The sequence below is a fragment of the Neobacillus oceani genome (assembly GCF_046237595.1).
Taxonomy (GTDB): Bacteria; Bacillota; Bacilli; order Bacillales; family Cytobacillaceae; genus Bacillus_D; species Bacillus_D oceani.
The window spans coordinates 1-115,343 of the sequence record NZ_CP143543.1; the positions used below are offsets into that span (position 1 = coordinate 1).

The following is a 115,343-nucleotide window of genomic DNA, read 5'->3' on the forward strand; positions in this document are numbered from 1 at the left end:
TTGGAAAATATCGCGGACTTATGGAATGCGGCGTTAGCCACGATCGAAACAAAAATAAGCAAGCCTAGCTTCGATACATGGCTGAAATCGACAAAGGCGCATTCGCTCCAAGGCAATACACTTGTTGTAACGGCTCCGAACGAATTCGCGCGCGACTGGCTTGAAGAACGATATGCCCCATTAATTTCGGAAATCCTTTATGAAATTACAGGGGAAGAGCTTGAAGCAAAATTTATCATCCCGCAGGTAAAGGACGACGAGGAGCCTGAACTTGCTCTCCCGAAAAAGAAGCATAGAAAAGAGGAAGAAAACTATGATATTCCACAAACGATGCTGAATCCGAAGTATACGTTTGACACGTTTGTCATTGGATCAGGAAACCGGTTCGCCCACGCAGCTTCGCTTGCGGTCGCTGAAGCTCCCGCGAAAGCGTATAACCCCCTGTTCATCTATGGAGGGGTCGGGCTTGGCAAAACACACTTGATGCATGCAATCGGGCATTACGTCCTTGAACATAATCCGTCCGCAAAAGTAGTTTATTTGTCTTCCGAAAAATTCACGAATGAATTCATCAATTCAATCCGTGACAACAAGGCGATTGAATTTCGGAATAAGTACCGGAAAGTTGATGTATTGCTCATTGATGATATTCAATTCCTTGCCGGAAAAGAGTCAACCCAGGAGGAATTCTTCCATACATTCAACACATTGCACGAAGAAAGCAAGCAAATCATCATTTCGAGTGACCGGCCGCCAAAGGAAATTCCGACCCTTGAAGACAGGCTTCGTTCCCGGTTTGAATGGGGCCTTATTACCGACATTACCCCTCCCGACCTGGAGACGAGGATTGCAATCCTTCGCAAGAAAGCAAAAGCGGAAGGCCTAGATATTCCGAATGAAGTCATGCTGTATATAGCAAACCAGATCGACTCGAACATTAGGGAACTTGAAGGAGCGCTTATCAGGGTAGTTGCCTATTCCTCATTAATAAACAAGGATATTAACGCTGACCTCGCAGCCGAGGCGCTAAAGGACATTATCCCTAGTTCAAAGCCGAAAATCGTCACGATCCTTGATATCCAAAAGGCAGTCGGGCAGCAGTTTAACGTGAAGCTTGAGGATTTCAAAGCAAAAAAACGGACCAAATCCGTTGCATTTCCCCGTCAGGTTGCCATGTACCTATCACGTGAACTTACCGACTTCTCGCTTCCGAAAATCGGCGAAGAGTTCGGAGGCCGGGACCATACGACGGTCATCCATGCCCATGAAAAGATTTCAAAGCTGCTAGCTACCGATGCCCAACTCCAAAAGCAGGTTAAAGAGTTGAACGAGCTGTTGAAAGTTTAGCCTTTTTGTGAATAACTCCGTTGAGGTTACACACAGTCTGTCCACATGTGGATAGACTGTCTTTCCTTTGAACGAGCCAGTTATCCACAAACTCACAGGCCCTACTAGTACTTCTACGATCTTTTTAAAGAACTTATTATTATATTTTAAGCAAAAAAAATTCTGCATGAATCGGGGGAAGAAAAATGAAATTCAGTATCCAACGCGACTATCTTGTCCAAAGCGTAAATGATGTGATGAAGGCCGTTACGTCAAGAACGACCATTCCAATCCTGACCGGGATAAAAATTGTTGCGGGAACAGACGGAGTAACATTAACAGGGAGCGATTCCGATATTTCGATCCAATCGTTTATCCCGAAAGAAGAAAATGGGGATGAAATCGTTGAAATCAAGCAGCAGGGAGCAATTGTCCTCCAGGCGAAATTTTTCAGCGAAATCGTTAAAAAACTTCCTACCGATACAGTTGAAATCGACGTGCAAAACCATCAGCAGACCGTCATCCGCTCAGGGAAATCTGAATTTAACTTGATTGGCCTGGATGCGGAGGAATATCCGCATCTTCCGCAGATTGAAGAAAAGAACAAATTCCGTATCCCCGCCGACTTGCTAAAAGCATTAATCAGGCAAACCGTTTTCGCAGTATCCGTATCGGAAACTAGGCCTATCTTGACAGGTGTAAACTGGAAGGCCGAAAACAATCAATTAACCTGTATTGCAACAGATTCGCATCGCCTCGCATTGAGGAAAGCGCATGTTGAAACAGAAAACAATGATTCCTATAATGTCGTCATTCCGGGTAAAAGCTTGAATGAACTGAGCAAAATCATTGCCGACACAAATGAGCCGATTGATATCGTCATTACCGATAACCAGGTGCTATTCAAAGCGAAAAACCTGCTCTTTTTCTCAAGGCTCCTAGAAGGGAACTATCCCGATACATCCAGGCTTATTCCACAAGACAGTAAAACGGATGTCGTCGTCCATACGAAGGATTTCCTACATGCGATTGACAGGGCTTCGCTCCTTGCAAAAGAAGGACGAAACAACGTTGTCAAATTTTCGACCCTTGGAGATGGCATCGTCGAAGTTTCTTCCAACACCCCTGAAATCGGAAAGGTTGTTGAAGAAATCCAAAGCCAATCTGTCGAAGGAGAGGAATTAAAAATTTCCTTTAGCGCAAAATATATGATGGATGCGCTAAAAGCCCTTGAAGGTACAGATATTAAAGTAAGTTTTACAGGAGCGATGAGGCCGTTCGTCATCCGTCCACTTCACGACGAATCGACACTGCAGCTGATCCTTCCGGTAAGGACTTATTAATTTCAATTTCGTTTAAAAAGGAGCTGCCGGTTAAATGGCAGCTTCCTTTCTTGATAACAGGATAAACAGCGGCTCCTAAATTATGGGAGTTGGCCAGAAACAGCATAGAAACAGAATAAACAAGCTAAATCTCAGTATTCTTTGTATCTTCGGAGTTTTTTTAGTAAAATAAAGTATTAGATACTTCTAATTGGAAACGCTAAGCCACCATTTGGGTTAGGCTGATCGAGTTTTAAGTAAAAGCCAATTTCTTTTGGAAAAGAGTGAGCGAAATGCCAGTTGAAATAACAATCGATACGGAATACATCACGCTGGGCCAGTTTTTAAAGCTCGCCGACATCATTCAGACTGGCGGGATGGCCAAATGGTTCCTTGGCGAACATGAGGTGTTTATCAATGGGGAACAGGACCAAAGACGAGGAAGAAAACTCAGGGCTGGAGATAGAATATCCATTCCGGGCTTTGGTGAATTTACCCTTGAACAGGCTTAAGGGATGTTGACATGTATATTGAAAAGCTGGCATTAAAAAATTATCGGAATTACGACAGCCTTGAAATCGGCTTTGAAAATAAGGTGAATGTAATCCTTGGTGAAAACGCCCAAGGAAAAACAAATCTAATGGAATCGATCTATGTCCTGGCAATGGCAAAATCCCACCGGACCTCGAATGATAAAGATCTTATTCGTTGGGATAAGGATTATGCTAAAATAGAAGGACGGATTAATCGAAAACACGGTTCTCTCCCGATGCAGCTCGTTATTTCAAAAAAAGGCAAGAAAGCCTGGTACAACCATATCGAGCAACAAAGGCTGAGCCAGTATGTCGGAAACTTGAATGTTGTCATGTTTGCGCCTGAAGATCTGAACCTTGTCAAAGGCAGTCCACAGATCCGCCGGCGTTTCATAGATATGGAGATCGGACAGGTTTCGCCTGTCTATTTACACGGGGTCAGCCAGTATTTGAAAATCCTGCAGCAAAGAAACCACTACTTGAAAATGCTGCAAATCAAGAAAACCAGTAACGAGACGATGCTGGATATCCTCACTGAACAATTTATCCAAGCTGCGGTCAGGATTACCGCGAAACGGTTTGAATTCCTCAGGATCCTTGAGAAATGGGCACAGCCCCTCCACAAAGGCATCTCAAGAGGCATTGAAACATTGGAAATACACTACTCCCCCTCTGTCAATGTATTAGAAGGACAGGATTTGTCGAAAATGATAGAGGTATTTGAAGAAAAGTTCACAAAGGTGAAAGCCAGGGAAATCGAACGAGGAACAACCCTTTTCGGACCCCACCGGGATGATGTCCTGTTCCATGTGAACGGTCGCGATGTCCAGACTTTCGGGTCACAGGGGCAGCAGCGGACAACGGCCTTATCCGTAAAGCTCGCGGAGATTGAGCTAATCCAATCCGAAATCGGTGAATATCCAATCCTCCTTTTGGACGATGTCCTTTCGGAGCTTGATGATCACCGGCAATCCCACCTTCTTAATACAATCCTTGGGAGAGTACAAACATTCGTAACGACAACAAGTGTGGAAGGAATCGACCACCAGACAATCAAGGAAGCTTCTACCTTCATTGTCGATTCAGGTGAGATCATACGCAGGAATTGAGGCGGTCCTATGTATATTCACATCGGCGAAGACCATATGGTAAGGGTGAAAGAAATTATTGCCATTATCGATAAAGGCAGTACCACGGATTCCGGATTGGCTGAATCGGGCAAAGCAATCAATTTGTCCAAAGGCCCCTTCAAATCGGTCGTCGTTACGGAGAAAGACATTTATTTATCCCCTTTGGCCTCAACTACATTAAAAAAACGTTCAGCCCGGATGGGCATTCCGGATTTTTGATATGAACTTAACATAAATCAGCAAGGCAAATGCAATGAAAGAGCAGGTGAGCGGTTTGGCAATGGATCAAGAAATGATGAAGGAACAATCGTATGATGCCAGTCAAATTCAGGTGCTTGAAGGCCTGGAGGCTGTAAGGAAGCGGCCGGGAATGTACATCGGCTCGACAAGCAGCAAAGGTTTGCACCACCTTGTCTGGGAAATTGTCGATAATAGTATAGATGAAGCTCTGGCCGGCTATTGCGATAAAATTAAGGTCATTATTGAAGAAGATAATAGCATTACGGTCAAAGATAACGGGCGGGGCATACCTGTCGGAATCCAGGAAAAGATGGGCAGGCCCGCGGTTGAGGTCATCCTTACGGTGTTGCATGCCGGAGGGAAATTTGGCGGCGGAGGCTATAAAGTGTCCGGAGGGCTCCACGGTGTTGGCGCTTCCGTTGTAAACGCGCTGTCCACATTCCTTGAGGTTTTTGTTCACCGGGATGGCAAGATCCATTATCAGAAATATGAACGCGGTGTTCCCGTCGCTGATTTGAAGGTGATTGGCGAAACCGACAGGACCGGTACGACCATCCACTTTAAGCCGGATCCGGAAATCTTTACGGAAACGCTTGAATATGAGTACGATGTACTAGCGAACAGGCTCCGGGAGCTTGCTTTCTTAAACCGCGGACTCAATATTGCCATTGAAGACAAGCGTGTTGAAAACAAGTCGAATGATTATCATTATGAAGGCGGAATTAAATCGTATGTTGAGCATTTGAACCGTTCGAAAGAGGTAATCCATGACGAGCCAATCTATATGGAGGGCGGTCGTGATGGCATTACGGTAGAGGTTGCCATGCAATACAACGATGGCTATACAGGAAACCTTTATTCTTTCGCCAATAATATCCATACGTATGAAGGCGGTACCCACGAATTTGGGTTCAAAACCGCGTTGACCAGGGTTATCAATGATTATGCCCGCAGGAGCGGAATTTTTAAGGAAGCTGATACGAATCTGTCTGGGGAAGACGTTCGTGAAGGACTGACTGCCATTGTCTCTATCAAGCATCCTGATCCGCAATTCGAAGGCCAAACTAAAACTAAACTTGGCAACTCGGAAGTACGCGCGGTAACCGATGCCGTTTTTGCGGACCAGTTTGAAAAATTCATGCTGGAAAACCCTGTTGTCGCTAGGAAAATCGTTGAAAAAGGGCTTATGGCCGCACGTGCAAGGCTCGCTGCGAAAAAAGCACGCGAGTTGACCCGCCGGAAGAGTGCGCTTGAAGTTTCAAGCCTTCCAGGCAAGCTTGCCGACTGTTCATCGAAAGATCCTTCCGAAAGTGAAATCTATATTGTTGAGGGTGACTCCGCTGGAGGATCCGCCAAACAGGGGCGCGATCGCCATTTTCAGGCAATTCTCCCGCTTCGAGGGAAGATTTTGAATGTTGAAAAGTCAAGGCTTGATAAAATCCTGTCCAATAACGAAGTAAGGGCAATCATTACAGCTGTTGGCACAGGGATTGGTGAAGATTTCGACATCAGCAAGGCGAGATACCATAAAATTGTCATCATGACAGATGCCGACGTCGACGGAGCCCATATCCGCACTTTATTATTGACGTTCTTTTACCGTTATATGCGGCAGATCATTGAGTCGGGCTATATTTATATCGCACAGCCGCCGCTGTATAAAATCCAGCAAGGCAAACGCATCGAATACGCGTATAACGACAAGCAAATGGATGAGATCATGGCTGGGCTCCCGGCAACGCCAAGGCCTAATATCCAACGGTATAAGGGACTTGGGGAAATGAATCCGGATCAGTTGTGGGAGACAACGATGAATCCTGAAACGAGGACTCTTCTCCAGGTAAGCCTGACCGACGCAATTGAAGCCGATGAGACATTTGAAATCCTTATGGGCGACAAAGTGGAGCCCCGACGGAACTTTATCGAGGAAAACGCAATTTATGTAAAAAACCTGGATATTTAAAAATGATGAACGCCGCATCACATGATGATTCAACTTAAAAGCCAGGATAGATAGTCATCTATCCTGCTTTTGTAATTAATTTAGGGTTTATTGGCCGGCGTGCGAGTAGCGGCCAGTCCCTAATGGAGGTAATTTGATGGCTGATTTTGAAAACCCCCGAGTAAGGGAAATAAATATTAGCCAGGAAATGAAATCATCCTTCCTGGACTATGCAATGAGTGTTATCGTTTCACGTGCCCTTCCTGATGTCCGGGATGGACTGAAGCCGGTACACCGCCGTATCCTCTATGCAATGCACGACCTCGGAATGCATTCGGACAAACCTTATAAGAAATCCGCGCGTATTGTCGGGGATGTTATTGGTAAATACCATCCACATGGCGATTCCGCTGTCTATGAAACAATGGTCCGGATGGCCCAGGATTTTAACTACCGCTATATGCTCGTCGATGGACATGGAAACTTCGGTTCAGTGGACGGCGATGCGGCCGCGGCAATGCGTTATACGGAATCGAGAATGTCGAAAATATCGATGGAACTCCTAAGGGATATCAATAAAGATACCATTGACTATCAGGATAACTATGATGGAGAGGAAAAGGAGCCTGTTGTCCTTCCCGCCCGTTTCCCTAACCTGCTCGTAAATGGGACGACAGGGATTGCGGTTGGAATGGCGACAAATATCCCTCCACATCAGCTTGGTGAAATAATCGATGGCGTATTGGCCCTTAGCCAGGATCCAGATATTACGGTCCACGAATTGATGGAGACGATTCCAGGCCCTGATTTCCCGACTGGGGGAATTATCATCGGGCGCAGCGGCATCCGCAAAGCATACGAAAGCGGCCGGGGTTCAATCACTCTGCGTGCAAAAGTCGAGATTGAACAGCTGAAGAACGGCAAAGAAGTTATTCTTGTAAAAGAATTGCCGTATCAGGTGAACAAAGCTAGACTAATTGAAAAAATCGCTGAGCTCGTGCGTGACAAAAGGATTGACGGCATTACCGATCTGCGTGATGAATCCGACCGAAATGGAATGCGTATTTACATCGAGGTCAGAAAAGATGCGAATGCCAATGTCGTCCTAAATAATTTGTACAAGCAAACTGCGATGCAGACCAGTTTCGGAATCAACCTGCTTGCCCTAGTAGAAGGGCAGCCAAAAGTGTTAAACCTGAAGCAGTGTTTAAAATACTATCTCGCCCACCAACAAGTGGTCATCAGGCGCCGTACTGAATTTGAACTTGGTAAAGCAGAAGCGAGGGCGCATATCCTCGAGGGGCTGCGCATTGCCCTAGATAATCTGGATGCGGTCATTACACTTATCCGTAATTCCAGGACAACCGATATCGCAAAGGATGGGTTAATGTCAACCTTCAATCTTTCCGAAAAGCAGGCCCAGGCGATTCTTGATATGAGATTGCAGCGCTTAACCGGTCTGGAAAGGGAAAAGATTGAGGATGAATTCCAGAATCTGATGGCATTGATAGCCGAATTGAAGGCAATCCTAGCTGATGAAGAAAAAATTCTCGAAATCATCCGTGAAGAACTGCTCGAAATTAAGGAGCGCTTTAACGATACAAGGCGTACTGAAATCGTGGCGGGCGGAATTGAGAACATCGAGGATGAAGACCTGATTCCGCGTGAGACCGTTGTTCTTACTCTTACCCACAATGGCTACATCAAACGCCTGCCTGTTTCCACCTATCGTGCCCAAAAACGCGGTGGACGGGGAATTCAGGGGATGGGGACAAATGAGGATGACTTTGTTGAACAGCTGATTACAACGTCCACTCATGATACGATCCTCTTCTTTACAAATAAGGGGAAAGTATACCGTGCCAAAGGCTATGAGATTCCGGAATTCAGCCGTACGGCAAAAGGACTCCCGATTATTAACCTTCTCGGCATTGAGAAAGGCGAATGGGTTAACGCAATCATTCCGATTGATGAATTTGTGGATGACTGGTTCCTCTTCTTTACAACAAAGGAAGGGATTTCGAAACGTTCACCGCTTACTTCATTTGCGCATATTCGCAACAACGGCCTCATAGCCCTGAACCTCCGAGAGGGAGATGAATTGATTTCAGTCCGGCTTACTGACGGAAGCAAGGAAATCGCAATCGCGACCAAAAAAGGGATGCAGATCCGTTTCCCTGAAACCGACGTAAGGACAATGGGAAGGACCGCAACAGGCGTAAAAGGAATTACGCTTGATCCTGATGATGAAGTCATCGGGATGGAAGTCCTTGAAGAAGGCACGGATGTGCTTGTCGTAACAAGCAAAGGATATGGAAAGCGGACTGCCGCAGCCGAATACCGTATCCAGGGCCGTGGAGGAAAAGGTATTAAGACAGCAAACGTAACTGAACGGAACGGTGAACTCGTTTCAATGAAAACTGTTACGGGTGAGGAAGACCTTATGCTCATTACAACTAGCGGGGTGCTTATCCGTATCCCGGTTGACAGCATATCGAAGGTAGGAAGGAACACAATCGGTGTCAAGCTGATCAACATTAAAGATAATGAAAGTGTGGCAACGGTTGCGAAAGTAGAAAGGGAAGAAGAAAAGCCCGAAGACGAATCCGGTGCAGCAGTTGAAGCTACGCATACAGATGAAGATATTGTCGTAACTGAGGTTGTCGAATTGGATGAGCCTGCAGGAAGCCTGGACCAAGATCCAGAAGAAGAGAGCGGCGAAGAATAAGCGTCAAATGCTAAATTAAAGCGGGAAGCCGGATTATGGCTTCCCGTTTTTCAATAACTTTTTAAAGGAATTATCAGAAATAACTTTCTGTTTTAAAAGGTATTGCCTGTTTGCCGGGTTGCTGATATAATCACAAAGGTCGGCTTGAGTTATTAACACTGAGAAGTTAAATATTTAATAAAAAGTATTGACGTTAACCAGCTGATATGATATATTATTAAAGTCGCTGTTGGGCGACAATTGCTCTTTGAAAACTAAACAAACAAGCGTCAACAAACAATAATATAGTGATCTTCGGATCACTAGCCAACGTAACTTTATGAGCTAAACTCATACTCTTTTTTGGAGAGTTTGATCCTGGCTCAGGACGAACGCTGGCGGCGTGCCTAATACATGCAAGTCGAGCGGAAGTTTCAAAAGCTTGCTTTTGGAACTTTAGCGGCGGACGGGTGAGTAACACGTGGGCAACCTGCCTGTAAGACTGGGATAACTTCGGGAAACCGGAGCTAATACCGGATAATCCTTTCTAACACATGTTGGAAAGCTGAAAGACGGTTTCGGCTGTCACTTACAGATGGGCCCGCGGCGCATTAGCTAGTTGGTGGGGTAATGGCCCACCAAGGCGACGATGCGTAGCCGACCTGAGAGGGTGATCGGCCACACTGGGACTGAGACACGGCCCAGACTCCTACGGGAGGCAGCAGTAGGGAATCTTCCGCAATGGACGAAAGTCTGACGGAGCAACGCCGCGTGAGCGAAGAAGGCCTTCGGGTCGTAAAGCTCTGTTGTCAGGGAAGAACAAGTACCGGAGTAACTGCCGGTACCTTGACGGTACCTGACCAGAAAGCCACGGCTAACTACGTGCCAGCAGCCGCGGTAATACGTAGGTGGCAAGCGTTGTCCGGAATTATTGGGCGTAAAGCGCGCGCAGGCGGCCTCTTAAGTCTGATGTGAAAGCCCACGGCTCAACCGTGGAGGGTCATTGGAAACTGGGGGGCTTGAGTGCAGAAGAGGAGAGCGGAATTCCACGTGTAGCGGTGAAATGCGTAGAGATGTGGAGGAACACCAGTGGCGAAGGCGGCTCTCTGGTCTGTAACTGACGCTGAGGCGCGAAAGCGTGGGGAGCGAACAGGATTAGATACCCTGGTAGTCCACGCCGTAAACGATGAGTGCTAAGTGTTAGAGGGTTTCCGCCCTTTAGTGCTGCAGCAAACGCATTAAGCACTCCGCCTGGGGAGTACGGCCGCAAGGCTGAAACTCAAAGGAATTGACGGGGGCCCGCACAAGCGGTGGAGCATGTGGTTTAATTCGAAGCAACGCGAAGAACCTTACCAGGTCTTGACATCCTCTGACACTCCTGGAGACAGGACGTTCCCCTTCGGGGGACAGAGTGACAGGTGGTGCATGGTTGTCGTCAGCTCGTGTCGTGAGATGTTGGGTTAAGTCCCGCAACGAGCGCAACCCTTGATCTTAGTTGCCAGCATTCAGTTGGGCACTCTAAGGTGACTGCCGGTGACAAACCGGAGGAAGGTGGGGATGACGTCAAATCATCATGCCCCTTATGACCTGGGCTACACACGTGCTACAATGGATGGTACAAAGGGCAGCGAAGCCGCGAGGTGGAGCCAATCCCATAAAACCATTCTCAGTTCGGATTGCAGGCTGCAACTCGCCTGCATGAAGCCGGAATCGCTAGTAATCGCGGATCAGCATGCCGCGGTGAATACGTTCCCGGGCCTTGTACACACCGCCCGTCACACCACGGGAGTTTGTAACACCCGAAGTCGGTGGGGTAACCGCAAGGAGCCAGCCGCCTAAGGTGGGACAGATGACTGGGGTGAAGTCGTAACAAGGTAGCCGTATCGGAAGGTGCGGCTGGATCACCTCCTTTCTAAGGATATTGCCTTCGGGCAATCGGAATGCGGACCTCTTGGTCCGTAAGTTGACTGCTTGTTTGTTTAGTTTTGAGGGAGCAATCCTTCTTGAATAATGATGTGGGCCTATAGCTCAGCTGGTTAGAGCGCACGCCTGATAAGCGTGAGGTCGATGGTTCGAGTCCATTTAGGCCCACCATTCATGTTCTATAATATGGGGCCTTAGCTCAGCTGGGAGAGCGCCTGCTTTGCACGCAGGAGGTCAGCGGTTCGATCCCGCTAGGCTCCACCAATCGTCTTTATGACGAACTTCGTTCCTTGAAAACTGGATAATGTTAAGAAGAAGTAACCAAGAAGAACCGAGTGATCGCCATTTTAGTTTTCTCTCTGGTAAACAGAGTGGAATGACCTTTTAGGTTAAGTTAGAAAGGGCGCACGGTGGATGCCTTGGCACTAGGAGCCGATGAAGGACGGGACTAACACCGATATGCTCCGGGGAGCTGTAAGTGAGCTTTGATCCGGAGATTTCCGAATGGGGAAACCCGCCATCCGTAATGGGGTGGCATCTTTACCTGAATCCATAGGGTATTGAAGGCAGACCCGGGGAACTGAAACATCTAAGTACCCGGAGGAAGAGAAAGCAAACGCGATTCCCCAAGTAGCGGCGAGCGAAACGGGACATAGCCCAAACCGGAAGGCTTGCCTTCCGGGGTTGTAGGACACTCTACATGGAGTTACAAAGGAACGGGGTAGGCGAAGAGGCCTGGAAAGGCCTGCCGGAGAAGGTAAAAGCCCTGTAGCTGAAACTTCGTTCCCTCCTGAGTGGATCCTGAGTACGGCCGGACACGTGAAATCCGGTCGGAATCCGGGAGGACCATCTCCCAAGGCTAAATACTCCCTAGTGACCGATAGTGAACCAGTACCGTGAGGGAAAGGTGAAAAGCACCCCGGAAGGGGAGTGAAAGAGATCCTGAAACCGTGTGCCTACAAGTAGTCAGAGCCCGTTCATGGGTGATGGCGTGCCTTTTGTAGAATGAACCGGCGAGTTACGGTCCCATGCAAGGTTAAGCCGAAGAGGCGGAGCCGCAGCGAAAGCGAGTCTGAATAGGGCGAATGAGTATGTGGCCGTAGACCCGAAACCAGGTGATCTACCCATGTCCAGGTTGAAGTCCAGGTAACACTGGATGGAGGACCGAACCCACGTACGTTGAAAAGTGCGGGGATGAGGTGTGGGTAGCGGTGAAATTCCAATCGAACCTGGAGATAGCTGGTTCTCTCCGAAATAGCTTTAGGGCTAGCCTCACGTTGTAAGAGTCTTGGAGGTAGAGCACTGTTTGGACTAGGGGCCCCCATCGGGTTACCGAATTCAGACAAACTCCGAATGCCAAAGACTTATCCGTGGGAGTCAGACTGCGAGTGATAAGATCCGTAGTCAAGAGGGAAACAGCCCAGACCACCAGCTAAGGTCCCAAAGTATACGTTAAGTGGAAAAGGATGTGGAGTTGCTTAGACAACCAGGATGTTGGCTTAGAAGCAGCCACCATTTAAAGAGTGCGTAATAGCTCACTGGTCGAGTGACTCTGCGCCGAAAATGTACCGGGGCTAAACGTATCACCGAAGCTGTGGATTGACATCTTCGATGTCAGTGGTAGGAGAGCGTTCCAAGGGCGTTGAAGCAGGACCGGAAGGACCTGTGGAGCGCTTGGAAGTGAGAATGCCGGTATGAGTAGCGAAAGATGGGTGAGAATCCCATCCACCGAATGCCTAAGGTTTCCTGAGGAAGGCTCGTCCGCTCAGGGTTAGTCGGGACCTAAGCCGAGGCCGAAAGGCGTAGGCGATGGACAACAGGTTGATATTCCTGTACCACCTCTTCATCGTTTGAGCAATGGGGGGACGCAGGAGGATAGGGTAAGCGCACTGTCGGATATGTGCGTCTAAGCAGTTAGGCTGGAAAGCAGGCAAATCCGCTTTCCGTGACGGCTGAGCTGTGACAGCGAGGGAAATTTAGTACCGAAGTTCCTGATTCCACACTGCCAAGAAAAGCCTCTAGCGAGATGAAAGGTGCCCGTACCGCAAACCGACACAGGTAGGCGAGGAGAGAATCCTAAGGTGAGCGAGAGAACTCTCGTTAAGGAACTCGGCAAAATGACCCCGTAACTTCGGGAGAAGGGGTGCTCTTTAGGGTTCATAGCCCTGAAGAGCCGCAGTGAATAGGCCCAGGCGACTGTTTAGCAAAAACACAGGTCTCTGCGAAGCCGCAAGGCGAAGTATAGGGGCTGACGCCTGCCCGGTGCTGGAAGGTTAAGAGGAGGGGTTAGCGCAAGCGAAGCTCTGAATCGAAGCCCCAGTAAACGGCGGCCGTAACTATAACGGTCCTAAGGTAGCGAAATTCCTTGTCGGGTAAGTTCCGACCCGCACGAAAGGCGTAACGATCTGGGCACTGTCTCAACGAGAGACTCGGTGAAATTATAGTACCTGTGAAGATGCAGGTTACCCGCGACAGGACGGAAAGACCCCGTGGAGCTTTACTGCAGCCTGATATTGAATTTTGGTACAGCTTGTACAGGATAGGTAGGAGCCTGTGAAGCCGGAGCGCCAGCTTCGGTGGAGGCGTCGGTGGGATACTACCCTGGCTGTATTGAAATTCTAACCCGCACCCATGATCTGGGTGGGAGACAGTGTCAGGCGGGCAGTTTGACTGGGGCGGTCGCCTCCCAAAATGTAACGGAGGCGCCCAAAGGTTCCCTCAGAATGGTTGGAAATCATTCGCAGAGTGTAAAGGCACAAGGGAGCTTGACTGCGAGACCTACAAGTCGAGCAGGGACGAAAGTCGGGCTTAGTGATCCGGTGGTTCCGCATGGAAGGGCCATCGCTCAACGGATAAAAGCTACCCCGGGGATAACAGGCTTATCTCCCCCAAGAGTCCACATCGACGGGGAGGTTTGGCACCTCGATGTCGGCTCATCGCATCCTGGGGCTGTAGTCGGTCCCAAGGGTTGGGCTGTTCGCCCATTAAAGCGGTACGCGAGCTGGGTTCAGAACGTCGTGAGACAGTTCGGTCCCTATCCGTCGTGGGCGCAGGAAATTTGAGAGGAGCTGTCCTTAGTACGAGAGGACCGGGATGGACGCACCGCTGGTGTACCAGTTGTCTTGCCAAAGGCATCGCTGGGTAGCTATGTGCGGACGGGATAAGTGCTGAAAGCATCTAAGCATGAAGCCCCCCTCAAGATGAGATTTCCCATTCGAAAGAAGTAAGATCCCTGAAAGATGATCAGGTTGATAGGTCAGAGGTGGAAGCACGGCGACGTGTGGAGCTGACTGATACTAATCGATCGAGGACTTAACCAAATAGATTGCTCGTTCTTCCGAACTTCTTCTGAAAATTATCCAGTTTTGAGGGAATGAACCTCAAACCAAATAGTCTGGCAGTTATGGCGAGAAGGCCACACCCGTTCCCATACCGAACACGGAAGTTAAGCTTCTCAGCGCCGATGGTAGTTGGGGCCTTGCCCCTGTGAGAGTAGGACGCTGCCGGGCAAAATCGAAGGCAACCTTAGATGGGTTGCCTTTTTTGGTGTCTTTAAGACATGTGAATGAACTGCCAGCCATTGAAAACCTTTCTGTCCATGTTTAAGAGACAGCAAAAGGAAGAGATAGTCTGGAGTCGAAATCCCCTTCGGTTGTCAGATAAACCCCATATAAGTGACAAGCAAGCACCAAAATTTGGTTGGGTTGTCAGATAAATCCCGTTTAAAGGACAGCCTGGATCTCAAAACCGAAAAGGTGTCGCATAATCGGTGGATGGCTCGGATCAATCCATCCGTATAAAACCACTTTATTTTGTGAAGAATCTGATTTCAGCATTCAGCTATTAGTAAAAGTACCCAATAAAGCGAACGATGCGCAACAATCCTATTTTAATGTTCGTTTATTGTTGACTCGCATTTCCATAGCTGTTATGATGGTAGCGACAAATGAAATAGCAATGCCCTCGTATAATCATGGGAATAGGGCCCATAAGTTTCTACCCGGTGACCGTAAATCGCTGGACTATGAGGGAAAGTAGCGCGGTTGAGGGGTATGGTGTCTTTATTTATCCATACTTCTATTTTGCAACTGTATCAGGACTTTCTATAGCCCTGGTCAGACTGCTTTCTCTTGTAAAAGGAGAAGCTTTCTGGCCGGGGTTTTTTATTTTGCCGAGAAGGATGTGGAGCTGGATGGATGTGAAGGTTGCTGTCATTATGGGGAGCAAATCGGATTGGGAGACGATGAAGCATGCCTGCGGGATGCTGGATACCCTTGAGGTTCCTTATGAAAAAAAGGTTGTTTCCGCCCATAGGACACCCGATTTAATGTTTCGTTTCGCGGAAGAAGCAAAGGAGCGCGGCCTGGAAGTAATTATTGCCGGCGCTGGGGGAGCCGCCCATTTGCCCGGGATGGTTGCAGCTAAAACAATTGTCCCTGTTATTGGCGTACCAGTTCAGTCGAAGGCGCTGAATGGGCTTGATTCGTTGCTTTCGATTGTACAAATGCCTGCAGGGGTTCCTGTTGCAACTGTTGCAATCGGGGAGAGCGGAGCGAAGAATGCGGCTCTTCTTGCAGCCCAAATACTTGCGGCAAAAGATAGCACGCTCGCCGAGAGAATCCAAAAATTGAGGAATGCTGCAGAGGAAGCAGCAATCGAAAGCAGTGGCTACCTTGAATAGGAAAGTGATTTTGCCGGGCCAGACAATTGGAATTATAGGCGGCGGGCAGCTAGGCAGGATGATGGCTCTTTCTGCAAAGGCGATGGGTTACAGGATAGCGGTCCTTGATCCCAATCCGGATTCACCGTGCGGGCAGGTTGCGGACCATAAGATTATCGCGCCTTACAACAGCGGCCAAGCAATGGAAGAGTTGGCGGCAATTTGCGACGTCGTTACATTTGAATTTGAAAATATTGATGAAAATGCACTGGAGCTTGCAGCCAATCGAACATGGGTGCCCCAGGGAGTTCAATTGCTCAGTATAGCAAAAGACAGGATTAAAGAAAAAAACGCGATCATGGAAGCCGGGTTGCCAGTGGCACCCTATAAATCAGCCAGTACAACGAACGAGCTTGCCGAAGCGGTGAAGGAGATTGGTTTCCCGTGTGTCGTAAAAACAGCAAGAGGCGGTTATGACGGAAAAGGGCAACTTGTTTTAAAGAGTGATAGAGAAATAGAAACAGCGGCTGAATTGCTCAAGCATGGATCATGTGTCGTTGAAAAGTGGGTCTCATTCAAAAAGGAGATATCGGTTATTGCAGCAAGGAATTCGAGTGGAGAAACGGCCGTATTCCCGGTTGCTGAAAATATTCATAAAAACAACATTCTCCATCAAACTATTGTACCGGCCAGAATCGGCAATGAAGCCCGGGAACAGGCGATGCAGTTGGCAGTCCGGCTGGCGGACGCTTTGGAAATGGTTGGAACGCTTGCCGTTGAAATGTTCCTAATGGGGGATGGGTCGATATTTATTAACGAGATCGCGCCAAGGCCGCATAATTCAGGGCATTTTACAATCGAAGCTTGTGAAACCTCCCAGTTTGCCCAGCATATCAAGGCTGTTTGCAATTTGCCTTTAGGAAAAACAGAACTTTTACGCCCAGTTGTTATGGTCAATGTGCTTGGTGAGCATCAGGAGCCGCTTCTTGCAAAACTTCCGGAACTACGAAATTGGAACGTTCATCTTTACGGAAAAAACGAAGCGAAGGCCGGCAGGAAAATGGGCCATGCAACATTGATTCGCGATTCGGCAGACCAGGCACTATTGGAAATCGAAGAATCCGGGATTTGGACATTGAATTCTATGTCTGCAATTGGCAAATGAGAGGAGACGGGACAGATGGGTGAACTGTTGTATGAAGGGAAAGCAAAACGGATTTACAGTACGGCTGACGAACAAGCAGTCCTTGTCGAGTACAAGGACTCCGCTACCGCTTTTAATGGGGAAAAGAAAGCTGAAATAGCCGGCAAAGGCCAGCTCAATAACGAAATCAGCTCCCTCCTTTTCAAAAAGCTTAAGGAACACGGAATAGAGTCCCATTTCATTGAAAAGGTTTCTGCGACGGAGCAGCTTGTTAAAAAGGTCACGATCATTCCGCTTGAGGTGGTTGTACGGAATATTGCGGCGGGAAGTATGGCGAAGCGCCTTGGCCTTAAGGAAGGCAGGCCGCTTCTAAAGCCGATAGTCGAATTTTATTTCAAGGACGACAGTCTTGGCGACCCGTTAATCACAGAGGACCATATCCTTGAGCTACAGGCCGCAACGCCAGGTGAGATTGAAGTTTTGAAACAAAAGGCGCTTGAAGTTAATTCGTTCTTAAGTTCCTTCTTTGAAGGGCTCGGAGTCAGGCTCGTTGACTTCAAGCTTGAGTTTGGCAAGGACGCTTCCGGCCAACTTCTGCTGGCGGATGAGATTTCCCCAGATACATGCCGTCTCTGGGATATGGAGACAAATGAAAAACTTGATAAAGATGTGTTCAGGCGAGATCTTGGCAGCATTACCGACGCGTACGAAAAAATATTGGTCCGATTGGGAGGCTAAAATCATGGTCAAAGTAAAAGTGTTTGTCACGTTGAAGGAAAGTGTTCTGGATCCCCAGGGAAAGGCCGTTTCAAATGCCCTGCATTCACTTGGATATGAGGAAATCGCCGATGTGAGAATCGGAAAATATATGGAATTGTCGATTGATCCCGCTGGCAGGGATGTCGAGACGGTTGTACGGGAGGCGTGCGAAAAGCTGCTGGCGAACCCGGTTATCGAGGAATACCGCTATGAGCTTGAGGAGGCTGTGATCCGATGAAATTCGCTGTCATTGTATTTCCTGGATCAAATTGCGACTCTGATATGTACCATGCGATCAAGGATGAACTTGGCTCCGAGGTTGAGTATGTATGGCATACGGAAACAAGCCTGGAGGGTTTTGACGGAATCCTTCTCCCGGGAGGGTTTTCGTACGGCGATTACTTGCGCTGCGGGGCGATTGCCCGGTTTAGCTCGATCATGGGAGAAATCATCAAAGCGGCGGAAGCCGGAAAACCAATCCTCGGTGTTTGCAACGGGTTCCAAATCCTACTCGAAGCAGGCCTCCTGCCGGGAGCGCTCAGAAGGAATGACAGCCTGAAATTCGTCTGCTCCCCGGCAAAAATCACGGTGGAAAACAACAACACACTCTTTACAGCCGGTTATGAAAACGGGCAAATTTTGTCCATCCCGGTTGCCCATGGGGAAGGGAACTATTTCTGCGACCCGGAAACACTCGTGAAACTCAAGCACAATAACCAGATTGTTTTTACCTATACAGAAAACATCAATGGCAGCCTTGAGAATATCGCTGGCATCATCAATGAACAGGGGAATGTTCTAGGGATGATGCCGCATCCTGAGCGGGCGGTGGACAGCCTGCTTGGCAGCGCTGATGGATTGGCGCTGTTTCAATCAATCGTGAAGCAATGGAGGGAATCACATGTTGTTAAAGCTTGAACCATCGCCGGAACAAATCAAATCCGACAGATTGTACAGCCAAATGGGCCTATCCGATGAAGAGTTCACGAAGATTGAAGAAATTCTCGGCCGCCTACCGAATTATACCGAAACGGGTCTGTTTTCCGTTATGTGGTCAGAGCATTGTTCGTATAAGAATTCTAAGCCGATTTTAAAAAAATTCCCAACGAAAGGGGAACGCGTCCTTCAAGGCCCTGGCGAGGGGGCAGGTGTCGTTGATATCGGCGATGGGCAGGCGGTTGTTTTTAAAATTGAGAGCCACAATCACCCATCTGCAATTGAACCGTACCAGGGAGCTGCGACCGGGGTTGGCGGCATCATCCGCGATATTTTCTCGATGGGTGCAAGGCCGGTTGCCCTTTTGAACTCACTCCGCTTTGGCGAGCTAGATTCCTCACCTCGCGTCCGCTATCTTTTCAAAGAGGTCGTTGCGGGGATTGCCGGATACGGAAACTGTATCGGAATTCCGACAGTCGGCGGTGAAATCCAATTTGATGCTTCCTATGATGGCAATCCGATTGTAAATGCGATGTGTGTAGGACTAATCGACCACAAGGATATGAAAAAAGGGTTGGCTAGCGGTGTTGGCAACACAGTCATGTATGTTGGCGCGAAAACGGGCCGGGATGGTATTCATGGAGCAACTTTTGCTTCCGAGGAACTAACGGATGATTCCGAAGAGAACCGCCCTGCGGTCCAGGTTGGCGATCCATTCATGGAGAAGCTGTTGCTTGAGGCGTGCCTCGAGCTTGTAAAATCGGACGCTCTTGTCGGCATTCAGGATATGGGAGCCGCGGGGCTGACGAGTTCAAGCGCCGAAATGGCAAGCAAGGCGGGATTTGGGATAGAAATGAATCTTGACCTTGTACCGCAGCGGGAATCAGGCATGACCGCATATGAAATGATGCTATCGGAATCCCAGGAACGCATGCTGATTGTTGTTAAAAAGGGCCGTGAACAAGAAATCATTGACCTTTTCTCAAAATATGAGCTTGAGGCAGTCGCGGTTGGTGTTGTCACGGAAGAGAAAAAGCTGAAGTTGATGCATAACGGCGAGGTTGCGGCCGATGTACCGGTTGATGCGTTGGCACTTGATGCGCCTGTCTACCATAAGCCTTCCGCGGAGCCGGAATATTTCCGTAATTTCCAGGCAATGGATCATGCGGTCCCTAAGGTGGATGACTATGCAGATACGCTAATCCGCCTGCTGAAGCAATCGACCATCGCTTCAAAAGAATGGGTCTATAATCAGTACGATTATATGGTCCGGACCAACACAGTCGTGGCTCCGGGGTCTGATGCCGCGGTCATAAGGATACGAGGTACAAAGAAAGCTTTGGCGATGACGACGGATTGCAATTCACGCTACCTCTATCTTGACCCGGAAACTGGCGGAAGAATCGCTGTATCGGAGGCGGCCAGAAATGTCGTTTGTTCGGGTGCCGAGCCGCTCGCAATTACCGACAACCTGAACTTCGGCAGCCCTGAGAAGCCGGAAATTTTCTGGCAGATGGAGAAAGCCGCGGACGGGATCAGTGCGGCATGCCTTGCATTGAATGCGCCGGTCATCGGCGGTAATGTATCGCTATACAACGAGACGAATGGAAAAGCCATTTATCCGACGCCTGTCATTGGCATGGTCGGATTGATTTCGGACATCGACCATATTACGACCCAGGCATTCAAGGAAATTGGAGACCTCATTTATTTGCTTGGTGAGACGAAGGATGAATTCGGAGGTTCCGAACTGCAGAAGCTCATCCACGGCGACATTTTTGGAAAATGCCCGGAACTTAACCTTGAAACAGAAGTGAAACACCAAAAGTCGGTTCTAGAAGCAATCCGGGCCGGGCTCGTCCAATCCGCGCATGACCTGTCGGAAGGTGGCCTTGCGGTCGCGCTCGCCGAGTGCGTGTTTGGAACAAATGGCCTTGGTGCCGCGGTTGCGCTTGAAGGCAATGCGGTATCGGCTCTCTTTAGCGAAACACAATCCAGGTTCCTTTTAACTGTAAAAAAAGAAAACCAGGAGCTATTCGAAACATTGACTGGAGCGAGGATGATTGGCCAGGTTACCGGTGAACCTGTTTTACACATTTCAGTAAATGGCGAAACAGTTGTCGATGAAAAAGTGGAACGTTTGGAAAGTGCCTGGAGAGGAGCCATTCCATGCTTGCTGAACTAAGGGGCTTGAACGAGGAATGCGGAATATTTGCTGTTTGGGGACATGAGGATGCCGCAAGGATTACGTATTACGGGCTTCATAGCCTTCAGCACAGGGGGCAGGAAGGTACTGGAATCATTACATCAGATGGAAAACAGCTTTCCGGGCATAAAGGGGAAGGGCTTGTTTCCGAGATGTTCAATGAACAGGTTCTTTCAAAATTAATTGGGAATGCCGCAATTGGGCATGTACGGTATGCGACTGCAGGCGGGGGCGGATATGAAAATGTCCAGCCCCTTCTCTTCCACTCGCAAACAGGAAGCATGGCACTCGCCCATAACGGCAACCTTGTCAACGCGAACCTGATTAAGTCGATTCTTGAGCAGCAGGGGAGCATCTTCCAGACAAGTTCCGATACGGAAGTGCTGGCTCATTTGATAAGAAGGAACAGCGGCTGGCTTTTGAAGGACCGTGTCAAAAGCGCGCTCAAGCAGATTGAAGGCGCCTTTGCCTATGTCATTTTAACAGAAAAAGAATTGATGATTGCCCTTGATCCGAAGGGCTTAAGGCCGCTTTCACTCGGGAAACTCGGCGACGCCTACGTTGCGGCATCGGAAACATGCGCGTTTGATGCCATTGGCGCGGAATTTATCCGCGATATTCTGCCTGGTGAACTATTAATCATCAACGACGATGGTTTGCATTTGGAATTCTTCACGGAAAGCAGGGATGAGGCCATCTGTACGATGGAATACATTTATTTTTCCCGTCCCGACAGCAACCTTCAAGGAATCAATGTCCATACGGCTCGGAAAAATCTCGGGAAACGGCTTGCCATGGAAGCGGGAATCGAAGCAGATGTTGTGACCGCGGTCCCGGATTCGGGCGTTTCGACGGCCATTGGCTATGCGGAGGCATCCGGCATCCCTTATGAACTTGGCCTCATCAAAAATCGTTATGTCGGAAGAACCTTCATCCAGCCTTCCCAAACTCTTAGGGAGCAGGGGGTTAAGATGAAGCTATCCGCGGTAAGGGGCGTTGTGGAAGGGAAACGGGTCATCATGGTCGACGATTCAATCGTCCGGGGAACGACGAGCAAGCGGATTGTCGCAATGCTAAAGGCCGCTGGCGCGGTCGAAGTGCATGTTGTCATCAGCTCGCCGCCCATTAAGTATCCATGCTTTTATGGAATTGATACGTCTACAAAGGAAGAATTGATCGCCCATGGCCATTCGCCTGAGGAAATCAGGCAGCTAATTGGCGCAGACTCGCTGACATTCCTTAGCACTGAAGGGATGCTCGAGGCAATAGGCCGTCCGAATACATGGAAAAACTGCGGACAGTGCCTTGCTTGCTTCACGGGTGAATATCCGACTGAACTGTATCCAGATTCACTCCAATACTACTACCAAAAATAACTTCGGGATAGACGGACGAAGGATGTGGAAGGGAGAACGCCATGTCAAAAGCGTACAAGGAAGCGGGCGTTAATATAGAAGCCGGCTATGAAGCGGTGGAAAAGATGAAACGCCATGTCAGAAAAACAGCCAGGCCGGGAGTGATGGGAGGGCTAGGAGGATTTGGGGCGATGTTTGATCTATCAGCTTTGAATCTAAAAGAGCCGGTCCTCATATCGGGTACGGACGGAGTTGGGACAAAACTGATGATTGCCTTTAAGACGGGGCGGCATCACACAATCGGGATCGATGCGGTCGCAATGTGCGTGAATGATATTGTTGTCCAGGGCGCGGAGCCGCTTTACTTCCTTGATTATATCGGTTGCGGGAAAGCGGACCCGGACAGGATTGAAGCGATTGTAAAAGGGGTTGCCGATGGATGCGAACTGGCTGGGTGCGCATTGATTGGCGGTGAAACAGCCGAGATGCCTGGCATGTATGCGCCTGAAGAATATGACCTTGCTGGTTTTGCGGTCGGGGCTTGTGAAAAGGCGGCTATCATTGACGGAAGCGGCATACGTGCGGGGGATGTGCTCGTCGGTTTGGCGTCAAGCGGGCTCCATAGCAATGGCTTCTCACTCGCAAGGAAGGTCTTTTTTGAAAAGGCAGGCCTGAATGTCGATGAGTACATTCAGGAATTCGGCTGCACTCTCGGTGAGGAAATGCTGAAGCCGACGAAAATCTATGTAAAACCAATTTTATCAGCATTGAAACAATTCCCCATCAAAGGAATGTCCCATATTACCGGGGGCGGTTTCCATGAAAATATACCGAGAATGCTGCCGGCGGGCCTTGGTGCGGAAATTTCCGTAGGTACATGGGAGGTTCCTCCAGTCTTTTCATTGCTCGAACAGCTTGGGAACCTTGACCGGGAAGAAATGTACCATGTCTTCAATATGGGCATCGGCATGGTGATTGCGATTGATGAAGCGTCTGCTCCCGCTCTGGTCAGGCATCTGGAGGCAAGCGGTGAGCGGGCATCCATTATTGGCCATGTGGCAGATGGGGAAGGGATTCGGATTTCATGAAAAATGTCGCTGTATTTGCGTCCGGAAATGGCTCCAACTTTCAGGCAATCCTTGAGGCCGTGGGGAACGGCAAACTTAAAGCAGACATCCGCCTGCTCGTTTGTGACCGGCCTGGTGCGTTTGCCGTGGAAAGGGCAAGGTCAGCGGGTATTGAAACTCTCGTATTCAACCCAAAGGAGTTTTCGGGAAAGGAAGCGTATGAGAATCTCATTTCTGAAAAATTGTCCGAAGCAAGCATTGACTGGATAGTCCTTGCCGGCTATATGCGGCTGCTCGGCCCAGTCCTTTTATCAGCCTATGAGGGCAGGATTGTGAATATCCATCCATCGCTTCTTCCGGCCTATCCCGGAAAGGATGCCATCGGCCAGGCGCTTGCCGCGGGTGCAACGAGAACAGGTGTGACAGTCCATTATGTTGATGAAGGAATGGACACCGGACCGGCAATCAGCCAGGTTGAAGTACCAATTTCCGCAGGTGAAACACTCGAAAGCCTGCAGGCGAAAATACAGGAAGTGGAGCACAGGCTATACCCGGCTGTGCTCCAAACGTTACTAAACACTCAGGGGGAAAACGAAAATGGCACAAAAGCGGGCATTAATCTCCGTTTCGAATAAACATGGCGTTGTGGAATTTGCCGCGGGGCTCTCAAAATTGGGCTACGAAATCGTTTCTACAGGCGGAACAAAGCGCGCTCTAGAAGAAGCTGGCATCCAGGTCACTGGTGTTAGTGATGTTACAGGATTCCCGGAGATTCTTGAGGGACGGGTCAAAACCCTTAATCCAAAAATCCATGGCGGGCTTTTGGCAAAATTGGATAATCCGTCGCATAGGCTGCAGCTTGAAGAACACGGCATTGAGCCAATTGGGATTGTTTGCGTTAACCTTTACCCATTCCGTGAGACTATCTCAAAACCCGGCGCCACAGTAGAGGATGCAATCGAAAATATTGATATAGGCGGCCCATCAATGCTCCGGGCGGCGGCGAAAAACCATCAGGATGTAACCGTCGTTATCGATCCGGACGATTATGATGAGGTATTGCGCCAGCTGAAGGAAACAGGTGAAGTTGACGGGTTGACAAGGAGAAGGCTTGCCGCTAAGGTATTCCGCCAAACAGCTGCCTACGACGCCCTCATTGCCTCCTATTTGACGGATCTGGCCGGAGAGGATTGCCCTGAAAGCCTGACCGTTACTTATGAATTGAAGGACAGGCTCCGTTATGGCGAAAACCCGCACCAGCGGGCCGCTTTTTACAAGAATCTACTAGGGGTAGGCGGTTCGATTGCCGAAGCAATCCAGCTTCACGGAAAAGAATTGTCCTATAACAATATCAATGATGCCAATGCGGCGCTTCAGCTTGTGAGGGAATTTACCGAGCCTGCAGCCGTGGCGGTCAAACATATGAATCCGTGCGGAGTAGGGACAGGTGAAACAGCACTTGCCGCCTTTTTGCAAGCATACGAGGCAGACCCGGTTTCCATTTTTGGCGGTATTGTCGCATTCAACAGGGAAGTGGACGGCAACGCAGCAGAGAAGCTGTATGATATTTTCCTCGAAATTATCATTGCACCGTCGTTTACGGACGAAGCGCTTCTCGTATTGCAAAAGAAAAAAAATCTCCGCCTTTTAACCGTTACGGATAGGGGAGGAGAAAAGACGGAAAGAAACCTCATTTCTATTGAAGGCGGCCTGCTTGTGCAGGATCCCGACCTCCTTTCTATAGAGGATGCCAAAATCGTGATTCCGACGAAGCGGCGGCCGAGTGAGGAAGAATGGAAAGCGTTGAAGCTCGGATGGAAAGTCGTTAAGCATGTTAAATCAAATGCGATTGTCGTTGCAAACGGGACTCGGACTGTTGGAGTGGGAGCAGGTCAAATGAACCGGATTGGAGCCGCGAAAATCGCCCTTGAGCAGGCGGGTGAGCGGGCAGCAGGAGCAGCCATGGCCTCGGATGCCTTTTTCCCAATGGACGATACAGTGGAAGCGGCGGCCCGCGCGGGGATAACGGCCATTATACAGCCGGGGGGTTCGGTCCGCGATGAGGACTCAATTAAAAAAGCTGATGAATATGGAATCGCAATGGTATTTACGGGCGTACGGCATTTTAAACACTAGGGAGGCAAAGCGATGGATGTATTAGTGATTGGGCGTGGCGGGCGTGAGCATGCGATTTGCCGAAAGTTTGCGGAAAGTTCTTTAGTGGGAAATGTCTTTGCGGCTCCGGGAAATCCTGGAATGGAGGATGCAGCAACCCTTGTGCCACTGGAAGAAACAGACTATGAAAAGCTTATTTCCTTTGCGAAAGAGAAAGGAATAGGTTTAACCATCATTGGGCCTGAACTACCTCTCTTATCGGGTTTGGCTGACAGGTTCCGGGAAGCGGGCCTTCAAGTGTTTGGTCCCGGCAGTAAGGCTGCCCTTATCGAAGGAAGCAAGGCATTCGCGAAGGATTTTATGAAAAAGCACAGGATCCCAACAGCAGGCTATGAAGTTTTCAACTCTTTCGAAAGTGCTAAAGAATATATTGGACAGATGGGCGCCCCGATTGTTATAAAAGCTGACGGCTTGGCGGCGGGAAAGGGCGTTACGGTTGCCCTTACAGAAGCGGAGGCCATTGCTGCGGTTGAGGAAATGCTGGTTGGAAGAAAGTTCGGTGATTCATCTTCTTCCATTGTTGTTGAAGAATTCCTTGAAGGCGAGGAATTTTCCCTCATGGCGTTCGTAAACGGTGAAGTCGTTGTCCCACTTGAAATTGCCCAGGACCATAAACGGGCATTCGATGGGGACCTTGGGCCAAATACAGGCGGAATGGGGGCCTATTCGCCTGTACCTCATATTCCTGCAAGCGCGGTCCGCATTGCGGTTGAAACAGTTTTAAAACCGGCGGCAAAGGCACTGGTTGAAGAAGGAAGGAGCTTCTGCGGAGTTCTGTATGCCGGGCTTATTCTAACAACTCACGGTCCAAAGGTGATTGAGTTCAATGCCAGATTTGGCGACCCGGAAACACAGGTGGTCCTCCCAAGGCTGAAGTCCGATTTGGCCGCGGCTATCCTGGAAATTCTTAGCGGGAACGAGCCTGTGCTGGAGTGGGAGGAATTGTACACGGTCGGCGTTGTCGCGGCTGCAAAAGGGTACCCCGAACATCCTGAAAGGGGTGCACTTGTCGAGGGTCTTGAGATGGTTGCCGGGAATACGGCCATCTACCATGCTGGCACGAAAAGGGATAAACTCGGCCGTTATTATGTAGATGGCGGAAGAGTTATTCTTGCCTGTGCCAAAGCCGAATCGCTCGGGGCCGCCAGGGAGATTGTCTATCAGGAACTTGAAAAGGTAAAATCAAACGGAATTTATTACCGTACCGATATCGGTTCAAGGGCACTGAAGGCGGCGGCTCTACTTCAGGCCGGCGGTTAAATGGCAGAAAATAAGGAATGGACTTTTTTCCTGAGTTATTTTCAAAAAAGACTGGATGAATGGATAATCGCGATTGGGCATCATCTTGACAGCTTCACCCCACCATTCCGTTTCATATCGCGCTATCATACTCAAGTTATACAGCAGCAAGTAGTGTGCCATCAGTTCCGGAAATTGGGACCGATGGCTTTTCTTTAACGGCATCATGAAGTGTTTTTCATAATAATCGAACTTCAGGAAAGTGTTCGAAGTTGGAGAAAATGGGCTTGGTTCTTCCGAAAGCCTGGCCATCCCATCCTTCATTTCTTCCAGGGCAATGCCTGAATGTGCGAGAAAGTATTCCCTGAACCTCAATTCAGTCATATGGTACAAATCGAGGGCTTTGGACGATACGAACCAGCTGCCATCCCGTTTCAGCAGCGGAAAGAAATTGGCCTGGCCTTCCATCTGCCAAAAAAGAGTTTCTAGCTCAGGAATCATTCTTAATAACGATTCCATTGTCGCCTTGTCGCCCTCGTCCTGTTTCATGTGAAACAATTTGTCGGATAAATGCGGAAAAAGCCCGTTTTTCTGGAACTTCACTTCATCATGGAAAAATTGGTACTGCTGTTTTTTACGCTTCCTTGCCGAAACCCCGTGGGCCAGGACAGCTGTCGTTTCGGGATAAAAAGGATCCTCGGTAAGGATGCATGCTTTGGCAAGATGGACAAGGCCATAAAAAAGGAGAATAGGCTGCAGGATGATCGGAGCCTTGGCAGCCTGGGCATAATAAACATTGCCATGTTCAAGATAATAAAGGAAGGGGTAGCAGTTTTCAAAGCTTCTTTGATCTGGGGCGGGGCAGCCAAGTGCTTTATATCTTTTCTGGAGATAGGATTGTGCATATTCAGCTGAAAAAAAGAACGAGAAGCTTTCCCAGCCTCGGTAGCCGCGCCACATAAGCGAACCTCCTTTCATGAAGACAATTTTTTTACATGTTTTGTGGGCCGTGATTGAATTATCTGACTTCTCGACGTTGCCTTGACAGTATATTGCCCAATTGATACTCTACTAATAATATTTTCGGTTTGGAGGGACAAAAAGATGTGGGAAAACAAATTTGCAAAAGAGGGTTTGACATTTGATGATGTTTTGCTCGTTCCAGCAAAGTCTGAGGTGCTGCCAAAAGAGGTCAGCCTCCAAACTGAACTGTGCGAAAACATAAAACTGAATTTGCCAATCATCAGTGCCGGGATGGACACGGTCACTGAAGCGGAAATGGCAATCGCGATGGCGAGGCAGGGTGGCCTTGGCGTCATCCATAAAAACATGACGATCGAGCAGCAGGCTGAGCAGGTTGATAAGGTAAAGCGCTCGGAATCCGGGGTTATCTCCGATCCATTTTTCCTGACACCTGACCATCAGGTTTACGATGCGGAACATCTAATGGGTAAATACCGGATTTCAGGAGTTCCGATCGTGAACAATGAGGAGGAGCGAAAGCTTGTCGGGATCATCACGAACCGCGACCTGCGCTTCATTCAGGACCATGATTTCTCCAAAAAGATTTCCGATGTTATGACAAAAGAAAATCTAGTTACCGCTCCAGTTACCACAACGTTGAAGGAAGCGGAAAAGATTTTGCAAAAGCATAAGATTGAAAAGCTTCCACTCGTTGATGACAAAGGCATCCTGCAGGGGCTAATCACGATTAAAGACATTGAAAAGGTTATTGAATTCCCAATGTCAGCAAAAGACAAGCAGGGACGGCTGCTAGCCGGAGCCGCGGTCGGTGTTACCGGCGATACGATGAAGCGCGTTGAAGCGCTTGTAAGGTCAAATGTTGATGTCATTGTCATCGATACGGCCCATGGCCATTCGAAGGGTGTCCTCGACACTGTCCGCCAAATCCGCAATGAATATCCAAACCTCCCGATTATTGCTGGAAATGTGGCAACTGCGGAAGGAACACGGGATTTATTCGAAGCTGGCGCCGACGTTGTCAAAGTTGGAATCGGCCCAGGTTCGATTTGTACGACCCGAATTGTTGCTGGTGTAGGCGTGCCGCAAATTACTGCGATTTATGACTGTGCAACGGAAGCCCGAAAGCACGGCAAGACGATTATCGCTGATGGCGGTATCAAATATTCCGGCGACATCGTCAAGGCACTTGCGGCTGGAGGAAATGCTGTTATGCTCGGAAGCTTGCTCGCGGGCGTTACTGAAAGCCCGGGAGAGACAGAAATCTTCCAGGGCCGCCGCTTCAAGGTATACCGTGGAATGGGATCCGAAGGCGCGATGGAAAAAGGCTCAAAGGACCGCTACTTCCAGGAAGACAGCAAAAAATTTGTTCCTGAAGGCATCGAGGGCCGCCTACCATATAAAGGGCCGCTTGCCGAAACGATTTACCAGCTTGCCGGCGGCTTAAGGGCCGGAATGGGCTATTGTGGAACGGCAAACCTGCAGGAATTGCGTGAAAACAGCCAATTCGTCCGAATGACGGGTGCCGGCCTGCGCGAAAGCCATCCGCACGATGTCCAAATTACAAAGGAAGCACCAAACTACTCATAATAATGGAACAAGAGGCAGGGACAAATTCCCGCCTCTTCTTTTTATAAAGAGTGAAGGCAACTGGCTATCACCAAAGACTTGAAAATCTTGGCAGGAAGATAGGGCAAACCTCTGTCTATCCAACATTCCGCATGTATGTTAAGATAGTAAACGTGTATAAAGTGAAACTTCCGCAAGGGCCAAGGCGTCCGTTAAGAGTGGGAGAATATCGTTGGAGGGCGTAACAGTGAAGAAAAGGATTTATCAGAAGTATATAGCCATCGTTCTTGCAGTGGCCGTCACGGCAGGGCTGTTTACTGCACCCGCCAAAGCAGCCGGTGAGGCGAGCTTGAAAATCAATGCCGCCGCTGCCATTCTTGTTGATGCGGATTCGGGTAGAGTTTTATTTGAACAGAATGCAGATAATGTCCTGGGTATTGCCAGCATGACGAAAATGATGACAGAATACCTTCTCCTTGAGGCTGTAAAAGAAGGAAAGGTGAAATGGGACCAGCAATATACGGTTAGCGATCCAGTCCATAAATTGTCGCATGACCGCAGCTTGTCCAATGTGCCGCTCAGGGCGGATGGTACGTATAACGTTCGGGAACTGTATGAGGCGATGACAATTTATTCCGCGAATGCCGCGACTATTGGCATTGCTGAGGTTATTGGCGGTTCGGAAGGCAATTTTGTAAAAATGATGAATGATAAAGCCGAAAAGCTCGGTTTAAAAGATTATAAGTTTGTGAATTCAACAGGATTGAACAACCGCGATTACAAAGGGATGCATCCTGAAGGTACAGGAGCCGAGGATGAAAACGTCATGTCTGCAAAGGCAACCGCAAAGCTCGCTTTCCATCTCCTGAAGGACTTTCCGGAAGTGCTCGAAACGACCAGCATTCCAAGGAAGGAATTCAGGCCGGGTACCGATGACGTCATTAAAATGGAAAACTGGAACTGGATGCTTCCAGAGCTTGTGTTTAAATACCCTGGGGTTGATGGCCTGAAAACCGGGACGACTGACTTTGCCGGTTACTGCTTCACAGGAACGGCAAGCCGTGATGGCAAACGTTTCATCACAGTCGTAATGGATGCGAAAAATGCATCAGGCAAAGGGGATTATAAGGCCCGTTTTGATGAAACAAGAAAAATGTTCGATTATGCTTTTACAAATTACACCAAAACAGAAATTCTCCCTGCAGATTCTGCGATAAAAGGGAAGAAAACCGTTAATGTTATAAAGGGGAAGGAAGACAAGGTAAATATCCGGACGAAAGATCCGATTTCGTTGATTATCAAAAACGGTGAAAAGGATAATTACAAACCTGTTCTCGTCCTCGACAAAAAGAAAGTAAATAGCAAAGGTGAAATGACTGCCCCTATTAAAAAGGGAGAAGTCGTCGGCTATGTGACCCTGGAAGCGAAGAATGGCAATAAAGCTACCTTCCTTACAGACAAAGGGCAAGGCAGCGTAACCTCCCCGGTCATCGCGACTGAAAATGTTGAAAAAGCAAATTGGTTTGTCCTAATGATGGGCGGGATTGGCGGCTTCTTCGCTGATTTATGGGGAAGCATTGTTTCCGGCATTAAAGGGTTGTTTTAAGTCGGCAGCTTTGCGGTTTAGTTAGATTGGAAACGTATGAGGATAGGCTCTTGTCTTGACAGGGGCCTATTTTTCATAGATTATTTTAATAATAAGGACTATTCCAATCGGTATAGTCTCTTTTAGAAAACATATTATAATTCCAGGGGGAAATGACAGTGAATACAGGTACTGACCGTGTTAAAAGAGGTATGGCTGAAATGCAAAAAGGCGGCGTCATCATGGACGTTGTCAACGCGGAACAGGCAAAAATTGCGGAGGAAGCAGGCGCTGTAGCTGTTATGGCCCTAGAGCGTGTACCTTCTGATATCCGCGCTGCAGGCGGAGTTGCCCGTATGGCTGACCCACGTATTGTTGAAGAAGTCATGAATGCCGTTTCAATTCCGGTCATGGCAAAAGCACGTATCGGCCACATTGTTGAGGCGCGTGTCCTTGAAGCGATGGGCGTGGATTATATTGATGAAAGTGAAGTTCTGACTCCGGCGGATGAAGAGTACCACTTGAATAAAAGGGACTACACCGTTCCATTTGTCTGTGGCTGCCGCGACCTCGGAGAAGCTGCCCGCCGGATTGGCGAGGGAGCATCAATGCTCCGGACAAAGGGTGAGCCGGGAACCGGGAACATTGTTGAAGCGGTACGGCACATCCGCAAGGTAAACGCCCAGGTCCGAAAAGTCGTGAACATGAACGAAGACGAACTAATGACAGAAGCAAAGCTGCTTGGCGCGCCATACGAGCTGCTACTTGAAATTAAGCGCCTTGGCCGCCTGCCGGTTGTCAACTTTGCCGCTGGCGGAGTTGCAACTCCCGCGGACGCTGCTTTAATGATGCAGCTAGGCGCTGACGGAGTATTCGTTGGTTCAGGTATTTTTAAGTCCGAAAACCCTGCACTTTTTGCAAAAGCGATTGTCGAAGCGACTACCCACTACCAGGATTACAAACTCATCGCCGAATTGTCGAAAAACCTCGGTACTCCTATGAAAGGGATTGAAATTTCTTCCCTTGCCATGGCTGATCGTATGCAGGAACGCGGCTGGTAATATGGTTAAGATTGGTGTATTGGCCTTACAGGGTGCAGTCAGGGAGCATGTCCAGTCGGTCATTGCATCCGGAGCCGAGGCCGTAGAGGTTAAAACAGTCGGGCAGCTAAAGGACTTGGACGGGCTGATCCTTCCAGGCGGCGAAAGCACGAAGATGAGGAAACTCATTGATAAATACGGGTTCATGGAAGAACTAAGAGCCTTTGCGGCTTCCGGAAGGCCGATGTTCGGAACATGCGCGGGGCTGATTCTTTTGGCAAAAAATATCGTCGGATACGATGAACCCCACATTGGCGTGATGGATGTGACGGTTGAGCGGAATTCCTTTGGCCGACAGCGTGAAAGCTTTGAAGCGGACCTTGAAATCAAAGGGGTAGCCAATGCGTTCACAGCTGTATTTATCCGAGCTCCGCATATCGTTGAAGTGGGTGAAGGGGTCGAAGTACTTGCTACTCACAATGATAGGATTGTAGCTGCAAGGCAGGGGCAATTCCTGGGCTGTTCCTTCCATCCAGAGCTCACGGAAGACCATAGGCTCGCCGCCTACTTTATCAAAATGGCGGAAGAGGCGAAATACGGGCAGCCTGCATAAAGAGCGGGAATAAAGTATTTGCAATAAGGCGATAATTGTAGTACATTAAAAAGTACAAATTTACAATAGTGGAAAAGCGTTGAGAGGAAAAAGTAGCGGGAATCCCACTCTTAAGAGAGCCGGTGGCAGGTGCGAACCGGTGTGTGGCGCCTGTGAATCCGTCCTTGAGCAAAGCATGGAACGCCTTTTGGCAAGTAAGTGCTTTCGGGTCAAACCGTTATGAAATTGAGGTGGGCTGCTGTGTGCGGCCAACCAGGGTGGCAACGCGGGTTAACTCCCGTCCCTGTTTTGGGGACGGGAGTTTTTTGCGTCCAAAAAAACAGCCCCGCCTCAACTGAACAAAAGAAAAAGGAGTGTTTGAGCATGCTGGATATTAAAGTATTGCGCGCGGATTTTGAAGGAGTGAAGAAGAGGCTTCAGCATCGCGGCGAAGACCTCACAGACCTTGGGAAGTTCGAGAGCCTGGACAGGAAAAGGCGTGATTTGATTGTCGAGGCCGAACAGCTGAAGGGAAAACGGAATGAGGTATCCCAGCAGGTTGCTGCTTTAAAGCGCGAGAAAAAAGATGCGGACCAGCTGATTGCTGAAATGCGCGAGGTCGGCGACCGCATTAAGGAGCTCGATGACGAGCTTCGAGGGGTGGAGGAAGAGCTCGATATGCTTTTATTGAGCATCCCGAACTTGCCGCATGAAAGCGTTCCGGTTGGGGAAACGGAAGACGAGAACGTAGAAATCAAAAAGTGGGGGGAAGTACGAAATTTCGGCTTTGAGCCTAAGCCCCATTGGGATATTGCCGACAATCTCAAAATCCTTGATTTTGAGCGGGCCACAAAGGTTACTGGAAGCCGGTTTGTTTTTTACAAAGGGCTCGGTGCGCGGCTTGAGCGGGCATTGATGAATTTTATGCTCGACCTTCATGTGGATGAGCACGGCTACAAAGAGGTGCTTCCTCCATACCTGGTAAACCGGACTAGTATGACAGGCACTGGCCAGCTTCCAAAATTTGAAGAAGACGCCTTCCTGATTGAAAGCGAGGATTACTTCCTGATTCCGACTGCCGAAGTACCCGTAACGAACCTTCATAGGGATGAAATTTTGAATGGAGACCAGCTGCCGATTCGCTATGCGGCGTACAGCGCTTGCTTCCGTTCCGAGGCAGGATCTGCCGGCCGTGATACACGAGGGCTTATCCGCCAGCATCAGTTTAACAAGGTGGAACTAGTGAAATTCGTAAAGCCTGAGGATTCTTACGATGAGCTTGAAAAGCTTACTGCTGACGCGGAAAAGGTACTGCAGCTTCTCGGGCTTCCATACCGTGTCCTAAGCATGTGTACAGGCGACCTGGGCTTTACCGCCGCCAAAAAGTACGATATCGAAGTGTGGATTCCAAGCTATAACACGTACCGTGAAATCTCTTCTTGCAGTAATTTTGAAGCTTTCCAGGCAAGAAGGGCGAATATCCGCTTCCGCCGCGAACCAGGCGCGAAACCTGAACACCTCCACACTCTGAACGGTTCCGGCCTCGCAATCGGGCGTACAGTCGCAGCGATTCTTGAGAACTACCAGCAGGAAGATGGAACTGTCACCATCCCTGAAGTGCTAAGACCGTACATGGGCGGACGGACAGAAATTAAGCCTGACTAAAGAAATCGGGACGGGAGATTATCCCGTCCTTTTTTTAAAAACAACCAAGGTTTCCAGTTGACATGAACGTCCAACCTATAGTAATATAACCTTTGTCGAAACGGAGGAATACCCAAGTCTGGCTGAAGGGATCGGTCTTGAAAACCGACAGGCGGGTTAAACCGCGCGGGGGTTCGAATCCCTCTTCCTCCGCCATTTATTCGATTATGTATGACCAACGCGCATAAAACTGGAGACAAAATCCGCCGCAACGCGAAACGCCTGCGGCGGTTTTTTTTATATTGTTGAGTAGATTAATCCTTTAGTTGCATGGTTAGCTCGTCGATCATTTTATCGGCATCTTCCACGGTAACCCCCCCGGTTAAAAAGAACTCGAGATAATAAGAACCTTCTTCCTTCTTGCCCTCCATTCAACCACCCCATTTCTCCTTATATATAACTGACGACGCACAAATGCTTTACGGCTCACTTTTTTCTATTCAAAACTTAATGAACTGTTAGGCGGGATAAAGCCCGAGCCACATTCCTGCTCCAACTAAAAAACGCATACCAGCTAATCAGCCGGTATGCGTTTTAGTAAAAAGGATTTCGTTCAATTTATTATCAACTTCCCTGCACACCCGTGCGGCATCTTCGGGGCGGTTGACAATATCGGTTACATCCATGTCGATGACGAGCACTTCACTGGCTTTATAGTGGTTAAAGACCCATTCATCATAGCCTTTCCATACCTCGAAGTAGTACTCCTTCAACTCTGGGTTGATTTCAAAACTCCTACCGCGTGACATAATCCGTTCAATAACGGTATCAAAGGAGCCTTTCAAGTAAACCATAAGCTCCGGAGCTTTTTTTGGAAGTTCATTGATTTCTTCCATCATATTGTCGGCAAGGTCTTCATAAATTCTGAATTCAAGCTCGGATATCCGTCCAAGTTTTTTATTCACATAGGCAAAATACCAATCCTCATAAATCGACCTGTCCTGGATCGTATAAAGAGGCTCGTGCCAGCTGATGCATTCCTTTACCGTTTTAAACCGTTTATTCAAAAAGAATAACTGAAGAAGGAAAGGAATCCTTTTTGCATCCAATTCTTCCGGGGTCAATTCATAATAAAGCGGGAGAATCGGATTATCATCCACCGTTTCGTAAAATACTTTGCTGTCTATTCCCTTGCTTTGATAATGCTCATTCAATAAATCCGCCACGCTTGTTTTGCCAAGGCCAATCATGCCGCCGATTACGATACTCAAATAATTTCCCCGTCCTTATAATGTATTGGTCCAGCTGCTTTTTGCCAGCGATAATGAGAGGTCCGAAAGAATGGTGTCCAAGTCCTCTTCGTTTTTTACGAAATCCATTATATCGCCGTTATAGCGAAGAACCGGAATTTCGGGATGCTGCTTCTCAAAGGCTTCGATCGCCTCTTCATAGTCACGCGACAATTGTTCTAGATAGAGAGGACTGATATTCTTTTCGACTTCGCGCCCCCGCATCGCAATTCTCGCCAGCAGGGTATCAAGGCTCGCATTTAAATAAATGACAACATTTGGTTTTGGCATATCCTCGGTGAGGATTTGATAAATTTTAAAATACTTTTTGTACTCCTCGTTGTTCAGGGTCCTCTGCGCAAAAATCAAGTTCTTGATTATATGATAATCTGCGACAACAGGTTGATTTTTAACCAGATAATGGGTATTAATGTCGCCAAGCTGCTTAAAACGGTTGCAAAGGAAAAACATTTCCGTCTGGAAGCTCCACTCTTCAATGTTTTCGTAAAACTTACCGAGGAAAGGATTTTCATCCACGATTTCTCTTAACAAAGCAAATTGATAATGATCGGCAATTGCTTTTGCAAGAGATGTTTTTCCAACACCAATCGGCCCTTCAACAGTAATAAAGGGAGTTTCCCCCATTGCATGTCCTCCTTCTCCGCTCACTAACTAGTGTGTATACGCCCATGTGCCAGTTATGTAAGAATTATAAAAAATAAGAAATAAGTAGAATTATGTCGTAATTAGACAAATTGTATTTTACCATAATCCAGGCTACTACGGATATGGAATATTTATGGGTGGAAAGAATTGTACATCCCATGCCTTGATTTTACAGGATTTAGGGAGAAAAAATATTTTTGAAATCAGATTATTGAAGGCAAATCGAAAAATGAAAAGGCCGCCTAAAAAAGGCCGCCTGAGTTATTTTAGGAGGTAGTCCGCTTTGTCACGTTGAAATTTTCCGTTATAAGGAGCCAGTTTTGCGGGAAGGAAAGGCCAAGCTTCCAATAACTCATTCCCCGTAAATTAAGCTCTTTAATCAAATCGAATTTGGCCTGAATGGAGCGGGCGTCTTCAAACCAGACCTCATGCTGACGCCCATCCCTGGTGTACCTAAAGAAAGGGGCCTGGGCGGTTGCATCATACTGAATAGGAACGTTGTTTTCTGCTGCGATCCGGATTGCCTGCTGCGGGCTAACCGCCCTGGCGATGCTTCCCTGGACAAAAGGGAGGGTCCAATCATAACCATACAGATTCTGCCCCATCATGATTTTGGAACCTGGCATTTCGGTAAGGGCGTACTCAAGGACGCGGCGAACCGGGCCAATAGGGGAGACTGCCATGGCGGGCCCGCCGCTGTACCCCCATTCATACGTCATAATGACAACGAAATCGACAATCTCGCCATGGGCCCTGTAATCATGGGCTTCATACCATCGGCCCTTTTGTGTTGCGCTTGTCTTTGGAGCCAGGGCGGTAGAAATGAGCCAGCCTTCCTGCTTGAAGCGGTCCCTTGCCTTCCTGAGGAAGTTGTTATAAGCTTCCCTGTCAGCAGGCCGCAAATACTCGAAATCAAAGTGGATGTCCCTGAATCCGAGCCTTCTGGCGGTGGCGACGATATTGTTTAAAAAACGATCCTGTATCGCCATATCATTGAGCAAAATACGCCCAAGTTCATCACTAAATTGGTCATTTTCCTGATTTGTTATGACCATCATCAACACATTGTTATTGGCACGGGCAATTTGGGGGAAATTGTCCAGTAAAGGCTCACGTAACGTACCATCCCTTCTGGCCTGGAAGCTGAACGGAGCGAGATACGTTAAATAAGGTGCCGCCTCACGGGCACTCGCTATAAGAGCGGGAGCAACCGTTGTTCCCCTTGGCTCCACATACGCATTAAATTCACCCACGCGTTTCGTTCTTGGCGGGATATACAGGCGGAACCCGACACTTAATGGCTGGTTTACCTGGATTCGGTTAACCCGCGCGAGTTCCTCGGGTGTAGTTCCAAATCTTCTTGCTATTGAATAAAGCGAATCCCCAGCCCTGACAAAATAAAAGCTCCCTACAATCGGAATGACCATCGCTTGCCCGATTACTAGGTCGTTAGGGTTTGGCAATTCATTCGCTTCGACAATATCATTCACGGGCGTCCCGTATGTCCGGGCAATGGTCGTTAGGGTTTGTCCGCGTTCCACAACATGGATTTGCATCTTCTTCCCTCCTTGCGCAAAAGTAACGCTATCTCCATTCTATGAGGAGGAAAGGTTTTTCATGTTATACTATCTTAAATGACCGGGTTACATTTTTATAAAAGGAAGTGTTGGGATGGTACAAGTCCCGGACAAAGACGAATTTTTTATGAAGGAAGCCATTATAGAAGCCAAAAAGGCCGCAGCGATGAATGAGGTGCCGATTGGCGCCGTCCTTGTCATGGGTGGGGAAATTGTCGCAAGGGCCCATAATCTTCGTGAATCAAGGCAAAATGCATTAGCCCATGCAGAACTCCTTGCCATCGACGAAGCTTGCAGGAAGGCTGGGAGCTGGCGGCTTGAAGGGGCGGCCCTATACGTAACGCTTGAGCCATGCGCGATGTGTGCGGGCGCAATCGTCCTCTCAAGGGTGGACCGTGTTGTTTACGGGGCTGCCGATCCAAAAGCGGGCTGTGCCGGAACACTAATGAATTTGCTGGAAGAGAGCCGTTTCAATCATCAATGCGACGTCATATCCGGGGTACTTGAAACCGAGTGCGGCGGCATGCTTTCGGAATTTTTCCGCTCGCTTAGGGAGAAAAAGAAAGAAGCAAAAAGGATTGCCAAGATGGCAGGAGTGGAAAGCGAGACAGGAATTGACAGGTAAAGGCCATTGATTTTTCCCATAAAACTCTGTATACTTAAAAGGCGCTCTAAAAGCGCCATACGATTGGTTTCAATTTTGCCGTGCTAGACGGGGAGGTAGCGGTGCCCTGTACCCGCAATCCGCTCCAGCGGGGTTGAATCCCTTCCTGAGGCTCCCACTCTGTAGGGCCTGCCTTAAGTAAGTGGTGTTGACGCCTGGGTCCTGCGCAATGGGATTCCATGAACCATGTCAGGTCCGGAAGGAAGCAGCATTAAGTGGACGCTCCCATGTGCCGCAGGGTTGCCTGGGCCGAGCTAACTGCTTGAGTAACGCTTATGGATGGCAGTCGACGGAAGGTGCACGGCAGTTATATTAAATATCCAAAACCCATCCTTTTCTAGGGTGGGTTTTTTGCTGTCCACGGAATAGATTGACTTTAAACCTTTTCGATAAACAGGCGCGGCGAGCGGAACTAGAGGTGAAAAGCCCATTACGTCCAATGCCCTGGGTTACACTTTACATATAAAATACGGTATAATAAATAGATGGGGATAATTGCCCGTAGTTCCCCCGCAAGGCGAAAAGAGAATGGAAAGGGGGCATTGCCAGTGGCCTATCAAGCACTTTATCGAGTCTGGCGCCCGCAGCAATTTATCGATGTCGTGGGCCAGGAACACATAACGAAAACATTGCAAAACGCACTGGTTCAGCAAAAAACCACCCATGCCTACCTTTTTTCAGGACCGCGCGGGACCGGGAAAACGACTGCTGCCAAGATTTTGGCAAAAGCAGTCAACTGTGAAAATGCACCTGTTGCAGAACCTTGTAATGAATGCAGTGCGTGCCGCGGCATTACTGATGGTTCGATCCAGGACGTTATTGAAATCGATGCCGCTTCCAATAACGGTGTCGATGAAATCAGGGATATACGCGATAAAGTGAAATATGCTCCAAGCTCCGTAAAATATAAAGTTTATATTATAGATGAAGTGCATATGCTTTCAACCGGGGCATTTAACGCCCTCCTCAAAACACTGGAGGAACCCCCAAGGCATGTCATGTTTATTTTGGCGACAACTGAACCTCATAAAATTCCGCTGACCATCGTTTCCAGATGCCAACGCTTCGATTTTAAAAGGATAACGGCAAACGCAATTGTCGGAAGGATGAAGTTAATCGCAGATGAGACAGGCGCTTCTTATGATCCCGCTGCTCTGCCTATTATCGCCAGGGCGGCGGAGGGCGGTATGCGTGATGCTTTGAGCCTGCTTGACCAAGCGATTTCATACAGTCAGGAACAGGTTACGATAGAGGATGCATTGATTGTCACCGGTTCGGTTTCCCAGGGGTTTTTGGCGAAAATGGCTGAGGCCATTCACGGAAAGGATGTCGCGCAGGGTCTGGATATCCTGAACGAATTGCTCTTCCATGGGAAAGACCCGTCCAGGTTCATTGAAGATTTTATTTTGTTTTTTCGGGACATGCTTCTTTTCAAAACCGCTCCTTCCCTTGAGGAGTCGCTTGAAAGGGTTATGCTCGATGAAGGGTTTCGGGATTTGGCGGGCAAGTTTTCAACGGCTCAAATTTATGATTTAATCGATATGCTGAACAAAACCCAACAGGAAATGCGCTGGACGACCCACCCGCGAATTTTTCTTGAAGTCGCGGTCGTCAAGCTATGCCAACAGGAAACTCCGGTCCAGGCAGCAGCCGCTGAATCATCTCCACAAGTAGCTGTTCTGCTGAACCGGATTGACAAGCTTGAGGAAGAGTTAAGGGAACTTAAGAAACACGGCGTTCATGCCGCTGCAAATGAACCGGCAAGCTCGGGCCAAAAACCGGCTCAGCGTATATCCAGAAAAGGGTTCCAGGCACCAGCCGGGAAAATAAACGAAATCCTGAAAAATGCCACAAAAGCCGATCTCAATTTGCTAAAAGGCAATTGGGGAGAAATGCTTCGCTCATTAATGAAGTCCCATGCGGCCTTATTAAATGAAGCTGAGCCTGTAGCTGCGTCATCAGGCGCCTTTGTCATTAAATTTAAGCATGAAATCCACTGCCAGATGGCAATGGACAATCCGAAATTTATAGAGGCAATTTCGGATAGTTTAAGGGAACTGACCGGAAAAACCTTTTCCATTACAGGAGTTCCCGAAGACCAATGGGTAACAATACGGGAGAAATTCCTATCAACCCATCAGCCGGATGGCGGGGAAAGCCAGGAAACAAAAAAGGATGAGGAAGATCCTCTTCTTGATGAAGCCAGAAAATTGTTTGGCGGCGATTTAATCGAAATTATTGAATAAAATTGGAGGATGAATGAGATGAAACGTAAAATGCCAGGTATGGGCGGAATGGGCAATATGCAAAACATGATGAAGCAAATGCAGAAAATGCAAAAGCAAATGGAAGAAGCTCAAAATGAACTTGGTGAAAAGACAGTCGAAGGAACCGCAGGCGGAGGCATGGTAACAATTGTTGTAACCGGCCACAAGAAGGTAGTCGATGTTAAAATCGATCCAGAGGCGGTTGATCCGGAAGATGTTGAAATGCTTCAGGATACCATTCTTGCTGCTTTGAATGATGCGATGGATAAAGCCGAAAAGTTGTCCGAGTCTACCATGGGGCAATTCACTAAAGGGATGAACCTTCCCGGCTTGTTCTAGGAGGAGAGAAAATGCATTATCCCGAACCGATATCCAAGCTGATCGACAGCTTTATGAAATTGCCGGGGATCGGCCCGAAAACGGCCGCTCGTCTGGCTTTTTTCGTCCTTAGCATGAAAGAGGACACGGTCTTGGACTTTGCCAAGGCGCTCGTAAATGCTAAACGGAATTTAAGCTACTGTTCCGTTTGTGGCCATATTACCGACCAGGACCCTTGCTATATTTGCTCCGATGAGAGACGCGATAAAAGCATTATTTGCGTCGTTCAGGATCCGAAAGATGTTATTGCCATGGAAAAAATGAAAGAATTCAATGGCCTTTACCACGTCCTTCAAGGTGCAATTTCACCGATGGAAGGCATTGGCCCCGAGGATATCAATATACCCAATCTGTTAAAACGGCTCCAGGATGAAACGGTCCAGGAAGTAATCCTTGCGACCAACCCGAATATCGAAGGGGAAGCCACTGCGATGTATATATCAAGGCTTCTGAAGCCATCGGGCATAAAGACAACGAGAATTGCCCACGGCCTGCCGGTTGGAGGAGACCTTGAATACGCTGACGAGGTTACCCTTTCAAAAGCATTGGAAGGCAGGCGTGAAGTATAAAAGGATGGAGGGTAAAGAAAATGTTCTTTCGGCGAAAAGGCCGGCTGCGCCAGGAGTCCAACGAGAAATTCCTCAACCTGTTAAACGACGTCAAGGCTGACTGGCAGCGGCAAAAAACCCTTCTCGAAAAATCATTTGATCCAACTGAAGAAGTGATTTGCCAGGCAAGGATGGCTGAAGCGAAATACTTCTTCCTTTTAAAAGAGGCAAAGTATAGAAAAATTACATTAAGGCGTTAAGTGAAGGAACTCCCGGTCTTTTTTGTGGAACTTGTACATATAATTTAGTACGAGTTTCCCGAGGAAGGGGAGTTTTTTATTGGAACCGATTTATGTTATTTCCATATTGGGGGGCTTGATCATCCTGCTCCTTATAGCTGGTGCGCCGATGAAGCCAGCCAAGCTGCTGGGGCAGACTGCGATAAAGCTTGTGATTGGTGCTCTTCTTTTGTTCTTTTTGAATACAGCTGGAAACCAGTTTGGTATTCACATTCCAATCAACCTGTTTACAACATCCATTGCAGGTTTTCTTGGAATTCCGGGCTTGGCAGCCCTTGTTGCGGTTGATATAATTGTAATTGGCTAATGCAAAAGCTTTATAAAAAAGAAATCCATAGTAAAAGGCGGATTTCTTTTTGTGTTTTTGATGGATTTAATTGGATTTATTTTCCGGGGATAAAAAACAAAAAAAGGGTTGACCAAATTATCGAAGCCCTGTAATATAGTAAAAGTCGCCGCTGAACAAAACGGCGGAATCAAAAAAAAGTTGTTGACTTTTCTTGATGCGAAATGTTATACTAATATAGTCGCTTTTGGGCGATGTGTATGAAATTGCTCTTTGAAAACTAAACAAACAAGCGTCAACAAACAATAATATAGTGATTTTCGGATCACTAGCCAACGTAACTTTATGAGCTAAACTCATACTCTTTTTTGGAGAGTTTGATCCTGGCTCAGGACGAACGCTGGCGGCGTGCCTAATACATGCAAGTCGAGCGGAAGTTTCGAAAGCTTGCTTTTGGAACTTTAGCGGCGGACGGGTGAGTAACACGTGGGCAACCTGCCTGTAAGACTGGGATAACTTCGGGAAACCGGAGCTAATACCGGATAATCCTTTCCAACTCATGTTGGGAAGCTGAAAGACGGTTTCGGCTGTCACTTACAGATGGGCCCGCGGCGCATTAGCTAGTTGGTGGGGTAATGGCCCACCAAGGCGACGATGCGTAGCCGACCTGAGAGGGTGATCGGCCACACTGGGACTGAGACACGGCCCAGACTCCTACGGGAGGCAGCAGTAGGGAATCTTCCGCAATGGACGAAAGTCTGACGGAGCAACGCCGCGTGAGCGAAGAAGGCCTTCGGGTCGTAAAGCTCTGTTGTCAGGGAAGAACAAGTACCGGAGTAACTGCCGGTACCTTGACGGTACCTGACCAGAAAGCCACGGCTAACTACGTGCCAGCAGCCGCGGTAATACGTAGGTGGCAAGCGTTGTCCGGAATTATTGGGCGTAAAGCGCGCGCAGGCGGCCTCTTAAGTCTGATGTGAAAGCCCACGGCTCAACCGTGGAGGGTCATTGGAAACTGGGGGGCTTGAGTGCAGAAGAGGAGAGCGGAATTCCACGTGTAGCGGTGAAATGCGTAGAGATGTGGAGGAACACCAGTGGCGAAGGCGGCTCTCTGGTCTGTAACTGACGCTGAGGCGCGAAAGCGTGGGGAGCGAACAGGATTAGATACCCTGGTAGTCCACGCCGTAAACGATGAGTGCTAAGTGTTAGAGGGTTTCCGCCCTTTAGTGCTGCAGCAAACGCATTAAGCACTCCGCCTGGGGAGTACGGCCGCAAGGCTGAAACTCAAAGGAATTGACGGGGGCCCGCACAAGCGGTGGAGCATGTGGTTTAATTCGAAGCAACGCGAAGAACCTTACCAGGTCTTGACATCCTCTGACACTCCTGGAGACAGGACGTTCCCCTTCGGGGGACAGAGTGACAGGTGGTGCATGGTTGTCGTCAGCTCGTGTCGTGAGATGTTGGGTTAAGTCCCGCAACGAGCGCAACCCTTGATCTTAGTTGCCAGCATTCAGTTGGGCACTCTAAGGTGACTGCCGGTGACAAACCGGAGGAAGGTGGGGATGACGTCAAATCATCATGCCCCTTATGACCTGGGCTACACACGTGCTACAATGGATGGTACAAAGGGCAGCGAAGCCGCGAGGTGGAGCCAATCCCATAAAACCATTCTCAGTTCGGATTGCAGGCTGCAACTCGCCTGCATGAAGCCGGAATCGCTAGTAATCGCGGATCAGCATGCCGCGGTGAATACGTTCCCGGGCCTTGTACACACCGCCCGTCACACCACGGGAGTTTGTAACACCCGAAGTCGGTGGGGTAACCGCAAGGAGCCAGCCGCCTAAGGTGGGACAGATGACTGGGGTGAAGTCGTAACAAGGTAGCCGTATCGGAAGGTGCGGCTGGATCACCTCCTTTCTAAGGATATTGCCTTCGGGCAATCGGAATGCGGACCTCTTGGTCCGTAAGTTGACCGCTTGTTTGTTTAGTTTTGAGGGAGCAATCCTTCTTGAATAATGATGTGGGCCTATAGCTCAGCTGGTTAGAGCGCACGCCTGATAAGCGTGAGGTCGATGGTTCGAGTCCATTTAGGCCCACCATTCATGTTCTATAATATGGGGCCTTAGCTCAGCTGGGAGAGCGCCTGCTTTGCACGCAGGAGGTCAGCGGTTCGATCCCGCTAGGCTCCACCAATCGTCTTTATGACGAACTTCGTTCCTTGAAAACTGGATAATGTTAAGAAGAAGTAACCAAGAAGAACCGAGTGATCGCCATTTTAGTTTTCTCTCTGGTAAACAGAGTGGAATGACCTTTTAGGTTAAGTTAGAAAGGGCGCACGGTGGATGCCTTGGCACTAGGAGCCGATGAAGGACGGGACTAACACCGATATGCTCCGGGGAGCTGTAAGTGAGCTTTGATCCGGAGATTTCCGAATGGGGAAACCCGCCATCCGTAATGGGGTGGCATCTTTACCTGAATCCATAGGGTATTGAAGGCAGACCCGGGGAACTGAAACATCTAAGTACCCGGAGGAAGAGAAAGCAAACGCGATTCCCCAAGTAGCGGCGAGCGAAACGGGACATAGCCCAAACCGGAAGGCTTGCCTTCCGGGGTTGTAGGACACTCTACATGGAGTTACAAAGGAACGGGGTAGGCGAAGAGGCCTGGAAAGGCCTGCCGGAGAAGGTAAAAGCCCTGTAGCTGAAACTTCGTTCCCTCCTGAGTGGATCCTGAGTACGGCCGGACACGTGAAATCCGGTCGGAATCCGGGAGGACCATCTCCCAAGGCTAAATACTCCCTAGTGACCGATAGTGAACCAGTACCGTGAGGGAAAGGTGAAAAGCACCCCGGAAGGGGAGTGAAAGAGATCCTGAAACCGTGTGCCTACAAGTAGTCAGAGCCCGTTCATGGGTGATGGCGTGCCTTTTGTAGAATGAACCGGCGAGTTACGGTCCCATGCAAGGTTAAGCCGAAGAGGCGGAGCCGCAGCGAAAGCGAGTCTGAATAGGGCGAATGAGTATGTGGCCGTAGACCCGAAACCAGGTGATCTACCCATGTCCAGGTTGAAGTCCAGGTAACACTGGATGGAGGACCGAACCCACGTACGTTGAAAAGTGCGGGGATGAGGTGTGGGTAGCGGTGAAATTCCAATCGAACCTGGAGATAGCTGGTTCTCTCCGAAATAGCTTTAGGGCTAGCCTCACGTTGTAAGAGTCTTGGAGGTAGAGCACTGTTTGGACTAGGGGCCCCCATCGGGTTACCGAATTCAGACAAACTCCGAATGCCAAAGACTTATCCGTGGGAGTCAGACTGCGAGTGATAAGATCCGTAGTCAAGAGGGAAACAGCCCAGACCACCAGCTAAGGTCCCAAAGTATACGTTAAGTGGAAAAGGATGTGGAGTTGCTTAGACAACCAGGATGTTGGCTTAGAAGCAGCCACCATTTAAAGAGTGCGTAATAGCTCACTGGTCGAGTGACTCTGCGCCGAAAATGTACCGGGGCTAAACGTATCACCGAAGCTGTGGATTGACATCTTCGATGTCAGTGGTAGGAGAGCGTTCCAAGGGCGTTGAAGCAGGACCGGAAGGACCTGTGGAGCGTTTGGAAGTGAGAATGCCGGTATGAGTAGCGAAAGATGGGTGAGAATCCCATCCACCGAATGCCTAAGGTTTCCTGAGGAAGGCTCGTCCGCTCAGGGTTAGTCGGGACCTAAGCCGAGGCCGAAAGGCGTAGGCGATGGACAACAGGTTGATATTCCTGTACCACCTCTTCATCGTTTGAGCAATGGGGGGACGCAGGAGGATAGGGTAAGCGCACTGTCGGATATGTGCGTCTAAGCAGTTAGGCTGGAAAGCAGGCAAATCCGCTTTCCGTGACGGCTGAGCTGTGACAGCGAGGGAAATTTAGTACCGAAGTTCCTGATTCCACACTGCCAAGAAAAGCCTCTAGCGAGATGGAAGGTGCCCGTACCGCAAACCGACACAGGTAGGCGAGGAGAGAATCCTAAGGTGAGCGAGAGAACTCTCGTTAAGGAACTCGGCAAAATGACCCCGTAACTTCGGGAGAAGGGGTGCTCTTTAGGGTTCATAGCCCTGAAGAGCCGCAGTGAATAGGCCCAGGCGACTGTTTAGCAAAAACACAGGTCTCTGCGAAGCCGCAAGGCGAAGTATAGGGGCTGACGCCTGCCCGGTGCTGGAAGGTTAAGAGGAGGGGTTAGCGCAAGCGAAGCTCTGAATCGAAGCCCCAGTAAACGGCGGCCGTAACTATAACGGTCCTAAGGTAGCGAAATTCCTTGTCGGGTAAGTTCCGACCCGCACGAAAGGCGTAACGATCTGGGCACTGTCTCAACGAGAGACTCGGTGAAATTATAGTACCTGTGAAGATGCAGGTTACCCGCGACAGGACGGAAAGACCCCGTGGAGCTTTACTGCAGCCTGATATTGAATTTTGGTACAGCTTGTACAGGATAGGTAGGAGCCTGTGAAGCCGGAGCGCCAGCTTCGGTGGAGGCGTCGGTGGGATACTACCCTGGCTGTATTGAAATTCTAACCCGCACCCATGATCTGGGTGGGAGACAGTGTCAGGCGGGCAGTTTGACTGGGGCGGTCGCCTCCCAAAATGTAACGGAGGCGCCCAAAGGTTCCCTCAGAATGGTTGGAAATCATTCGCAGAGTGTAAAGGCACAAGGGAGCTTGACTGCGAGACCTACAAGTCGAGCAGGGACGAAAGTCGGGCTTAGTGATCCGGTGGTTCCGCATGGAAGGGCCATCGCTCAACGGATAAAAGCTACCCCGGGGATAACAGGCTTATCTCCCCCAAGAGTCCACATCGACGGGGAGGTTTGGCACCTCGATGTCGGCTCATCGCATCCTGGGGCTGTAGTCGGTCCCAAGGGTTGGGCTGTTCGCCCATTAAAGCGGTACGCGAGCTGGGTTCAGAACGTCGTGAGACAGTTCGGTCCCTATCCGTCGTGGGCGCAGGAAATTTGAGAGGAGCTGTCCTTAGTACGAGAGGACCGGGATGGACGCACCGCTGGTGTACCAGTTGTCTTGCCAAAGGCATCGCTGGGTAGCTATGTGCGGACGGGATAAGTGCTGAAAGCATCTAAGCATGAAGCCCCCCTCAAGATGAGATTTCCCATTCGAAAGAAGTAAGATCCCTGAAAGATGATCAGGTTGATAGGTCAGAGGTGGAAGCACGGCGACGTGTGGAGCTGACTGATACTAATCGATCGAGGACTTAACCAAATAGAAAAGCGGAGGCGACTGGTCAGCCTCGACAAGCGCTGGAAGGCCGGTAATTGAAGTCGTTCTTTGACTTCGATGGACGGACTGAAGCGACCTCGAGAGGCTAGGAGCCGCAGCTGGACAATAAGATTACCGTGTTCTTCCGAACTTCTTCTGAAAATTATCCAGTTTTGAGGGAATGAACCTCAAACCAAATAGTCTGGCAGTTATGGCGAGAAGGCCACACCCGTTCCCATACCGAACACGGAAGTTAAGCTTCTCAGCGCCGATGGTAGTTGGGGCCTTGCCCCTGTGAGAGTAGGACGCTGCCGGGCAAAATCGAAGGCAACCTTAGATGGGTTGCCTTTTTTGGTGTCTTTAAGACATGTGAATGAACTGCCAGCCATTGAAAACCTGTCTGTCCATGTTTGAGAGAGCGGCAAAAAGAAAAAAGCTGAAAAGTTGTCCCATAATCCTTGTTTAAGGGACAGTCAGAAGTCAAAATTCGATGTGGTTGTCAGATAAAGTGTGTCCAAAGAAGTCTGATCTCTGGACAGCAAAGTAAATTTTCAAGGGTCGTGTGTCCAAATAAACCTTATCTCTGGACAGTAAAGTGAATTTTAAAGGGTTGCTTGTCCAAAGAAGTCTAATCTCTGGACAGCAAAGTGAATTTTCATGGGATGTGTGTCCAAAGAAGCGTAATCTCTGGACAGTAAAGTGAATTTCCGAGTGTTGTGTGTCCAAAGAAGTCTAATCTCTGGACAGCAAAGTGAATTTTCAAGGGTTGTTTGTCCAAAGAAGCGTGATCTCTGGACAGTAAAGTGATTTTCCGAGTGTTGTGTGTCCAAAGAAGTCTGATCTCCGGACAGCAAAGTGAATTTTCAAGAGCTGTTTGTCCGAAGAAGTCTGGTCTCTGGACAGCAAAATGAATATCCAAGTGTTCCCGATATAAGTGACAAGCCAGCGCCGAAATCCGGTTCGGTTATCAGAAACCCCTGATAAGTGACAAGCCAGCGCCAGCTTATAATAATCGGTCCAATAAGTACGGGAAAATGAAATCAACCCTTTTATGGAAACTCGCAATAAAAAACGGGTAGACATACACCGAATTGGGCATCCGCACATACATTAAGAACAATAGGCGGTATGACAATTCGAAAAATTGTATACAAATCCTGTCCATTGGGCACAATGGGGGTAGGAGGTGGGAGAAGTGGATTATCAGCCTGTGGCAAATCATTATAAGGAAGAATGTGTCGTGTGCGAGAAAACGAAAACGCAGGGTATACATCTTTACACTTCTTTTATTTGTTCGGAGTGTGAAAGGGATATGGTCTCCACTGAAACAAACGACCCCAGGTATATATATTTTTTAAAACAACTCAGGAAAGTGGCTGAGGCGCGAATACTATCATAAAAAGTCCTGTCGGGGCTTTATTTTTTTTCCCTGTTACCCCTAATCCGTTTTAGTCTGATAAAATAGATAAGACTTTACTTTATCAGGGAGTAAATATGAATCAGCAAAATGTACCTTTACTACATGCATTAATGGCACATGCAAATAAAGAACCGGTTTCTTTCCATGTACCAGGCCATAAATATGGAACTGTCCTTAATGAAAAGGCCTGGGGATTCTTTACGGAAGTCATGAAAATCGATGCTACGGAACTTTCAGGCCTGGATGATCTCCATTCACCGGAAGGGGTGATTCAGGAAGCAGCGAAGCTTTTGGCCGAGCTGTACGGGGTGGAAGAAAGCTTCTTTCTCGTGAACGGTTCCACCGGTGGCAATCTCGCCATGATTTTAGCGGTTTGTGGGGAAGAGGACAAGATTCTTGTCCAGCGGAATTGCCACAAGTCAATCGTAAATGCTTTGCATCTTGCAAAAGCTGACCCTATTTTCATAGAGCCGGTTTTTAACGGTGAGTGGAAGGTTGCTGGCGGCCTGGATACAGAGGCGGTCAAACAGGCAATAATGCGTTTTCCTGAAATAAAAGGAATTGTTCTTACATACCCGAACTATTATGGAATTGCCGACCCGATTGCCGGCATAATAGAAGTTGCCCACCAAAACGGGATTCCGGTACTTGTGGATGAGGCGCATGGCGCCCACTTTATTGCCGGGGACAGCTTCCCCCAATCAGCGGTCGCTCTTGGAGCTGATGTGGTTGTCCAATCTGCCCATAAGACACTTCCTGCAATGACAATGGGGTCTTTCCTCCATTTTAATAGCAGGCTTGTCAATCGTGGCCGCTTAAAAGATTACTTGCAAATGCTTCAGTCAAGCAGCCCATCTTATCCGATTATGGCTTCATTGGATTTGGCGCGGATGTATCTTGGAAGTTTTAAAAAGAGGGACTTGTCCATCCTGATGGAAGAAATTGGGAGGTTCAGAAAGGAACTGGCTGATATTCCGCAAATACGGGTCCTCAATGAAGAAGGAAGAACCGATCCGTTAAAAATGGTGATACAAAGTGCCTGCAGGCTTACCGGCTATGAAATCCAGCAGCTTCTTGAACATGAGGGAATCTATACAGAACTCGCCGATCCATTCAATGTTTTGTTTGTGCTTCCTCTTCTAAAAGAGGGTATGTCCTACCCGTTCGCTTCTACAGCCAAGAAGGTTAAAGACATACTTTCCGATTACTCTCCGGCCCAACAGGAGGCTCATGAATTCTCTAAGGGCGGAACTCTGTCACGGCTGGCCCTTTCTTATCGCGAAATGGACCGGCTCAAAGGCGAACCTGTTAAGCTTGAAAAAGCGCCAGGTTTGGTTGCGGCAGAGACGATTATTCCCTATCCCCCCGGAATTCCGCTTATACTGAAAGGGGAGCGGATTAGCGAATCGATGGCCGGGAAGCTGGAGCAACTAATCAAATCAGGTTCCCGGTTTCACGGCGGTGAGTGGCTTGAAGAAGGAGAAATTCTCATCTATAGATAAGCTCGAATTTTTGGAGGTCATAATGAAAACAGGATTATTTATAACGACTGAAGGCCCTGAGGGAGCGGGAAAAACAACGGTTTTGGGCCTTTTGGACGAACATTTGAAAAGTAAAGGCATTAAAACCCTTACTACAAGGGAACCGGGCGGAATTGACATCGCGGAGCAAATTAGAAGGGTTATATTAGAACCGGACAATACTGCGATGGACCCTCGTACGGAAGCGCTGCTGTACGCCGCGGCTAGAAGGCAGCATCTGGTTGAAAAAGTAAAGCCAGCCCTTGAGGATGGCGCCGTTGTCCTTTGTGACCGATTTGTCGACAGCTCACTTGCCTATCAGGGATATGCACGGGGATTGGGTATCGATGAGGTCTACAAGATAAATGAGTTCGCCATTGAAACGATGATGCCTGATTTAACAATCTATTTTGACATTGCCCCAGAAGAAGGATTGGCCCGGATTGAAAAGCACAAGGGACGAGAGGTAAACCGGCTGGATATGGAAGAGCTTGAATTCCACCGTAAAGTAAGGGAAGGCTATCATCTTCTTTTGGAACGTTTTCCAGAGAGGATTGCAATGATTGACGCCTCCTTGCCAATGGAGGAAGTTTTTAACGCGGCTTTGTCAAAAATAAAGGAGATCCTCCCTTCGAAATAGGGAGGATTTTTTCATAAAGATAATTTCCAATCCCTTTAACCATGTGGGGAGCAGGAAATCCTGCTATAATGGAAGAAAGTATAGTACCAATCACTTGAAAAAGGAGGTTGTACGCAAATGAAGTTAATTATTGCAGTTGTACAGGACCAGGATAGCAACAGGCTTTCAAACGCGCTTGTTGAGCATAATTTCAGGGCTACAAAGCTTGCTACAACAGGAGGCTTTCTTAAATCGGGAAATACAACCTTTATGATTGGTACGGATGACGCAAGAGTCGAGAAGGCGCTGGAGATAATCAGAATTAACTGTAAAGCGAGGGACCAGCTTGTGGCACCGGTTTCGCCCATGGGAGGGAATGCGGATTCCTACGTTCCATACCCGGTTGAAGTTGAGGTTGGCGGAGCAACTGTGTTTGTCCTGCCAATCGAGCAATTTTTGCAATTTTAACAAGCCGCATTTTTGGAAGGCCCTTTTTTAAAAAAGGCGCCTTCCCCCTTTCTATAAGTGAAAATCTCTAACAGTGGCGATTTTCCACTGATCATTAAATTGAATCAAAAGCAGGTGAGCAGGATTGGCGATAACGTGGGATGGGCTTGAAGAAATTCAGCCTGCAGCATTGAAAATGATAAAGAACAGTATACAAAAGAACCGGGTGGCCCACGCTTATTTGTTTGAAGGAATGCGGGGAACCGGGAAAAAAGATGCGGCCAGGCTCTTGTCAAAAGCGCTATTCTGCGGGAATCCAATCGATGGCTTCAAGCCGTGCGAAAACTGCCTGAACTGCAAGCGTATCGACAGCGGCAACCATCCCGATGTCCACTGGGTTGAACCGGATGGACTTTCGATCAAAAAGCAGCAAATCAAGGATTTGCAAGAAGAGTTCTCGAAAAAAGGAATGGAATCTTCCCGGAAAATTTATGTAATTGCCGATGCCGAAAAAATGTCATCCGGAGCATCCAATTCCCTGCTGAAATTCCTTGAAGAGCCGGGAGCCGGGACAGTTGCGGTCTTGCTTACGGAGAACCCTCAGCAAATGCTTCCGACCATCCTGTCACGCTGCCAAATATTATCGTTTCGTCCTCTTTCTCCTGATTTTTTCATTAAACGGCTGGTTGAAAACGGGGTAGACCCGGATTCTGCCCCTCTGCTAGCTCAATTGACAAATAATGTTAATGAAGCGTTGGAACTAAATACGCAGGATTGGTTTGCACAAGCCCAAAAAAAAGTGGTAAAATTATATGAAGTGCTTAAAAAGAATCCGTTGGAGGTAATGGTCGCCCTCCAGGGGGAATGGTTCCAGCACTTTAAAGAGAAAGATCAGATTGATCGCGGCCTGGACTTACTACTGCTCGTACTTAAGGACTTATTATATATACAGTTGGGTAAGCAGGAGCAAATTGTTTTTAAAAAAGAATTTGGACGGCTTCAGCAATTTGCCCTACAAACCCGGACACGCAGCCTGCCAGATCAGATGGCGGCGGTTCTTGATGCGAAGCGGAGGCTTCACGCCAATATGAACCCCCAACTTCTGATGGAGCAGCTCGTGTTAAAATTGCAGGAGGGATCAGCATTTGTATGATGTAGTCGGGGTCCGCTTTAAGAAAGCGGGGAAAATATATTACTTCGATCCCGGAGATCTGCCCATAGAAAAGGATGACTATGTCATTGTCGAAACCGTACGCGGAGTCGAATTCGGCAAGGTGGTCATCGCCCGCAAACAAGTGGACGAGCATGATGTTGTCCTCCCTTTGAAAAAGGTTGTGCGGATTGCAGATCAAAAGGATAGGCTCATTGTGGAGGAAAACAAGCTTGCTGCCAAGGAAGCGTATGATGTTTGCTGTGAAAAGGTGAACGGGCACCAGCTTGATATGAAACTTGTCGATGTTGAATATACATTTGACAGGAACAAGGTTATATTCTACTTCACCGCCGATGGCAGGGTCGATTTCAGGGAGCTTGTCAAGGATCTTGCGTCCATTTTCAGGACAAGGATTGAATTAAGGCAAATTGGAGTGAGGGATGAAGCAAAAATGCTCGGGGGGATAGGCCCTTGCGGAAGGATGCTGTGCTGCTCGACGTTTCTCGGCGATTTTGATCCGGTTTCAATCAAAATGGCGAAGGATCAAAATCTTTCCCTCAACCCAACCAAGATTTCAGGATTATGCGGCCGCCTCATGTGCTGTCTGAAATATGAAAATGACGAATATGAAACAGCAAAGGATCTCCTTCCTGATCTCGGCGAAGTGATTACCACTCCTCTGGGAAGAGGAAAGGTTGTTGGATTGAATATCCTGGAGCGCATTCTCCAGGTCGAAATAAAGGAACAGGAAAGGGTGCTTGAATTCACCCTCGACGAAATCCTTAAAGAAGGAGCTTTTTCGATACCATCCACAGACTGATGAGGTGGAATACGTGGATAAGAAGGAAATTTTTGAATCGGTCGGCTCGATGGAAACCCAAATCGGGAATCTTTACCAGCAGCTCGGTGAATTAAAACAGCATCTTGCAGAAATACTGGAAGAGAATCACTCACTGAAGCTTGAAAACGAGTTCCTGCGCCGGCGCTTTGAAAAAACACCGGAACAGATGGAAGGTCCGGGCAAAAAGGAAAAAAAGGCTGGTGCATCAGAAGCCAGGACTGTGGACATTGGTGAAGGCTATGACAATTTGGCGCGCCTTTACCAGGAAGGTTTCCATATTTGCAACTTGCATTTCGGAAGCCTGCGGAAAGAAGGCGACTGCCTGTTTTGCCTGTCATTTTTGAATAAAAAATAAAGCCTTCCTTTCACCGGGAAGGCCTTTTTGTGGATGTGGGAGGTAAACAATGGCCGATTTAAAAGATGATGAGCGGCTGGACTATTTGCTTGCCGAAAATTTACGGATCATTCAGAGCCCGACAGTATTCTCTTTTTCGTTAGACGCGGTCCTACTGTCACGGTTCGTCTATGTTCCTATTCAGAAAGGGAACTTGATCGATTTATGTAGCGGCAATGGTGTCATTCCGCTTTTTCTAAGCAAAAGGACAAAGGGGCGGATTACAGGCGTAGAAATCCAGGAGCGGCTCTATGATATGGCTGTAAGGAGCATCGCCTACAACGGCCTGGAAAGCCGTCTGAAGATGATCCATGGGGATTTAAAGGATATGCCCACGAAGCTAGGCTATGGGAAGTTTGATGTTGTTACATGCAATCCTCCATACTTTAAAACGCCGCCAACCTCTGAAATCAATGAGAATGAACATTATGCAATCGCAAGGCATGAAATAATGTGCACCCTTGAGGATACGATCCGAGTCTCAGCCGCTCTTGCCAGGGCAGGGGGGAAGGTCGCTTTTGTGCACCGGCCCGAACGGCTGAATGATATGATAGAGGTAATGCGCAAATACCGGCTTGAGCCAAAGAGGATGAAATTTGTTTATCCTAAGGAGGGGAAGGAAGCGAATACAATGCTTGTGGAAGCAACCAAGAATGGTCAGCCAGGCCTTAAAATCCTGCCTCCTCTAATTGTTTATGACAGAAATAATGAATATACTCCGGAAGTACGGGAGATTTTATATGGCGTCAACTGACCATTACTTCTATGTATTGTCGTGCCGCGACGGCAGTTATTATGGAGGCTATACGAATGATCTTGAACGGAGGGTCAGGCTCCATAATGAGGGAAAAGGCGCCAAATATACAAGGGGCCGCGGGCCGGTTAAACTTGTTTTCGCCCAGCTCTTTCAATCCAAAACAGAAGCAATGCAGGCGGAATACCGCTTTAAACAGCTTTCAAGGGTAAAAAAGGAAGAGTTTTTGGCAAGGGAAGGGGGCTGTTCGGATGCGGCAGCAAAAGAGCTTTGAAAATGAAAATCATAAAGGAATTCTTTACCTTGTACCAACCCCGATTGGAAATTTGGAGGATATGAGCTTTCGGGCAATTAGGATTCTCAAGGAAGCGGCTGTCATCGCAGCCGAGGATACACGGAATACAAAGAAGCTGTGCAATTATTTTGAAATAGAAACCCCTGTTGTTAGTTACCATGAACACAACAAAGATTCAAGCGGGGAAAAATTGCTGGAAAAGCTGAAAAGCGGAGAGAAAGTAGCGTTGGTCAGTGATGCGGGCATGCCCGCGATTTCTGATCCGGGATATGACATTATTGTTATGGCAATAAAGGAAAATATTGCAGTAGTTCCTCTGCCAGGGGCAAATGCCGCGCTGACTTCCCTGATTGCGTCCGGCCTTCCCCCGCAGCCGTTTTATTTCTATGGTTTTCTGAACAGGCAGCGCAAGGAAAAGAAAAATGAGCTGGAATTATTAAAAAAACAGCCAGCAACCATTATCCTATACGAATCACCACATCGCCTAAAGGAAACGCTCGTCCTGATTAATGAGGTTTTGGGGAATCGCAAAATCGTCCTCTGCAGGGAATTGACGAAAAAATTCGAGGAATTCATTCGGGGAACCGTCGAGGAAGCTATTGACTGGTGCAAGAGCGGTGAAGTAAGGGGGGAATTTTGCCTAATTCTTGAGGGCGGGAATGAAGCAGTTTCGGAAGAATTACCTTGGTGGGAAGGCATGTCGGTCGAGGAGCATGTCAGCCATTATATTGCCACTGAAAACCTTGCATCAAAGGATGCGATAAAAAAAGCGGCAAAAGACCGCGGGTTAAGCAAGCGGGATATTTACAGGGAATATCACATAGAATGAAAAATTATGAACATTAAAAGGCTTCTCCGGCAAAGGAGAAGCCTTTTAAGAACTACTTGCTGAATACTGACTCGATTTCCTTTAATAGCTGTTCCGCGCCTTCACGGCTAAGAATTAGCTTTCCTTCTGCAAGGGCTAAGTTGTCATCGGAAACTTCACCGGTCACTTGGCAAGTCATATTTGGTTTATATTTTTTGAGGATGATGCGCTCATCGTCAACATAGATTTCCAGTGCGTCTTTTTCCGCGATGCCAAGTGTGCGTCTTAATTCGATTGGAATAACCACCCGGCCGAGTTCGTCAACTTTACGTACAATACCTGTAGATTTCATGTAAGCTTCTCCTCCCATTTTTTAAAACATTCTCTTATAATACAACATCATTCGTCATTATTCGACATTTTTTTAATAATTTTATAATACCAGTGATTCCTAAATTCGTCAATAAATTTATCTCAAAATAGGTATTAACAAATTTTAAATTGATAAAAACCTTAATGCATCAATGTTTTCAGAATACTAAAATTCCTTTTTGAAAAAACAGGAAAAAACTCTAGACACTTTATTAGTATAATAAAATATTAAAAAAACGCAAATTTCGACAAACAGGAGTTTATAGTCCAGACAACAATACTATTCGACGCTTCCGACATTTTTATAGGGATAGAAACAAAAAGTTTTTTGAACCTGCTTGCCGTAAAGCCGATTATATTGCAGAAAACCTGGATTTTCTGTATATTTTGGTGATAGAAGCTGAAAAGAAAAGGCAATAATGACCTCAACAGCCTTTTGGGCGATAGGTATACATGAAGGAGAGATCTCGATGGAAAAGAGAGGCAAAACGTTTTACCTGACAACCCCTATTTACTATCCAAGTGGGAATTTGCATATAGGGCATGCATATACAACGGTAGCAGGGGATGCGATGGCTAGATACAAGCGCCTTCGCGGCTATGATGTGATGTATTTGACCGGCACGGATGAACACGGCCAAAAGATTCAGCGAAAGGCGGAAGAAGAAGGCCTAAGCCCACAGCAATATGTGGATGGGATTGTAGCCGGGATCCAAGATCTTTGGAAAAAACTTGATATTTCTTACGATGATTTTATCAGAACAACGGAGGACAGGCATAAAAAATCGGTCGACAAGCTTTTTGCGCAGCTTGTCGAACAAGGGGACATTTACCTGGATGAATACGAAGGTTGGTATTGTACCCCTTGCGAATCCTTTTACACGGACAGGCAGCTTGCTGAAGGGAATTGCCCCGATTGTGGGCGCCCTGTTGAGAAGGTTAAAGAAGAGTCCTATTTCTTCCGGATGAGCAAGTATGCAGACAGGCTGCTCCAATTTTACGAAGAAAATCCTGAATTCATCCAGCCGGAATCACGAAAAAATGAAATGATTAACAATTTCATAAAACCGGGGCTGGAGGATCTTGCTGTTTCAAGGACTACGTTTGACTGGGGCATCAAAGTTCCGGGCAATCCAAAGCATGTAATTTATGTATGGATTGATGCCCTGTCCAATTATATAACCGCGTTGGGCTATGGAAGCGACGATGAATCGAAATACCAAAAATATTGGCCTGCGGACGTCCATTTGGTCGGTAAGGAAATTGTCCGTTTCCATACGATTTATTGGCCGATTATGCTGATGGCATTGGGGCTCCCTCTTCCTAAAAAGGTGTTTGCCCATGGCTGGCTTCTAATGAAGGATGGAAAAATGTCCAAATCGAAAGGGAATGTCGTAAACCCGGTCACGTTAATAGACAGGTACGGCCTGGACTCCCTAAGGTATTACCTCCTGCGTGAAGTGCCATTTGGGTCGGACGGCGTGTTTACTCCGGAAGGTTTTGTCGAACGGATTAATTTCGATCTGGCCAACGACCTTGGAAACCTCCTAAATCGTACAGTCGCAATGGTCGACAAATATTTTGGCGGTGAGATACCAGCTTATGCAGGTTCTGTAACTGAGTATGACGAGAGTCTCCTTGCAGCCAACAGGGAAACAGCCGTGAAATACGAAGCTGCGATGGAAAGAATGGAGTTTTCTGTGGCCCTTTCGTCGATATGGCAGCTTGTCAGCCGGTCCAATAAATACATTGACGAAACTCAGCCATGGGTAATTGCCAAGGACGAGAAGCGTAAAGCTGAACTCGGTTCAGTTATGGCGCACCTTGCCGAATCGCTACGGAGGATTGCCGTCCTTCTGCAACCGTTCTTGACGCGCTCCCCTCAGCAGATTTTTGAACAGCTTGGGATTGTGGATGGCTCTCTGAAGTCATGGGAAAGCCTCGCGGAATTCGGAATCATTCCAGCCGGGACAAAAGTAGTGAAAGGGGCTCCTTTATTCCCGCGCCTCGAAATTGCCGAAGAGGTAGAATTCATTAAATTGCATATGCAGGGATCGGCTGCGCCTGCTCCAGAAACGGAAAAAAAGCAGGAAGAAACGAAAGAAGAAATGCCTGAAACGGAAGAAATCTCCATCGATGAATTTATGAAAATCGATTTGAGGATTGCGGAGGTGCTTCATGCCGAACCGGTGAAAAAGGCTGATAAACTGTTGAAGCTGCAACTTGACCTCGGCTATGAAAAGCGCCAGGTTGTTTCAGGAATCGCGGAGTATTATAAGCCGGAAGAACTTATCGGAAGAAAGGTTATTTGTGTGACAAACCTCAAGCCGGTTAAATTGCGGGGAGAGCTGTCCCAAGGGATGATCCTTGCCGGAAAGACAGAGGGGACACTTTCGCTTGCCTCTGTTGACCAGAGCCTGCCGAATGGAACAAAAATCAAGTAACCCAATAACCCTCCATCAATGGGACATAATAGTGAAGGGAATGCCCGCCGCGCAATCTGCCGCGGGTGCATTCCCTTTTTCGTATAAAGCAGACCAAAGATAAGAAAGGAAGTGGCATCATGTTGATAGACACCCATGCGCACTTGAACGCGGAACAGTATGAGGAAGATATTGAGGAAGTCATCGGCCGGGCGAAAGAAAATGGAGTCGAAAAAATTGTTGTGGTCGGGTTTGACCGGCCGACAATCGAAAAGGCCATTGAACTCGCGGAGACCCATGATTTCATTTATGCCTGTGTCGGCTGGCATCCGGTCGATGCCATCGACATGACTGATGAGGACCTGTCGTGGATTGAAGAGCTTGCAGCGCATCCCAAGGTTGTTGCCCTAGGTGAAACGGGCTTGGATTACCACTGGGACAAATCACCCAGGGATATCCAAAAAGAAGTGTTCAGAAAGCAGATCAGGCTTGCAAAAAAAGTGAAACTTCCGATTGTCATCCATAACAGGGAGGCAACAGCGGATATTGTGCAAATCCTGAAGGAGGAAAATGCTTCAGAGGTCGGGGGCATTATGCACTGCTTTAGCGGAAGTGTTGAAATTGCAAAGCAATGTGTAGAGATGAATTTCTATATTTCGCTTGGGGGCCCGGTTACGTTCAAGAATGCTGTCAAGCCGAAGGAAGTGGCGGCTGAATTGCCGCTCGATAAGCTCCTCGTTGAGACAGACTGCCCTTACCTTACCCCGCATCCACATAGGGGAAAACGCAATGAACCTTCCTATGTCAAGCTGGTCGCCGAGGAAATTGCCAGAATCAAGGGCATTCCGTTTGAGGATGTGGCAAAGGCTACAACCGAAAATGCTATGCGATTATTCGGCATAAGCCGATAGAAGAACGTGTCGAATTACGAGAGGGTTTGTCCAATTTTTATAAAAAAACAAAAAGTTCTACAAGTCTCCTTTTCTGCATAGGATGAACATGTCGATAAGTTATTCTTTGCTTTTTCGGGAGGGATGTGCATAATTAGAACTACCTTCGGAAAACTACCAGAGTTGACAGCCGGCATTATGGTTCTATATAATCACTCCAAGAAAAGGAGGCGTTTTTCATCGGATCCATAAACATGAAAAGCCTGTTTCCAACGTCTTTGAGTAGGAAGAAAGTGGCACTCTTTTTTGCCAGTTTCCTAGTTTTCATAGCTACCCTCGGGATCCTTTTTTATGAAGGGACGAAAAGCACCGTCGCCTTGACGCTCAACGGCAAGGAGAAAGTGGTGGAAACCCGGGCTGGCACCGTGGAAGATCTATTCAGGGAGTTGAACATCAAGGTCAACTCAAAGGACTATTTGTTTCCTCCCGTCGAGACCAAGGTGAAAAACAACCTTGAAATCGTCTGGAAGAAAGCGAAGCAGGTTGAACTTGTCAAAGATAACGAGAAAAAAACGGTATGGACTACAGCCAACACGGTTGGGGAGCTCCTTGACGAGCAAAAGATAACGTTGATACCACAAGATCATATTTCAGTGAAGCCTGAAGAGCGAATCAGCGACAAAATGAGTATCGAAATCAGGAAAGCTCTTTATTTAAGCTTAATCGATGGCAACAAGAAAGAACAAAAAGTGTGGTCCACTTCGACTACGGTCGCTGACTTTTTAAAACAGCAAGGCATTATACTAACTAAACTTGATCGGGTTGACCCTCCTTTACAGGAAAAGATCAAACAAAATGCCGTGATAAAGGTCATTCGAGTAGAAAAAGTCACCGATGTAGTGGAAGAACCAATTAAGTTTGCCGTAGTTACAAAGAAGGATTCCAAACTGGCAAAGGGTGAAAAGAAGGTTGTCACCGAAGGGAAAGAAGGGCTTCGCTCTAAGAAGTTCGAAGTAGTCAGGGAAAATGGCAAAGAAGTAACCAGAAAGCTAATCAGTGAAAAAACAGTCCGCGCCAAACAGGACAAAGTTGTTGCTGTGGGTACGAAGGTCCTTGTGGCCCAAGTTTCACGGGGCGCCGCTCCTGCTGGGGGCAAAGAACTTTATGTATCTTCGACTGCCTACACGGCCGGCTGCAATGGCTGTTCCGGTACGACTGCAACAGGAATCAATCTTCGTGCCAATCCACATGTAAAAGTAATTGCCGTTGATCCAAGGGTAATCCCGCTTGGTACAAAAGTGTATGTTGAAGGGTATGGGTATGCCGTCGCCGCCGATAAAGGATCCGCGATCAAGGGATATAAAATCGATGTCTTTTTCCCAAATTTGTCTGACGCATATCGATGGGGAACAAGGAAAGTGAAGATTAAGATTTTGAATTAGTATACATAAATGCAGGGGGCAAACCTCTGCATTTTGTTTTTGTGCCCGATATTCCTTATACTAAGGACGTAAATTCCTTACTGCTTATATAGACGTATAAGGTTACAGTTTGGTTTCAGTTTTTTTGCAAATAGATTAAGTTTTATTTCCATATACGATGGAGGACGCAATGAAAATTAAAGAAATCATTGTGGTAGAAGGCAAAGACGATACCACAGCGATAAAAAGGGCTGTTGAGGCGGATACGATCGAGACAAACGGTTCCGCTTTAAATGAGGAAACAATTGAAAAAATAAAGCTTGCGAATGAAAAACGGGGCGTCATTATTTTTACTGACCCCGATTTTCCAGGCGAGAAAATCCGTCAAGAAATAGCACAAAAGGTACCGGGCTGCAAGCATGCGTTTTTGCCAAAAGAAGAGGCGAGAGAACGGCGTGGCCGAGGGATTGGGGTTGAGCATGCGGAGCCTGAAGCGATCCGGAATGCGTTAAAGGACGCTCAGCTGACAAATGAGGAAGCAGCCGAAGAAATCACCCAGGAAGATTTGATGGACGCCGGGCTGATTGGCGGTCCGGGGGCCAGCGAGAAACGGACAAGGCTTGGCAAAATCCTGAAAATTGGGTATACCAATGGAAAACAGCTTCATAAACGGCTAAAAATGTTCCAAATCAGCGGAAGCCAATTTGCGGAAGCTTTGAAAGCCATCCAGCGGGAGGATGAAAATGGATAAAGATATAGCAACCCCATTAAGGACAAGGGCGATACTTGAGAAATACGGATTTTCGTTCAAGAAAAGCCTAGGGCAAAACTTTTTAATCGATACGAATATATTACGCAAAATTGTCGATGCGGCAGGCATAAATGGCGAAACGGGAGCAATTGAAATTGGCCCCGGCATTGGCGCTTTGACAGAGCAGCTGGCAAAGACGAGCAAAAAGACCGTGGCCTTTGAAATCGATCAGCGGCTCCTGCCCATTCTAGAAGATACACTTTCCCCGTACTCGAATGTAAAGGTCATACACAGCGACTTTTTGAAGGCTGATGCGGCGGCCGTTATTAGGGAGGAATTCGACCCTGGGATGGACCTTGTTGTCGCCGCAAATTTGCCTTATTACGTGACAACACCAATCATAATGAAAATTCTTGAGGAAAAGCTTCCCGTCCGGGCAATTGTCGTAATGCTCCAAAAAGAGGTCGCTGATAGGGTTTCGGCCAGGCCGGGATCGAAGGACTATGGTTCGCTATCCATTGCGGTCCAGTATTATACAGAGGCTGAAACCGTGATGGTTGTCCCGAAAACGGTTTTTGTCCCACAGCCAAATGTTGATTCCGCGGTAATACGCCTCAACGTGAGGACCAAGCCGGCTGTATCGGTTTCCAATGAACAGTTTTTCTTTACAGTTACAAGGGCTGCATTCGCCCAGCGGCGTAAAACAATCCTGAACAACCTTACGAGCCAGCTTGAGGGGGGAAAGGAACGGAAAGAGGGCATCATCGCCGCGCTTGAGAAAGCGGGCATTGAGCCGTCCAGGAGAGGGGAAACCCTGTCCCTTGAAGAGTTCGCACGCTTAAGCGAAGCCCTTCTTTCGGCTTTCAGTTGATTTTTCCCGCCGAGGCTCCCTGCCTCCGTAGTCACCTGTTGTTTTGCATCCGCATAGCTTATGGAAGAAACCTATTGGGGTGAATTCTGTGGCTATAAAGAAAATGGATATTGTGGGGAGGCGCTCGTATAACTGTGACATCCTATTCCGGGTAATCGATATCGTGGAGAAGGATGGCCGACAGGTTGCTTATCTTTATGGGGAATATATTCGGCTAGCGGCAGATGCCCCCATTAAGGATTTAGTAATCATGAGCCTTGCCGAGATGCAAAAGCTGTCAAATGAATACCGCTCCAGGGAGGAACAGTCCCTTGAACTTTTCCGCCAGGACGTAACCTTGCTGAAGCAACGGCAGGAATACCAAGTGACCGGGGGGTATGCCAAGCCGGCCAATTATTTTCAAATTCCCGGTAAGGTACTGCATCTCGACGGGGATCAAACGTATTTGAAAAAATGCCTTGCCCTTTATGAAAAAATCGGTATTCCCGTATATGGAATCCATTGCAGTGAAAAGGAGATGCCAGAGCGCATTGGGGGGTTCCTTGATTATTACCGGCCGGATATCTTAGTGGTTACCGGGCATGATGCTTATTCGAAAGCGAAAGGGAAAATGAGCGACCTCAATGCATACCGCCATTCAAAACAATTTGTCGAGACTGTAAAGGAGGCGAGGAGGAAGGTTCCTAGCCTCGACCAGCTCGTCATTTTTGCAGGGGCGTGCCAGTCACATTTTGAATCGCTCATAACCGCCGGGGCCAATTTTGCCAGCTCTCCTTCAAGGATTAATATTCATGCGCTAGACCCTGTTTATATCGTCGCTAAAATAAGCTTTACGCCGTTCATGGAGCGCATCCATGTTTGGGATGTTTTACGGAACACGCTTACGGGAGAGAAAGGGCTTGGAGGGATTGAAACAAAGGGTGTTTTAAGGACCGGAATGCCCTACCGCCCGGAATACGCGCAAGAAGGGGAATAAGCCTTAGGAGGAGGCTTATTTTTCTTTTTATAGACATTGTAAATTCTTACATAAAGAGTTTGGAAATCAACCACAAGGTTTCTTTAGAACACAAATGAATCTATCTAGCTGGAAAATTTGCCATTACATAAAAAGCTGTGGATAGGTAAAACTAACGATTGTTGAAATTTAAAGAAAAAAGAAGAACAAAAAATATTGACAATCTTTTTCGGGGACTGATATAATTTATGTTTTTTCTTTGACAATTTTATGTCAGTGTGTTATACTTTACACAGTGAGGTGGACCGAAATGCCAAAAACACTTGCCGACATTAAAAAGGCTCTAGATTCAAATTTGGGTAAAAGACTGCTGCTTAAAGCAAACGGAGGCCGCAGGAAGACGATTGAACGGTCAGGCGTCCTGGCGGAGACTTACCCATCAGTATTTGTTATTGAACTGGATCAGGAAGAAAATGCATTTGAACGGGTTTCATACAGCTACGCGGACGTACTGACAGAAACCGTCGAAATCACCTTCTATGAAGAATCAGCAGGACAGGCAGCACTAAGCTAGATATAATTTTTGCAGGACAGCGGCGATTTGAGCCGCTGTTTTTGCGTTGGGGCGCTAAACGGGCGCTTCCGCTTTTCTTGTCTAGCTCCTGCGCCCAGCGCCTAGTGTACTTCGGCCCCCTCGCTACGATAAGTCAACATCGATTCGCATTCGCTCATCGTGTTTCCTTTATCCCACCGTTAAGGGACAGTAAGCCCTTAAGGGCAACTGTCCCTAAAGGTCCGATTCGTTCAACTAACCATCAGCGGAAAACCATCGCTGATGGAAGTTTCACTTTATCTCCATCGGGGTCCTCCAGTCCATACGGCGCTAAACGGGCGCTTCCGCTTTTCTGACAGGATAAGGTATTATGAAACGGCGGGATTGCCAGCATACTAAGAATGCCGCGCCTGCCGGAAGGGGTTTTTAAATATGGCGAGAAGACGTGGAGTGATGTCTGACCGTTTTAAAGAAGAACTGGCAAAGGACCTTGGTTTCTATGATGTCGTTGAAAGGGAAGGCTGGGGCGGAATAAGGGCGCGTGACGCGGGCAACATGGTCAAGCGTGCGATTGAGCTGGCCGAGCAACAGCTTCTCGAGAGCAGAACACGGTGAGCCGGCAGCGGCTTCACAAGCTGAGGAATCTCGTTGTGGCCGGAAGGCTCGCCTATAAAAAGCTGGGCCTCCTTGCATCTGGCCCTGACAGCCCTGGAAACCTGCTGAAAAAGGAAGAACATCTGGAAGAGCCGGGACAAATCTGGTATTCAAAAAACGGCTAGCGTGAAACCTGACCCGCGGGCCATTCGAATAAAATAACATTCGCAGCGCGGCAGGCCGGGATTCTCCCCGGCCTATTTGCATTTTTTCAGGTAAGCTTCAGAAACAAGGGTCTTATCCTTTTATTTTTGTGGTAAAATAGGACAAAAACAGGTGGAATAGTCCAGCATTTGCCTTAGGGATGCGAAAGCACCCCGGAAAAAGGGAAACGCGCCATTTCATCCGGGGAGTGGCCGGATTGGGTGCCAGCTGGAACATATAAAAGTAGGTGGACCTCAGTGAAGCTTTTAGTCAAAGCACCAGCAAAGATCAACCTGTCGCTTGATGTACTGCACAAACGGCCGGATGGCTATCATGAAGTAGAAATGATTATGACCACCATCGACCTTGCTGACCGTCTCGAACTATCGCGCTCGGACGATGGCCAAATACGGATTCTTTCCCAAAGCCGGTATGTGCCGGATGATGAACGGAATCTTGCCTATCAAGCAGCAAAGCTTTTAAAGGATCGTTTCCATGTCAAAGATGGAGTTACGATTGCGATTGAAAAGGTAATCCCTGTAGCGGCTGGGCTTGCCGGTGGGAGCAGCGATGCGGCAGCGGCCCTTAGAGGATTGAACAAATTATGGGGACTCGGCCTGTCCCTTGATGAATTGGCCGTTCTTGGCGCTGAAATTGGATCGGACGTTTCTTTTTGTGTTTACGGGGGAACAGCCCTTGCAACCGGCAGGGGGGAACTAATAGAGGAATTGCCTTCCCCTCCGACATGCTGGGTAATCCTTGCCAAGCCGTACGTCGGGGTTTCAACAGCCGATGTTTATAAAAAACTCGACGTTTCAGCAATTGTCCATCCCGATACCAAATCGATGATTCAGGCAATCAGGGATAAGGATTACGAGCGGGTTTGCGCGAATGTCGGAAATGCGCTTGAAGAAGTTACATTAAAGCAATACCCGGAAGTCGCGCAAATTAAGGACCAAATGAAACGGTTTGGGGCGGATGCTGTATTAATGAGCGGAAGCGGACCGACTGTTTTTGGCCTTGTTAGGCATGATTCCCGCCTGAACAGAATTTACAATGGGTTAAGGGGTTTTTGTGGGCAGGTTTTTGCGGTAAGAATACTTGGAGAGCGCCACCTTGAATAAATCCGTACATTTATGTTACATTAAATTAAAACATTCGGTATTTTGGAGGTTTCCATGAAATTTCGCCGCAGTGAACGCCTAATCGATATGACCCATTACTTGCTTGAACGGCCCCGCGAACTGGTACCGCTTACCTTTTTCGCTGAACGGTATTCCTCGGCCAAATCATCAATAAGCGAAGATTTGGCGATTATTAAAGAAACGCTGGAAAATAGGGGTGTAGGGACCCTGCAAACTGTCCCTGGAGCAGCCGGCGGGGTTAAATTCCTCGTAAAAATGAGCGATGAACATGCGAAGCTATTTATTGAAGAGCTTTGTGAATTGATTGCAAAGCCGGACCGCCTCTTGCCGGGGGGGTATTTGTATTTGGCGGATATCCTTGGGAATCCGTCTATTGTTGAAACAGCAGGGAAAATCATCGCATCAGCCTATGCCTCAGCGAAAATTGATGTTGTAATGACAGTGGCTACGAAAGGCATTCCGCTAGCATATGCAGTCGCAACCCAGTTGAACGTTCCGTTGGTAATCGTCCGGCGCGACAGCAAAGTTACGGAAGGGCCGACAGTCAGTATCAACTATGTATCCGGATCGGCAAAACGGATCCAATCGATGCTCCTTTCCAAGCGCAGCCTAGCGGAAGGATCGCGTGTTCTGATTGTCGATGACTTTATGAAAGCCGGCGGGACAGTTGTCGGGATGGTCAGCCTCCTAGAGGAGTTCAATGCATCGGTTGCTGGCATTGCGGTGCTTGTTGAATCGGAGAAAATCGAGGAAAGGCTCGTTGATGAATATATTTCGCTTGTCCAACTTGCTGATGTGGACGTAAAAGAAAGAAGGATCAAAGTAAAGGAAGGCAACTATTTTAAACGAAATGGAATAGAGGGATAAACATGAAAAGTGTCCAAACTTCAAACGCCCCTGCCGCTATCGGGCCGTATTCCCAGGGGATTATTGTTAATAACATGTTTTACAGCTCAGGGCAGATCGCCCTCACTCCAGAAGGAACAATGGCGGAAGGAGACGTTGTTGCCCAGGCAAGGCAGGTTTTCAGGAATTTAGAGGCAGTCTTGTCCGCTGCGGGAGCTTCCTTTGAAACAGTTGTAAAAACAACGGTATTTGTAAAAAACATGGATGATTTTTTGGCATTGAATGAAGTGTACGCAGAATATTTTCCGGTACATAAGCCTGCTAGGTCAACGGTAGAAGTATCGAGGCTTCCAAAGGATGCGCTTGTTGAAATTGAAGTTGTGGCACTCGTGAAATGAACAATTTTACGAAAAAATAGTCCAATTTATCCCATTTTTATCAATGGTTCACTAATTTGCCCTAATTTTTCAAAAAAATCTCAAAACAAAGAAGGAAAATAAAAACATCTGGCGAATATGAGTAATAGGATTTTATTTTTCAAGAGAAAAGGGTGTGAACAAATGGAAGTGACAGACGTAAGATTGCGGCGGGTAAACACAGAAGGGCGAATGAGAGCGATTGCATCCATAACGCTCGACAATGAATTTGTCGTCCACGACATCCGTGTGATCGATGGCAACAACGGCTTGTTTGTGGCAATGCCGAGCAAGCGGACTCCGGACGGGGAATTCCGGGACATTGCCCATCCGATCAATTCCGGAACCCGCGGGAAGATTCAGGAAGCAGTTCTGGCCGAGTACCACCGCCTTGGAGAATTGGAAGTAGAATTTGAAGAAGCCGGAGCTTCCTAAGAATACCGCAACGAGGGCCTACTTCGAAAGTCAGGCTCTTTTTTCGTTTTGCCTTATCCCCTATAGTCCCCGTGGATTCCACCCTTGTGTCAATATTATACATTCCTCCTGTATCCTTGAAATGGGCGCCCATTTACGTTAATATTTTAAATTGGATAAAGTGTAGCTGCCGGGCGGCTGCCTTGAAGATCGAAACACAATTCTATTCTATTCAAAAGGATATTGGAGGCATGGCCATGTCGAACCGTTTTGCTGTCATTCTGGCTGCAGGCCAAGGGACACGTATGAAATCGAAATTGTACAAAGTGCTTCACCCTGTTTGCGGAAAGCCAATGGTGGAGCATGTAGTTGACGAGATATCAAAGCTTTCCATTGAAGAAATTGTTACAATCGTAGGCCATGGTGCTGAACAGGTACAGGAAACACTTAAGGAAAAATGCAAATACGCGCTGCAAGACCAGCAGCTTGGCACGGCCCATGCTGTCATGCAGGCGGCATCTCTGCTCGAAGGCCGGGAAGGTACGACCCTTGTTGTATGCGGAGATACTCCTCTCATCCGGGCAGAGACAATGGAGGCGCTGCTCCGCCACCATACGGAACAATCCGCAAAGGCTACGGTCCTTACCGCCAATATGGAAAATCCGGCTGGTTACGGCCGTGTAGTCCGTAATCCGAGCGGGCATGTTGAAAAAATTGTTGAGCATAAGGACGCCAGTGAGGAAGAACGTGCGATAACAGAGATTAATACGGGAACCTACTGCTTTGACAACAAGGCCCTGTTTGCAGCACTTCAAAGCGTCTCCAATGAGAACGCGCAGGGGGAATATTACTTGCCGGATGTTATTGGAATCCTCAAGGGCCAGGGTGAAACGGTTACGGCATATCTTGCCGAAAATCCCGATGAAACGCTTGGCGTCAACGATCGGGTCGCCCTCTCGGAAGCTGAACGGCTTATGAGGGAGCGCATCAACGAACTTCATATGAGGAACGGAGTCACGCTAATTGATCCTGCCAATACTTACATTGGCGTTGACATTGAAATCGGCAGGGATACGGTTATTTACCCTGGGACCATCCTTAGCGGAAAAACGGTCATCGGTGAAGAATGCGTAATTGGGCCGAATTCTGAAATAGATTCATGTGAAATTGGGAACAAATCTGTTATCCGCCAATCGGCAGCTTTTAAGAGTTCAATTGGATCCAATGTCAATATCGGGCCATTTGCCCATATACGCCCAGATTCAGCTCTTGGCAACGACGTGAAAATCGGCAATTTTGTAGAAATAAAGAAAGCAGTGATCGGCGATTCCAGCAAGGCATCCCACTTGAGCTATATTGGAGATGCCGAGGTTGGAAGGGACGTCAATATCGGCTGCGGCTCCATTACCGTCAACTATGATGGCAAAAACAAGTTTTTGACAAAAATAGAAGATGGGGTATTTATCGGCTGCAATTCGAACCTGGTTGCCCCGGTGACGATTGGAAAAGGCGCCTATGTCGCTGCGGGCTCCACCATTACTGAAAATGTGCCTCCTGAAGCATTGTCACTTGCAAGGGCGCGGCAGGTAAACAAAGAAAACTACGTTCAAAAACTTAACATAAGGAAATAACCAATTGGAGGCCATTATGTCAAATCAATACCTAGATCCGAATTTAAAGGTGTTCAGCCTGAACTCTAACTTCCCACTAGCCGATGAAATTGCCAAAGTAATCGGTGTCGAGTTGGGAAAATGCTCCGTTACCCGCTTCAGTGATGGGGAAATTCAGATTAATATTGAAGAGAGCATCCGCGGCTGCGATGTTTATGTCATCCAATCAACGAGCGCTCCAGTCAATGAAAATATTATGGAATTGCTTATCATGATCGATGCGTTGAAACGGGCGTCGGCAAAGACGATAAATATTGTAATGCCTTACTATGGCTATGCGCGCCAGGACAGAAAAGCGCGCGCACGTGAGCCGATTACTGCAAAACTGGTTGCAAACCTGCTTGAAACAGCAGGGGCAACCCGCGTTATTACGTTTGATTTGCATGCGCCTCAAATCCAAGGCTTCTTTGATATCCCGATTGACCATCTGATGGGTGTGCCTATCCTGTCGGAACACTTTAAGACCAGGGATCTAAACGGGGATATTGTTATTGTCTCCCCTGACCACGGAGGCGTGACACGCGCGCGGAAGATGGCTGAGCGCCTGAAAGCGCCAATCGCAATCATTGATAAGCGCCGTCCGCGCCCGAACGTAGCCGAAGTAATGAATATCGTCGGACATATTGAAGGCAAGGTAGCAATCCTGATTGATGATATAATTGATACTGCGGGCACAATCACGCTAGCTGCGAATGCGCTTGCGGAAAACGGTGCTAAAGCGGTGTATGCGTGCTGCACGCATCCGGTCTTGTCCGGGCCAGCCATTGAACGCATCCAGAACTCGAATATTAAAGAGCTTGTTGTAACAAATACGATTGAGTTGAAGGATGAAAAGAAAATAGATAAGATTACGACGCTTTCAGTTGCTCCTCTTATTGGCGAAGCCATTATAAGAGTACATGAAGAACAATCCGTAAGTACATTGTTTGATTAAAATCTGTTTGTGAGGGCCTTCCGTACAGGCATGGCCTTTTCCTCACGTTGTAGCAGGTTCCGCCTCTTAGTTAAGTCTAATGCGTTTAAACCTACCTCTTTTAGGGCACTTTTTATTAGAGGAACCATAGAAGAAATAGGAAGGGGATAAATTCATGAGTACAGTTTTGCAGGCAACAAACCGCAGCGGAGAGAAAAAGATTTCTGTTAGGAAGTTACGGAGGGAGGGCAATATTCCGGCTGTCGTTTACGGGTCTGATGTTGAAAGCACGCCTGTATATGTCAGTGCGGCGGATTTTGCCAAAACGATTAAGGAAGTCGGAAGGAACGGCGTCTTTTCCCTTGATGTAGACGGGAACAAGCAGGAGGTTGTCCTGACTGACTACCAAAAAGAAGTCATTAACAATGATATTATTCACGCAGACTTTCTTGCAGTGGATAAGTCGACGAAGATCAATGCCGAAGTAAACGTCACCCTTGTAGGGGACTCTCAGGGAGTAAGGGATGGCGGTGTTCTGCAACAGCCGTTATTCGCAGTTTCCATTACAAGCACTCCGGCAAATATTCCTCCTGCAATTGAAGTGGACATTACTTCGATGCAGGTGGGAGACGTGCTTACGATTGCCGATTTGAACACAGAAGGCAAATTCGAGATTAATCATGAGCCGGACGAGGTGATTGCATCCATCCTGCCTCCTAGGGTTGAGGAAGAAATTGATACTGGCGAGCAGCAGGACGGAGGAGTTCCTGAGAACGAAGAAGGAAGGGAAACAGCGCCTTCTGAAGAATAATAAACCAGACGTAGCCTTAGAAATAAGGTTACGTCTTTTATCATTTATTGAGCGGGGGAATCGGGATTGAAGTTGATTGTCGGTTTAGGAAATCCCGGCAGACAGTACGCGGACACAAGGCATAACATTGGCTTTGCAGTCGTTGAACGCCTGTCGGACAAGCTTGGCATCCCTCTGGACCAGCTGAAGCACAAAGGAATGTTTGGGATGGGCCATTACAAAGGCGAAAAGGTAATCCTTCTGATGCCCCTCACATATATGAACCTGTCAGGTGAATCCATCCGCGCGGCCATGGATTTTTATAAAATTGGCACGGAGGACATCCTCGTTATCTACGATGATCTTGATTTACCTGTTGGAAAAATCCGTCTCCGCCAAAAAGGAAGTCCTGGCGGGCATAATGGAATCAAATCAACAATCGCCCACCTTGGAACAGCTGACTTCAACAGGATCAGGATTGGGATTAGCAGGCCGCCAGCCGGCATGGCTGTACCTGATTATGTCCTCGGGCGGTTTAGGAAGGAAGAGGAACCGTTGATGGCGGAAGCCGTAGAGAAAAGCGCCGCCGCCTGTGAAGCATGGCTTGAAAAGCCTTTTTTACAGGTTATGAATGAATTTAACCAGTGAGCATGCAATACAATAAAGGGAATGAATAATCTTTTCCCCTGCCGTCCATACTATGGGTACGGCTTGCCTTAGGAGGGAATTGATTGTCTATCCATTATATTTGCCGCCATTGCGGCGTCGCGCTCGGTTCGATTGGGCATACATCTGCCGACTCTGTGATGCTCGGCCTTCATGCGCTTAATGGGCGGGAAAGGGCGGCGATGGTTTCATATCAGCAAAACGGTGATATAGAAATAAAGTCCATATGTGAAAATTGTCAGGAAACATTAGAAAAAAACCCTAGTCTACACCAATATGATTACTTGATTCATTAATCAGGCTTTGGATAAAGTTCCAAAGCGTTTTTCTGTTTCTATACGATGGGAGTAAAATGTATGAGTTTTGGAGAAAAAGGAAAAGCAGCCGGGAAAGGAGGGGTTGGGATGGAAGGACTAAAAACCCTGTTTCTTGAACAGGAAGACATACAATCTGTTATCAGCGGGGCGGAAGGCGGCTTAAAGGAGCAGCTTGTCGCTGGACTATCCGGCTCATCCCGGACGGTTTTAGCTGCGTCGATTTACAAGCAAACAGGCAGGCCGATCCTTTTGGTCACCCATAACCTCCTTCAGGCACAAAAGCTTTATGATGATATTTCCAGTCTTTTATCGGATCGGGAAGTTTACTTATTTCCTGCAAATGAATTGATCGCTGCCGAGATGAGCATTGCAAGCCCCGAGCTAAGGGCGCAAAGGATTGAGGTGCTGAATGACTGGAGCAGGGGTGGAAAAGGCATCCTGATTGCCCCTGTAGCGGGGATGAGGAAGATTCTTCCCCCGAAGAAAGTATGGCAAGAGTACCAGCTTCGGATTAGCAAAGATAAGGACCTGGATATAGACGAGGTACTTGAAGCATTTGTGAATATGGGCTATGTCCGGTCGGAGATGGTTTCAACCCCTGGCGAATTCAGCGTCAGGGGCGGAATTATAGATATATTTCCGCTTACGGAGACCAATCCGCTCCGGATCGAGTTATTTGATACGGAAGTGGAATCGATTCGGACCTTTTCCCTTGAAGACCAGCGTTCAAGGGACAAAGTCACGGAAGCGTTGATTGGCCCGGCTACAGAGTTGCCGTTTGGCGAAGGTGACTTTTTGCGGGTATCCCAGAAACTTGAGGAAGGGTTGGCTGAAAGCCTGAAGGCCATCAAAGATGATAAAGCGAAACTTCAGATGTCGCAGAATATTTCCTTTGAATTGGAACAGTTGAAGAATGGCCAGCGCCCGGACCAACTATTCAAGTATGCCTCCATAGCATATGAACATCCAGCTAGTTTACTAGATTATCTTCCTGATAATGGCTTGGTCGTGATTGATGAAATCAGCAGGGTACAGGAAATGAATGACTCGCTCGACCGGGAAGAAGCCGAGTGGTATACATCGCTTTTAAGCGAAGGGAAAATCATTCAAGGTTTATCCTTATCTCACCATGTCCAGGAACTTTTCCAAAAACGGGCTTTCCCGGTCTTGTACTTATCGTTGTTCCTTCGCCATGTGGCCAATACGAGCCCGCAGAATATTATCAATATTTCATCAAGGCAGATGCAAAATTTTCATGGCCAAATGCATCTATTGAAATCGGAGATGGAACGCTGGAGGAAAGGCGGTTATACCGTCCTTTTCCTCGGTGTAGATTCGGAGCGTGTCGGGAAGCTACAAAGGGTGCTCGAGGACTATGGAATCGAAGCGGGAATGGCAAGCGGGGACGCAAGGCTTGTTCCAGGCAGCGTACTTATCATGCATGGAGGCCTTCAGGGTGGATTTGAGCTTCCCCTGCAGAAAATCGCGGTGATTACCGAGGAAGAGCTTTTTAGCAAGCGCCCGAAAAAATCCCGCCAGCGCCAAAAGCTATCCAATGCGGAGCGAATCAAAAGTTACTCGGAGTTGAAAGTCGGCGACTATGTTGTCCATGTCAATCACGGGATTGGGAAATACCTTGGCATTGAAACGCTCGTCATCAATGGGCTGCACAAGGATTACCTCCATATTCGCTACCAGGGGACAGACAAGCTTTATGTCCCTGTTGAACAGATTGATCTTGTCCAGAAGTATGTTGGATCGGAAGGAAAAGAACCAAAGATTTATAAGCTTGGTGGCAGCGACTGGAAGCGGGTGAAGAAAAAGGTTCAGTCATCCGTCCAGGATATTGCGGATGATTTGATTAAGCTGTATGCGGAGCGGGAGGCCGCTGTCGGTTATGCCTTCAGCCCCGACGGCGATATGCAGCGGGAATTCGATTCTTCCTTCCCCTACCAGGAAACGGAAGACCAGTTGCGCTCCATCCATGAAATCAAGCGGGATATGGAAAAGCCGCGGCCGATGGACCGGCTCCTTTGCGGGGATGTTGGCTATGGGAAGACGGAAGTTGCCATACGGGCCGCTTTCAAGGCTATAGCAGATGGAAAACAGGTCGCCTTCCTCGTTCCAACGACAATCCTTGCGCAGCAGCATTATGAAACTATCCGGGAAAGGTTCCAGGACTACCCAATCAATATTGGCCTTTTAAGCCGATTCCGTTCAAGAAAGCAACAAACGGAAACGATTAAAGGACTGAAAGCGGGAACCGTTGACATTGTTGTCGGCACACACAGGCTTTTGTCCAAAGACGTCGTTTACCGGGACATCGGCTTATTGATTATTGATGAAGAACAACGGTTTGGGGTCACACATAAAGAGAAAATCAAACAGTTAAAAACCAATGTGGATGTCTTAACGCTGACCGCAACGCCGATTCCAAGGACACTCCATATGTCGATGCTCGGCGTCCGTGACTTGTCGGTCATTGAAACTCCCCCGGAAAACCGTTTCCCAATCCAGACCTATGTGATGGAATACAATGGGATGCTTGTAAAGGAAGCGATTGAACGGGAACTTGCAAGGGATGGGCAGGTTTATTTCCTATATAACCGTGTTGAGGATATTGAACGGAAGGCGGAGGAGATTTCCGTGCTTGTCCCGGATGCCCGGGTTACTTATGCACACGGCCAAATGTCGGAAAATGAGCTCGAATCCGTTATGATCAGTTTTCTTGCGGGGGAATTCGATGTTCTTGTTAGCACGACCATTATCGAGACAGGAGTCGATATTCCGAACGTCAATACCTTGATTGTCCATGATGCGGACAGGATGGGGTTGTCACAGCTTTATCAGCTGAGGGGGCGTGTCGGCAGGTCAAACAGGATTGCCTATGCATATTTTACTTACCGGAAGGACAAGGTTCTTACTGAAGTGGCCGAAAAGCGGCTTCATGCGATTAAAGAGTTTACCGAACTAGGTTCGGGCTTTAAAATCGCGATGCGGGACCTGTCGATAAGGGGTGCAGGAAATCTGCTTGGCGCACAGCAGCACGGCTTTATAGATTCCGTTGGTTTCGATCTTTACTCCCAAATGCTGAAGGAAGCGATTGAAGAACGAAAAGGAAAGCGGAAAGAAGAAGTAAGGCCGACTGTCGAAATCGATCTTGAAATTGATGCATATATACCGGATTCCTATATTCGGGATGGGCACCAAAAGATCGAGATGTACAAACGGTTCAGGGGAATTGAAGGGATTGATGACCTGAACGAACTGGAGGAAGAATTGAAAGACCGTTTTGGGGAATATCCGGACGAGGTTTCCTACCTGTTCAATGTTGCCGAAATAAAAATCCACGCCCTAAAGGCGGGAGTCGAATCAATCAGACAGATAAAGGATACAATCACCGTCCTTTTGAATGAGGAAGGCAGCTCGGAAGTACCCGGAGATGCAATTGTTGAAGTTACCTATCCTTATGGCCGCAGGGCCGGGTTTGGAATGGATGGAAGCAAGTTTAAGATCACCTTGGATGTACGTGGGGAGGAAACATCGAGGTGGCTCCATGCCATTTATGAAATTACCAGGGGATTGGACGCCGCCCGGAATACAAAACGGAAGAAATAATGTCTCCATTATCGTTTTTTAATCGGTTTCAATGTTTTAGGATGAATAAACTTGGGTACTTCTACAATGTAGCCGGACATTTCAATTGGCATCTTTATCCTGTTTTGGAAGTTTTGTTATCACAAATAAAATCTATTCGCCTATGAATAGAACTTTCCATATGAAGGATACTAAGTTCAAACTTGGTGATGCTATCACCATAAAGGAAAAAGGAACACCAATTTCAATCATCAGATGAAAGTGAGGCAACATTGGATGAAAGCAACAGGTATAGTTCGTCGAATCGATGATTTGGGTCGTGTTGTTATCCCGAAGGAAATCCGCAGAACCCTCCGTATACGGGAAGGTGATCCATTGGAAATATTCGTCGACCGTGATGGAGAAGTAATCCTGAAAAAATACTCGCCAATCAGTGAGTTAAGCGATTTTGCAAGGGAATATGCAGAAGCGCTTTATGACAGCCTTGGAAACCCAGTTTTAATATGTGACCGGGATACCTATATCGCGGTGGCGGGAGGCTCCAAAAAGGATTTCCTGAACAAGAACATTGGAGAATTGGTTGAAAAGACTATGGAAGACCGCTCTTCGGTCCTCGTCACACAGCAAGGGACAATTGGGTTGGTCGATGGTATCGATGAATCGGTTTCTTCTTACACAATCGGGCCAATTATCGCAAACGGCGACCCAATCGGAGCAGTCATCATTTTTGCAAAAGAGGGCACCCTTGGGGAAGTGGAGAAAAAAGCGGTTGAAACCGCAGCAAGCTTTCTTGCAAGGCAAATGGAACAATAATGAAGGAGAAGGCTGTCCCAAAGCGGGTACAGCCTTCTTTTTTGGATAATGGAAAGTGAAATCCTGTTCCTCTATCCGCCGTATTTCTGCCCCTTGGGCCTTTCTAATGGGCTTATCGTCTGGAAATATGGCCATATGCTATAATAGTTGTCGAATTCGTTTATGAAGGAGACTGCAATGGAGCCGGTAAAACAGGCGCAAAATCTTTTTAAGGGAGCCTTCATCATGACGGCTGCCGTGTTGGTAACAAAACTGTTAAGTGCTGGTTACCGAATCCCATTCCAGAATATCGCCGGGGATGTCGGCTTTTATATTTATCAGCAAGTGTACCCGTTTTATGGAATTGCGATTGCCTTAGCTACGACCGGTTTTCCGGTCGTCCTTTCGAAGCTATATGCGGAGAGGAGAGAGCGGGGCGGCCAGCTTCTAGCGGCTTCGTATATCGTCCTGCAGCTTTTTGGTTTGATATGCTTTGGGGTGCTTTATGCTGGGGCGGGATTTATAGCGCGGTTGATGGGAGACCCAGGCCTCGTTGTATTGATTAAGGTTGTTTCTATTGTATTCTTACTGTTTCCGCCAATCTCCGTCCTGCGTGGCTATTTTCAGGGAAAAGGGGATATGGTCCCCACGGCTTCTTCGCAGATTGGTGAGCAAGTTGTCCGGGTAGCAACCATACTCATGGTTGCCGTCTTGTTTACCAGCCAAGGCCTTTCCTTGTACTATGTTGGGTCTGGGGCAATGCTTGGGTCCATTACAGGGGGAATTGTTTCCCTCGCGATCCTCGCGCTGTTTTTCCGGAACCGAAGGGAAGATTTGCTCAGCGTTTTTTCCCATTCGCTTCGGATGCCGCCCTTAAAGGAAATCAAACATGCAGCCAAAATGCTGGGGCTCCAGGGCCTCGCCATCTGCATCGCCAGCCTGTTAATGGTTTTTATTCAACTTGCAGATGCTTTGAACCTGTATTCTCTTCTTGTCGGCCAAGGCATTGCCCCAGAAGCCGCAAAGGAAATGAAAGGGATATTCGACCGCGGCCAGCCCCTCATCCAGCTTGGCCTCGCGGTGGCCTCTGCTATCTCATTATCGGTTGTGCCCCTAATTGCGAGCAATAGGCTTACGCGTGACAAAGCCTTCCTGGTCCATAACATCAGGCTTGCGATGCACGTAACTGCCATGATTGGGGCCGGTGCGGCCGCAGGGCTTTGGATGATTGCAAAGCCCGCCAATATCATGCTATTTGAAAATGCAAAAGGCACCGCAGTGCTTGCGGTATTGAGCAGTGCAATCGTCTTTAGCTCGGTCATCTCGACCGCTGCGGCCATTTTGCAGGGCCGCGGGGTCTTGTTTAAGCCAGCCGCAGCCATCCTTTTGGGCTTCCCGCTAAAGTACATCCTCAATCTTGCCCTCGTTCCACAATTTGGGACGCTGGGCGCGGCATGGGCAACAGCGATAACGTTATGTGGAATCGCCATTTGTGCCATCCTGTTCCTAAAGAGCAGTATGGACGTGGAGATTTTTCAGTGGGTATTTTTGAAAAAAACAGGCATTGCCCTTGCGGCGATGCTCATATTTTTAAAATTGTTCCTCGCGGGTACCGGTTTTTTATATGGAATCGGCAGCGAACGGGCGGCCGCGGCCATACAGGCGGTGGGGGCAAGTTTGTGCGGAGCCTTTATTTACGCCTTGGCCATCGTCAGGAGCGGCGTCTTTCGCACGGAAGACCTTGCGCTGTTTCCGTTCGGAAGCAAACTATTATTATTGCTGCCAAAAGATAGGAGCAGGATATGATGAAAAAAGAAATTGAAATCATTGGGTTAGGCTCGGCAGATTTGGATGCCATGCCCCTAGGGGTGTACAAAAAATTAAAACAGAAGGGAAGGGTCTTCCTTAGGACAAAGGAACATCCTGTCGTAGGTGAGCTTGAGAAGGAAGGATTCACCTATACCTCTTTTGATTCCATTTATGAAAAACATGATTCATTTGAAGCGGTATATGAAGAAATTCGCGATATCCTTCTTACACAGGCAGGCCTCGGGCCGATAGTATATGCGGTGCCGGGCCATCCGCTCGTAGCGGAACGCACAGTCCAGCTCCTGCTGGAAGCACAGGAGAAGCAAGAGGGGATTAGCATCAGGTTCGGAGGGGGACAAAGCTTTCTCGATGCGCTGTTCCTTAGTTTAAGAATCGACCCTGTGGAAGGCTTCCAGCTCCTTGATGCAACGGCCCTCAGTGCCGATCAGCTGCAGTTGCGGCAGCATATGTTCATCAGCCAGGTTTATGACCGGCTGATCGCCTCGGATGTCAAACTTACATTGATGGAGAGGCTGCCGGATGAATATGAAGTGTACATCGTAACAGCGGCTGGCAGTCCGGAAGAAAAGATAGAAAAGGTGCCTCTTTATGAACTGGACCATACAACAGAAATACATAATCTTGTTACCCTTTATGTTCCTCCGGTAACTCAAGAAGAGCTACATATGCGCGATTTTTCCGAATTAAGGAATATTATTTCTGTTTTGAGGGGTCCAAATGGCTGCCCGTGGGATAAGGAACAAACCCATGATTCCCTGAAAAAATACTTGCTTGAAGAAACATACGAAGTCATTGACGCGATCGACAGTGGAGATATCGACCATTTGATAGAAGAACTGGGTGATGTTCTTCTCCAGGTAATGCTCCATGCGCAAATTGGCGAGGATGATGGGTATTTTACAATCAATGATGTAATTGAATCGATTTCAGCTAAAATGATTAGAAGGCATCCGCATGTTTTCGGAACAAAAACGGCGGAAACAGCGGATGAGGTTATCGCTAACTGGCAGAAAATCAAGGAGCAGGAAAAAGGGGCTATAAGGAAAGAGTCTCTTCTGGAAGGCATACCGAAATCATTTCCTGCCCTTATGAAAGCATATGAATTGCAAAAAAAGGCGGCAAAGGCCGGGTTTGACTGGCAGGAAATCGGCCCCGCATTCGAGAAGGTTAAGGAAGAGTTACAAGAATTCGAGGCTGAATTAACAAGTGAAGCCGGGCTTACACTTGCTAAAAAGGAATTTGGCGACCTTTTATTCGCGTTTGTTAATGTCGCAAGGTTCCTGGGCATCCATCCGGAAGAAGCCCTTATTGAAACGAATGATAAATTTGTGCGCCGCTTTCGTTACATTGAAGAAATGGTAAAGAAAAGCGGCAAGGCGATCGAGGGCCATTCGCTTGAGGAGCTTGACCGGTATTGGGATGACGCCAAGAAAAACGGGTTATAGATTTGAAAAGAATAGGGGGAAAGAACAATGAGGCTTGATAAGTACCTGAAAGTTTCGAGGATCATTAAGAGAAGGACGCTTGCTAAGGAAGTATCCGACCAGGGAAGGATCCTTGTAAACGGTAACCAGGCGAAGGCAAGCACGACTGTCAAGGTAGGAGACGAGTTGACAATCCGTTTTGGCCAACGAATTGTAACCGCAAGGGTTGACCGGATTCAGGAAACCTCCCGCAAGGATGAAGCGGCTGAAATGTATACAATCCTGAAGGAAGAAAAGGCGCCATCAGGGGAATAAGGCTTGTTCTATTTGAAACCGAAAAAACATAGTATGTACAAAAATAGCATGTACAATGTGATTCGGGGGATGAACAATGAACCAATATTATGATCCAAACGCAACAAACAAAGGGGCGGCGCCTGATCATGATGTCATCATGAGGGGAAGGAAGCTCCTTGATATTACCGGCGTTAAACAGGTGGAAAGCTTCGACAACGAGGAGTTCCTCCTGGAAACGGTCATGGGGTTTTTGTCGATAAAAGGACAGAATCTGCAGATGAAGAACCTCGATGTCGATAAAGGCGTCGTATCCATTAAAGGAAAGGTGTTTGAGCTTGTGTACCTGGATGAGCAGCACGGAGACAAGGCTAAAGGCTTCTTTAGCAAACTATTCCGATGACTCTCACGGTACAGTTTTTAACAATGGCGGCGATGGTTTCGGCGGGGGCGGGATTTGGGGCGATGCTCGATACGTACCAGCGCTTTCTGAACCGCCCGAAGAGAAAAAACTGGATTACTTTTATAAACGATATCCTTTTTTGGGTTGTCCAGGCGCTGATCGTTTTTTACGTTCTTTTCCATGTAAATAAAGGAGAGGTAAGGTTTTATATTTTCATTGCGCTGTTTTGCGGTTTCGCCGCGTACCAAGCCTTGTTAAAAGGTGCCTATCTCTGGCTTCTTGACCGGGTGATCAATGCCGCCGTTGCGGTCGGGGGGATATTGGCAAAAATGGTACGGCTGCTTATTTTCAAGCCAGCCACCGGCCTTGTCCAGCTCGTGCTTGCTCTATTTCTGCTCCTCTTGAAAGCGGTCCTGTCCCTGCTGCGCCTCCTGTTAAGATCCGCCTATTTCCTCGTTCGGATATTGATTTTGTATCCATCGAAAAAAATATTGGCATTTTTGTGGAAAGTTTTGCCGAAAGGGATTAAAAAACCGGCGGAGAAGTTATATAATAGTGGGACAGGAATTCTTTTGAAAATACGTGATGTTTATAAACGGGTGTTCAAGTGGAACAAAAAAGATGAGTAAGGGGGAGAGCCTTTGGAAGCATCGAAGAAACGAAACGTAGCAAGGATTCGGAACAGCTATGCTGAATCTCAATATCATTCGGAAGAAGCGGCTTCCAGGAAACGCAAGGCATTGGTAAGAAGGCTCACTGCATTTGCCTTGCTGGCAGCCCTTTTGATTTATTTTACTGTAACCTCCATTTATTCGCGTGCCGAAGCCTTGGAAAAGAAAAAGGCGGAAAAGGAGAAGCTTGAGCAGAAGCTGGCAAGCCTTGAGCGGGAACGCGAAATCCTGAACGAGGAAATCATCAAGCTAAACGATGATGACTATATCGCAAAACTGGCAAGGAAGGAATACTTCCTTTCCGACAAGGGTGAAATTATTTTCACGATTCCGGAAGGCAATAAGAAGAAGGAAAAATGATGCAGTGCACTCTTGTTGACACTTATTTTAGTACTTAGGTATAATCTATAGTAAGACTGATTTTTTTTATTTTTTTAAGGAGGAAGTTTCTTTTTATGTCAATCGAAGTAGGCAGCAAGTTACAAGGAAAGGTAACAGGGATCACTAATTTCGGAGCGTTCGTCGAGCTGCCGGAAGGTTCAACAGGCTTAGTCCATATCAGTGAGGTCGCTGATAATTACGTAAAGGATATCAATGACCACTTGAAGGTTGGCGATATGGTAGAGGTAAAAGTCATCAATGTCGAAAAGGATGGGAAAATTGGCCTCTCCATAAAAAAAGCCAAGGACCGTCCTGAACCGCAAAGGTCTTACACACCTCGTCCCCGCCAGGGAAGGGCAAATGACCGGAACGCAAGGCCGGAGAATTTTGAATCAAAAATGGCCAAATTCCTGAAGGATAGCGAAGACCGATTATCCTCCCTGAAACGGAACACCGAATCAAAACGTGGTGGTAGAGGGGCCAGAAGAGGCTGACTTGTTGCTGCTTATCAACCGAATATTTATTATACCAGGCAGGCCCGATGGGGTTCTGCCTGTTTTGTTTTTTTAGGAATAGTGCGGAATCGCAGGCATCAAAACCGCCTTTCATGGAGAGCTGCCATTATGGGAAAAACAAAAACGGCTCTCCCGCATGGGGAAAGCCGATAAATGACATAGTAAAAAAAGTATAGCGGCGGAGGGGATCGAACCCCCGACCTTACGGGTATGAACCGTACGCTCTAGCCAGCTGAGCTACACCGCCATTTTTTGAAACACAAGTTATATAATACATAGTTTCAAAAAGACTGTCAATACATTTTTTAAGATACTCTTGTGGCCATCTTGGCAACTTTTGCACAACCGTGGCGGGCGGGGTGAAATGAGTCGAACAATTCCATTGTTGCCGTGCTTGATTTTGACAATCTTTGAATGCCTGTCCATTTATAATGAAGCACAATAATGAGACGACGGGGGAGTGTGTTTTTTTGGAAAGGGCAGAACAAACAGTGATGGACCAAGTAGCAGGATCGGGCATCCGCCCAAAATGGGGTTTTGCGGGAGCTTTCGGAAAACTGCGATCCACGGCGGAAAGGTTAGCTTTGAAAAAGGGATATCTCCTTGTCCTGGTCGGTTTTTTACTTGGCCGGGCATTGATTCTTGCGAAGTTGGCGCCGTTCGGCCTTCCCTTTTTCGCTGCGGTATTTTTTATTAAAAAGGAACGGGCCCCGCTGGCACTTTTCGGACTTGTTGCTGGCGCAGTAACCATTTCCCTTGGGCATGCGGCTTCCACTTTTGCCTTGGTGTTCCTTTTTCTAATAGTCTACAAATCCACCGGCAAATGGGTGGAAAATAGGGCCAGGGCTATCCCTTATTATATCGGTGCAGTGCTGTTTGCCGGAAAACTTGTTGAAAGGTTTATTCAAGCGGGAACCGTCTCTGTTTATGATTCAGCGATGGCCGGCATAGAAGGAATACTGGCCTTCATCCTCTCGTTGATTTTTATGCAAAGCGTTCCCTTGGTCACAGCCAGTAAACGAAAACAGCCTTTGAAAACAGAAGAAATTGTTTCTTTAATCATCCTCCTTGCATCCATTATGACCGGGACAATTGGATGGATAGTCTACGGCCTGTCGATTGAACATGTGATGTCAAGGTATTTGGTCCTCCTGTTTTCCCTAATGGCAGGCGCAGCGGTCGGTTCAACCGTCGGTGTTGTCACGGGCCTCATTTTCAGCCTTGCGAACGTTTCGAGCTTTTCCCATATGAGCCTTCTCGCGTTTTCGGGTGTGCTTGGCGGTTTGCTGAAAGAAGGGAAAAAGGCTGGTGTCTCGCTTGGGCTTCTCGTTGCGACCCTATTGATCGGAATGTATGGGGAAACGGGTGTAAGCCTTCAGATCACAATGATGGAAACCTCGGCCGCAATCCTGCTGTTCTTCCTGACCCCCACCTCATTAACCGCCAGAATCGCCAAATACATACCGGGGACTCCGGAGCATACGGCCGAGCAGCAAAAATATATGAGGAAAATGCGTGATGTGACGGCAAAAAGAGTTGCACAATTTTCAAATGTGTTTGAAGCGCTTTCGAAAAGCTTTTCACATAATGAAGACGACTTCGATGGAGAAGAAAAGGAACTTGATATCTTTTTAAGCAATGTTGCTGAAAAGTCCTGCCAGACGTGTTTTAAAAAAGAGCATTGCTGGACAAGGAACTTTACTACAACGTATGGCTATATGGAGGAAATTATGCTTCAAATGGACCAGTCGAAGGCAACAATACCTCCAAAACTCGCGCGGGAGTGGGAAAAGCTCTGCTCCAGGCCCAAGAAGGTAACGGAAGCGATTCATCAAGAACTAGCTGTATACCAGGCAAATCAAAAATTGAAAAAGCAGGTAAAAGAAAGCAGGAGGCTCGTCGCGGACCAATTGCTTGGCGTTTCTGAAGTGATGGGAGATTTCGCGAAGGAAATCCAGCGCGAGCGTGAAAACCTCCATAAACAGGAAGAACAAATAATGGAGGCGATCCAGGATTTCGGCCTGCAGATTGAACATGTGGAGATTTACAGCCTCGAACCCGGAAATGTCGATATTGATATGACAATCCCTTATTGCAATGGGCATGGGGAGTGCGAGAAGCTCATTGCCCCGATGCTGTCCGACATTCTTGGCGAAACGATCATCGTTAATTCAGAGGAATGCGGTGCCTACCCTCACAGTTCTTGCCAGGCTACATTCCGCTCCGCGAAAACATTCACTGTGGAAACAGGGGTCGCGTATGCCGCCAAAGGAGGCGGATTGGTTTCCGGGGACAGTTTTTCGACGATGGAGCTTGGAAGCGGGAAATACGCTGTTGCGATCAGCGATGGAATGGGGAATGGAGAACGCGCCCAGGACGAAAGCCGTGAAACACTGAAGCTCCTTCAACAAATCCTGCAATCTGGCATCGAGGAAAAGGTTGCCATCAAGTCTGTTAACTCGGTCCTTGCCTTAAGGACAACGGATGAAATATTTTCGACACTCGATCTGGCGGTCATTGATCTTCAAAATGCTTCGGCAAAATTCCTGAAAATCGGTTCCACGCCAAGCTTCATTAAACGTGGGAAAAAAGTGATAAAAATACAGGCAAACAATCTTCCGATGGGAATCGTCCAGGAATTCGATGTCGATGTTGTCAGCGAGCAGCTGAAGGCAGGCGATTTATTAATCATGATGAGCGATGGGGTGTTTGAAGGGCCAAAGCATGTTGGCAACTATGAAATGTGGATGAAACGGAAAATCCATGAACTTGAAACGAATGATCCGCAGGAAGTAGCCGATTTGGTAATGGAAGAGGTCATCCGCTCCAGGTCGAACAAAATTGAAGATGATATGACTGTCGCGGTCGCGAAAATAAAACACAATACTCCAAAATGGGCCTCCATCCCTGTACACGGAATCAAAAAAAAGCGGGCATAAAGGGGCTTGGTATAAATACCCTCCATTCAGTCGAAAATGGTACTATTTAACGAATGGAGGAGATAGGATGAAGACCGGGAAAATAAAGCAGCTTCTTGTGATTACGGACGGCTGTTCAAATCAGGGGGAAGACCCTGCCGCAATGGCGGCGCTTGCGAAAGAGCAGGGGATTACGGTCAATGTCATCGGAGTTATCGATAAGGATACAATTGATGGCCAAGGAATAAGGGAAATCGAAGGGATCGCCATGTCCGGAGGCGGGGTGAGCCAGATAGTCTATTCCGAACAGCTTTCACAAACAGTTCAAATGGTAACCAGGAAAGCCATGACCCAAACGCTGCAAGGGGTAGTAAACCGGGAATTGAGGCAAATTCTCGGAAGTTCGAAATCACTTGAAGATCTACCTCCGGAAAAAAGGGGGGAAGTCCTTGAGGTTGTTGATGAACTTGGGGAGTGTGTAGACCTTGAGGTCATTGTCCTTGTCGATGTAAGCGCGAGCATGAAGCATAAATTGCCGACAGTCAAGGAAGCACTGCTCGACCTCTCTATAAGCCTGAATGCACGTTCGGGAAAAAATCTATTTTCGGTTCTCGTATTTCCCGGGAAAAGAGGAGAAACGGACAGGATTCTGGAGTGGACACCGAGGCTCGAATCGATTAGTACCATCTTTCCGATGCTGGCAGCCGGAGGGATTACTCCGACGGGCCCGGCTATCCGCGAGGCAATCCATCTGTTCAATGAAAAAAGTGCGTTAAGGAGAATTTTATCGGAAAATGATGAATCCTTCCTCGAAGAATCCATGTAGGTTCAGGCCCGGGACTGCTATATCCGGGAAGTGGCATAGAAAAGAATATGTCATTTTGAAAGAATTGGGCAATGGGGCAAACGGCGTCGTGTATCTAGTGAAAAGCGGCAACAGGGAAGCCGCTTTAAAAATCAGCAGCGATAGTATGTCCATTACTTCAGAGGTTAATGTCCTAAAGTCTTTTATGAAGGCCCGGGGCCAAGCCCTTGGGCCATTATTGCTTGATGTCGATGATTGGATTGCTCCGCAAGGGATGTTCAGTTTTTATGTAATGGAATACATAAGAGGGCCAGGGCTTCAGCAATTCCTTTTTCAAAAAGGAAAAGAATGGATACACGTCCTTTTGCTTCAGTTATTGAATGATTTGCACCTGCTTCACCAAAATGGATGGGTGTTTGGCGACTTGAAGCCGGAAAACTTGATTGTTGCAGGTCCGCCCCCAAAAATTCGCTGCATCGACGTAGGCGGAACGACAATGATTGGAAGGGCCATAAAAGAATACACCGAGTTTTATGACCGGGGGTATTGGGGGCTTGGAACTAGGAAAGCGGAGCCGTCCTATGATTTGTTTGCTGTAGCGATGATTATGGTAGCAGCCGCTTACCAGGGGAGCTTCCGAAAAGCAGAGGGAGGAATTGGGCAGCTACTAGGGGCCATCCGAAATAAGGAAGAGCTTATTTTCTATGAGCCGATACTCGCAAATGCGCTCCGGGGGAAATACTCCTCAGCACAGGAAATGAGGGACGCTTTACTAGGATGCATAGCCCCGCCACGGCCTAAGAGCGCAGAAACTGCAAGTGCGCCGAAAGCGGCGGGAAGGCCGTTAAGCAGGCAAACCCCTTTGAAAAGCAAAAAACGCAGTCAGAAAAAAGAAACCTTTTTTGTTATTTCAGTCATGGCGCTTCTTTACTTTGTCTATATTGTTGTACAATTAACCTGACTGTCTTCTTCCCTTCTTCTATAATAAAAATTTGTAAAGAAATCAGGAGAAATGAAACTTTTAGTCGTTTCAATCGTATAAAACAAAGCTGCCGCCTTAGGCGGGAATAATTACTCACTTTAAGGAAGAATGAGCATGCTTGAGGATAAAACAGAGGAGATTTTGAAAAGGAAATCAATATCCCTAGAGGGATCCCGCGTTCTTGTGGGTGTTTCCGGTGGCCCCGACTCCATGGCTTTGCTCCACTATTTGTGGGAAAAAAAGAAGCCTTTGGGGATGGAACTTGCCGCGGCCCATGTGGACCATATGTTCCGGGGGGATGAATCGCTTGATGACGCTTTTTTTGTAAAAGGCTTTTGCGAAGAGCGCGGGATACCGTTCGCGATGGAGAGGGCCGATGTTCCCGAAATAATCAGGCAAACCGGAAAAAACCCACAGGAAGCAGCGCGGGAAGCCCGCTATCGTTTTTTTCAGGGCCAGATGAAGAAACATGGGTATACCTTCCTGGCACTGGCCCACCACGGAGATGACCAGATGGAAACAATCCTGATGAGGCTCACCCGCGGAAGCACTGGCAGGGGCCGGGCTGGCATCCCGTTTATGAGGCCTTTCGAAGGCGGGATAATCATTCGTCCGTTTCTCGGAGCCTCCCGGGAGGATATTATCGATTTTTGCCGGAGGAAAGGTATCGATTTCCGGATTGACCCAAGCAATGAAAAAGATGTCTATAGCAGGAACCGCTTCAGGAAGACAATCCTTCCTTTTTTAAAAAAAGAAAATCCTCTTGTACATGAACATTTTCAACGTTATAGCGAAGAGACGGAAAGCGATGAAGCGTTTTTGGAGGAATTAGCGGCGAGCCGGATGGTTACAGTAATAAAAAGCAGGGAAAGAGGGAAAGTAGTTCTAGATATACTGGCTTTTCTTGGTATGCCAATGCCTTTACAAAGAAGAGGGATTCAACTAATATTAAACTATCTTTATGCAGGAAGGCATGCGTCTTTGGCTGCCGTACATATTGATCAAGTCATTTCCTTGCTGAACCGTCCTCATCCATCCGGAAATCTTGATCTCCCCGGCGGGTTGACTGTCACCCGATCCTACTCCGAGTGTATTTTCCATTTTGGGCGTCATGAAAAGTTGGAATTCAGGATTGAAATGCACGGGCCTGGAAAAGTTGCACTGCCAAATGGAGATGTCATTTCCATTGAACGGGCCAGAAGTGTTGAACAAGGGGCCGGGCAAGGGTGCGCGTATTTGCCTGCATTAGACATATCATTCCCGCTTATTATCCGAACAAAGGAAAATGGTGACAGGATGACGCTGAAGGGAATGGAAGGCACCAGAAAACTGAAAGACATTTTTATTGATAACAAGGTACCGGTTTCCGACAGGAAAACGTGGCCTGTCATAACGGATAGCACTGGCCGGATCGTCTGGCTGCCTGGGCTCAAAAAATCCGCCCTTGATTCAGCCGGAAATCCGGAAGAAGGCTATCTGAAGCTTTTATATATCAAGGAACCAACATCTGGGGGGCACATGTGAATGAGAAATGATATTGAGAAAATCCTGGTCACCGAAGAAGAAATCCAAGAGAAAATCAAGGAACTCGGAGCCCGTCTGACAGAGGATTACCGGGATAAATTTCCACTGGCAATCGGTGTGTTAAAAGGGGCGATGCCTTTTATGGGTGATCTCCTGAAAAAAATGGATTGCTATCTTGAAATGGATTTTATGGACGTTTCCAGCTATGGAAATTCGACGGTCTCTTCCGGTGAAGTGAAAATTTTGAAGGACCTTGATACTTCCGTGGAAGGAAGGGATCTGTTGATTATTGAGGATATCATCGACAGCGGCCTGACACTTAGCTATCTTGTTGAATTATTCCGCTACAGGAAAGCAAATTCCATTAAAATTGTCACTTTACTTGACAAACCGACCGGGAGAAAGGTAGATATAAGCGCGGACTATGTTGGTTTCGAAGTTCCGGATGCCTTTGTTGTCGGCTATGGATTGGACTACATTGAAAGATACCGGAACCTTCCTTATATCGGGGTTTTGAAGCCGGAAGTGTACAACAAGGCTGAATAGGCAAAACTATAGTGAACCAGGCTCATTTCAAGCACTATTGTTGAAGCGGTATCTTCATTATGTTACTATTTTATATACTGTTTTCCACCGTGGGAGGAGGTAAGGGATGAATCGGATTTTCCGCAACACCATCTTTTATTTATTGATATTTTTAGTCATTATTGGCGTAGTCAGTTTCTTTAATGGAAACAATGAGCCAACAGATAATATATCGTATGACGAATTTATTTCGCATCTAGAAAAGAGAGAAATAAAATCGGTTACGCTGCAGCCTGAGCGGGGCGTATATGAAGTCCGCGGCCAGCTTGAAAATGCCGACAAGGACAAGTTTTTCCTGACATATGTCCCGAATAGCGAACGGATGCTGAGCCGGATTGATGAGGCGGTTCCAGATATGAAGATTGAGACAATGCCTGCAAAAGAAACAAGCGGCTGGGTCACCTTCTTTACATCCATCATTCCGTTTGTGATCATTTTCATCCTATTCTTCTTCCTGCTTAACCAGGCGCAGGGCGGCGGAAGCCGTGTCATGAACTTTGGAAAAAGCAAGGCAAGACTTTATAACGATGAAAAGAAAAAAGTCCGTTTCAAGGATGTCGCTGGAGCGGATGAAGAAAAGCAGGAACTCGTAGAAGTAGTTGAATTCTTGAAGGATCCACGCAAATTCTCTGAGCTTGGCGCGCGGATTCCAAAAGGTGTCCTGCTTGTCGGCCCTCCGGGAACTGGTAAAACGTTGCTTGCCCGGGCGGTAGCCGGGGAAGCAGGTGTACCGTTTTTCTCAATTAGCGGATCCGATTTCGTTGAAATGTTCGTTGGGGTGGGTGCATCCCGTGTACGTGATTTATTTGAAACCGCAAAAAAAAATGCCCCATGTATCATCTTTATCGATGAGATTGATGCGGTGGGACGCCAGCGTGGCGCAGGCCTTGGCGGCGGCCATGATGAACGTGAGCAAACCCTGAACCAGTTGCTTGTTGAAATGGATGGCTTTGGAGCCAATGAAGGAATTATTATCGTAGCCGCAACGAACCGCCCTGATATCCTCGATCCGGCGCTTCTCCGTCCGGGGCGTTTTGACCGCCAGATTACGGTTGACCGTCCGGATGTGAAGGGCAGGGAAGCGGTCCTTAAGGTCCATGCACGCAACAAGCCGCTTGCTGAGTCGGTCAATCTTAAAGCGATAGCGATGCGGACTCCGGGCTTTTCCGGCGCCGATCTGGAGAACCTATTGAATGAGGCGGCGCTTGTCGCAGCCCGCTCGAATAAAAAGAAAATCGAAATGACGGATATTGACGAAGCAACCGACCGCGTTATTGCGGGACCAGCCAAAAAAAGCCGTGTTATTTCCGAAAAGGAACGCAGGATTGTCGCTTTCCACGAAGCTGGCCATACAGTAATTGGCGTCATGCTCGATGAAGCTGAAATGGTCCACAAGGTAACGATTGTCCCACGCGGGCAGGCTGGCGGATATGCAGTCATGCTTCCAAAGGAAGACCGTTATTTCATGACAAAGCCGGAACTGCTTGATAAGATCACTGGCTTGCTTGGCGGCCGGGTTGCGGAAGAAATTGTGTTCGGGGAAGTTAGTACCGGGGCGCACAATGACTTCCAAAGGGCGACAGGAATCGCAAGGAAAATGGTTACCGAATTCGGTATGAGCGACAAGCTTGGACCGCTTCAGTTCGGCCAGCCTCAGGGCGGCCAGGTGTTCCTTGGACGCGACCTGCACAGTGAACAAAACTATTCCGACAAGATCGCTTATGAGATTGATACAGAGATCCAAAACTTCATTAAGCAGTCGTATGAACGTGCGAAGACAATTCTCACGGAAAACCGTGACAAGCTCGACCTGATTGCCAATACGCTGCTTGAAGTGGAAACACTCGATGCGGAAGACATCAAGCACCTGGTCGACCACGGAAGGCTTCCGGACGGAAAAGTTCCCGCAAACTCTACTCCCGCCGAAATCAAGAACACACTTGATGATGTGATTATCAACATCTCCGGCAAAAAGGAAGAGGAAAGCAATTCGGGGACTCCAAAAACAAATCTGCTCAAGCCTGAAGAAAATCAGGTTGAGGATAATAAATAAGTCATATTAAGGGCACCGCCTATCAGCGCGGTGCCCTTCTTAATTTACAAGGTTGAGCCAGCCGGGAATAATTTTATGCAGAATGTGGCTCTTTGCCTTTTCTTTCCCGAAACGGTTTGTGATATGATGTTTTCAGTAAACTTGCAACCTTGGGCGACGGGGGCAATCCCGGCAATATTGGGGGCTTTCGGTCCTGGTTACATTCCATGGAGTGGTGAGTCAATTGATTTTCGTATTTGATGTTGGAAATACAAATATCGTTTTAGGGGTATATAAAGGGGAGGAACTCCTCCACCATTGGCGGATTGAAACGAACCGAAACAGGTCTGAAGACGAATATGGAATGCTGATTAAATCCCTATTTGACCATTCCGGCTTATCTTTTGGCGATATTGAAGGAATTATTATTTCCTCCGTTGTTCCTCCGATTATGTTTTCGCTTGAAAGGATGTGTACGAAGTACTTTAAACTAAAACCATTGATTGTTGGCCCTGGCATGAAGACGGGCCTTGACATAAAATATGAAAATCCGAGGGAAGTAGGAGCCGACAGGATCGTGAATGCGGTCGCGGCGATCCACGAATACGGGAGTCCGCTAATTATCGTCGATTTCGGTACAGCAACGACCTATTGCTATGTAAACGAGCAGAAGCAATATATGGGGGGGGCGATTGCACCCGGGGTCGGCATTTCGACAGAAGCGCTTTATTCACGGGCGGCAAAACTCCCGCGGATTGAAATAGCCAGGCCGGAAGGAATCATCGGCAAAAACACGGTTGCAGCGATGCAAGCGGGTATAGTGTACGGGTACGTCGGACAGGTCGAAGGGATCGTCAAGCGGATGATTGCCAACAGCTCCAAAGTTCCGACCGTCATTGCAACGGGCGGCCTATCCAATCTCATTGCCGAGGAATCGAAAATCATTGACATTGTCGATCCGTTTTTGACTTTAAAAGGGCTTCACTTAATCTATAAGCGGAACATGGATACACTAAACAAGCATGATTCATAAAATCGTCTCGGGTCGGTAAGCGGGCGGCGGCGGGATTCTATCAGTGGGACTTGAAAGTTGGCAGAGGCTAACTCCACGAAAAAGGACAACGAGAAAGGAGCGGAAAGATGAGTGACTATCTAGTAAAAGTACTTGCCTATGACGGGCAAATCAGGGCATATGCCGTAAGAAGCACGGAAGCTGTGGCTGAAGCGCAACGGAGGCATTATACATGGCCCACAGCTTCGGCTGCACTTGGCCGGGCAATGACAGCCGGCTTAATGATGGGTGCCATGCTAAAGGGCGAAGACAAATTGACGATTAAAATAGAGGGTGGAGGCCCTATCGGGAATATATTGGTCGACAGCAATGCGAAAGGGTCTGTAAGAGGCTATGTAAGCAATCCGCAAACCCATTTCGACTTGAATGAACAAGGCAAGCTAGATGTCCGGCGGGCGGTAGGGACAGACGGCACTCTTACGGTTGTAAAGGACCTAGGGCTGAGGGACTTCTTCAGCGGGTCGGTCCCTCTCGTATCAGGGGAGCTGGGAGAGGATTTTACTTACTACTTTGCGTCTTCTGAACAGGTTCCATCCTCTGTTGGCGTTGGTGTCCTTGTGAACCCGGACAACAGCATTTTGGCGGCGGGCGGATTTATTTTTCAGCTCATGCCAGGAACCGGCGATGAAACAATTTCCCGGATTGAGGAAAGGCTTAAGACGATTACCCCTATTTCAAAAATGATCCAGCAAGGCCTTACGCCTGAAGAAATACTCGAGGAGTTGTTTGGAAAGGACGAGCTGGCGATCCTCGAAAAGATGCCAGTCCGTTTTGAATGCACGTGCTCAAAGGAACGATTCGCGGATGCAATTGTGTCCCTTGGCAAGTCGGAAATTACGGACATGATAGAAGAGGATGGGATGGCCGAAGCCCACTGCCATTTTTGCAATGAAAAATACCATTTTTCTAAAGAAGAGCTTGAGGCGCTAAATAAAGAAGCGAAGTAAGGCTTGTATCCGGGAGAGGGAAAATGAAAACAAGGGAATTGTGGTTGGTGATTGCCGCGCTGGTTGTCCTGAATGCGTTGACCATCTTTTACTTTCTGTCCAAATCGGAAACAGCTTCCGGTTTTCTTAAGGATGGGGAAACGGTCGCGACTGTAGGAAAGGACAGCATTTCGAGAGAAGAATGGCTGAACGAGATGGAAGCGCGTTACGGTAAAGATACACTCAGGGATCTGATTGACAGGAAAGTCATCAGCCAGATGGCCAAGAAATATAATATCACCGTGCCAAAGGCAGATGTGGAAAGAGAGCTAAGGATGTTCCAAACTGCATTTGGAGGCTCGTCTTCAATGAAGAGCGAGGATTTGGAGAAATGGAAAAAGCAAATCGAGCTTTCGCTATTGCTGGAGGAAATTTTAACAAAGGATGCGGTTGTATCCGAAGCCGAAATAAAAGGCTATTATGATAAAAACAAAAGCCTTTATAATGTACCGGCCGCTTACCACCTATCCCACATTGTGATGAAAACAAAGGAAGAGGCGGAACAGGCCATTAAGGAGCTAGAAGGCGGTTCCGGCTTCGAAACGCTGGCAAGGGAAAGGTCCGTGGATGAATTTACAGCCACGGAAGGTGGAGATATTGGCTTTATCCAGGAGGGTGATGAACGCTTCCCCCCTGAGTATATCGTAACCGCCCAAAAGCTTGAGGACGGCAAATGGAGCAAACCGATTAAAATCAACGAGGGTTATGCGATTATAAAGCTTCACGAGAAAATAGCGGAAAAAAAATACTCCTTCAAAGAAGTGAAAGATGAAATCCGCAGGCAAATTGCCCTTGCCCAGCTCGGAACCCCTCCGTCCGCGGCTGCCCTATGGGAGGAAGCGGGAGTGAAATGGTTTTTTGAAAAATAGAACGGACAGCCAGAACCCGATTCCCGTTTTTAAAAATATATTCTTCAAGATTGGGAAAGGCTTTGCATACATTGGCTATGCAAAGCTTTTTTTCGTTTTTTGGAAGTGGAGTTGGGGAAACTAAAATATTGACAGTTTCCAGGTAAATTGCTACATTCTATATAAAACCAATAAAAATACTCGGATTAAGGAGTGGGACGAATGGCACGTATCGCGAACTCGATTGCCGACCTCGTGGGCAATACCCCGATAGTCAAACTGAACCGGATTGTTGGGGAAGACAGCGCAGAAATATATTTGAAGCTGGAATACATGAATCCAGGAAGCAGTGTAAAGGACCGAATTGCCTTGGCAATGATTGAAGCCGCCGAAGAAAAAGGCGAATTAAGGGCTGGCGATACGATCATCGAACCAACGAGTGGAAATACAGGCATTGGCCTGGCAATGATTGCTGCCGCTAAAGGCTATAAGACTATTCTGGTAATGCCAGAAACAATGAGCATGGAGCGCCGCAACCTCCTCCGCGCCTATGGGGCGGAACTCGTCTTGACTCCAGGACCGGAAGGCATGGGCGGGGCAATCCGCAAGGCTGAAGAGCTGGCAAAGGAAAACGGTTATTTCATGCCACAACAATTCAAGAACGAGGCGAACCCCGAAGTGCACAGGAGAACAACCGGAAAAGAAATAGTCGAGCAAATGGGCAGCCAGCTGGATGGGTTTATTTCAGGGATTGGAACCGGCGGTACGGTTACGGGCGCCGGCGAGGTGCTTCGCGAGGCTTACCCTGGCATTAAAATCTATGCGGTAGAGCCGGCTGATTCACCTGTCCTATCGGGCGGAAAACCAGGCCCGCATAAAATCCAGGGAATTGGTGCGGGGTTTGTGCCGGATATTTTGGATACAAACATTTATGATGAAATTATTCAGGTTGAAAACGAGCAGGCGTTTGAGTATGCCCGCCGCGCGGCAAAGGAAGAAGGGATTCTAGGCGGAATTTCTTCCGGCGCAGCCATTTATGCGGCACTAAAGGTTGCTAAAGAACTTGGAAAAGGCAAAAAAGTCCTGGCGATCATTCCGAGCAATGGCGAGCGTTACCTGAGCACTCCTCTTTTCCAGTTTGAAGCATAAGACAATTTGTTTATAAGCATGGGCCCAATTTGCGGCTCATGCTTTTTTCATTGGCTTACTTCTTGTATGATGTAGAAGACATGGGAAAATGGGAGTGGATTACTTTGGGGAAAAACGTCCATATAAAAAAAATCAACTTGTCCGCGGATAAGTTTTTTCAGAAATATAAACAAATTTCCAAAGAAACCGGACATCACGTCCTGCTGGAAAGCGGCCGGGGCGGACGTTACAGCATTGCGGCCTTTCACCCTTACGCAATCGCGAGGTCCAATGGCTGGAACCGCCTTGAAATCATTGAAGAGGGAAAGCCTATGGCTGTGGTGGAAGGAAACCCGCTTCACGGGTTGAAAAATTACATGGCCGAAACCAAAATTAAAGGCGAGTCCCCGCTGCCACTTTCCACTGGGGGGGCCATTGGATACATAAGCTATGACTATGCAAGGTATGTTGAAACACTTCCGAATATGGCAAAGGATGAGCTTCTCGTACCTGACTTGTATTTCCTGCTTCATAACGAGTGGTTTGTCCTTGATTTGCATGAAAACACCTTGAGCATGTGCTTCCTTTATGACTGGGAAGACACTGAAGGCCTCAAGGAGCGTGTCCGGGAATGGGAGAGAAGGTGGAACCAAGCAGACGGTGTTTCAAGTAAACTGCCAGAAACCGTGCCCGTTCAGGAAAGGGAAGTTTCCATAGGAGAGACCGATTTTATGGCAGCGGTTGAAAGGGTGAGGGAATACATCGCGCAAGGAGATGTGTTTCAGGTAAACCTATCCGTCAGACAGACGAAGCCAATCGGCATTCCGGCGCTCCAGGTTTATGAAAAACTGCGGCAAGTCAATCCATCCCCGTATATGGGCTATTTCCATACTCCTGAATTCCAGCTCGTAAGCGGTTCTCCGGAACTTCTAGTCAAAAAACAAGGGGACGAAATCAGTACTCGGCCCATCGCGGGGACAAGGTCCCGAGGCCGGGACGAAGAAGAGGACCAGCTTCTTGTGAATGAATTGATCGGAAGCGAAAAAGAACGCGCGGAGCATGTGATGCTCGTTGACCTTGAACGAAATGACCTCGGCAGGGTCAGCGCTTATGGAACTGTAGAAGTCAATGAGTTCATGGTTATTGAAAAATATTCACATGTTATGCACCTTGTTTCGAATGTTCGGGGCCGAATTTCCAGTGATAAGGACAGCTTCGACTTAATTGATGCCGTATTCCCGGGAGGCACCATTACTGGAGCGCCAAAGGTAAGGACAATGGAGATTATTGAAGAACTTGAACCGTCGAGGCGGGGCCCGTATACGGGATCACTTGGATGGATTGGCTTTAATGGAGACTTGGAACTGAACATCATGATTCGAACGATGCTTGTAAAAGATGGACAAGCCCATGTCCAGGCAGGTGCCGGCATCGTCATTGATTCTAACCCGAAATACGAATATAAAGAGTCTTTGAAAAAAGCCAGGGCGCTTTGGAAGGCCAAAGAGCTTGCGGAAACAGGTGATAGCCAATGATTTATATGATTGATAACTATGATTCCTTTACATTCAATCTTGTTCAATATTTGGGCGAGCTGGGGGAAGAGCTGGTTGTAAAAAGGAATGATGAAGTTACATTGGAGGATATCGAACGGGCCAACCCGTCCATCCTGATGATTTCACCGGGCCCTTGCAGCCCGAATGAGGCCGGAATCAGCCTCGAGGCAATTTCCTATTTTGCCGGCAAGGTTCCCATCTTTGGGGTTTGCCTAGGGCATCAAGCGATTGCCCAGGTGTTTGGCGGAAACGTCGTCCGGGCGGAAAGGCTAATGCATGGAAAAACCTCGCCCATCCACCATGATGGGAAGACGATATTCAAAGGAATTCCCAGGCCATTTGAGGCAACCCGCTACCATTCCCTAATCGTTAAAAGGGAAACGTTTCCCGAATGCCTTGAGGTCTCAGGTTGGACGGAAGAAGGAGAAATCATGGCGCTCCGCCACAAAACGATGGCGATAGAAGGAGTCCAATTCCATCCTGAATCGATCATGACAGGCCCGGGGAAACAGCTGCTCGCCAATTTCGTCGCTGTACACTCCCGAAAAGCAGGTAACTAGACATGTATATTTGGCAGAACGGCAAGCTTGTTAATAAGGATGAGGCTGCAATCAGCCCCTTCGACCATGGCTTTCTTTATGGGGCGGGGCTTTTCGAAACCTTCAGGGTCTACGGGGGCCATTGCTTTTTGTTGGATGACCATTTAGAAAGGCTGAATGCGGGACTCGATCTACTTGAGATTGGAAAAAAGGTAACCCGCGAAGAAGCGGAGGGAGCTGTCAAATTGCTCCTGGAGGCAAATGGCTATATGGATGCCTATATCCGTTTTAATGTATCGGCCGGGACCGGGGAAATCGGCCTTCGTTCGGAACCCTATGATTCTCCGGAAGTGCTTGTTTTTTCCAAGCCGCTCCCTCCGGCTGCCCAGCTGCAGGAAAAGGGCGGAAAAATTTTGTCTCTCAACAGGAATACGCCCGAGGGGCTCAAACGGCTAAAATCCCATCATTATTTGAACAATCTACTCGCCTGGCGGGAAATACGCCACTCTCCCGGGGTTGAAGGAATATTCCTGACAAGGGAAGGCTATGTTGCCGAAGGGATTGTCTCAAATGTATTTTGGGCCAAACAAGGTATCCTCTATACTCCATCGGTAGACACGGGAATCCTAAATGGGATTACCCGTCAGTTTGTGATGGATTTGGCGAAAAAATCGGGCATAGAAGTCCGCCAAGGCCTTTACCTTCTTCAGGATCTTTATGAGGCGGACGAAGTATTTTTCACGAACTCAATCCAGGAAATCGTTGCCTGCCCGAGAATTGGAGATGCTAATTTCGAAGGTTTGAATGGGAAACTGGCTGGCTTTTTACACGGGAGGTATGCTGAAGGCCGGAGTTCGTTTTACAGTAGAAGTGAAATAAGATCGGAGGACTTTATATGAACAACAAAAGTGGAAAAATCATCTGTGGAAACCATGTCCTTGATTACGAAAAAAAGACAATTGTAATGGGAATATTGAATGTGACCCCGGATTCATTCTCTGACGGCGGAAAATTCAACGCTGCGGACCGCGCGGTTGCCCGTGCCCGTGAAATGATCAAACACGGGGCTGACATTATCGACATTGGAGGCGAATCAACCCGTCCTGGGCACGAACCTGTTTCCCTTGAAGAAGAACTAGACAGGGTCATCCCGATTATCGAACTCCTCTCAAAGGAAATTGATGTCCCGATTTCGGTAGATACGTACAAAGCGGAGGTTGCGAGGCAGTCACTAAAGGCAGGCGCCCATATCATTAATGATATTTGGGGAGCCAAGGCTGAGCCGGATATCGCGAAAGCAGCTGCCGAGTTCAATGCGCCAATCATTCTTATGCACAACCGTGACAACCGAGACTATGAATTTTTCACCCGTGATGTGTTTTGGGATCTATATGAAAGTATCCGAATTGCGAAAGAAGCTGGGGTAAAGGATTCACAGATTATTCTTGATCCGGGGATTGGTTTTGCCAAGGACTTCAAGGAAAACATTGAAATGATGCAGAACCTTGACACGCTTGTGGCATTGGGATATCCTGTCCTGCTTGGAACATCACGCAAAAGATTTATCGGTACGGTCCTTGATCTCCCGCCTGAAGACAGGATGGAAGGAACGGGGGCAACCGTTTGCTATGGAATCCAGAAGGGTTGCCAGATGATCCGCATCCATGATGTAAAAGAAATGGCAAGGATGGCAAAAATGATGGATGCTTTAATGGGGAAGGGGAATGCGGATGGATAAGATTTACGTAAATAAAATGGAATTTTACGGGTATCATGGCGTTTTTCCTGAAGAAACGAAATTGGGGCAGCGATTTATCGTAGATCTTTCGGTCGGCCTCGATTTAGCAACGGCCGGTAAGACGGATGACCTTGGAGCATCTGTTAACTATGCCGATCTGTACCAGGTCTCCAAGGAAGTTGTCGAAGGCAAGCCATATAAATTGATAGAAGCGGTTGCCGAAACAATCGCTTCAAGAATTCTTGACGAATTTTCGCTAGTTGAAGAAACTACCGTCAAGGTCATTAAGCCCGATCCTCCTATACGCGGACATTATGAGTCGGTTGCGGCCGAAATTACGAGGAGAAGATAATGTTTGATAATCAGGCGTTTCTTTCACTAGGTTCAAATATCGGCGATCGCCTGCAAAACCTCAAGGAAGCTGTCCGCCTGCTGGATAGCCACCCTTCCATAAAAGTGGTAAAATGCTCCTCCATTTATGAAACGGATCCGGTCGGCTATGAGGGCCAGGACCTATTTTTAAACATGGTGATTGAACTAACGACCGCATTGTCCCCTTCAGATTTGCTGGATGCATGCCTAAAGGCTGAGTTTTCTCTTGGGAGAAAAAGGGAAATCAGGTGGGGACCACGTACAATAGACCTTGACATTCTCCTTTACAACCAAGAAAATATTGAAACAGAGAAGCTTTTTATTCCCCATCCCCGGATGGCGGAACGTGCATTTGTGCTTGTGCCTCTGTATGAAGTTGCTGGAAATATTCATCTTCCAGGCAAAAGCGAACCTCTTGAAGCGTTAGTGGATCGTTTGCCTGATAAAAAAGGAGTACGGATATGGAAGCGGATAAATGGGGAAGGCGGATTCGGGCTTTCAGAAAGTTGAAAGGATATACCCAGGACAGTTTTTCGAAAGAGCTTGGAGTGTCGGTCTCCGTACTAGGTGAGATAGAGAGAGGCAACCGGATGCCGCCTCCTGATTTAATAAGGAGAGCCTCGCAAATTTTGCACATAAGCATAGAAGATTTGGCTCCGCCCGAGGAGTAAACATATTTTTAGAAAGGAAGGCCGGTAAAATGTTGAAAATTGGCGATATTGTCATGAAGAATCCAGTCGTTCTGGCGCCTATGGCCGGTGTTTGCAACTCGGCTTTCCGGCTTACCGTAAAGGAATTTGGCGCCGGCCTCGTGTGCGCTGAAATGGTCAGCGACAAGGGCATTCTTTTCAAGAACGAGAAGACAATGAACATGCTTTATATAGATGAGCGTGAAAAGCCGCTTAGCCTCCAGATATTCGGGGGTGAAAAGGAGACGCTGGTCGAGGCCGCGAGATTTGTTGACAAGAATACAAACGCGGACATTATTGATATCAATATGGGATGCCCTGTCCCGAAAATCACGAAATGTGATGCGGGGGCTAGATGGCTTCTTGATCCGGATAAAATTTATGAGATGGTTTCCGCTGTTGTCGATGCGGTAGAAAAGCCGGTTACAGTCAAGATGAGGATAGGCTGGGATGAAGAGCATATTTTTGCTGTCAAAAATGCCCGCGCTGTCGAACGCGCCGGCGGCAAGGCTGTCGCTGTGCATGGCCGTACCCGGGTCCAAATGTACGAAGGCAAAGCTAACTGGGATATCATCCGCGAGGTAAAACAGTCGGTTAATATCCCTGTCATAGGGAACGGAGATGTCGAGACCCCTCAGGATGCAAAGCGAATGCTGGAAGAAACAGGTGTCGATGGCGTTATGATCGGCCGAGCGGCTCTGGGGAACCCATGGATGATTTATCGGACCGTCAAGTATCTTGAGACTGGCGAACTAATGGGCGAACCGTCCGTTCGCGAAAAAATGGATGTTTGCATTCTTCACCTTGACCGTCTGATTGCCTTAAAGAATGAACATGTCGCTGTCCGAGAAATGCGCAAACACGCTGCCTGGTATTTAAAAGGAGTCAAGGGAAATGCAAAAGTCCGAAATGCGATTAACGAGTGCAATACAAGGGAAGACCTCGTTATGCTTCTAAATGGCCTCGCAGCTGAAGTCGAGGAAAAAGAAATCCAGGCAATCGTCGGTTAAACAGCTTTTACAAAGGCTTGGGAATGGAAAGCCGGCGAATGCTCCACTACCGGCCGGCAACTGAGGGCTGCCAGTGACAAATCTGGCAGTCTTTGTTGTATTTTTGATATTTTATTATGTCCCTTATAGGAAGTTTGTGTACAATGGTACTAATGTCTCTTTTTATGCAAAAATGTCTAAACTGCATAAAGGTACTTTAATGATTAAAATTAGCGCGGCACCATGCCGCACTGTATAAATGGGAGCTGATAACAAATGAGCCAAGAGGAATTAAACGACCAGCTGCTGGTCAGAAGGGAAAAAATGAACGAATTGCGCCAGAAGGGAATAGACCCATTCGGCAAAAAATTCGAACGTAATGCAAATGCTAAGTCGTTGATTGAACAGTACGGCGAGATGGAAAAGGAAGAGCTTGAAGCGAATGAAGTATCCGTTTCCCTGGCAGGACGTGTAATGACAAAACGCGGTAAGGGGAAAGCGGGATTCGCACATATAAAAGATCTCACAGGCCAAATCCAGATTTATGTCCGGAAGGATGAAGTCGGTGACGACCAATATGACTTGTTCAATTCAACCGACCTTGGGGACATCATTGGCGTTGAGGGCACCCTTTTCAAAACACAGGTAGGCGAACTATCCATAAAAGTAACGGAATACACCTTCCTGACTAAGGCCCTGCGTCCGCTGCCTGACAAGTTTCACGGCCTGAAGGATGTTGAACAGCGCTATCGCCAGCGTTACCTTGACCTCATTATGAGTGATGAGAGTAAAGCAACCTTTGTGATGCGAAGCCTAATCCTTCAATCAATGCGCCGCTACCTTGATGAAAAAGGCTATCTCGAGGTCGAAACTCCGATGATGCATTCAATTGCCGGGGGAGCATCTGCCCGCCCATTCATCACCCACCACAACGCGCTTGATATGGAATTGTTTATGCGGATAGCGATTGAACTTCATTTGAAGCGGCTAATTGTCGGCGGCCTGGAAAAGGTATATGAAATCGGCCGCGTTTTCCGGAATGAAGGAGTATCAACAAGGCATAATCCTGAATTTACAATGATTGAATTATATGAAGCCTATGCCGATTACAAGGACATCATGAAACTAACCGAAAACCTGGTTGCCCATGTCGCCCAGGATGTTTTAGGAACAACCGTTATCAAGTATGGCGATTACGAGGTTAATCTTGAACCGGAATGGAAGAGGCTTCATATGGTCGACGCCATTAAAGAATACACAGGGGCCGACTTCTGGAAAGAGATGAGTGTAGAAGAAGCAAGGGCGCTAGCGAAAGAACACGGCGTTGAAATTACCGAACATATGCAATACGGCCATATTGTTAATGAATTCTTTGAGCAAAAGGTTGAGGAAAAGCTTATTCAGCCTACATTCATTTATGGACATCCAGTGGAGATTTCCCCTCTTGCGAAAAAGAATGATGAAGATCCGCGTTTTACGGATCGGTTTGAATTGTTTATTGTTGCCCGCGAGCATGCGAACGCCTTTACTGAGTTGAATGACCCGATTGACCAAAGGGAGCGTTTTGAAGCACAGCTGAAAGAGCGCGAACAAGGGAATGATGAAGCGCATGAAATGGATGAGGATTTCATCGAAGCGCTTGAGTACGGAATGCCGCCGACAGGCGGACTTGGAATTGGGATTGACAGGCTTGTTATGCTGCTGACCAATTCACCATCCATTCGTGATGTTCTTCTATTCCCGCTTATGAGGCATAAATAAAGTCGATAACGCCAGTTTCCTTTCCCGGAAGCTGGCGTTTTACTATTTACAACAACTTTGGCTTTATATGAGTTCTTCATAAAGTGGCGAATGGAGTAAAATTGGCAAATTAATCTTATGTGAATTAAAACAAAAAAACTGTTGCAAGGTAACATTAAAGGTGATATATTAATGAGGTTGCTTTGAGGGCAGCAAGCCAACAAGAAAGAAATTAAAAAAACTTGTTGACTTCAGGTTGCTAACCTGATAGACTAATAAAGTCGCCTTTGAGAGACAAGGCAAAAATTGCTCTTTGAAAACTAAACAAACAAGCGTCAACAAACAATAATATAGTGATCTTCGGATCACTAGCCAACGTAACTTTATGAGCTAAACTCATACTCTTTTTTGGAGAGTTTGATCCTGGCTCAGGACGAACGCTGGCGGCGTGCCTAATACATGCAAGTCGAGCGGAAGTTTCAAAAGCTTGCTTTTGAAACTTTAGCGGCGGACGGGTGAGTAACACGTGGGCAACCTGCCTGTAAGACTGGGATAACTTCGGGAAACCGGAGCTAATACCGGATAATCCTTTCCAACACATGTTGGGAAGCTGAAAGACGGTTTCGGCTGTCACTTACAGATGGGCCCGCGGCGCATTAGCTAGTTGGTGGGGTAATGGCCCACCAAGGCGACGATGCGTAGCCGACCTGAGAGGGTGATCGGCCACACTGGGACTGAGACACGGCCCAGACTCCTACGGGAGGCAGCAGTAGGGAATCTTCCGCAATGGACGAAAGTCTGACGGAGCAACGCCGCGTGAGCGAAGAAGGCCTTCGGGTCGTAAAGCTCTGTTGTCAGGGAAGAACAAGTACCGGAGTAACTGCCGGTACCTTGACGGTACCTGACCAGAAAGCCACGGCTAACTACGTGCCAGCAGCCGCGGTAATACGTAGGTGGCAAGCGTTGTCCGGAATTATTGGGCGTAAAGCGCGCGCAGGCGGCCTCTTAAGTCTGATGTGAAAGCCCACGGCTCAACCGTGGAGGGTCATTGGAAACTGGGGGGCTTGAGTGCAGAAGAGGAGAGCGGAATTCCACGTGTAGCGGTGAAATGCGTAGAGATGTGGAGGAACACCAGTGGCGAAGGCGGCTCTCTGGTCTGTAACTGACGCTGAGGCGCGAAAGCGTGGGGAGCGAACAGGATTAGATACCCTGGTAGTCCACGCCGTAAACGATGAGTGCTAAGTGTTAGAGGGTTTCCGCCCTTTAGTGCTGCAGCAAACGCATTAAGCACTCCGCCTGGGGAGTACGGCCGCAAGGCTGAAACTCAAAGGAATTGACGGGGGCCCGCACAAGCGGTGGAGCATGTGGTTTAATTCGAAGCAACGCGAAGAACCTTACCAGGTCTTGACATCCTCTGACACTCCTGGAGACAGGACGTTCCCCTTCGGGGGACAGAGTGACAGGTGGTGCATGGTTGTCGTCAGCTCGTGTCGTGAGATGTTGGGTTAAGTCCCGCAACGAGCGCAACCCTTGATCTTAGTTGCCAGCATTCAGTTGGGCACTCTAAGGTGACTGCCGGTGACAAACCGGAGGAAGGTGGGGATGACGTCAAATCATCATGCCCCTTATGACCTGGGCTACACACGTGCTACAATGGATGGTACAAAGGGCAGCGAAGCCGCGAGGTGGAGCCAATCCCATAAAACCATTCTCAGTTCGGATTGCAGGCTGCAACTCGCCTGCATGAAGCCGGAATCGCTAGTAATCGCGGATCAGCATGCCGCGGTGAATACGTTCCCGGGCCTTGTACACACCGCCCGTCACACCACGGGAGTTTGTAACACCCGAAGTCGGTGGGGTAACCGTAAGGAGCCAGCCGCCTAAGGTGGGACAGATGACTGGGGTGAAGTCGTAACAAGGTAGCCGTATCGGAAGGTGCGGCTGGATCACCTCCTTTCTAAGGATATTGCCTTTGGGCAATCGGAATGCGGACCTCTTGGTCCGTAAGTTGACCGCTTGTTTGTTTAGTTTTGAGGGAGCAATCCTTCAAAGCTTTTTTTGACTCTGCCCTTTCGGGCAAAGTTTGTTCCTTGAAAACTGGATAATGTTAAGAAGAAGTAACCAAGAAGAACCGAGTGATCGCCATTTTAGTTTTCTCTCTGGTAAACAGAGTGGAATGACCTTTTAGGTTAAGTTAGAAAGGGCGCACGGTGGATGCCTTGGCACTAGGAGCCGATGAAGGACGGGACTAACACCGATATGCTCCGGGGAGCTGTAAGTGAGCTTTGATCCGGAGATTTCCGAATGGGGAAACCCGCCATCCGTAATGGGGTGGCATCTTTACCTGAATCCATAGGGTATTGAAGGCAGACCCGGGGAACTGAAACATCTAAGTACCCGGAGGAAGAGAAAGCAAACGCGATTCCCCAAGTAGCGGCGAGCGAAACGGGACATAGCCCAAACCGGAAGGCTTGCCTTCCGGGGTTGTAGGACACTCTACATGGAGTTACAAAGGAACGGGGTAGGCGAAGAGGCCTGGAAAGGCCTGCCGGAGAAGGTAAAAGCCCTGTAGCTGAAACTTCGTTCCCTCCTGAGTGGATCCTGAGTACGGCCGGACACGTGAAATCCGGTCGGAATCCGGGAGGACCATCTCCCAAGGCTAAATACTCCCTAGTGACCGATAGTGAACCAGTACCGTGAGGGAAAGGTGAAAAGCACCCCGGAAGGGGAGTGAAAGAGATCCTGAAACCGTGTGCCTACAAGTAGTCAGAGCCCGTTCATGGGTGATGGCGTGCCTTTTGTAGAATGAACCGGCGAGTTACGGTCCCATGCAAGGTTAAGCCGAAGAGGCGGAGCCGCAGCGAAAGCGAGTCTGAATAGGGCGAATGAGTATGTGGCCGTAGACCCGAAACCAGGTGATCTACCCATGTCCAGGTTGAAGTCCAGGTAACACTGGATGGAGGACCGAACCCACGTACGTTGAAAAGTGCGGGGATGAGGTGTGGGTAGCGGTGAAATTCCAATCGAACCTGGAGATAGCTGGTTCTCTCCGAAATAGCTTTAGGGCTAGCCTCACGTAGTGAGAGTCTTGGAGGTAGAGCACTGTTTGGACTAGGGGCCCCCATCGGGTTACCGAATTCAGACAAACTCCGAATGCCAAAGACTTATCCGTGGGAGTCAGACTGCGAGTGATAAGATCCGTAGTCAAGAGGGAAACAGCCCAGACCACCAGCTAAGGTCCCAAAGTATACGTTAAGTGGAAAAGGATGTGGAGTTGCTTAGACAACCAGGATGTTGGCTTAGAAGCAGCCACCATTTAAAGAGTGCGTAATAGCTCACTGGTCGAGTGACTCTGCGCCGAAAATGTACCGGGGCTAAACGTATCACCGAAGCTGTGGATTGACATCTTCGATGTCAGTGGTAGGAGAGCGTTCCAAGGGCGTTGAAGCAGGACCGGAAGGACCTGTGGAGCGCTTGGAAGTGAGAATGCCGGTATGAGTAGCGAAAGATGGGTGAGAATCCCATCCACCGAATGCCTAAGGTTTCCTGAGGAAGGCTCGTCCGCTCAGGGTTAGTCGGGACCTAAGCCGAGGCCGAAAGGCGTAGGCGATGGACAACAGGTTGATATTCCTGTACCACCTCTTCATCGTTTGAGCAATGGGGGGACGCAGGAGGATAGGGTAAGCGCACTGTCGGATATGTGCGTCTAAGCAGTTAGGCTGGAAAGCAGGCAAATCCGCTTTCCGTGACGGCTGAGCTGTGACAGCGAGGGAAATTTAGTACCGAAGTTCCTGATTCCACACTGCCAAGAAAAGCCTCTAGCGAGATGGAAGGTGCCCGTACCGCAAACCGACACAGGTAGGCGAGGAGAGAATCCTAAGGTGAGCGAGAGAACTCTCGTTAAGGAACTCGGCAAAATGACCCCGTAACTTCGGGAGAAGGGGTGCTCTTTAGGGTTCATAGCCCTGAAGAGCCGCAGTGAATAGGCCCAGGCGACTGTTTAGCAAAAACACAGGTCTCTGCGAAGCCGCAAGGCGAAGTATAGGGGCTGACGCCTGCCCGGTGCTGGAAGGTTAAGAGGAGGGGTTAGCGCAAGCGAAGCTCTGAATCGAAGCCCCAGTAAACGGCGGCCGTAACTATAACGGTCCTAAGGTAGCGAAATTCCTTGTCGGGTAAGTTCCGACCCGCACGAAAGGCGTAACGATCTGGGCACTGTCTCAACGAGAGACTCGGTGAAATTATAGTACCTGTGAAGATGCAGGTTACCCGCGACAGGACGGAAAGACCCCGTGGAGCTTTACTGCAGCCTGATATTGAATTTTGGTACAGCTTGTACAGGATAGGTAGGAGCCTGTGAAGCCGGAGCGCCAGCTTCGGTGGAGGCGTCGGTGGGATACTACCCTGGCTGTATTGAAATTCTAACCCGCACCCATGATCTGGGTGGGAGACAGTGTCAGGCGGGCAGTTTGACTGGGGCGGTCGCCTCCCAAAATGTAACGGAGGCGCCCAAAGGTTCCCTCAGAATGGTTGGAAATCATTCGCAGAGTGTAAAGGCACAAGGGAGCTTGACTGCGAGACCTACAAGTCGAGCAGGGACGAAAGTCGGGCTTAGTGATCCGGTGGTTCCGCATGGAAGGGCCATCGCTCAACGGATAAAAGCTACCCCGGGGATAACAGGCTTATCTCCCCCAAGAGTCCACATCGACGGGGAGGTTTGGCACCTCGATGTCGGCTCATCGCATCCTGGGGCTGTAGTCGGTCCCAAGGGTTGGGCTGTTCGCCCATTAAAGCGGTACGCGAGCTGGGTTCAGAACGTCGTGAGACAGTTCGGTCCCTATCCGTCGTGGGCGCAGGAAATTTGAGAGGAGCTGTCCTTAGTACGAGAGGACCGGGATGGACGCACCGCTGGTGTACCAGTTGTCTTGCCAAAGGCATCGCTGGGTAGCTATGTGCGGACGGGATAAGTGCTGAAAGCATCTAAGCATGAAGCCCCCCTCAAGATGAGATTTCCCATTCGTAAGAAGTAAGATCCCTGAAAGATGATCAGGTTGATAGGTCAGAGGTGGAAGCGCGGCGACGTGTGGAGCTGACTGATACTAATCGATCGAGGACTTAACCAAATAGATTACCGTGTTCTTCCGAACTTCTTCTTAAATTATCCAGTTTTGAGGGAATGAACCTCAAACCAAATAGTCTGGCAGTTATGGCGAGAAGGCCACACCCGTTCCCATACCGAACACGGAAGTTAAGCTTCTCAGCGCCGATGGTAGTTGGGGCCTTGCCCCTGTGAGAGTAGGACGCTGCCGGGCTTTTTATTATGGAGGATTAGCTCAGCTGGGAGAGCATCTGCCTTACAAGCAGAGGGTCGGCGGTTCGATCCCGTCATCCTCCACCATTTCTTTGCCGATTTAGTGGCACGGTTAGCATTGTGCCGGTTTAGCTCAATTGGTAGAGACGAGCGGCACTTCCATGAATTTGCTGCGAGTTGCGTAGCAGGACGAAAGTTCTGCGGAGCACACGACGTAATGCCAAATAAATTTTAGGCAACCATTCTTATACGAGCCATTAGCTCAGTCGGTAGAGCATCTGACTTTTAATCAGAGGGTCGAAGGTTCGAGTCCTTCATGGCTCACCATTTATATGCGGGTGTGGCGGAATTGGCAGACGCACCAGACTTAGGATCTGGCGCCGCGAGGCGTGGGGGTTCGACTCCCTTCACCCGCATTATTATCTTGCGGAAGTAGTTCAGTGGTAGAACACCACCTTGCCAAGGTGGGGGTCGCGGGTTCGAATCCCGTCTTCCGCTCCATTGACATTCCGCCGGGGTGGCGGAACTGGCAGACGCACAGGACTTAAAATCCTGCGGTAGGTGACTACCGTACCGGTTCGATTCCGGTCCTCGGCACCATTTAACATCATGCGCCCGTAGCTCAATTGGATAGAGCGTCTGACTACGGATCAGAAGGTTATGGGTTCGACTCCTTTCGGGCGCGCCATATAGATTTCGGGAAGTAGCTCAGCTTGGTAGAGCACTTGGTTTGGGACCAAGGGGTCGCAGGTTCGAATCCTGTCTTCCCGACCATTTTGAATAAGGGGCCTTAGCTCAGCTGGGAGAGCGCCTGCTTTGCACGCAGGAGGTCAGCGGTTCGATCCCGCTAGGCTCCACCAAAAAAGTTATTGACTCACATTTAAAAGTGTGTTAATATGTTAAAGGTCGCTGTTAAGTGACTTTACAAAATTGCTCTTTGAAAACTAAACAAACAAGCGTCAACAAACAATAATATAGTGATCTTCGGATCACTAGCCAACGTAACTTTATGAGCTAAACTCATACTCTTTTTTGGAGAGTTTGATCCTGGCTCAGGACGAACGCTGGCGGCGTGCCTAATACATGCAAGTCGAGCGGAAGTTTCAAAAGCTTGCTTTTGGAACTTTAGCGGCGGACGGGTGAGTAACACGTGGGCAACCTGCCTGTAAGACTGGGATAACTTCGGGAAACCGGAGCTAATACCGGATAATCCTTTCTGACACATGTCAGGAAGCTGAAAGACGGTTTCGGCTGTCACTTACAGATGGGCCCGCGGCGCATTAGCTAGTTGGTGGGGTAATGGCCCACCAAGGCGACGATGCGTAGCCGACCTGAGAGGGTGATCGGCCACACTGGGACTGAGACACGGCCCAGACTCCTACGGGAGGCAGCAGTAGGGAATCTTCCGCAATGGACGAAAGTCTGACGGAGCAACGCCGCGTGAGCGAAGAAGGCCTTCGGGTCGTAAAGCTCTGTTGTCAGGGAAGAACAAGTACCGGAGTAACTGCCGGTACCTTGACGGTACCTGACCAGAAAGCCACGGCTAACTACGTGCCAGCAGCCGCGGTAATACGTAGGTGGCAAGCGTTGTCCGGAATTATTGGGCGTAAAGCGCGCGCAGGCGGCCTCTTAAGTCTGATGTGAAAGCCCACGGCTCAACCGTGGAGGGTCATTGGAAACTGGGGGGCTTGAGTGCAGAAGAGGAGAGCGGAATTCCACGTGTAGCGGTGAAATGCGTAGAGATGTGGAGGAACACCAGTGGCGAAGGCGGCTCTCTGGTCTGTAACTGACGCTGAGGCGCGAAAGCGTGGGGAGCGAACAGGATTAGATACCCTGGTAGTCCACGCCGTAAACGATGAGTGCTAAGTGTTAGAGGGTTTCCGCCCTTTAGTGCTGCAGCAAACGCATTAAGCACTCCGCCTGGGGAGTACGGCCGCAAGGCTGAAACTCAAAGGAATTGACGGGGGCCCGCACAAGCGGTGGAGCATGTGGTTTAATTCGAAGCAACGCGAAGAACCTTACCAGGTCTTGACATCCTCTGACACTCCTGGAGACAGGACGTTCCCCTTCGGGGGACAGAGTGACAGGTGGTGCATGGTTGTCGTCAGCTCGTGTCGTGAGATGTTGGGTTAAGTCCCGCAACGAGCGCAACCCTTGATCTTAGTTGCCAGCATTCAGTTGGGCACTCTAAGGTGACTGCCGGTGACAAACCGGAGGAAGGTGGGGATGACGTCAAATCATCATGCCCCTTATGACCTGGGCTACACACGTGCTACAATGGATGGTACAAAGGGCAGCGAAGCCGCGAGGTGGAGCCAATCCCATAAAACCATTCTCAGTTCGGATTGCAGGCTGCAACTCGCCTGCATGAAGCCGGAATCGCTAGTAATCGCGGATCAGCATGCCGCGGTGAATACGTTCCCGGGCCTTGTACACACCGCCCGTCACACCACGGGAGTTTGTAACACCCGAAGTCGGTGGGGTAACCGTAAGGAGCCAGCCGCCTAAGGTGGGACAGATGACTGGGGTGAAGTCGTAACAAGGTAGCCGTATCGGAAGGTGCGGCTGGATCACCTCCTTTCTAAGGATATTGCCTTTGGGCAATCGGAATACGGACCTCTTGGTCCGTAAGTTGACCGCTTGTTTGTTTAGTTTTGAGGGAGCAATCCTTCAAAGCTTTTTTTGACTCTGCCCTTTCGGGCAAAGTTTGTTCCTTGAAAACTGGATAATGTTAAGAAGAAGTAACCAAGAAGAACCGAGTGATCGCCATTTTAGTTTTCTCTCTGGTAAACAGAGTGGAATGACCTTTTAGGTTAAGTTAGAAAGGGCGCACGGTGGATGCCTTGGCACTAGGAGCCGATGAAGGACGGGACTAACACCGATATGCTCCGGGGAGCTGTAAGTGAGCTTTGATCCGGAGATTTCCGAATGGGGAAACCCGCCATCCGTAATGGGGTGGCATCTTTACCTGAATCCATAGGGTATTGAAGGCAGACCCGGGGAACTGAAACATCTAAGTACCCGGAGGAAGAGAAAGCAAACGCGATTCCCCAAGTAGCGGCGAGCGAAACGGGACATAGCCCAAACCGGAAGGCTTGCCTTCCGGGGTTGTAGGACACTCTACATGGAGTTACAAAGGAACGGGGTAGGCGAAGAGGCCTGGAAAGGCCTGCCGGAGAAGGTAAAAGCCCTGTAGCTGAAACTTCGTTCCCTCCTGAGTGGATCCTGAGTACGGCCGGACACGTGAAATCCGGTCGGAATCCGGGAGGACCATCTCCCAAGGCTAAATACTCCCTAGTGACCGATAGTGAACCAGTACCGTGAGGGAAAGGTGAAAAGCACCCCGGAAGGGGAGTGAAAGAGATCCTGAAACCGTGTGCCTACAAGTAGTCAGAGCCCGTTCATGGGTGATGGCGTGCCTTTTGTAGAATGAACCGGCGAGTTACGGTCCCATGCAAGGTTAAGCCGAAGAGGCGGAGCCGCAGCGAAAGCGAGTCTGAATAGGGCGAATGAGTATGTGGCCGTAGACCCGAAACCAGGTGATCTACCCATGTCCAGGTTGAAGTCCAGGTAACACTGGATGGAGGACCGAACCCACGTACGTTGAAAAGTGCGGGGATGAGGTGTGGGTAGCGGTGAAATTCCAATCGAACCTGGAGATAGCTGGTTCTCTCCGAAATAGCTTTAGGGCTAGCCTCACGTAGTGAGAGTCTTGGAGGTAGAGCACTGTTTGGACTAGGGGCCCCCATCGGGTTACCGAATTCAGACAAACTCCGAATGCCAAAGACTTATCCGTGGGAGTCAGACTGCGAGTGATAAGATCCGTAGTCAAGAGGGAAACAGCCCAGACCACCAGCTAAGGTCCCAAAGTATACGTTAAGTGGAAAAGGATGTGGAGTTGCTTAGACAACCAGGATGTTGGCTTAGAAGCAGCCACCATTTAAAGAGTGCGTAATAGCTCACTGGTCGAGTGACTCTGCGCCGAAAATGTACCGGGGCTAAACGTATCACCGAAGCTGTGGATTGACATCTTCGATGTCAGTGGTAGGAGAGCGTTCCAAGGGCGTTGAAGCAGGACCGGAAGGACCTGTGGAGCGCTTGGAAGTGAGAATGCCGGTATGAGTAGCGAAAGATGGGTGAGAATCCCATCCACCGAATGCCTAAGGTTTCCTGAGGAAGGCTCGTCCGCTCAGGGTTAGTCGGGACCTAAGCCGAGGCCGAAAGGCGTAGGCGATGGACAACAGGTTGATATTCCTGTACCACCTCTTCATCGTTTGAGCAATGGGGGGACGCAGGAGGATAGGGTAAGCGCACTGTCGGATATGTGCGTCTAAGCAGTTAGGCTGGAAAGCAGGCAAATCCGCTTTCCGTGACGGCTGAGCTGTGACAGCGAGGGAAATTTAGTACCGAAGTTCCTGATTCCACACTGCCAAGAAAAGCCTCTAGCGAGATGGAAGGTGCCCGTACCGCAAACCGACACAGGTAGGCGAGGAGAGAATCCTAAGGTGAGCGAGAGAACTCTCGTTAAGGAACTCGGCAAAATGACCCCGTAACTTCGGGAGAAGGGGTGCTCTTTAGGGTTCATAGCCCTGAAGAGCCGCAGTGAATAGGCCCAGGCGACTGTTTAGCAAAAACACAGGTCTCTGCGAAGCCGCAAGGCGAAGTATAGGGGCTGACGCCTGCCCGGTGCTGGAAGGTTAAGAGGAGGGGTTAGCGCAAGCGAAGCTCTGAATCGAAGCCCCAGTAAACGGCGGCCGTAACTATAACGGTCCTAAGGTAGCGAAATTCCTTGTCGGGTAAGTTCCGACCCGCACGAAAGGCGTAACGATCTGGGCACTGTCTCAACGAGAGACTCGGTGAAATTATAGTACCTGTGAAGATGCAGGTTACCCGCGACAGGACGGAAAGACCCCGTGGAGCTTTACTGCAGCCTGATATTGAATTTTGGTACAGCTTGTACAGGATAGGTAGGAGCCTGTGAAGCCGGAGCGCCAGCTTCGGTGGAGGCGTCGGTGGGATACTACCCTGGCTGTATTGAAATTCTAACCCGCACCCATGATCTGGGTGGGAGACAGTGTCAGGCGGGCAGTTTGACTGGGGCGGTCGCCTCCCAAAATGTAACGGAGGCGCCCAAAGGTTCCCTCAGAATGGTTGGAAATCATTCGCAGAGTGTAAAGGCACAAGGGAGCTTGACTGCGAGACCTACAAGTCGAGCAGGGACGAAAGTCGGGCTTAGTGATCCGGTGGTTCCGCATGGAAGGGCCATCGCTCAACGGATAAAAGCTACCCCGGGGATAACAGGCTTATCTCCCCCAAGAGTCCACATCGACGGGGAGGTTTGGCACCTCGATGTCGGCTCATCGCATCCTGGGGCTGTAGTCGGTCCCAAGGGTTGGGCTGTTCGCCCATTAAAGCGGTACGCGAGCTGGGTTCAGAACGTCGTGAGACAGTTCGGTCCCTATCCGTCGTGGGCGCAGGAAATTTGAGAGGAGCTGTCCTTAGTACGAGAGGACCGGGATGGACGCACCGCTGGTGTACCAGTTGTCTTGCCAAAGGCATCGCTGGGTAGCTATGTGCGGACGGGATAAGTGCTGAAAGCATCTAAGCATGAAGCCCCCCTCAAGATGAGATTTCCCATTCGTAAGAAGTAAGATCCCTGAAAGATGATCAGGTTGATAGGTCAGAGGTGGAAGCGCGGCGACGTGTGGAGCTGACTGATACTAATCGATCGAGGACTTAACCAAATAGATTACCGTGTTCTTCCGAACTTCTTCTTAAATTATCCAGTTTTGAGGGAATGAACCTCAAACCAAATAGTCTGGCAGTTATGGCGAGAAGGCCACACCCGTTCCCATACCGAACACGGAAGTTAAGCTTCTCAGCGCCGATGGTAGTTGGGGCCTTGCCCCTGTGAGAGTAGGACGCTGCCGGGCAAAATGGAAGGCAACCTTTAAATGGGTTGCCTTTTTTGGTGTATTTAAGGCATGTGAATGAACTGCCAGCCATAGAAAACCTTTCTGTCCATGTTTGAGAGAGCGGCAAAAAGAGAAAAACCTGAAAAGTCGTTCCATAATCCTTGTTTAAGGGACAGTCAGGAGTCGAAATTCGGTGTGGTTGTCAGATAAAGTGTGTCCAAAGAAGTCTGATCTCTGGACAGCAAAGTGAATTTTCATGGGATGTGTGTCCAAAGAAGCCTCGTCTCTGGACAGCAAAGTGAATTTTCATGGGAAGTGTGTCCAAAGAAGCGTGATCTCTGGACAGTAAAGTGAATTTCCGAGTGTAGTGTGTCCAAAGAAGTCTGATCTCCGGACAGCAAAGTGAATTTTCAAGAGTTGTTTGTCCGAAGAAGCATGGTCTCTGGACAGCAAAGTGAATATCCAAGTGTTCCCGATATAAGTGACAAGCAAGCACCGAAATCCGGTTCGGTTGTCACATAAACCCCATATAATTGACAAGCCAGCGTCGAAACGTGGTTTTGTTGTCCTATAAACCCCTTAATTTAATACCGGAAATTAACCGCAAGATTCTCTTCGCCCTGTAGAAATGTTGGTTCAACCTTATATAAAAGCACAGAAGTAATCCGTGGTTTACAAAGATCCATTAATGCATCCTCTAGACCGACCTCTCCTCCCTAACAGCCTCTAGCAGCACCGCCTGAATAACAAAGTAAAACCGACCAAATTGAGCCCACACTCTGGACAGGAACAGCAAAATATATTAAAAGAAAAGCCATCCCTGTTTAGTTTTTAAAATCTGGGGTAGAGGAAAAAACCCCCTTATTTAAAAACCCTTGAAGGGTTTCATACGAACTTTAATTGGAGAAAATATGAAGGATTAAAAAAATTGCAAGTACATAACCTTATCATGTATAATTAAAGTCAAATATAGTCAAAGTCAGTAGGGGGTGGCAAGTTGAGAAATATCTCTGATATCATTGAAAACTACTTAAAACAGGTTCTGGAGTTAAGCGAAGAGGATCTTGTTGAAATAAGGAGGAGTGAGATAGCGGATAAATTTCAATGCGTCCCTTCCCAAATTAATTACGTAATCAATACAAGGTTTACAATAGAGCGGGGATATTTAGTCGAAAGTAAGCGGGGTGGGGGCGGCTACATTAGGATTATGAAAGTCCAGTCGAATGACCATGCCCACTTGCTGGACCATGTGCTTTCCCTTATTAAGGACCAAGTCAGCCAAAGCAAAGCGGAAGGAATCATTCTCCGGTTGATAGATGAAAAAGTAATTTCCGAACGTGAGGCAAAAATTATGCTGAGTGTTATTGACAGATCGATTTTGTTTATCGACCTTCCCTACAGGGATGAATTACGGGCACGAATGCTAAAAGCGATGCTTATGACATTAAGATATAAATAGGGAAAAGGGCCGTGTTTTCCCTTCATATACATGAAGAAGGTGAGAAAATGATTTGCGAAGAGTGCAATAAGAGGCCGGCAACAATGCATTTCACAAAAATCCTGAATGGCCAGAAAACTGAATTTCATCTTTGCGAACAATGCGCACGGGAAAAGGGCGATATGTTTATGATGAATGGAGGACCCGGTTTTTCAATTAACAATTTGCTTGCCGGCCTTCTGAATTTTAATAAAGGCTACCAACAATCCGGTGAGGATGCATTTAAGCAAGAGGAGGTCCCTCAATGCCCGAATTGCAAAATGACTTTCCCTCAGTTTGTCAAGGTTGGAAGGTTTGGCTGCGAACATTGTTATAAAACGTTTTCGAGCCAACTGCAACCAATATTAAGGAGGCTCCACGGAGGAAACTGGACCCATAACGGCAAAATACCGAAACGGGTTGGCGGAACGCTTCATATCAGAAAAAAGCTTGAAGAGTCGAAGCGGAAGCTAAAGG

The 115,343-nt window shown here is 48.1% G+C and carries 92 protein-coding genes, 14 tRNA genes, 12 rRNA genes, 1 other RNA gene, 1 riboswitch and 1 other annotated feature (1 of these 121 running past the window's edge); of the genes, 113 read left to right on the forward strand and 6 right to left on the reverse strand.

The features are described from left to right. The 23 genes from dnaA (at position 1) to purD (ending at position 26,685) form a co-directional block, all read left to right on the forward strand. Positions 1-1,347: a chromosomal replication initiator protein DnaA gene (gene dnaA, locus V1499_RS00005; protein ID WP_409272878.1), complete on the forward strand. Its 1,347-nt coding sequence runs from the start codon at positions 1-3 to the stop codon at positions 1,345-1,347. A gap of 185 nt (positions 1,348-1,532) precedes the next feature. Further along, positions 1,533-2,669 carry a DNA polymerase III subunit beta gene (dnaN, locus tag V1499_RS00010; protein ID WP_409272880.1) on the forward strand — a complete coding sequence of 379 codons (1,137 nt, stop codon included), beginning with the start codon at positions 1,533-1,535 and terminating at the stop codon, positions 2,667-2,669. Positions 2,670-2,941: 272 nt separating this feature from the next. Beyond that, positions 2,942-3,160, forward strand: a complete 219-nt coding sequence (gene yaaA, locus V1499_RS00015; RefSeq protein ID WP_316572311.1) for a S4 domain-containing protein YaaA — start codon at positions 2,942-2,944, stop codon at positions 3,158-3,160. An 11-nt stretch (positions 3,161-3,171) separates the two neighbouring features. Further along, a complete protein-coding gene (gene recF / locus V1499_RS00020) occupies positions 3,172-4,290 on the forward strand; it encodes a DNA replication/repair protein RecF (RefSeq protein WP_409272882.1) in 1,119 nt (372 codons plus the stop codon). A 9-nt stretch (positions 4,291-4,299) separates the two neighbouring features. Further along, positions 4,300-4,530 (forward strand): extracellular matrix regulator RemB, encoded by a 231-nt coding sequence (gene remB, locus V1499_RS00025; protein ID WP_409272884.1) that lies wholly within the window; start codon positions 4,300-4,302, stop codon positions 4,528-4,530. Positions 4,531-4,603: 73 nt separating this feature from the next. Next, on the forward strand, positions 4,604-6,514 hold the full coding sequence (gyrB, locus tag V1499_RS00030; protein ID WP_409276370.1) for a DNA topoisomerase (ATP-hydrolyzing) subunit B: 1,911 nt from the start codon (positions 4,604-4,606) through the stop codon (positions 6,512-6,514). Positions 6,515-6,650: 136 nt separating this feature from the next. After that, the gene (gene gyrA / locus V1499_RS00035; RefSeq protein ID WP_409272886.1) at positions 6,651-9,221 is read left to right on the forward strand and encodes a DNA gyrase subunit A; all 2,571 of its coding nucleotides are present in this window, start codon (positions 6,651-6,653) and stop codon (positions 9,219-9,221) included. 339 nt (positions 9,222-9,560) lie between these two features. After that, positions 9,561-11,112, forward strand: a 16S ribosomal RNA gene (locus tag V1499_RS00040). A gap of 105 nt (positions 11,113-11,217) precedes the next feature. Further along, positions 11,218-11,294: transfer RNA gene (locus tag V1499_RS00045), tRNA-Ile, on the forward strand. 17 nt (positions 11,295-11,311) lie between these two features. After that, positions 11,312-11,387 (forward strand) — tRNA-Ala (locus V1499_RS00050). A 123-nt stretch (positions 11,388-11,510) separates the two neighbouring features. Continuing rightward, positions 11,511-14,443: ribosomal RNA gene (locus tag V1499_RS00055) — 23S ribosomal RNA — on the forward strand. Positions 14,444-14,516: 73 nt separating this feature from the next. Then, positions 14,517-14,632 (forward strand): 5S ribosomal RNA (gene rrf, locus V1499_RS00060). The 16S, 23S and 5S rRNA genes sit together here with 2 tRNA genes alongside, the layout of an rRNA operon. A 434-nt stretch (positions 14,633-15,066) precedes the next feature. After that, a riboswitch (purine riboswitch) is annotated at positions 15,067-15,168 on the forward strand. A 147-nt stretch (positions 15,169-15,315) separates the two neighbouring features. Continuing rightward, the gene (purE, locus tag V1499_RS00065; protein WP_316572899.1) at positions 15,316-15,804 is read left to right on the forward strand and encodes a 5-(carboxyamino)imidazole ribonucleotide mutase; all 489 of its coding nucleotides are present in this window, start codon (positions 15,316-15,318) and stop codon (positions 15,802-15,804) included. Further along, positions 15,797-16,948 (forward strand): 5-(carboxyamino)imidazole ribonucleotide synthase, encoded by a 1,152-nt coding sequence (purK, locus tag V1499_RS00070; RefSeq protein WP_409272888.1) that lies wholly within the window; start codon positions 15,797-15,799, stop codon positions 16,946-16,948. The genes purE and purK overlap by 8 nt, the downstream gene beginning before the upstream one ends. A gap of 15 nt (positions 16,949-16,963) precedes the next feature. Then, positions 16,964-17,665 carry a phosphoribosylaminoimidazolesuccinocarboxamide synthase gene (gene purC / locus V1499_RS00075; RefSeq protein WP_409272890.1) on the forward strand — a complete coding sequence of 234 codons (702 nt, stop codon included), beginning with the start codon at positions 16,964-16,966 and terminating at the stop codon, positions 17,663-17,665. A 4-nt stretch (positions 17,666-17,669) separates the two neighbouring features. Then, complete coding sequence (purS, locus tag V1499_RS00080; protein ID WP_316572896.1) at positions 17,670-17,924, forward strand: phosphoribosylformylglycinamidine synthase subunit PurS; 255 nt, start codon at positions 17,670-17,672, stop codon at positions 17,922-17,924. Further along, positions 17,921-18,604, forward strand: a complete 684-nt coding sequence (purQ, locus tag V1499_RS00085; protein WP_409272892.1) for a phosphoribosylformylglycinamidine synthase subunit PurQ — start codon at positions 17,921-17,923, stop codon at positions 18,602-18,604. Before purS ends, purQ begins: the two co-directional genes overlap by 4 nt. After that, a complete protein-coding gene (purL, locus tag V1499_RS00090; protein WP_409272894.1) occupies positions 18,588-20,807 on the forward strand; it encodes a phosphoribosylformylglycinamidine synthase subunit PurL in 2,220 nt (739 codons plus the stop codon). Before purQ ends, purL begins: the two co-directional genes overlap by 17 nt. Then, complete coding sequence (purF, locus tag V1499_RS00095) at positions 20,792-22,204, forward strand: amidophosphoribosyltransferase (RefSeq protein ID WP_409272896.1); 1,413 nt, start codon at positions 20,792-20,794, stop codon at positions 22,202-22,204. The genes purL and purF overlap by 16 nt, the downstream gene beginning before the upstream one ends. Before the next feature lie 41 nt (positions 22,205-22,245). Continuing rightward, entirely contained in the window at positions 22,246-23,271 is a 1,026-nt protein-coding gene (gene purM, locus V1499_RS00100; protein ID WP_409272898.1) for a phosphoribosylformylglycinamidine cyclo-ligase, read from the forward strand. Next, entirely contained in the window at positions 23,268-23,885 is a 618-nt protein-coding gene (gene purN, locus V1499_RS00105; RefSeq protein WP_409272900.1) for a phosphoribosylglycinamide formyltransferase, read from the forward strand. The genes purM and purN overlap by 4 nt, the downstream gene beginning before the upstream one ends. Continuing rightward, the gene (gene purH / locus V1499_RS00110; RefSeq protein WP_409272901.1) at positions 23,848-25,386 is read left to right on the forward strand and encodes a bifunctional phosphoribosylaminoimidazolecarboxamide formyltransferase/IMP cyclohydrolase; all 1,539 of its coding nucleotides are present in this window, start codon (positions 23,848-23,850) and stop codon (positions 25,384-25,386) included. The genes purN and purH overlap by 38 nt, the downstream gene beginning before the upstream one ends. A 12-nt stretch (positions 25,387-25,398) precedes the next feature. After that, entirely contained in the window at positions 25,399-26,685 is a 1,287-nt protein-coding gene (purD, locus tag V1499_RS00115) for a phosphoribosylamine--glycine ligase (protein WP_409272903.1), read from the forward strand. Here the strand turns inward: purD and V1499_RS00120 are convergent. Beyond that, positions 26,665-27,624: a YaaC family protein gene (locus V1499_RS00120; protein ID WP_409272904.1), complete on the reverse strand. Its 960-nt coding sequence runs from the start codon at positions 27,622-27,624 to the stop codon at positions 26,665-26,667. The genes purD and V1499_RS00120 overlap by 21 nt on opposite strands. A gap of 144 nt (positions 27,625-27,768) precedes the next feature. Between V1499_RS00120 and guaB the strand changes: the two genes are divergently transcribed. From guaB to V1499_RS00150, 6 genes are all read left to right on the forward strand, one after another. Continuing rightward, entirely contained in the window at positions 27,769-29,235 is a 1,467-nt protein-coding gene (gene guaB, locus V1499_RS00125; RefSeq protein WP_409272906.1) for an IMP dehydrogenase, read from the forward strand. Between the two features lie 226 nt (positions 29,236-29,461). Then, on the forward strand, positions 29,462-30,820 hold the full coding sequence (locus V1499_RS00130; RefSeq protein ID WP_409272908.1) for a serine hydrolase: 1,359 nt from the start codon (positions 29,462-29,464) through the stop codon (positions 30,818-30,820). A 152-nt stretch (positions 30,821-30,972) separates the two neighbouring features. After that, the gene (gene pdxS / locus V1499_RS00135; protein WP_409272910.1) at positions 30,973-31,860 is read left to right on the forward strand and encodes a pyridoxal 5'-phosphate synthase lyase subunit PdxS; all 888 of its coding nucleotides are present in this window, start codon (positions 30,973-30,975) and stop codon (positions 31,858-31,860) included. Position 31,861: 1 nt separating this feature from the next. Beyond that, positions 31,862-32,452, forward strand: coding sequence for a pyridoxal 5'-phosphate synthase glutaminase subunit PdxT (pdxT, locus tag V1499_RS00140; RefSeq protein WP_409272912.1), 591 nt, complete (start codon positions 31,862-31,864; stop codon positions 32,450-32,452). A gap of 70 nt (positions 32,453-32,522) precedes the next feature. Continuing rightward, positions 32,523-32,740 (forward strand) — a binding site (T-box leader). Positions 32,741-32,815: 75 nt separating this feature from the next. Then, complete coding sequence (gene serS, locus V1499_RS00145) at positions 32,816-34,096, forward strand: serine--tRNA ligase (RefSeq protein ID WP_409272914.1); 1,281 nt, start codon at positions 32,816-32,818, stop codon at positions 34,094-34,096. Positions 34,097-34,198: 102 nt separating this feature from the next. Further along, a tRNA-Ser gene (locus V1499_RS00150) sits at positions 34,199-34,291 on the forward strand. 362 nt (positions 34,292-34,653) lie between these two features. On the opposite strand, the gene V1499_RS00155 is transcribed toward V1499_RS00150, so the two are convergent. From V1499_RS00155 to V1499_RS00165, 3 genes are all read right to left on the reverse strand, one after another. Further along, positions 34,654-35,346: a deoxynucleoside kinase gene (locus V1499_RS00155; protein ID WP_316572881.1), complete on the reverse strand. Its 693-nt coding sequence runs from the start codon at positions 35,344-35,346 to the stop codon at positions 34,654-34,656. A gap of 15 nt (positions 35,347-35,361) precedes the next feature. Further along, positions 35,362-36,009 carry a deoxynucleoside kinase gene (locus V1499_RS00160; RefSeq protein WP_409272916.1) on the reverse strand — a complete coding sequence of 216 codons (648 nt, stop codon included), beginning with the start codon at positions 36,007-36,009 and terminating at the stop codon, positions 35,362-35,364. Between the two features lie 287 nt (positions 36,010-36,296). Then, entirely contained in the window at positions 36,297-37,586 is a 1,290-nt protein-coding gene (locus tag V1499_RS00165; RefSeq protein ID WP_409272917.1) for a glycosyl hydrolase family 18 protein, read from the reverse strand. 115 nt (positions 37,587-37,701) lie between these two features. On the opposite strand from V1499_RS00165, the gene tadA reads away from it, so the two are divergent. From tadA to rsmI, 22 genes are all read left to right on the forward strand, one after another. After that, positions 37,702-38,232, forward strand: a complete 531-nt coding sequence (tadA, locus tag V1499_RS00170; RefSeq protein ID WP_409272919.1) for a tRNA adenosine(34) deaminase TadA — start codon at positions 37,702-37,704, stop codon at positions 38,230-38,232. Between the two features lie 78 nt (positions 38,233-38,310). Further along, positions 38,311-38,575: signal recognition particle sRNA large type (ffs, locus tag V1499_RS00175), an RNA gene on the forward strand. Positions 38,576-38,819: 244 nt separating this feature from the next. Beyond that, a complete protein-coding gene (gene dnaX / locus V1499_RS00180) occupies positions 38,820-40,517 on the forward strand; it encodes a DNA polymerase III subunit gamma/tau (RefSeq protein ID WP_409272921.1) in 1,698 nt (565 codons plus the stop codon). Between the two features lie 30 nt (positions 40,518-40,547). Next, entirely contained in the window at positions 40,548-40,877 is a 330-nt protein-coding gene (locus V1499_RS00185; protein ID WP_082307083.1) for a YbaB/EbfC family nucleoid-associated protein, read from the forward strand. An 11-nt stretch (positions 40,878-40,888) separates the two neighbouring features. After that, positions 40,889-41,485: a recombination mediator RecR gene (recR, locus tag V1499_RS00190; RefSeq protein ID WP_409272923.1), complete on the forward strand. Its 597-nt coding sequence runs from the start codon at positions 40,889-40,891 to the stop codon at positions 41,483-41,485. Between the two features lie 20 nt (positions 41,486-41,505). Beyond that, complete coding sequence (locus tag V1499_RS00195; protein ID WP_409272925.1) at positions 41,506-41,724, forward strand: YaaL family protein; 219 nt, start codon at positions 41,506-41,508, stop codon at positions 41,722-41,724. Positions 41,725-41,803: 79 nt separating this feature from the next. Further along, entirely contained in the window at positions 41,804-42,070 is a 267-nt protein-coding gene (locus tag V1499_RS00200) for a pro-sigmaK processing inhibitor BofA family protein (RefSeq protein WP_409272927.1), read from the forward strand. Between the two features lie 344 nt (positions 42,071-42,414). Beyond that, positions 42,415-43,966 (forward strand): 16S ribosomal RNA (locus V1499_RS00205). Positions 43,967-44,071: 105 nt separating this feature from the next. Continuing rightward, a tRNA-Ile gene (locus V1499_RS00210) sits at positions 44,072-44,148 on the forward strand. Between the two features lie 17 nt (positions 44,149-44,165). Next, positions 44,166-44,241, forward strand: a tRNA-Ala gene (locus tag V1499_RS00215). A 123-nt stretch (positions 44,242-44,364) separates the two neighbouring features. Continuing rightward, positions 44,365-47,297 (forward strand): 23S ribosomal RNA (locus V1499_RS00220). Between the two features lie 198 nt (positions 47,298-47,495). After that, positions 47,496-47,611: ribosomal RNA gene (gene rrf / locus V1499_RS00225) — 5S ribosomal RNA — on the forward strand. 893 nt (positions 47,612-48,504) lie between these two features. Next, positions 48,505-48,693, forward strand: a complete 189-nt coding sequence (locus V1499_RS00230) for a sigma factor G inhibitor Gin (protein WP_409276187.1) — start codon at positions 48,505-48,507, stop codon at positions 48,691-48,693. Between the two features lie 95 nt (positions 48,694-48,788). Beyond that, entirely contained in the window at positions 48,789-50,216 is a 1,428-nt protein-coding gene (locus V1499_RS00235) for an aminotransferase class I/II-fold pyridoxal phosphate-dependent enzyme (RefSeq protein ID WP_409272929.1), read from the forward strand. 22 nt (positions 50,217-50,238) lie between these two features. Then, complete coding sequence (tmk, locus tag V1499_RS00240) at positions 50,239-50,874, forward strand: dTMP kinase (RefSeq protein ID WP_409272931.1); 636 nt, start codon at positions 50,239-50,241, stop codon at positions 50,872-50,874. A 117-nt stretch (positions 50,875-50,991) separates the two neighbouring features. Then, on the forward strand, positions 50,992-51,321 hold the full coding sequence (locus V1499_RS00245) for a cyclic-di-AMP receptor (RefSeq protein ID WP_053368657.1): 330 nt from the start codon (positions 50,992-50,994) through the stop codon (positions 51,319-51,321). A gap of 124 nt (positions 51,322-51,445) precedes the next feature. Next, positions 51,446-52,453, forward strand: coding sequence for a DNA polymerase III subunit delta' (holB, locus tag V1499_RS00250; protein WP_409272933.1), 1,008 nt, complete (start codon positions 51,446-51,448; stop codon positions 52,451-52,453). After that, complete coding sequence (locus V1499_RS00255; protein WP_409272935.1) at positions 52,446-53,273, forward strand: stage 0 sporulation family protein; 828 nt, start codon at positions 52,446-52,448, stop codon at positions 53,271-53,273. Before holB ends, V1499_RS00255 begins: the two co-directional genes overlap by 8 nt. A gap of 13 nt (positions 53,274-53,286) precedes the next feature. Further along, positions 53,287-53,649: a DNA replication initiation control protein YabA gene (yabA, locus tag V1499_RS00260; protein WP_409272936.1), complete on the forward strand. Its 363-nt coding sequence runs from the start codon at positions 53,287-53,289 to the stop codon at positions 53,647-53,649. A 49-nt stretch (positions 53,650-53,698) separates the two neighbouring features. Continuing rightward, the gene (locus V1499_RS00265; protein ID WP_409272938.1) at positions 53,699-54,442 is read left to right on the forward strand and encodes a tRNA1(Val) (adenine(37)-N6)-methyltransferase; all 744 of its coding nucleotides are present in this window, start codon (positions 53,699-53,701) and stop codon (positions 54,440-54,442) included. Then, positions 54,429-54,716 carry a GIY-YIG nuclease family protein gene (locus V1499_RS00270; RefSeq protein WP_316572779.1) on the forward strand — a complete coding sequence of 96 codons (288 nt, stop codon included), beginning with the start codon at positions 54,429-54,431 and terminating at the stop codon, positions 54,714-54,716. The genes V1499_RS00265 and V1499_RS00270 overlap by 14 nt, the downstream gene beginning before the upstream one ends. Further along, positions 54,694-55,566, forward strand: a complete 873-nt coding sequence (gene rsmI / locus V1499_RS00275) for a 16S rRNA (cytidine(1402)-2'-O)-methyltransferase (protein ID WP_409272939.1) — start codon at positions 54,694-54,696, stop codon at positions 55,564-55,566. The genes V1499_RS00270 and rsmI overlap by 23 nt, the downstream gene beginning before the upstream one ends. A gap of 52 nt (positions 55,567-55,618) precedes the next feature. Here the strand turns inward: rsmI and V1499_RS00280 are convergent, their stop codons facing one another. Then, positions 55,619-55,915 (reverse strand): AbrB/MazE/SpoVT family DNA-binding domain-containing protein, encoded by a 297-nt coding sequence (locus tag V1499_RS00280; RefSeq protein ID WP_409272941.1) that lies wholly within the window; start codon positions 55,913-55,915, stop codon positions 55,619-55,621. 421 nt (positions 55,916-56,336) lie between these two features. Between V1499_RS00280 and metG the strand changes: the two genes are divergently transcribed. The 27 genes from metG (at position 56,337) to V1499_RS00415 (ending at position 81,642) form a co-directional block, all read left to right on the forward strand. Beyond that, complete coding sequence (metG, locus tag V1499_RS00285) at positions 56,337-58,361, forward strand: methionine--tRNA ligase (protein ID WP_409272943.1); 2,025 nt, start codon at positions 56,337-56,339, stop codon at positions 58,359-58,361. Between the two features lie 119 nt (positions 58,362-58,480). Beyond that, complete coding sequence (locus V1499_RS00290) at positions 58,481-59,251, forward strand: TatD family hydrolase (RefSeq protein WP_409272945.1); 771 nt, start codon at positions 58,481-58,483, stop codon at positions 59,249-59,251. A gap of 233 nt (positions 59,252-59,484) precedes the next feature. Next, positions 59,485-60,672, forward strand: coding sequence for a ubiquitin-like domain-containing protein (locus V1499_RS00295; RefSeq protein ID WP_409272947.1), 1,188 nt, complete (start codon positions 59,485-59,487; stop codon positions 60,670-60,672). Positions 60,673-60,841: 169 nt separating this feature from the next. Next, positions 60,842-61,402: a ribonuclease M5 gene (gene rnmV / locus V1499_RS00300; protein ID WP_409272949.1), complete on the forward strand. Its 561-nt coding sequence runs from the start codon at positions 60,842-60,844 to the stop codon at positions 61,400-61,402. Then, on the forward strand, positions 61,395-62,273 hold the full coding sequence (rsmA, locus tag V1499_RS00305) for a 16S rRNA (adenine(1518)-N(6)/adenine(1519)-N(6))-dimethyltransferase RsmA (RefSeq protein ID WP_409272951.1): 879 nt from the start codon (positions 61,395-61,397) through the stop codon (positions 62,271-62,273). Before rnmV ends, rsmA begins: the two co-directional genes overlap by 8 nt. A gap of 88 nt (positions 62,274-62,361) precedes the next feature. Next, complete coding sequence (yabG, locus tag V1499_RS00310) at positions 62,362-63,249, forward strand: sporulation peptidase YabG (protein ID WP_409272953.1); 888 nt, start codon at positions 62,362-62,364, stop codon at positions 63,247-63,249. A gap of 289 nt (positions 63,250-63,538) precedes the next feature. Next, complete coding sequence (gene veg / locus V1499_RS00315; protein ID WP_053368670.1) at positions 63,539-63,802, forward strand: biofilm formation stimulator Veg; 264 nt, start codon at positions 63,539-63,541, stop codon at positions 63,800-63,802. Positions 63,803-64,213: 411 nt separating this feature from the next. Next, a complete protein-coding gene (locus V1499_RS00320; RefSeq protein WP_409272955.1) occupies positions 64,214-64,396 on the forward strand; it encodes a small, acid-soluble spore protein, alpha/beta type in 183 nt (60 codons plus the stop codon). Further along, entirely contained in the window at positions 64,393-64,560 is a 168-nt protein-coding gene (locus V1499_RS00325) for a hypothetical protein (RefSeq protein ID WP_409272957.1), read from the forward strand. Before V1499_RS00320 ends, V1499_RS00325 begins: the two co-directional genes overlap by 4 nt. Positions 64,561-64,836: 276 nt before the next feature. After that, complete coding sequence (gene ispE, locus V1499_RS00330; RefSeq protein WP_409272958.1) at positions 64,837-65,703, forward strand: 4-(cytidine 5'-diphospho)-2-C-methyl-D-erythritol kinase; 867 nt, start codon at positions 64,837-64,839, stop codon at positions 65,701-65,703. Positions 65,704-65,757: 54 nt separating this feature from the next. Then, complete coding sequence (purR, locus tag V1499_RS00335; RefSeq protein WP_409272960.1) at positions 65,758-66,591, forward strand: pur operon repressor; 834 nt, start codon at positions 65,758-65,760, stop codon at positions 66,589-66,591. Positions 66,592-66,593: 2 nt separating this feature from the next. After that, entirely contained in the window at positions 66,594-66,968 is a 375-nt protein-coding gene (locus V1499_RS00340) for a RidA family protein (protein ID WP_409272962.1), read from the forward strand. Positions 66,969-67,130: 162 nt separating this feature from the next. After that, positions 67,131-67,421 carry a septation regulator SpoVG gene (gene spoVG / locus V1499_RS00345; protein ID WP_042453823.1) on the forward strand — a complete coding sequence of 97 codons (291 nt, stop codon included), beginning with the start codon at positions 67,131-67,133 and terminating at the stop codon, positions 67,419-67,421. A 236-nt stretch (positions 67,422-67,657) separates the two neighbouring features. After that, positions 67,658-69,031: a bifunctional UDP-N-acetylglucosamine diphosphorylase/glucosamine-1-phosphate N-acetyltransferase GlmU gene (gene glmU / locus V1499_RS00350; protein ID WP_409272964.1), complete on the forward strand. Its 1,374-nt coding sequence runs from the start codon at positions 67,658-67,660 to the stop codon at positions 69,029-69,031. A gap of 16 nt (positions 69,032-69,047) precedes the next feature. Continuing rightward, positions 69,048-70,004, forward strand: a complete 957-nt coding sequence (locus V1499_RS00355) for a ribose-phosphate diphosphokinase (protein ID WP_409272966.1) — start codon at positions 69,048-69,050, stop codon at positions 70,002-70,004. 154 nt (positions 70,005-70,158) lie between these two features. Then, positions 70,159-70,794: a 50S ribosomal protein L25/general stress protein Ctc gene (locus V1499_RS00360; protein ID WP_409272968.1), complete on the forward strand. Its 636-nt coding sequence runs from the start codon at positions 70,159-70,161 to the stop codon at positions 70,792-70,794. Positions 70,795-70,860: 66 nt separating this feature from the next. Continuing rightward, on the forward strand, positions 70,861-71,421 hold the full coding sequence (gene pth, locus V1499_RS00365; RefSeq protein WP_409272970.1) for an aminoacyl-tRNA hydrolase: 561 nt from the start codon (positions 70,861-70,863) through the stop codon (positions 71,419-71,421). A gap of 83 nt (positions 71,422-71,504) precedes the next feature. Beyond that, entirely contained in the window at positions 71,505-71,735 is a 231-nt protein-coding gene (locus V1499_RS00370; protein ID WP_316572797.1) for an anti-sigma-F factor Fin family protein, read from the forward strand. A 108-nt stretch (positions 71,736-71,843) separates the two neighbouring features. Further along, a complete protein-coding gene (gene mfd, locus V1499_RS00375; RefSeq protein ID WP_409276188.1) occupies positions 71,844-75,374 on the forward strand; it encodes a transcription-repair coupling factor in 3,531 nt (1,176 codons plus the stop codon). Positions 75,375-75,629: 255 nt separating this feature from the next. Then, the gene (gene spoVT, locus V1499_RS00380; protein ID WP_409272972.1) at positions 75,630-76,166 is read left to right on the forward strand and encodes a stage V sporulation protein T; all 537 of its coding nucleotides are present in this window, start codon (positions 75,630-75,632) and stop codon (positions 76,164-76,166) included. 177 nt (positions 76,167-76,343) lie between these two features. Further along, positions 76,344-77,951, forward strand: a complete 1,608-nt coding sequence (locus V1499_RS00385; RefSeq protein ID WP_409272974.1) for an oligosaccharide flippase family protein — start codon at positions 76,344-76,346, stop codon at positions 77,949-77,951. After that, positions 77,951-79,420, forward strand: a complete 1,470-nt coding sequence (mazG, locus tag V1499_RS00390; RefSeq protein ID WP_409276189.1) for a nucleoside triphosphate pyrophosphohydrolase — start codon at positions 77,951-77,953, stop codon at positions 79,418-79,420. Before V1499_RS00385 ends, mazG begins: the two co-directional genes overlap by 1 nt. 27 nt (positions 79,421-79,447) lie before the next feature. Continuing rightward, positions 79,448-79,714, forward strand: coding sequence for an RNA-binding S4 domain-containing protein (locus tag V1499_RS00395; RefSeq protein ID WP_316572800.1), 267 nt, complete (start codon positions 79,448-79,450; stop codon positions 79,712-79,714). Positions 79,715-79,790: 76 nt separating this feature from the next. Next, positions 79,791-80,096 (forward strand): sporulation protein YabP, encoded by a 306-nt coding sequence (gene yabP, locus V1499_RS00400; protein ID WP_316572801.1) that lies wholly within the window; start codon positions 79,791-79,793, stop codon positions 80,094-80,096. Further along, positions 80,093-80,725: a spore cortex biosynthesis protein YabQ gene (gene yabQ, locus V1499_RS00405; RefSeq protein ID WP_409272976.1), complete on the forward strand. Its 633-nt coding sequence runs from the start codon at positions 80,093-80,095 to the stop codon at positions 80,723-80,725. The genes yabP and yabQ overlap by 4 nt, the downstream gene beginning before the upstream one ends. A gap of 12 nt (positions 80,726-80,737) precedes the next feature. Next, on the forward strand, positions 80,738-81,127 hold the full coding sequence (locus tag V1499_RS00410; protein ID WP_409272978.1) for an FtsB family cell division protein: 390 nt from the start codon (positions 80,738-80,740) through the stop codon (positions 81,125-81,127). A 95-nt stretch (positions 81,128-81,222) separates the two neighbouring features. Further along, complete coding sequence (locus V1499_RS00415) at positions 81,223-81,642, forward strand: S1 domain-containing RNA-binding protein (RefSeq protein ID WP_053368687.1); 420 nt, start codon at positions 81,223-81,225, stop codon at positions 81,640-81,642. A gap of 194 nt (positions 81,643-81,836) precedes the next feature. Here the strand turns inward: V1499_RS00415 and V1499_RS00420 are convergent. Further along, positions 81,837-81,910, reverse strand: a tRNA-Met gene (locus V1499_RS00420). A 223-nt stretch (positions 81,911-82,133) separates the two neighbouring features. Between V1499_RS00420 and spoIIE the strand changes: the two genes are divergently transcribed. The 35 genes from spoIIE to V1499_RS00595 all read left to right on the forward strand — a co-directional run. Continuing rightward, positions 82,134-84,602 (forward strand): stage II sporulation protein E, encoded by a 2,469-nt coding sequence (spoIIE, locus tag V1499_RS00425; protein ID WP_409272980.1) that lies wholly within the window; start codon positions 82,134-82,136, stop codon positions 84,600-84,602. A 67-nt stretch (positions 84,603-84,669) separates the two neighbouring features. Then, positions 84,670-85,407, forward strand: a complete 738-nt coding sequence (locus V1499_RS00430; RefSeq protein WP_409272982.1) for a VWA domain-containing protein — start codon at positions 84,670-84,672, stop codon at positions 85,405-85,407. Next, positions 85,376-86,347: a protein kinase domain-containing protein gene (locus V1499_RS00435; RefSeq protein WP_409272983.1), complete on the forward strand. Its 972-nt coding sequence runs from the start codon at positions 85,376-85,378 to the stop codon at positions 86,345-86,347. The genes V1499_RS00430 and V1499_RS00435 overlap by 32 nt, the downstream gene beginning before the upstream one ends. Before the next feature lie 135 nt (positions 86,348-86,482). Further along, a complete protein-coding gene (gene tilS, locus V1499_RS00440) occupies positions 86,483-87,892 on the forward strand; it encodes a tRNA lysidine(34) synthetase TilS (protein ID WP_409272985.1) in 1,410 nt (469 codons plus the stop codon). Next, the gene (gene hpt, locus V1499_RS00445) at positions 87,893-88,438 is read left to right on the forward strand and encodes a hypoxanthine phosphoribosyltransferase (RefSeq protein ID WP_409272987.1); all 546 of its coding nucleotides are present in this window, start codon (positions 87,893-87,895) and stop codon (positions 88,436-88,438) included. A 106-nt stretch (positions 88,439-88,544) separates the two neighbouring features. Then, positions 88,545-90,530: an ATP-dependent zinc metalloprotease FtsH gene (gene ftsH / locus V1499_RS00450; RefSeq protein ID WP_409272989.1), complete on the forward strand. Its 1,986-nt coding sequence runs from the start codon at positions 88,545-88,547 to the stop codon at positions 90,528-90,530. Between the two features lie 223 nt (positions 90,531-90,753). After that, positions 90,754-91,542, forward strand: a complete 789-nt coding sequence (locus tag V1499_RS00455) for a type III pantothenate kinase (protein ID WP_409272990.1) — start codon at positions 90,754-90,756, stop codon at positions 91,540-91,542. 107 nt (positions 91,543-91,649) lie between these two features. Further along, a complete protein-coding gene (gene hslO / locus V1499_RS00460; protein ID WP_409272992.1) occupies positions 91,650-92,528 on the forward strand; it encodes an Hsp33 family molecular chaperone HslO in 879 nt (292 codons plus the stop codon). A 23-nt stretch (positions 92,529-92,551) separates the two neighbouring features. Beyond that, the gene (locus V1499_RS00465; RefSeq protein WP_409272993.1) at positions 92,552-93,436 is read left to right on the forward strand and encodes a peptidyl-prolyl cis-trans isomerase; all 885 of its coding nucleotides are present in this window, start codon (positions 92,552-92,554) and stop codon (positions 93,434-93,436) included. Between the two features lie 201 nt (positions 93,437-93,637). Then, positions 93,638-94,564, forward strand: a complete 927-nt coding sequence (cysK, locus tag V1499_RS00470) for a cysteine synthase A (RefSeq protein ID WP_409272995.1) — start codon at positions 93,638-93,640, stop codon at positions 94,562-94,564. An 80-nt stretch (positions 94,565-94,644) separates the two neighbouring features. Continuing rightward, the gene (locus tag V1499_RS00475; RefSeq protein ID WP_409272996.1) at positions 94,645-96,078 is read left to right on the forward strand and encodes an anthranilate synthase component I family protein; all 1,434 of its coding nucleotides are present in this window, start codon (positions 94,645-94,647) and stop codon (positions 96,076-96,078) included. Next, complete coding sequence (gene pabA, locus V1499_RS00480; RefSeq protein WP_409272998.1) at positions 96,075-96,659, forward strand: aminodeoxychorismate/anthranilate synthase component II; 585 nt, start codon at positions 96,075-96,077, stop codon at positions 96,657-96,659. Before V1499_RS00475 ends, pabA begins: the two co-directional genes overlap by 4 nt. 2 nt (positions 96,660-96,661) lie before the next feature. Continuing rightward, positions 96,662-97,537: an aminodeoxychorismate lyase gene (gene pabC, locus V1499_RS00485; RefSeq protein WP_409273000.1), complete on the forward strand. Its 876-nt coding sequence runs from the start codon at positions 96,662-96,664 to the stop codon at positions 97,535-97,537. Then, entirely contained in the window at positions 97,534-98,376 is an 843-nt protein-coding gene (gene folP / locus V1499_RS00490) for a dihydropteroate synthase (RefSeq protein ID WP_409273002.1), read from the forward strand. Before pabC ends, folP begins: the two co-directional genes overlap by 4 nt. Beyond that, positions 98,369-98,728 carry a dihydroneopterin aldolase gene (gene folB / locus V1499_RS00495; protein ID WP_409273003.1) on the forward strand — a complete coding sequence of 120 codons (360 nt, stop codon included), beginning with the start codon at positions 98,369-98,371 and terminating at the stop codon, positions 98,726-98,728. Before folP ends, folB begins: the two co-directional genes overlap by 8 nt. Beyond that, the gene (gene folK / locus V1499_RS00500; RefSeq protein WP_409273005.1) at positions 98,728-99,258 is read left to right on the forward strand and encodes a 2-amino-4-hydroxy-6-hydroxymethyldihydropteridine diphosphokinase; all 531 of its coding nucleotides are present in this window, start codon (positions 98,728-98,730) and stop codon (positions 99,256-99,258) included. Before folB ends, folK begins: the two co-directional genes overlap by 1 nt. Beyond that, positions 99,210-99,419, forward strand: coding sequence for a helix-turn-helix domain-containing protein (locus V1499_RS00505; RefSeq protein ID WP_409273007.1), 210 nt, complete (start codon positions 99,210-99,212; stop codon positions 99,417-99,419). The genes folK and V1499_RS00505 overlap by 49 nt, the downstream gene beginning before the upstream one ends. 29 nt (positions 99,420-99,448) lie before the next feature. Continuing rightward, positions 99,449-100,447: a tRNA dihydrouridine synthase DusB gene (dusB, locus tag V1499_RS00510; protein WP_409273009.1), complete on the forward strand. Its 999-nt coding sequence runs from the start codon at positions 99,449-99,451 to the stop codon at positions 100,445-100,447. 255 nt (positions 100,448-100,702) lie between these two features. Next, complete coding sequence (gene lysS / locus V1499_RS00515; RefSeq protein WP_409273010.1) at positions 100,703-102,187, forward strand: lysine--tRNA ligase; 1,485 nt, start codon at positions 100,703-100,705, stop codon at positions 102,185-102,187. A gap of 384 nt (positions 102,188-102,571) precedes the next feature. Further along, positions 102,572-104,123, forward strand: a 16S ribosomal RNA gene (locus V1499_RS00520). A 230-nt stretch (positions 104,124-104,353) separates the two neighbouring features. Beyond that, a 23S ribosomal RNA gene (locus V1499_RS00525) occupies positions 104,354-107,286 on the forward strand. A gap of 73 nt (positions 107,287-107,359) precedes the next feature. Continuing rightward, positions 107,360-107,475, forward strand: a 5S ribosomal RNA gene (gene rrf / locus V1499_RS00530). 10 nt (positions 107,476-107,485) lie between these two features. After that, a tRNA-Val gene (locus V1499_RS00535) sits at positions 107,486-107,561 on the forward strand. Between the two features lie 164 nt (positions 107,562-107,725). After that, positions 107,726-107,801: transfer RNA gene (locus V1499_RS00540), tRNA-Lys, on the forward strand. Positions 107,802-107,808: 7 nt separating this feature from the next. After that, positions 107,809-107,890, forward strand: a tRNA-Leu gene (locus V1499_RS00545). Between the two features lie 10 nt (positions 107,891-107,900). Then, positions 107,901-107,975, forward strand: a tRNA-Gly gene (locus V1499_RS00550). A 10-nt stretch (positions 107,976-107,985) separates the two neighbouring features. Further along, positions 107,986-108,074: transfer RNA gene (locus V1499_RS00555), tRNA-Leu, on the forward strand. An 11-nt stretch (positions 108,075-108,085) separates the two neighbouring features. Beyond that, a tRNA-Arg gene (locus tag V1499_RS00560) sits at positions 108,086-108,162 on the forward strand. Positions 108,163-108,171: 9 nt separating this feature from the next. Further along, positions 108,172-108,248: transfer RNA gene (locus V1499_RS00565), tRNA-Pro, on the forward strand. A gap of 10 nt (positions 108,249-108,258) precedes the next feature. Next, positions 108,259-108,334, forward strand: a tRNA-Ala gene (locus tag V1499_RS00570). Between the two features lie 169 nt (positions 108,335-108,503). After that, a 16S ribosomal RNA gene (locus V1499_RS00575) occupies positions 108,504-110,055 on the forward strand. 230 nt (positions 110,056-110,285) lie between these two features. Continuing rightward, positions 110,286-113,218: ribosomal RNA gene (locus V1499_RS00580) — 23S ribosomal RNA — on the forward strand. A 73-nt stretch (positions 113,219-113,291) separates the two neighbouring features. Continuing rightward, positions 113,292-113,407, forward strand: a 5S ribosomal RNA gene (rrf, locus tag V1499_RS00585). Between the two features lie 979 nt (positions 113,408-114,386). Then, positions 114,387-114,848, forward strand: coding sequence for a CtsR family transcriptional regulator (locus V1499_RS00590; RefSeq protein WP_316572510.1), 462 nt, complete (start codon positions 114,387-114,389; stop codon positions 114,846-114,848). A 47-nt stretch (positions 114,849-114,895) separates the two neighbouring features. Then, positions 114,896-115,343 carry the 5' portion of a UvrB/UvrC motif-containing protein gene (locus V1499_RS00595; protein ID WP_409273013.1) on the forward strand. It continues 101 nt past the right edge of the window, so the window shows 448 of its 549 coding nt (coding positions 1-448); its start codon is at positions 114,896-114,898; the stop codon falls past the right edge of the window.

What these genes read in the sequence shown, in the direction of transcription:
- V1499_RS00395 (WP_316572800.1), top strand. Translation starts at nt 79,448, where the DNA reads ATGAGGCTTGATAAGTACCTGAAAGTTTCGAGGATCATTAAGAGAAGG.
- V1499_RS00195 (WP_409272925.1), top strand. Translation starts at nt 41,506, where the DNA reads ATGTTCTTTCGGCGAAAAGGCCGGCTGCGCCAGGAGTCCAACGAGAAA.
- rnmV (WP_409272949.1), top strand. Translation starts at nt 60,842, where the DNA reads ATGAAAATTAAAGAAATCATTGTGGTAGAAGGCAAAGACGATACCACA.
- gyrB (WP_409276370.1), top strand. Translation starts at nt 4,604, where the DNA reads ATGATGAAGGAACAATCGTATGATGCCAGTCAAATTCAGGTGCTTGAA.
- V1499_RS00295 (WP_409272947.1), top strand. Translation starts at nt 59,485, where the DNA reads ATGAAAAGCCTGTTTCCAACGTCTTTGAGTAGGAAGAAAGTGGCACTC.
- purR (WP_409272960.1), top strand. Translation starts at nt 65,758, where the DNA reads ATGAAATTTCGCCGCAGTGAACGCCTAATCGATATGACCCATTACTTG.
- remB (WP_409272884.1), top strand. Translation starts at nt 4,300, where the DNA reads ATGTATATTCACATCGGCGAAGACCATATGGTAAGGGTGAAAGAAATT.
- V1499_RS00415 (WP_053368687.1), top strand. Translation starts at nt 81,223, where the DNA reads ATGTCAATCGAAGTAGGCAGCAAGTTACAAGGAAAGGTAACAGGGATC.
- V1499_RS00160 (WP_409272916.1), bottom strand. Translation starts at nt 36,009, where the DNA reads ATGGGGGAAACTCCCTTTATTACTGTTGAAGGGCCGATTGGTGTTGGA.
- V1499_RS00235 (WP_409272929.1), top strand. Translation starts at nt 48,789, where the DNA reads ATGAATCAGCAAAATGTACCTTTACTACATGCATTAATGGCACATGCA.
- purE (WP_316572899.1), top strand. Translation starts at nt 15,316, where the DNA reads ATGGATGTGAAGGTTGCTGTCATTATGGGGAGCAAATCGGATTGGGAG.
- purF (WP_409272896.1), top strand. Translation starts at nt 20,792, where the DNA reads ATGCTTGCTGAACTAAGGGGCTTGAACGAGGAATGCGGAATATTTGCT.
- dusB (WP_409273009.1), top strand. Translation starts at nt 99,449, where the DNA reads ATGTTGAAAATTGGCGATATTGTCATGAAGAATCCAGTCGTTCTGGCG.
- dnaN (WP_409272880.1), top strand. Translation starts at nt 1,533, where the DNA reads ATGAAATTCAGTATCCAACGCGACTATCTTGTCCAAAGCGTAAATGAT.
- veg (WP_053368670.1), top strand. Translation starts at nt 63,539, where the DNA reads ATGCCAAAAACACTTGCCGACATTAAAAAGGCTCTAGATTCAAATTTG.
- metG (WP_409272943.1), top strand. Translation starts at nt 56,337, where the DNA reads ATGACCTCAACAGCCTTTTGGGCGATAGGTATACATGAAGGAGAGATC.
- mfd (WP_409276188.1), top strand. Translation starts at nt 71,844, where the DNA reads ATGGAAGGACTAAAAACCCTGTTTCTTGAACAGGAAGACATACAATCT.
- folK (WP_409273005.1), top strand. Translation starts at nt 98,728, where the DNA reads ATGTTTGATAATCAGGCGTTTCTTTCACTAGGTTCAAATATCGGCGAT.
- purH (WP_409272901.1), top strand. Translation starts at nt 23,848, where the DNA reads ATGGCACAAAAGCGGGCATTAATCTCCGTTTCGAATAAACATGGCGTT.
- V1499_RS00385 (WP_409272974.1), top strand. Translation starts at nt 76,344, where the DNA reads ATGGAGCCGGTAAAACAGGCGCAAAATCTTTTTAAGGGAGCCTTCATC.
- purQ (WP_409272892.1), top strand. Translation starts at nt 17,921, where the DNA reads ATGAAATTCGCTGTCATTGTATTTCCTGGATCAAATTGCGACTCTGAT.
- purM (WP_409272898.1), top strand. Translation starts at nt 22,246, where the DNA reads ATGTCAAAAGCGTACAAGGAAGCGGGCGTTAATATAGAAGCCGGCTAT.
- pdxS (WP_409272910.1), top strand. Translation starts at nt 30,973, where the DNA reads ATGACAGTGAATACAGGTACTGACCGTGTTAAAAGAGGTATGGCTGAA.
- yabP (WP_316572801.1), top strand. Translation starts at nt 79,791, where the DNA reads ATGAACCAATATTATGATCCAAACGCAACAAACAAAGGGGCGGCGCCT.
- V1499_RS00435 (WP_409272983.1), top strand. Translation starts at nt 85,376, where the DNA reads ATGATGAATCCTTCCTCGAAGAATCCATGTAGGTTCAGGCCCGGGACT.
- glmU (WP_409272964.1), top strand. Translation starts at nt 67,658, where the DNA reads ATGTCGAACCGTTTTGCTGTCATTCTGGCTGCAGGCCAAGGGACACGT.
- rsmA (WP_409272951.1), top strand. Translation starts at nt 61,395, where the DNA reads ATGGATAAAGATATAGCAACCCCATTAAGGACAAGGGCGATACTTGAG.
- purD (WP_409272903.1), top strand. Translation starts at nt 25,399, where the DNA reads ATGGATGTATTAGTGATTGGGCGTGGCGGGCGTGAGCATGCGATTTGC.
- V1499_RS00270 (WP_316572779.1), top strand. Translation starts at nt 54,429, where the DNA reads ATGGCGTCAACTGACCATTACTTCTATGTATTGTCGTGCCGCGACGGC.
- ftsH (WP_409272989.1), top strand. Translation starts at nt 88,545, where the DNA reads ATGAATCGGATTTTCCGCAACACCATCTTTTATTTATTGATATTTTTA.
- pdxT (WP_409272912.1), top strand. Translation starts at nt 31,862, where the DNA reads ATGGTTAAGATTGGTGTATTGGCCTTACAGGGTGCAGTCAGGGAGCAT.
- recR (WP_409272923.1), top strand. Translation starts at nt 40,889, where the DNA reads ATGCATTATCCCGAACCGATATCCAAGCTGATCGACAGCTTTATGAAA.
- serS (WP_409272914.1), top strand. Translation starts at nt 32,816, where the DNA reads ATGCTGGATATTAAAGTATTGCGCGCGGATTTTGAAGGAGTGAAGAAG.
- V1499_RS00320 (WP_409272955.1), top strand. Translation starts at nt 64,214, where the DNA reads ATGGCGAGAAGACGTGGAGTGATGTCTGACCGTTTTAAAGAAGAACTG.
- cysK (WP_409272995.1), top strand. Translation starts at nt 93,638, where the DNA reads ATGGCACGTATCGCGAACTCGATTGCCGACCTCGTGGGCAATACCCCG.
- mazG (WP_409276189.1), top strand. Translation starts at nt 77,951, where the DNA reads ATGAAAAAAGAAATTGAAATCATTGGGTTAGGCTCGGCAGATTTGGAT.
- pabC (WP_409273000.1), top strand. Translation starts at nt 96,662, where the DNA reads ATGTATATTTGGCAGAACGGCAAGCTTGTTAATAAGGATGAGGCTGCA.
- V1499_RS00265 (WP_409272938.1), top strand. Translation starts at nt 53,699, where the DNA reads ATGGCCGATTTAAAAGATGATGAGCGGCTGGACTATTTGCTTGCCGAA.
- yaaA (WP_316572311.1), top strand. Translation starts at nt 2,942, where the DNA reads ATGCCAGTTGAAATAACAATCGATACGGAATACATCACGCTGGGCCAG.
- recF (WP_409272882.1), top strand. Translation starts at nt 3,172, where the DNA reads ATGTATATTGAAAAGCTGGCATTAAAAAATTATCGGAATTACGACAGC.
- pabA (WP_409272998.1), top strand. Translation starts at nt 96,075, where the DNA reads ATGATTTATATGATTGATAACTATGATTCCTTTACATTCAATCTTGTT.
- gyrA (WP_409272886.1), top strand. Translation starts at nt 6,651, where the DNA reads ATGGCTGATTTTGAAAACCCCCGAGTAAGGGAAATAAATATTAGCCAG.
- purL (WP_409272894.1), top strand. Translation starts at nt 18,588, where the DNA reads ATGTTGTTAAAGCTTGAACCATCGCCGGAACAAATCAAATCCGACAGA.
- V1499_RS00290 (WP_409272945.1), top strand. Translation starts at nt 58,481, where the DNA reads ATGTTGATAGACACCCATGCGCACTTGAACGCGGAACAGTATGAGGAA.
- V1499_RS00165 (WP_409272917.1), bottom strand. Translation starts at nt 37,586, where the DNA reads ATGCAAATCCATGTTGTGGAACGCGGACAAACCCTAACGACCATTGCC.
- folB (WP_409273003.1), top strand. Translation starts at nt 98,369, where the DNA reads ATGGATAAGATTTACGTAAATAAAATGGAATTTTACGGGTATCATGGC.
- V1499_RS00475 (WP_409272996.1), top strand. Translation starts at nt 94,645, where the DNA reads ATGGGAAAATGGGAGTGGATTACTTTGGGGAAAAACGTCCATATAAAA.
- spoVG (WP_042453823.1), top strand. Translation starts at nt 67,131, where the DNA reads ATGGAAGTGACAGACGTAAGATTGCGGCGGGTAAACACAGAAGGGCGA.
- V1499_RS00360 (WP_409272968.1), top strand. Translation starts at nt 70,159, where the DNA reads ATGAGTACAGTTTTGCAGGCAACAAACCGCAGCGGAGAGAAAAAGATT.
- tmk (WP_409272931.1), top strand. Translation starts at nt 50,239, where the DNA reads ATGAAAACAGGATTATTTATAACGACTGAAGGCCCTGAGGGAGCGGGA.
- V1499_RS00280 (WP_409272941.1), bottom strand. Translation starts at nt 55,915, where the DNA reads ATGGGAGGAGAAGCTTACATGAAATCTACAGGTATTGTACGTAAAGTT.
- purS (WP_316572896.1), top strand. Translation starts at nt 17,670, where the DNA reads ATGGTCAAAGTAAAAGTGTTTGTCACGTTGAAGGAAAGTGTTCTGGAT.
- V1499_RS00465 (WP_409272993.1), top strand. Translation starts at nt 92,552, where the DNA reads ATGAAAACAAGGGAATTGTGGTTGGTGATTGCCGCGCTGGTTGTCCTG.
- lysS (WP_409273010.1), top strand. Translation starts at nt 100,703, where the DNA reads ATGAGCCAAGAGGAATTAAACGACCAGCTGCTGGTCAGAAGGGAAAAA.
- purC (WP_409272890.1), top strand. Translation starts at nt 16,964, where the DNA reads ATGGGTGAACTGTTGTATGAAGGGAAAGCAAAACGGATTTACAGTACG.
- guaB (WP_409272906.1), top strand. Translation starts at nt 27,769, where the DNA reads ATGTGGGAAAACAAATTTGCAAAAGAGGGTTTGACATTTGATGATGTT.
- V1499_RS00355 (WP_409272966.1), top strand. Translation starts at nt 69,048, where the DNA reads ATGTCAAATCAATACCTAGATCCGAATTTAAAGGTGTTCAGCCTGAAC.
- yabQ (WP_409272976.1), top strand. Translation starts at nt 80,093, where the DNA reads ATGACTCTCACGGTACAGTTTTTAACAATGGCGGCGATGGTTTCGGCG.
- V1499_RS00430 (WP_409272982.1), top strand. Translation starts at nt 84,670, where the DNA reads ATGAAGACCGGGAAAATAAAGCAGCTTCTTGTGATTACGGACGGCTGT.
- V1499_RS00185 (WP_082307083.1), top strand. Translation starts at nt 40,548, where the DNA reads ATGCCAGGTATGGGCGGAATGGGCAATATGCAAAACATGATGAAGCAA.
- hpt (WP_409272987.1), top strand. Translation starts at nt 87,893, where the DNA reads ATGAGAAATGATATTGAGAAAATCCTGGTCACCGAAGAAGAAATCCAA.
- V1499_RS00245 (WP_053368657.1), top strand. Translation starts at nt 50,992, where the DNA reads ATGAAGTTAATTATTGCAGTTGTACAGGACCAGGATAGCAACAGGCTT.
- V1499_RS00340 (WP_409272962.1), top strand. Translation starts at nt 66,594, where the DNA reads ATGAAAAGTGTCCAAACTTCAAACGCCCCTGCCGCTATCGGGCCGTAT.
- tadA (WP_409272919.1), top strand. Translation starts at nt 37,702, where the DNA reads ATGGTACAAGTCCCGGACAAAGACGAATTTTTTATGAAGGAAGCCATT.
- V1499_RS00120 (WP_409272904.1), bottom strand. Translation starts at nt 27,624, where the DNA reads ATGTGGCGCGGCTACCGAGGCTGGGAAAGCTTCTCGTTCTTTTTTTCA.
- V1499_RS00505 (WP_409273007.1), top strand. Translation starts at nt 99,210, where the DNA reads ATGGAAGCGGATAAATGGGGAAGGCGGATTCGGGCTTTCAGAAAGTTG.
- purN (WP_409272900.1), top strand. Translation starts at nt 23,268, where the DNA reads ATGAAAAATGTCGCTGTATTTGCGTCCGGAAATGGCTCCAACTTTCAG.
- hslO (WP_409272992.1), top strand. Translation starts at nt 91,650, where the DNA reads ATGAGTGACTATCTAGTAAAAGTACTTGCCTATGACGGGCAAATCAGG.
- folP (WP_409273002.1), top strand. Translation starts at nt 97,534, where the DNA reads ATGAACAACAAAAGTGGAAAAATCATCTGTGGAAACCATGTCCTTGAT.
- tilS (WP_409272985.1), top strand. Translation starts at nt 86,483, where the DNA reads ATGCTTGAGGATAAAACAGAGGAGATTTTGAAAAGGAAATCAATATCC.
- spoVT (WP_409272972.1), top strand. Translation starts at nt 75,630, where the DNA reads ATGAAAGCAACAGGTATAGTTCGTCGAATCGATGATTTGGGTCGTGTT.
- rsmI (WP_409272939.1), top strand. Translation starts at nt 54,694, where the DNA reads ATGCGGCAGCAAAAGAGCTTTGAAAATGAAAATCATAAAGGAATTCTT.